Raw genomic sequence first — 115,343 nt, 5'->3', positions numbered from 1 at the left:
GATAAACAAAAATTATCTGCAAGAGCTGTCATCTCGAGAAACTGCATTAACGGACATATTTGAAGATGATAAAAGAAAAAGCGTTGTCAGTTTGGGGTTTCATGATGAAAAAGCAGTGACAGGTATTTTTCAAAAGCTAATAGACTTAGGCAAGTACAATAGGTTGGGATTAGATCTTCTTAAAAAAGCATATGTGACAGAGTTGATGATTAATATCATGAATATCGTTTTTGTAGAAGACCTTAAAAGCAGCACTGAGGCGCAAAAAAGCGCATTGATTGATGAAATGATCTCATTTATAAATGAAAATCTTACGGATGAGCTGACCATGGACATGCTTGCTGAAAAATTTTTTCTAAGCAAATATCACCTTTCAAGAGAGTTCAAAAAGTATACAAATGTTTCAGTATACCAATATATAAAAAAGAAGAGATTGATAAAGGCTAAAGAATATATTTTAAACAGCGAGCCAGTATCAGAAATATACTTAAAGTGTGGATTTGGAGATTATTCAAATTTCTTAAAGGCATTTAAGAATGAATATGGGATGACACCAAAACAGTTTAAAGATAATATGTACAATAATAAAAATGATAGCCCCTAAAAGCATATCTTGGAATGTTTTTAGGGGCTGTTGTTATTTAAGGGAGTCTTCATACTCTTTAATTAGCATTTCTTGATAATCCCCTTTGTACTTTCCGGAAACAAAGGCTTCCAGGGCTTCTTCCTTAAACCTTATCCAGGATTCGGATTCCTTCCCCGGGATTATGGGATAGAAGAAAACGCCGTTGTCTTTTGCTGCCTGTAGATCCCCTGGTGCATCACCAATCATCAAGACTTTTTCTGTGGGGTATTTTCCAGACTCTTTTAATGCGCTGATGCAATAGGACTTGCTACCAGCTTCCTGACCGCAGAGGACTTCTACGAACCGGTTTAAATCGTGCTTTGACCATTCGTGAGCAACCGCATTGGTATTAGCGGAAGACACGATTGCTATGTCAGCATATTCATGTGCAGAGGCTAGCCCTTCCTTAACATTTTCAAAAGGTCTGTCAACATCCCCTAGTGAGTCTATAAGCTCGTTTACCCTGTTGCTCCATTTAAGAGCCTTTTTAAGCTGAGGGTCTTCAGTCTTATGGATTTCTTCTTTTAATGCCGGGTTGGAAAGGGACTTTGCCCCTTCCACCCAACTTTTTATTGAAGAAAAATCTTCAACTTCATAGCCTTTAGCCTGCAAGGCTTCAAAGGACATCACGAGGCCCTTGAACCGGTTGATTCCCCTTGTTTGGGAATATAGGTTTATATGGTTCCACAGATCCAAGAATTCTATTCTTATTTCCTCAATCTTAGGCCAGACATCTATCACGGCAGGACCAAAGCATGCTTGATGCTTTATGTCCATGGTATCTATCGCACATCCGTCAGAATCTACGCATACCAAGAAGTCTTTGCTTTTAATAAAATCAGATATCGCGGTTTTCATGCCCGCACCTCCTTACACTCCCGAGTAGGCTGAAAATCCTCCGTCTACCGGCAGGACGACGCCGTTGACAAAGCCGGATGCCTCTTCAGATGCCAAGAACAATAGTGCTCCTAAAAGTTCTTCCGGCTCTCCGAAACGATCCATTGGAGTAGCGCCAAGGATTTTGTCTGTCCTTGGAGTAGGGGTGCCGTCTTCGTTGTAAAGAAGCGCCTGGTTTTGAGCTGTAACGAAAAACCCTGGAGCTATGGCATTAACCCTTATGCCTACCTTGGACATATGAACTGCGAGCCACTGTGTGAAGTTGGATATGGCTGCCTTTGCTCCCGAATATGCGGGTATCTTTGTCAGTGGAGTAAAGGCGTTCATAGATGAAACGTTGATTATGGAGCAGCCTTTTCTTCCAATCATGTCTTTTGCAAATTCCTGGCATGGAAGCAGAGTTCCCAAGAAGTTAAGATCAAACACAAATCTAATGCCGGCTTCGTCAAGGTCGAAGAAGGTGATAAGGTCTTTGTTTTCTTCAGCAAGATCTTCTTCATAGAGATACTCTTTCGTGGTCGTTCCTTTTGGGTGGTTTCCACCTGCTCCGTTTAGAAGAAGGTCGCACTTTCCAAGCTTTGAAAGGACTTCTTCGTGAGCTGCCTTAAGGCTTTCTTTCTTAAGGACATCTGCCTGTACGCCTATTGCTGTTCCCCCGTCGGCGTTTAACTCGTCAGCTTTCTTTTGCGCAAGCTCGAGATCTCTGTCAAGGACGGCTACTTTGGCGCCAGAAGCGCTAAGTGCTGATGCCCACTGCCCCCCAAGCACTCCGCCGCCGCCTGTTACGACGCATACTTTGTCTTTTAGATTAACGTTTATAGGTAACTTCATATTATTTGCACTCCTTATATGTTTTTTCTAAAGTTTCCCAAATCCCGGCGATGTAAGTAGCGCCGAGGGCTCTGTCGTATAGCCCGTATCCAGGTCTTCCTGTTTCTCCCCAGATCATCCTTCCGTGGTCAGGTCTGATGTAGCCGTCAAATCCGTTTACGTAAAGCTGTCTTATTATCTCTACGATGTCAAGGGAACCGTATCTTGATGGGTGAGCGCTCTCTTCAAAGCTTACTCCATCGTCAAGAAGCTTAACGTTTCTTACGTGCATAAAGTGTATCCTTTTCATTGCTGCGTATTTTCCAATCATCTCAGGGATGTTGTTGAAAGATCCGCTGCCTAAGGAACCTGTACAGAATGTAAGTCCGTTATACTCGCTGTCGTAAAGCTTTAAGAATCTGTCTAGGTTCTTCTCGTTTGTTATGATTCTGGGAAGTCCAAAAATCGGGTATGGTGGATCGTCAGGGTGGATTGCCATCTTGACTCCGGATTCTTCGGCAACCGGTATGATCTCCTTTAGGAAATACTCAAGATTGTTCCAAAGATCTTCCTCGTCGATTTTGTCATACTGGGCAAAAATTTCAGCAAGGCTTTCTTTTGTGTAGCTTGAATCCCATCCCGGAAGAGAGAGCTCTCCTGTCAAGGGATCCATCTTTTCTACGTGCTCTTTGTAGTAAACAAGGGCTGTAGAACCGTCTTCTAGAACCTTGTTAAGCTCTGTCCTTGTCCAGTCGAATACAGGCATGAAGTTGTAGCAAATTACCTTAACCCCTGATTTGCCAAGGTTTCTGATGTTTTCCTTGTAGTTTTCAATGTATTTATCTCTTGTCGGAAGACCCAGCTTTATATCCTCGTGAACAGGAACGCTTTCTATAACGTCAAAGTTAAGTCCGTTTTCTGCTACAGTTTTTTGAAGCTTTTTAATGTTGTCCACCGGCCAGATTTCACCTACCGGAACGTCGTAGATTGCTGTAACGATTGAATCCATCGTTGGGATCTGTCTGATATACTCGATTTTTACCGGGTCATCGTACCCGTACCATCTGAATGAAAGTTTCATTTTTACTCAACTCCTAAATAATTTTTAATATTTTTATAGCAAATTCCTTCTACTATCTGTCCCAAGATCTTATCATTGTCTTCAAATTCCCCTTCTTCAACGAGAGTGCCGATGAAGTCGCAGAGGATCCTTCTAAAATAGTCGTGTCTTACATAGGACAAAAAGCTTCGTGAATCAGTAAGCATTCCGATAAAGTCTGCAAGCATGCCCTGGTTTCCAAGGGAGGCAAAGTGCTTGTAGAATCCGTCCTTGTGGTCATTGAACCACCATGGTGCACCAAACTGGATTTTTCCCGGGGTGCCTTCTTCAGAAAAACAGTGGGGCAGAGTGCTTAAAACCAGGTTGTCCTTGTCGTTTAAAGTGTATAATACGATCTTTGGCATCGCACCAAATCTGTTAAAGCTCTTTAGCATGTCTGAGAGTGGAAGAGCCACCGGAAAATCGTTCATGACGTCAAAACCGCTGTCAGGACCAGTTTTTTCTAGCATTTTTTCATTGTTGTTTCTTAGAGCCCCAATGTGTATCTGCATGACCCAGTTTTTTTGGCTGTATGCATTTGACAAGAAGATTAGAGTCTGGTTTTTGAACTTCTCCCCTTCCTCTGCAGATATCGTTTCTCCCGAGACAGCTTTTTTAAATATACCATCCACTTCAGCGTCTGTTTGTGTAGTAGATGCCAGGCTTTCCAAAGAGTGATCGGAAAGAAGGCAGCCAGCTTCTGCAAAGTAATCCACCCTGTTTTTAAGAGCGTCTTTTAAAGAAGCGAATGAATCAATTTTCATCCCAGCAGCTTTCTCAAGGCCTGATATATAGTCCTTATATCCTGAGTCCGCTAGTTTAAAAACCTTGTCCGGTCTGAAAGTGGGAAGGACTTTGAAGGACAGGCCTTTTTTAGCAAGCTTTTTATGATACTCCAAACCATCTATGGGATCGTCGGTAGTACATATAAGCTTGACGTTTGATGCTTCTATCATTTTAACCGGTGAGAGGGACTCGCTTTTTATTACCTTGTTGCAGTAATTGTATATTTCGGTGCTGTTGTCCTCATTTAATATGTCTTCAATTCCAAAGTAGGCTTCAAGCTCCATGTTGGCCCAGTGATATAGGGGACTTCCTATTAGCCTGCCGCATACTTTGGCCCAAGCGTTGAATTTATCCAGTGGGTCAGAGTCGCCGGTAACAAGGTCTTCAGAAACTCCGGCAAAGCGCATGGCTCTCCACTTGTAATGGTCATGATCCAGCCAGATGGAGGATATATTTTCGAAGGGTGAATCTTCGTATATCTCCTTGGCCGAAAGGTGGCAATGGTAATCGTATACAGGCGCGTTTTTGGCATATTTGTCATATAGCCTGACGGCTGTATCGTTTTTTAACATAAAATTTTCTATCAAATTTTTTCCTCCTTTTGAGAATTAGGTGGCTGCAATGTTTCTTGGTTTCATGTTATCAAAGTCGCTGCCGGCATGATATGTTATTGTTGCTTTAAAACTTGCAAAAAGTGCTATCTTAATTTCGGGCACCAAAATAAAATCTTTTATGATTGACTTCTTGAAAGCAAGGTTTTATAATGGATACAGAGAAATAAGAAACGGTGTTTTGCAATGTGAAACGATAATGGAGGTCGAATTTATGAACGAAGTGCTAAAAAAAATACAACAAATCGGGATAGTGCCCGTAGTCAAGCTTGACAGAGTGGAAGATGCCCTACCTTTGGCAAAGGCATTAATCGAAGGTGGACTGCCATGTGCAGAAGTTACTTTCCGTACAGCAGCAGCCAAGGATTCCATAAAAGCAATGTCAGATGCTTATCCCCAGATGCTTATAGGCGCGGGGACAGTGCTTACAAAAGAGCAGGTTGACGATGCCATCGAAGCAGGAGCTACATTTATTGTAAGCCCGGGATTAAACCCTGAGATAGTCAAGTACTGCATAGAAAAGAACATCCTCGTAGTACCGGGATGCGCAAACCCAAGCAACGTAGAGCAGGCTCTTTCATTGGGACTAGATGTAGTCAAGTTTTTCCCGGCTGAAGCGGCTGGCGGCTTGGCGATGATAAAGGCTATGGCGGCGGCTTATGTTAACGTTAAGTTTATGCCAACTGGCGGAGTGAACGAGAAGAACCTTAAGAGCTACCTGGATTTCCCTAAAATCGTTGCTTGTGGCGGAAGCTGGATGGTAAGCGCCGATTTAATAAATGCAGGTAAATTCGACGAGATCAAGACTATAACAAGAAAAGCTGTAAATGAGATGCTTGGTTTTGAGCTTGGGCACATAGGAATAAACGGTAGCGACGAAGCTGAAGCGGAAAGAATAGCATCTAAATTTGAGCTTTTATTCGGATTTGAAAAGAAAGCTGGAAACAGCTCTGTTTTTGCGGCAGATTATATTGAAGTGATGAAAAAGCCTTACCTTGGAGAAAAAGGACATATTGCGATAAAGACAAACTACATTGATAGAGCGGTAGCATACCTGGAGTCAAACGGTTTTGAATTTGACATGGATACAGCAAAACTAGACGGAAAAGGCAATCTTGTTGCAGTATATATGAAGGACGATTTTGGAGGCTTTGCCCTTCACTTGGTACAAAAGAAATAAAAAAATATTAAAATTATATATAGGAGGAATTTTTAATGAAAAAAGCAGTTACTTTTGGCGAAATTATGCTGAGACTTGCTCCGGAAGGATACTATAGATTTATCCAGGCTGAAACATTTGGAGCTACATACGGTGGAGGAGAAGCAAATGTTGCAGTATCTCTTGCAAACTACGGAATAGATGCAAGCTTTGTAACAAAGCTACCTAAGCACGAAATAGGACAGGCGGCAGTGAACTCGCTAAGAAGATATGGTGTAGATACAAAATCGATAACAAGAGGTGGAGACCGTGTCGGCATCTACTTCCTTGAAAAAGGCGCAAGCCAAAGACCTTCAAAAGTAGTTTATGACAGAGCGGGCTCTTCAATTGCCACTGCGACAAAAGAAGACTTTAACTGGGACGAAATCTTTGAAGGCGTAGAATGGTTCCACTTTACAGGCATCACACCTGCGTTGGGAGACAACGTAGCAGAAATCTGCATGGAGGCATGCAAGGCTGCAAAAGAAAGAAACATTACCATAAGCTGTGACCTTAACTACAGAAACAAGCTGTGGTCTAAGCAAAAGGCGGGGGAAGTAATGGGAGAGCTTTGCAAATACGTGGACGTGTGCATAGCAAATGAAGAAGATGCAAGCGATGTATTTGGAATCAAAGCTGCAAACACAGATATCACTGCGGGAAAAGTAGATCACGAAGGATACAAGGATGTTGCCAAGCAGCTATCTGACAGGTTTGGATTCAGCAAGGTAGCCATCACGTTGAGAGGATCAATATCAGCAAGCGACAACAACTGGGCTGCAATGATGTATGACGGAAAAGAATACTACTTCAGCAAAGGCTATAAAATGCATATCGTAGACAGAGTAGGCGGAGGGGATAGCTTTGGTGCAGGGCTTATCTATTCTACGATGATGGGCTATGAGCCACAAGACATCATAGAGTATGCAACAGCGGCCAGCTGCTTAAAGCACACTATAGAAGGTGACTTCAACCAGGTTGGTGTTGATGAAGTCAAGAAACTTGCCGGTGGAGATGCGTCGGGAAGAGTTCAAAGGTAATAGACATTTAAGCCGTTTGAGTAAAATCAGACGGTTTTTTTATTGAAAAGAGACATATAATTGCGTTTTGTATTGTGGAATCAAGCTCCAAAGTGTATACTTCTATATGATAAATATTTTGCATCGGAAAGAAAATGCTGGACTGGAGGAAAATCATGAGCGAAAAAAACCCCGTTCAATCGGCGGGAAGGATATTTTCAGTACTGGAGCTTTTAGCCCAGGCAGGGCCAATGGGGGTTACAGAGCTTTCAAAGAGCCTGGAGCTTAATAAAAGCACGGTTCACAGGCTTTTAGCATCTTTAATAGCCATGGATTACGTTAAAAAGGAAATAGATTCGGATAAATACAGACTGACATTCAAGATACTTGGTTTGGGAGAGGCTCTTTTAGACAAAGTGGATATAGTATCGGTTGCGAAACCGTACCTGCAGGATCTTGTTCAAGCCAGTGGTGAAACTGTTCATCTTGTTCAACGGGAAGGAACGGATATGGTATATATAGACAAGGTTGAATCACAGGTGAGCTCTGTTAGGATGGTATCGAGGATAGGTGTTGGAAAGCCTCTATATTGCACGGCCGTAGGAAAGGCCATGCTCGCCGAGCTCGATGACTTGGAAGTAAAAAAAATATGGGATGACAGCAAGATCGAAAAACTCACACCAAAGACGATAGTTGATTTTGAGGAGTTCGTAAAAGAGCTAAACGACATAAGACAAAAAGGCTACGCTCTTGACAATGAAGAAAATGAGATTGGGGTTAGGTGCATAGCGGCCTGCATAAAGAACTACAAGGGAAAAGCTGAAAATGCATTTAGCATATCCGCGCCTATAATCAGGATGAGCGATGAGAGGATTGAGGAACTGGCAGCTGAAGTAATAAAAATGAAAGAAGAGCTCTCAAAAGCCTTTGGGTACAAGGGAAATTAGAGTAAGATATTATAATATATGAGCAGCGACCACAATAGGTCTGCTGCTCTTATATGTTTAATATATGATTTTGAAGATACATATGGGGTCAAACATAGCAACAATTGCAATATTTTAAGCAATTAAGACATATTTATTCCAACATGTTCGTGGTAGAATTGAACAAGAGTAATTCAATTTGCATATTATCAGGAGGATTTGATGGATAAAAGTGAAAAGTATGCTCCTTTGATGTCGGTGGTATTTTTAGGAGCTTTTTTGGCTGCCTTGGGATCTACCACAATTAGCATCGCAATACCTGTATTGACACAGGAGTTTGATGCAAGTCTTGACTTGGTCAAATGGACCATGTCCGGGTTCATGCTTGCCATGGGTACTGTAGCGCCCCTAACAGGATACTTAGGGGAAAAGCTCAGCTACAGAAGGCTGTATATATTGACACTCATATGCTTGCTTGTCGTTTCTGTGCTTATAGTATTCTCTTGGGATATATACTCTTTGATAATATTTAGGGTCCTTCAAGGTATATTCAGCGGCATACTGGCCCCGGCTTCAGTTGCATTGATATATCAAATGCTTGAACCAAAACGTCAGGCAAATGCACTTAGTACTTGGACACTTGCTGCTATGCTTGCTCCGGCTATTGGCCCAACCTTAGGCGGTTGGCTGATTTCTTACTTTAGCTGGCAGTCTATATTTGTAATAAATATACCCACAGGAGCCATTGCGCTGGTTCTGGCATTTAAGCATCTTCCTCATGAGCAGGTTTCCAGGGACAAATCATTTGATTTGGCCGGGTTTATAACAAGCATTGCAGGGACGCTTCCTTTACTTATTGCATTTAGCTCGATTTCTCAGTGGGGAATCATCTCCGCCAAATTTATGAGTTTTATTCTCATAGGAATTCTGTTTCTGGCAGTGTTTTTTTACAGGGAATCCAAGATTGAGGCTCCGATGCTTGACGTGAATCTGTTTAAAAATAAAGTATTTACTATAAGCATAATAATAAGCTGCGTAATTAGTATATCAATATATGCGGGTGCTATACTGATTCCTGTGTTTTTGCAGACTGTACAGGAATTGTCCCCCGTTGATGCCGGTATGATACTCTTTCCATCTTCTCTGATCATGGCTTTATCTATGCCGTTTGTGGGAAAGGCCTACGATAGGGTGGATCCTTACAAGCTAATAGTGGCTGGAGCTCTTGTAATAGCGTTGGGAACCTGGCAGATGGGAAGACTAAGCCTTGAGACTAGCAAGATGTACGTAACGTTTTGGATGACGGTTAGAAACCTAGGAATATCCCTGTCGGCCATGCCTGCCATGAACTTGGGGATGCAGGTAGTGCCCGCTATGTTGTCGGGACATGCATCGGCTATAAACAACTGGACGAGACAGGCGGTAGGGGCTTTTGCCTTAGGTATATTTGGGTCTATGCTAACATCAAGGACTTTGGCAAACATGGAATCTGTTATTGTAGAAGGAGGGGAAGCTGTTGTTGCATACTCTCAAGCTACGGTTTTGAGCATAAACGAGATAAACATAATAGCGACTTTACTGATGGTTCTTGGACTGCCTTTAGCATTTATGATGAAAAAAGGACTGTCGAGCAATAAAGAGACGAGATCGGAAGAAGGCAAGGAAGCAAGAAACATTATATAAATAGACTATAAAAGCGGCATCCATGGGGATTGCCGCTTTTATAGTTTTTAGTAATTTAGATTAAACACCCTTTGAGCATTTTTAAAACAGATCTTCTCATAAGCATCCTTGGATATTTTACTCTTTTCCAGAGCTTCATCCAAAAAGCTTCCTAAGGGGAAGTGCATATCCGTATTTACCATATCTGTGCCGAACATCAGCTGATCCTGAAACCTTTCAAGGAAAGCATAGCCAAACTCAGGATCTCGAATTATTGCGTTTCCGCCGCTGTTGGCAGATAGATCTCCATAGAGGTTTGGGTATTTTTCCAAAAGCTCCGGAAGCCTGCCGCCAGGCTTTACTTGTCCGGTAGGATACTCGTTTCGAGTCTCATAGTCCATAGGCATGTCTCCCCCTATTTCATACCAAAAGGGCTGAGAATGCCCGACTATAGTTAGCTTAGGAAACTTTATCAATGCCTTTTCCAAGAGAGGAAGACCAGGTTTGTCAACTATTCCGTAATTAAAGCCGGGCTTTGGGCTCATGTGAAAGAGAAAAGGAAGCTCAAGTTCTTGGCAAGCAGACAAGACAGCTTCGACTTTAGGGTCGTCTATCCTATAGTTAGCGGTAAACTCTCCTACGCCTTTGGCATTTAAAGCCTTATAATGGGTAAGCCTCTCTACGAGATCCTTTTGATTTGTTACATCTATGTTGCACAGCCAGGAAAAGGTTTCAGGGTATTTGTGGGCTAGAGCGCAAGCGTCGATGTTTTGGCTGAAATGACCGGAATTTTCTCCGCCGGAAAGAATCAATCCATGATCTATATCGTTGTCTTCCATGTACTGTTTCATGGTTTTTCCATCTGCAAAGTAGTAAGGTTCAAAAAATCCATCCAGTCCGTCATAAGCCACATGAAGATGTATGTCTATCTTTTTATTCATTAAATCACTCCTAAGGATAATATTATGGTCACGAAATCAAGTTAGGCAATGTCATGACGATTGCAGGGAAAAATGTTATTACAATAAGGGTTACTCCCATTATTATAAAAAATGGTATAAGAGTTACGTACATTCGTTCCAGCTTCACTCCGGATATCAAATGACCTACCATAAGAGCTCCTCCTACAGGTGGAGTCATCATTCCGATAGCCAGGTTGAAGATCATTATGATTCCAAAATGGACGGGATCGACCCCTATGCTCATGGCGATAGGCAAGAATATCGGCGTCGTTATGATAAGAATTGAACCCATGTCCATGATCATTCCTAAAAGTATTAAAATCAGGTTGATTATAAGCATTATTACTACAGGGTTTTCGGTAAAGTTATATATAAGCCCTGAAAGCATTTGTGGGACCCTTAAAAAAGCTATGATGAAGCCGAAGCTTGCAGAAACCCCCATGACGATAAGCAATCTGGAGACAGTGATTACGCACCTGCCTAAAAGATCCCAAAAACGCTTGGGTGTCATGTCCCTATAGATAAATGTAGTTACGAACAGCGCCCATAAGATAGCTATTGCAGCTGATTCAGTAGCGGTGAAGACCCCTGTAGTGGCACCAACGATGATGATTACCAAGGTCATAAGTCCCCAAAAAGAAGAGAAAAAGGTTTTTACCAATTTAATAAAGTTAAATGGTTCGCCTTTAGGATAGCCTCTTTTGATCGCACAGTAAAAAGAATAAATCATAAGGACAAGTGCCAACAGCAGCCCGGGAACTATGCCTGCAAGAAAAAGCTTGCTGACCGATGCCACGCCTCCTGCAGCCATTGCGTAGATTATCATATTGTGGCTTGGAGGGATCATAAGTCCTTGCTGAGCACTGGTTATGGTAATGTTGGTGGCGAATTCTTCGTCATACCCCTGTTTTTTCATCATAGGTATGAGCACAGTTCCCAAAGAAGATATGTCGGCCAGTGGAGAACCGGAAATTCCGCCAAAAAAAGTACTGGCAGCTATATTTACCATGGCCATGCCTCCCCGGACCCATCCAATCAAAGCTTCAACAAATTCTATGATCTTTTCCGATAGGCTGCCGTCAGACAAGACCTCTCCGGCGATGATGAATAGAGGTATCGCAAGCATGCCGTAAGAGCGTATCGTAGCAAGGCCCCTTGTTATCACTATTGATAGGGGTAATTCCAAGTACAGCATGGTGCACACGCTGGCAATCAGTATCGAAAATAAGATTTCCATGCGCATGAAGAGCAAAAATAAAAAAATGCCTAAGAGCATCAATATGCCAATAGTTTGAGTATCCATCAATTTGCCTCCTTGTGCTTCAAACGATTTTTAAATTTTTTATAATACTTTTCAAACTTTACGACCAAGAACAATCCGTAGCCTGCAGGCATAGCTGCATATGCAAAGGCTTCTGAAATCTTCAGACCCATATAATTAATGTCCGTAGTATTTGCAGTAGCTACAACAGCGTAGTAAAGAAGTGCTGCAGACACTGCTGTAATTAAGATGTCGTATATTACTTCCTGAACGGATAAGAACTTTGTAGATACGTACTTGTCAATGATCGTAATCTTGATATGAAGGTCGTTTCTAAGAGCATCAGCGCCGCTTAGCATTCCAAGCCAAACAAGTGCCAGCAAAACCAGCTCTTCCCCCCAGATAGGAGTCTTGTTGAGTAAGTAGCGACCGAACACGACCACCCACATAACTATGAAGATAGTGAGCAATAAGAGACGGCATACGACGTTTATGATTTTGAAGAGACGATCGATTCCCTTTTCGATGGACATACTAAAACCTCCTGTTGAATTTACAAAAATTTTGCCTTGCACTTTTAGGTGCAAGGCAATGTCATTATCTAAGTGCGCGGATTTCTTCGATTAAATCCAAGTAGTCTGCTGCAAATTTTTCATACATTGGCTGAACCATTTCAAAAATTTCTTCTTTTTCTTCTTCGGTAAGCTCAATGATTTTGACGCCTTCTTCTATAAGTCTTGCTTTAATGTTTTCTTCGTCAGTCTGGTTTTGCTCTCTGTTGTAATCACTGGCCACTTGGGCGGCTTCCATAAAGATTTCTTTTTCAGTATCGCTTAAGTCGTTCCAAAGCTTTTCACTTACTGCTAAAAACCCGCCTGCAAATATATGTCCGTCTTCAAGTATGTATGGCGCGACTTCGTTTAAAAGGCTTGCCTGATATCCGGAATAAGGATTTTCTGCTCCGTCTACTACGCCTGTAGATAATGCTCCGTAAACCTCAGGCCATGCGATAGGAGTAGCTGATCCACCGAAAGTTTCAACGAGGTTTACATAAATGTCTGATGGTTGAACTCTTATTTTTCTACCTGCAAGATCGTGGTAAGAGTCCATGTCGCTTGTAGTAAAGAAGTGACGGGCACCTTCTTCTATGTAGCTTAATGCTACCAGTCCCCAACCTTGAGAATTGATGTCATCTAAAACTTCCTGTCCAAGGTCTGAATCAGCAAAGTTCCAGAAGTGATCCCTGTCGGCTATCATGTATGGAAGTCCAAAAACGCTTCCTTTTTTGTATCCGTAGTAATCCATAAGTTCAAGCTGCCCTCTGGCAGAATCGACTATGCCGTCTGAGAACATGTCTCTGATATGGGTTCCGCCTGTTTCGATTTCACCGCTTAGGTACTTTACGTGGGTGATCTTTCCGCCGCTTAGCTCTTCAATGGTTTCGGCAAATTTAATCTGAGTACGACCCATGATGTGATTTTCGCCCATTCTGTCTACAATTGAGATTTGTCTGTTTTCTACTTCTTCTAGGTTGTAGCTTCCCTCGTAAGAACCCTGGTCTCCATTATCCTGAGTGTCGTTAGATGAACCACCGCATCCTGTAAATGTTCCGGTTAGCATTAAGCCGATAAGGCCAATTGCCAATAGTTTTTTGTTGATTTTCATGTTCTTCTTCTCCCCTTTATATGTGTAATCGAGTTCATGGTTATGATTATAGTACGGAGCAAGAGCAGAATCATTGCAAAAAAAGCTTAGAACCTTGCATATATTGACTTTTTGATAAGAAAAATATATTCTGTTATACGGAACGTTATTTTGCTGTAAGGAACTAAGCGGATAAAAACCAGCTTAGAAGAGATTTGTTATTGAAAGGTTGGATAAAGCAGATGAATAATCCACAAGAATTTCCATTATACAATAAACCAATTCCAAAAATATACGTTGAGGAAGGTTTGAATTTGCTGTATTTTTCTGATGAAAAGCCAGGCAGCTTCTTTCTCCACAGTCACGATTTTATAGAGGTGATGTTCGTGCTTGAGGGCAAGATATCCATATCTGCAGAAGGTGCAAGGTATCCGGTGGACAAAGGAAGCATAGTCATCGTGCCCAAAGGTCTTTTACACTGCACGATCGTAGAGGAGCAGAGCTTAAAGTATGAGCGATTCGTGCTGCATATAGACCCAAAATATATAGAGAGCATAATCGGAAATTACAAGATAGAGTCAAATCGTTTTGATTTTTTAAATGAACCCTGTGTTCGTGAATGCAGTCAAGAGAGCAGATGGAGGCTTAGGGGTTTATTGGATAGGATCTTCTATGCCGGCGAGCGAAAGGAAGAAGTGGGGCGAGCCCTTCTTCAGTGCCATACAATGGAGCTTATGATAACTTTTTTAGATATCATGAACAGGGACAAAAGATCTAGAATTGCAATGAAAAATCCTGAGGTAGGGCAGATAATAGAGTATATAAATAAAAATTTTACAGACCCGGCACTAGATATGAGCATCATAACGTCCCAGGTATATCTGAGCCCGGGATATATAGCAAGACTTTTTAAGGAGTATACAGGAACTACAATCTATAATTTTCTTATGCAAAAGAGGCTTGATCATGCCAAAGAGCTTATAAAAGAAGGGTGGATGGTAACTCATGCCTGCATGGAGTGCGGATTTACCGATTATACCTCGTTTTTAAAGGCCTTTAAAAAGGCTTACAGGATAACGCCTAAGGAATACCAAAAAAAACACCGACCCCAAAACGCCACTGAACACTAGGTTTCAGTGGCGTTTTTAGTCTTTGCATATTGTGATGGGGTAATTTGAGTCATCTTTTTAAAGACCCTGGTGAAGTAGTTTAGATCGTTAAAGCCTACTATAAAAGCGACGTCTGTAATTGACATGTCATTTTGTTCAAGTAGAAGCTTGGCTTCTTTAATCCTCTGCAGGTTTATGTATTCAGTTACGGTGTGTCCTGTTTCTGCCTTGAACTTTCTCGATAGGTGAGAAGGGTTTGCCGGTATGGTATCGGCAATTTCGGTTAAATTAAGGCTGCTTTCAAGGTTTAGGTTTATATAGTCTATAGCTTGTCTTACAATAGGACTGTAGCCGGAAGTAGAATGGCTTTGTACCAGTTCGCAGTATTCGATGGGTATGATCTCGGAGAGCTGCTTTAAAAAAGGCAGATTTGGGGCCTTTTCAATCATGATCGCAAACTTTTCCGACAGGTTGTGAATGTATATTGGATTGACTCCCCCTTTTCTGGCAGCCGTACGGCAAAGGGTGTTTAAAACAAATAGCAGGTTCTTAAATGAGCGAGTAGGGTCGTTTGGAATCCTGTCCGGAATCGAGAAAAAAATTGCTGATTTTTTATTTAAATCTTTAACTTTATCCAAATCTCCCATGGTGATTGAGTCAAGGAATCGCTTTTCGTGTTCATACCGAGCCTCTACTATTGCATTATTCTCCTCCACTTTATCCTTCAGTGCTTCTACGGTTTTAAATGGCGTTGAAACATCAGCTATTGCCACCTTGGGAGGCGAGGCTTCTTTAGCGGTCATATTGGAAACAGCATAAGAAAGAGCGTTTATGTCGTTGTTGCTAAGTACTGATAGTGATTGATAAAACTGCCGGAGAGCATTTCTTTCGCTAACCGGAAATTTGTTCTTATATATTATATCGCTTATAAAGCTTAAATCTGGAATCAATGATAGAAATGGACCGACAACTAAAAAACCGGCCAAAGCGCCTTGGTGGTAGTAGCCTGAAGCAACGTATTCTAACCGAAATGAGTTTATGTAGTAGCAACAGATATCTCTTTCGGAGATTAAGGATCTTTTCATGTGCTCCAAGTCAATGTTGTCTAAACTGAGAGCTTCTGGAATTGCCCCCCCTACTTGAAATACGGCAAGATCAAAATCCATGTCATAAAAACGAACATCTATTTTTGAGACTGAATGCAGGGAATTTACCAGTCCTTGCAAGGATGTGTTTAAGCTATTGTCTTTAATATCCATAATATCACCTGAGTTCTTTTCTTTATTAATATCACAAATAATCCATGAATGCAATACAAATGCTAATTGCGGCAATATTGTATGATAAAACTTCATTTCTGTATAATATAATAACCTTAAAAGATGCAACCGCTTACAGCGCCTTGGAAATGCCAAGCATAAGCGGCAAAATCAAAGGAGTGGTAAAATGCGTAGAAAAATTCAAATGAATGATGGTTGGGAGTTTGTTAGAGAAGGACAAAAGCCTGTTAAAGTATCGATTCCTCATACGTGGAATGCAATAGACGGAGCAAATGGCTTTGATTACTACAAGGGTGAATGTATATACAAAAAAGATTTTTTTATTGAAAAGTCAGATGAAGCCAACAGCGTTTTTCTTGAATTTGAAGGATCTAACAGCGTAACGGATGTGTATGTCAACGGAAGGCATTTGGGACAGCATAGAGGAGGATACTCTACATTTAGATTTGACGTTACAAAGACTCTGAAATTTGGAGAGATGAATGATTTAGAGGTTAGGGTAGACAATACCGTATTTGACGATGTTTATCCTCAAATGGCTGACTTTACCTTCTACGGTGGATTATACAGAGATGTAAATCTGGTAATTACAAACCCCATTCATTTTGATTTAATGGATTACGGTTCACAGGGGATATATATAATCCAAAAGAATGTCACGGATGAAGTTGCAGAGCTTGAGGTAAGGACTAGGATTTCAAATGACAGCGATGAAGACAAAAAGGTAAGGATTTGGATAGACATAAATGACGCAGATGGTCAAAAGGTTATATATGGAGCAAAAGAAGTCATCTTATCTCCTAAGGAGACTAAAACAGAGAGTCTAGATATAAAGATAGAAAAACCAAAGCTTTGGGATGGTAAAAAAGACGCTCATATGTATAAAGGCGTTTGCTCTTTGACAGCTTATAACGATACCATAGATAGCTTGGAGATACCATTTGGAACTAGGTATTTTCATGTGGATGCTGAAAAAGGATTTTTCTTAAATGGCAAGCATCTGCCTTTAAACGGCGTTTCAAGGCATCAGGACAGAAAGGACATGGGCTGGGCCATAACAAGTAAAGAGCAGGATGAGGACATGGCTCTTATAAAAGAGGTTGGAGCAACCTCCATAAGGCTTGCCCACTATCAGCATAACCAATACTTTTACGATTTGTGCGACAGAGAAGGCATGATCGTATGGGCAGAGATTCCCTTTATATCTATCATGTCTAAAACAGAGACTGAAGGGATCAACCCTAAGCTGCAGCTTAAAGAGCTCATAAGGCAAAATTTCAACCACCCTTCAATAATGTTCTGGGGTGTGCAAAACGAGATACAAATAGGTGGGGACAGGCCGGAAGTCAGAAAAGTGGTAAAAGAGCTTAATGAAATTGCCAAGGCCGAGGATCCAACTAGGCTTACTACCATGGCTAATGTAATGTTCGTAGAGGATGAAGATGAGTATAACTTCATCACCGACACTGTGGGCTACAACAAATATTACGGGTGGTATACGGGAAAGACTGAAGATTTTGGACCATGGATTGATGAGTTTCACAAGAAAAATCCAGGAGTAAAGCTTGGAATCTCAGAATACGGGTCTGAAGGGATCATCCAGTACCACAACGATGACCCAAAAGTAAAAGACTACAGCGAGGAATACCATGCCCTCTACCATGAGACAGTTTGGAAGATTTTTAAAGATAGGCCTTTTCTATGGTCTACTTACGTTTGGAACATGTTTGACTTCGGAGCAAACATAAGAGACGAAGGCGGGGTAAAGGGAAGAAACAACAAAGGGTTAGTTACCTATGACAGAAAGATAAAAAAAGATGCCTTCTATCTTTACAAAGCTTATTGGTCTGAAGAAAAGTTCGTTCATATAGCAGGCAAAAGATACGTGGACAGACCCGGAAGAAAGATGGATGTAAAGGTATATTCAAACTGCGACAAGGTAAGCCTTGCCTTTAACGGAGTAGAGATTTCCTTTGATGAAAAAGACGAAAAGATCTTTATATTTAAAAACATTGAGCTAAAAGACGGATATAACATAATAAAGGCAGTAGCTGTTGAGGGTGAAAACAAATATACAGACACTGGGGTGTTTAACAGAGTTGACAGCATAAATGAAAGCTACCAAGCGCCGGAGCAATCGGGTGGAGTAGTTGCAAATTGGTTTGAGACCCCGAATCTTGATGATGTGGAAATCGAAGATATCGAAATAAGCGATGCCTTCTACTCTACGAACTGTTCCTTTGGTGAGCTCTTTGAAAATCCTGAAACCAAAAAGATAATGGATAGGTTTTTCCCGGGATTTGAAGATCATCCGATGTTTGGGATGGCTCAGGGAATGAAAATCGATCAGATAGCAGAAATGGCACCTGAAAAATTTGATGATAAGCTTCTGTATTCGCTAAATAAAGAGCTAATAAAGATAAAAAAATAAAAGCATACATATGTTTTAGGAGGATTACTTAATGGTAGATTTAAAGGCAAAACCGTACAACTTAAAGGACGAGGACATAAAATGGGTAAATGAGACAATTGCGTCCATGACTGATGAAGAAAAGATAGGGCAGCTATTTGTTAACATGGGCTCCAGCAGAGATGAAGATTACCTTAAGGAAATGGTAACTAAATATCACATAGGAGCAGTTAGATACAACCCCGGCAAAGCTGAAGAAGTATACGAACAGAATAGGGTACTGCAGGAGAACAGCAAGATTCCTCTGCTCATCGCTGCAAATACAGAGTCTGGAGGCAACGGAGCATGCACAGACGGAACATACGTTGGAGTAGAGGTGAAGATCGCAGCCACAAACGATTCTAAATACGCTTACGAGCTGGGAAGAGTCTCGGGAGTGGAAGCGGCGGCAATTGGCTGCAACTGGAGCTTTGCCCCAATCGTTGATATCAACCGAAACTGGAGAAATCCGATTATTTCATCCAGGACGTTTTGCGATGACCCAGATAAGACATTAGAGCTTGCTCTTGAATACATGAAGGGAATAAGAGAAAGTGGAATCGCCCCAGCTGCAAAGCATTTCCCTGGCGACGGAATAGACGAAAGGGATCAGCACCTCTCCTTTAGCGTAAATTCCCTTTCAACAGAAGAGTGGGACGAGACTTTCGGCAAAGTATATTCAGGGCTCTTTGAAGCGGGGATACCTTCCATAATGGCAGGGCATATCTCCCTTCCAAGCTACGTAAGGCACTTCAATCCGGATGCTACCTTGCAGGAAGCTATGATGCCTGCAACTTTAAGCAAGTACATACTGATAGACTTGTTAAGAGGCAAGATGGGCTTTAACGGCCTTGTAGTTACAGATGCCAGCCACATGGTCGCCCTTACCGGATCCATGAGGAGAAAAGACATGGTGCCGGCTGCAATAGCTGCAGGAAATGATCTATTCTTATTCTTTAACGATCCGGACGAAGATTTCAGATGGATGATGGAAGGGTATAAAAACGGAGTCATAACTGAAGAGAGGCTAAACGAAGCATTGACAAGGATACTTGGCACAAAGGCGACACTTGGGCTTCACAAAAAAGACAAGAAAGAAATCTTGCCTCCAAAAGAACAAGCCATGGCAAGGATAGGACTTGAAGAAAACAAAAAGCCGGCCATAGAGGTGGCTGACAAGGCGATAACTCTGGTTAAAAACAATCAGGAGATATTCCCGATTTCTGCAGAAAACCATAAAAGAGTGCTCCTTGTAGATGTCAAAGGCACCGAAGGAGGATTTGGAAAGCTCATCGGTTCAAGCGGTCCCAGCGCCTTAGAGATAATGAAGGGCATCCTTGAAGAGGAAGGTTTTGAAGTGACTGTTTGGGAATCCCCCACGGAAAAGATAATGAAGCTTCCGGAAGAAGAGATGAAAAAGGCGATTGGGAAGGTTTATGCTCAAAAGAGACCTATATCAGACCTTACCGACAACTATGACCTTGTAATAAACATAGCAAGCGTAAACCCAAATACCGATCAAAGGATCCAATGGCCTGCAAGCAAGGGGACCCCGGACATACCTTTTTATGTCAACGAGCTTCCAACTATATTTATATCGGTGCAGTGTCCGTTCCACCTGGCAGATGTTCCACAGGTTAAGACTTATATAAACGCCTATGACAACAAGGATTATACTATCAAAGCCCTTGTAGATAAGATGATGGGCAGAAGCGAGTTTATGGGAGTAAGCCCGGTAGATGCCTTCTGCGGGTTTGAAGATACGAGGTTTTAATGATTGAAAAAATGTCCTTCAATACGAAGGGCATTTTTATTATACCGCCAATTATTATACTTGAAATTATAATAATTGGTGGTATAATAATTTCAAGAGGTGGTAGGAGTGAAAAAGTTTGTAAATAGGGAAGAAGAGCTACGATTTTTAAATGAGGAGTATAACCGCAAAGGCTCATCATTGGTTGTTCTTTATGGAAGAAGAAGAGTTGGAAAGACTGAACTGGCATCACGATTTATAGACGGAAAGAACGCTATGTATTTTCTTGTCACAGAAGAAAGTGAAACGCAGAACCGCAAAGCCTTTCAGGAGGCAGTGGCGGATTTTTGCGACAATTTTTTACTAAAAGATGCAATTGTGAACGATTGGGCGATATTATTTAAAGTGCTTCTTGAAAAAACTAAAAATGAAAAAATGGTACTGATAATCGATGAGTTTCAGTACTTGGGCAAGTCAAATCCAGCATTTCCGTCCGTATTTCAAAAAATATGGGATACCCTATTAAAAGAAGAGAATATAATGGTCATACTCAGCGGATCGCTCATAACATTAATGGAAAGCCAGACGCTTAGTTATAGCAGCCCCCTATACGGAAGAAGGACGGGCCAGATTAAGTTAAAGCAGATTTCATTTTCATCCTATGGAGAATTTTATCCTACAAAAAGCTATAAGGATTTGATTGAATATTATTCAATCACCGGTGGGGTACCAAAGTATATAGAATTGTTTTATGATGATAAAGATATATATTCCGCAATAAATAAAAACATACTTTCAAAACAAAGTTTTCTTTACGATGAACCCAATTTTTTATTGCAGCGTGAGGTGACAGAGGTAGGGAGCTACTTTTCGGTAATCAAGGCAATCGCTGCAGGAAATCAAAAGCTATCGAGGATAGCGGCAAACCTTGGATTAAAACAGACCGGACTGACGAAGTATTTAAAAACTTTGATAGACCTTGATATATTGAAAAGAGAAGTGCCGATAACAGAAGATAATCCTGAAAAAAGCAAAAAGGGCCTATACAAAATAAAGGACAATTTTATTCTTTTCTGGTTTAAGTTTATATATCCGAATCTAAGCTTTATAGAGTCTGGAAATTCAGAACTAGCCATGAATAAGATAAAGAAAAACTTAAGAGATGGACATATTAGCTCCATTTACGAAGATATCTGCATCGAAACGATGTGGAAGCTTAATAAAGAGAGCGGATGGGGCTTCGCTTTTGATAAAGTCGGCAGATGGTGGAACAATAACGAAGAAATAGACATAGTTGCCTTTGAAAAAGACGGAGATGACATAATATTTGGTGAGTGCAAATACTGGGAAGGAAAAGTGGGGATTAATGTTCTTCTAAGCCTTGAAGAGAAAGCAAAAGCAGTCGAGTGGAACAAAAATCATAGAAAAGAGCATTTTATTCTGTTTTCCATCAATGGTTTTACAGATGAACTTGTAGAATTGTCTAAGAAGAGAAAGGATATACTGCTGAGCAGATAAAAAAGCCCTTTCGGGCTTTTTCTCTTTTATCTGTCTATATGTTTAGCCTTGCCTGTAAATTCCATCAGCTGCTGCCATGTGGGGAGCCCTTCCATATCTCCGCTTACAAGGGTCGCCATGGCTCCGACGCCATTTGCATATTCAGCACATTCAAAGAGCTTAAGTTCCCTGATGACGCCAGATAAAAATCCTGCTGCGAATCCGTCGCCGGCGCCTACGGTATCCTCAACTTTTTCAACCTTATATCCTGGAACAAAGTGGGATTCTTCCTTATTGGAGACGTAGCACCCGTCTTTGCCAAGCTTTACGGCAACTGTAGAGCATCCCATTTCGATGAATGCTTTTGCAATTCCTTCCGGATCTTTTAGTCCAATCAGAAGCTCCGCTTCATCCACGCCGGGAAGGATGATATCGCTGAGTCTTGCCACTTCCAAAATTACAGGGACTGCCTCCTCGAGTGGCCAAAGCTTAAGACGGATATTCGGGTCGAATGATATCAAAACCCCGTTATCCTTTGCGATTTTGATAGCCTTGAATACGGATTTGCGCATTTTCTCTGAAAGAGCCAAGCTGATTCCTGTGATATGAAGAATCTTTGCATTTTTTATATACTCTTCATTTAATTCTTCAGGCATAAGATTGCTAGCTGCAGAATGCTTTCTATAGTAGTATACGTTTGGGTTCACGTGGGAAAAACGCTCCTTGAAGAGTATCCCTGTAGGATTTTTAATATCCGTTACAACATTTGAGACGTCTACGCCTTCTCCTCTGATTACAGAAAGTATGTATCTTCCGAACTCGTCATTTCCAAGCTTTGAAAACCAGCCGACCTTATGACCTAAGCGGGACAGCCCTATAGCCACATTTGACTCTGCACCAGCCAGGCTCTTTCTAAAATTGTTCACATAACGCAGTGGTCCCGTCAAATCAGGGTTGAAAAGAACCATGCTCTCGCCAAAAGTTATTAAATCCATTTTTTACACTCCTTATCAAAACGTTCCATAATACAAAACAACGTATCACAATGTGTAACCTAATTGTAACCCATATCGGAGAGGAATTCAAGATACTTGGTTAATTTTATTGACAAATCCACCAAAAATGATGTATATTTATTAAAAGATAAATTCTGTGACGGGAAAGAGTAGGACAAACTGCAAAGATTTTAGCGAACTGGGGATGGTGAAAGCCCGGAATCGAAGCGTTGTCTGAATGGATCCCCGAGAAGCTAGGCGAAATGAAAAGAGTAGCTGAAGCCGTTGGTCTTACGTTACAAGGACAGGGTATCGATCAAATGTTTTGAATCCGTACCTGGTAGAGAAAGATGATAATAATATCATTAGGTGGCATAACGAGCTTATACGCTTCGTCCTAATATGGGCGAAGCGTTTTTTGATATAATTATCTTCTAAATCAAGGTGGCACCGCGATAATATCGCCCTTACTGGATTGTTCAGTGAGGGTTTTTTGTTTATAAAAAGGAGGAATTTAAATGTTATTTCCATCAATTGAAGAGTACAACAAAATAAAAGATACACATAACGTAATACCTTTTGTAAAGCAAATCGAAGGGGATACGGAAACCCCTATAAGCATATTTAAAAAGCTTTGCAAAAAGGATGAGAAGTCTTTTTTGCTTGAAAGCGTAGAGGGGGGAAGCAAGTGGGGAAGGTATTCATATATCGGAAGAAATCCCTACGGAGAAATCTTATCGCGTGATGGAGAGACAAATGTGATAACCGAAGGAGGAAAGGTTCGCTATGAAGGAAAGAGCCTGGATGCCCTTAGAAATTATTTTGGCGAGATTGCTTATCCAGAGATTGATTTGCCTTTTATTCCCGAATTTCCGGGAGGAGCAGTGGGGTACGTATCATACGACCTAATAAGGGAAATAGAGAAATTGCCACAAGAAAATCCGGATTATATGAATGTTCCCGACGTTCATCTGATGATAATGAAGGAAATCATCATTTACGACCACATGAAGCAAAAGATATTTATCGTGTTCAATCAGTTCGACTGTGAGACTCCATACGATGTGACAAAAAATATGATAGACAAAATAGAGCATGAGATACGCTTGGCTGTAATTAAGCAAGATGAGAATAATAGCGGATCAGTTGCGGAATTTGAAAGCAACGAGACACTTGAAGCTTTCTCGCAAAAGGTCATAAAAGCCAAAGACTACATTAGGAAGGGAGACATATTCCAGGTAGTGCTTTCCCAAAGACTCAAGGCAAAGACTGATCTTGATCCATTCAAAGCCTACAGGAAGCTTAGAAGCGTCAATCCTTCGCCATATCTTTATTATATGAACTTTAAAGAATACAGCGTCGTTGGATCTTCACCTGAGCTTTTGGTAAAGGTTGCTAAAGGAGTTGTCGAAACATGTCCGATAGCAGGGACAAGGAGAAGGGGAAAGACAGAAAAAGAAGATGGGATGCTTGCAAAGGACCTTCTAGCTGATGAAAAGGAAAGAGCGGAGCATCTGATGCTTCTTGACTTGGCAAGAAATGATATCGGAAAGGTATCGGAGTTTGGGTCGGTAAAAGTTACCCAGTTCATGGACGTACAAAAGTACTCTCACGTAATGCATATCGTATCGAACGTGGCAGGAAAAATAAAAAAAGAGCAGGATATGTTCCACGCGCTAAAGGCATGCATTCCAGCCGGTACTTTGTCAGGAGCCCCGAAAGTAAGGGCGATGGAAATAATCGAAGAGCTTGAAGAAACCCGCAGGGGCATATACGGAGGCGGAGTTGGCTATTTTGGGTTCAACGGCAATATGGATACATGCATAACCATAAGAACGATAATATTTAAAGACGGAGAAGCCATAGTCCAGGCAGGAGCGGGAATAGTGGCAGACTCTGTGCCAGAAAGCGAATACTACGAATGCATGAACAAGGCACAGGCGCTGGTAGATACCATAAAAAGCGCAGAGGAGGCTAAATAAATGATAGTGATAATAGACAATTACGATTCTTTTACATACAACCTTTATCAGTATATAGGAGAGATCGATCCTAACATAAAGGTCATCAGAAATGATGAAACTACTATAGAAGAGCTACTAAAGCTAGCTCCTCGGCATATAGTTATATCTCCGGGGCCGGGTTATCCCAAGGAAGCGGGGATTTCAGAGGAAGTAATAGAGACTTTCGGCAAGGAAACCCCGGTACTTGGGGTATGCCTAGGCCATCAGGCAATAGCAGAAGTATTTGGGGGCAAGATCATAGAAAACGATGAGATGTTCCATGGAAAGACTTCCCTAGTAGACCATGACGGCAAGGAAATTTTCGAAGGGATTGAAAATCCCGTCACGGTGATGCGGTACCACTCCCTTACTGTAGAGGAAGAAAGCCTGCCAGGGTGTCTAAATGTGACAGCAAAAACCCGCAAAGGCGAGATTATGGCCATTAGTCACAAAGATTACCCGATATACGGAGTACAGTTTCATCCGGAGTCGATAATGACCCAGAATGGGAAAAAGATGCTGGAAAATTTTCTAAAAATGTAGGAGTGATATATAATGTATAAAGAGATGATGGAAAAGTTGCTTGAGAAAATAGATTTGACCAAAAACGAGATGCAGTCTTTGATGGAAGAGATAATGAGCGGCAATTTGACAGATGTTCAGGTAGCGGGGATTTTGACAGCTCTTAGGGCTAAGGGAGAGACCAAAGAAGAAATAGCAGGATGCGCATTCGTTATGAGGGATAAGGCATCAAAAGTACAAGTCGATGATGAAGACGCCATAGATACCTGCGGAACCGGAGGGGACGGAAAGCACACATTCAATGTCTCGACGGTTTCGGCGATAATAGCCGCTGCAGCTGGAGTTACAGTAGTAAAGCACGGGAATCGAAGCGTATCCAGCAAGTGTGGAAGCGCCGACATATTAAGCGATTTAGGAATTAAGATAGATCTTGGTCCTGATCGGGCAAAAAAATGTCTTGATGAAGCCGGGATTGCATTTTTGTTTGCGCCGGGATACCACCCGGCAATGAAATACGTGATGAATGCAAGAAGAGAGCTTGGAATCAGGACGATATTTAACATACTGGGCCCCCTTGCTAATCCGGGCATGGTAAAAAATCAGATACTTGGAGTCTTTGACGAAAGCCTTACAGAAGCAATGGCCGAAGTGCTCAAGGAGCTTGGTCTTAAAAGGGCATTGGTAATTCACGGCATGGACGGACTGGATGAAATCAGCATGTCCGATGAAACCAAGGTATCAGAGCTTAAGGACGGAAAGATATCGACGTATTTCATAAAACCAGAAGATTTTGGGATGATGCGTGGAAGCATAGATGACATAAAAGGAGGGACGCCTGAGGAGAATGCGAGTACTCTTATGGAAGTTCTAGAGGGAAAGGATATAAGCGTAAGGGATATCGTAATCCTAAACAGCGCTGCGGCTATATATATGGGTGGAGCTGCAGCAACAATTTCTGAAGGCATCGATATAGCCCAGAAGATCATCGATAGTGGTGCGGGCCTTAATAAACTGGAAGAATTTAAAAGAATATCAAACCAAGTCGCCTCATAGGCGTGAAAGGATGTATTAAATTGATTTTAGACAGGATAAACGATCATAAGAGAAAACAAGTAGCGGAAGACAAGAAAAGGATGCCTCTTGAACAGCTTAAGGAAATGATCGAGGATACCGGCAAGAGGAAAGCCTTTTCAAAGGCAATAAAAACCGGGGGAAAGATTTCCATAATAGCTGAAGTCAAGCAGGCATCGCCGTCCAGGGGGATAATAAAAAAAGACTTTGATCCCTTGGATATTGCCGCCGCATACGATAAAAGCGATGTACAGGCTATATCAGTTTTAACGGAGACGGACTTTTTTCTAGGAGACAAAGTGTATATTCCTCTAGTCAAGGAAAATACTAATAAGCCTGTTTTAAGGAAGGACTTCATAATAGATGAATATCAAGTATATGAGGCAAAGGCGCTGGGAGCAGATGCAATACTTCTGATAGCTGCCTCGCTGACGGATGACGAGCTTGTGTTATTGATGAACACTGCAGAAAGTCTTGGAATTGAAGTGCTTCTTGAGGTTCACGATGCAGAAGAGCTTGAAAGGGCACTTAGGACGGATGCTGAGATAATCGGGATAAACAACAGGGACTTAAAAACCTTTGTTACAGACATAAAGACTACCGAGCGCTTGATAGGAATGATACCCAAAGACAGGATAGTGATAAGCGAAAGCGGAATAGAGACAAAGGAAGATCTTGATTATCTAAAAGGCTTGGGGGTCGATGGAGTCCTTATTGGTGAAACCTTCATGAGGGCGGATTCCATTGAAGAGAAGGTCAAAGAAATCAGAGGAATAGAATGAAAGAAATAAAGATATGCGGGCTGAAACGTATGGAAGATATTGCATATGTCAATGAGTTTAGGCCGGATTACGTGGGTTTTGTATTTGCAAATAGCAAAAGACAGGTGAGCATCCAAACAGGAGCAGCGCTTTGCAAGGAGCTTTCTTCTGAAATTAAAAAAGTAGGCGTGTTCGTCAATGAAGAGCCAAAGATCATAAACCGGGCAATAAAAGAGTGCGGCCTTGACATAGTCCAGCTTCATGGAGATGAAAAGCCCGACTTTGCAAGTTTTGTAGACTCAAAAGTATGGAAGGCCTTTCGCGTGAAGTCTGCCGAAGATATAGCATATATAGAAAGTTATCCGGTAAGCGGATATCTCCTTGATGCTTATAGCGAAGCCATTTACGGAGGAACAGGGATGAGGTTTAACTGGGATATCGTAAGAAAAGTCAAGACGGACAAGAAGCTGATACTAGCCGGAGGAATAAATATAGACAATATAGAGGAAGCCATCAGAATCTCCAACGTTGACGTGATCGACGTCAGCGGCGGAGTAGAGACAGATGGCGTGAAGGATAAAAATAAAATACGAGAGCTTATAGGAAAGGTGAGAAACCATGGATGATAAATACGCTTTAAAGAGCAGGTTTGGAAAATACGGAGGACAATATGTTCCGGAAACGCTTATGACTGCTCTAATCGAGCTTGAAAGAGAATATGAAAAGGCGATAAAAGACGAAGGTTTCATAAAAGAGTTCAAATATTACCTTAAGGAGTACTCCGGAAGACCTACGCCCCTGTACTTTGCTGAGAACCTGACTGAAAAGCTTGGAGGAGGAAAGGTTTATCTCAAGAGAGAAGACTTAAACCATACAGGCGCCCACAAGATAAACAACGTCATAGGACAAGTACTTCTGGCCAAGAGAATGGGAAAGAAAAGGATAATAGCAGAGACGGGAGCGGGACAGCACGGGGTGGCAACAGCTACGATATGCGCGATGTTTGATCTTGAATGCGAAGTGTATATGGGAAAGGAAGATGTTGAACGACAAGCGTTAAACGTCTTTAAGATGGAGCTTTTAGGATCAAAGGTGGTGCCCGTAACCTCGGGGACCCAAACCTTGAAGGATGCGACAAATGAAGCGATAAGAGACTGGGTTTCAAATGTAGAGGATACATATTACGTCATAGGTTCTGTAGTTGGCCCCCATCCTTATCCTACCATGGTAAGGGACTTTCAGAGAATCATCGGTGATGAGGCAAGAGAACAGGTGCTGGAAAAGGAAGGAAGGCTTCCTGATTATCTGATCGCCTGCGTTGGAGGAGGAAGCAATGCCATGGGGCTTTTCTATCCCTTCATAGAGGATAAAGACGTCAGCATAATTGGGGTAGAAGCGGCAGGTGAAGGCGTGGAAACCGAAAAGCATGCGGCATCGATCACCAAAGGATCACTGGGAATCATCCATGGAATGATGACTTATCTTTTACAGGATGATTATGGTCAGATTCTTCCTGCTCATTCTGTTTCAGCAGGGCTAGATTATCCTGGAATCGGTCCTGAGCATGCCCATCTTCACGATACAGGCAGGGTAAGCTATGTTTCCGTTACTGATAATGAAGCATTGGATGCATTTCAGATGTTGTCCAGACTGGAAGGCATAATACCTGCTCTTGAAAGCTCCCATGCCCTAGCCCATCTTGTAAGGATGGCTCCAAAGACGAATAAGGATGACATCATAATAGTCAACCTTTCAGGCAGGGGTGACAAGGATGTGTATCAAGTAGCTGAAATTCTGGGAGGCAGAAAAGATGAAAAGTAAAATAACTAAAAAGTTCGAAGAGCTCAAAGGAAAAGATCAAAAGGCGTTAATCACCTATATAACTGCAGGGGATCCAAGTGTTGAAGATACTGAAGAGCTGGTTTACTCTCTGGAAAAGGCAGGGGCGGACATCATCGAACTTGGAATTCCTTACTCGGATCCATTGGCAGATGGTCCTGTCATTCAAAGGGCCGCACAAAGGGCTCTTGAAAATGATATAAATATCGATGATGTTTTTGAAATGGTTAAGAGGATAAGAAAAAACACGGAAGTTCCTTTGGCTTTTCTTCTATACTATAATTCCATACTCAGATACGGAATCAACAAGTTCATAAAAAACTGCAAGGAATCCGGCATGGACGGCCTTATAATAGCAGATCTTCCCTTGGAGGAGAGGGTTGATTTTAAAAGCGCTTTGATAGATACAGGAGTAGATCTTATACCACTTGTGGCGCCTACTTCAAATGAGAGGATTAAAAGCATAGTAGAAGATTCTAGCGGATTTATCTATTGTGTTTCTTCCCTTGGCGTTACCGGGACCAGGAGCAGCTTTTCTGAAAACATAGAGGAGTTTCTGGGCACCGTGGCAAGATATACTGACGTTCCTAGAGCCATAGGCTTTGGAATTTCAAGCCCGGATGCTATAAAGCAGCTTAAAGGTTATTCAGAAGGTGTAATAGTTGGAAGCGCGATAATAAAAAAAATAGAAGAAGGAATAAAAGACGGGACTCATGTTTTAAAGGTCGAAGAGTTCGTCAAGACATTGAAGAAAGCTTTAGCAGAGTGACCAGGGAGGTGCTATCTCCCTTTTTTTATTGATTTTAAAAGTCAAAAGGTGGATAATTAGTTTAAGAGGTGATATGAATTGAAGAAAATATTTATGTTTGCTTTATGCATAATGCTTGTTTTTTCGGCAGCAGCATGTTCTAGAAACGATGAAGAAAATGGAAATGATCAACCGGAACCACAGCCAGACCCAGTTGTTGAACCTGAATACTTGGCAAGGTACGACGAAATAACTGAGGGCATATCCCCTGTCACAGGCCTTGAAACTGATAAGGATAGCTGGCCTATTATGGTTCAGATTGCCAATACCCCGGCAGCGAGGCCCCATAGCGGGATAAGCAGCGCAGATCTCATTTATGAAATAGAAGTTGAGTCCACCATAACCAGGCTAACGGCGTTTTTTCATAGCGAGTACCCCGACAAGGTAGGACCTGTGAGAAGTGCCAGAAAACAACAGATTTATCTATGGAGCGAGTGGGATTTTCTTTATGGGTTCTTCGGAGGATCCACATACAATCCCGGCCAGAATATTTACGATTTGATGACCGAGCTTGGAATAGAGGCTCCAAAGCTGGATGGAACAAAAAACAGCAGGGCCTTCTTTAGGACTAGCGATAGGAAAGCACCCCACAATGCCTACATTCGCTTGTCTGGATTTGAAGATGACAGCTACAAGCCGGATAGGCTTAGGACCTTATATTTTGATAAAGACATCGAAATACAGGGGGAGGAAGCGAGAAAAATAAGGCTCACCTATAGAAGCGACAACAGGGTGTCATATGAATATGAGGACGAAACAAAAAAATACAACAGATTCATAAACGGAAACCCCATGATGGATATTGAGAATGGACAGCAGGTTTCTGTTGATAATGTTATCATTCAAAAGGCCAATCACTTCAGGGTAGAAGGAACTGTATACACCAATATAGACTTGGTAGGATCAGGAGAAGCCCTTTACTTTACTGAAGGAAAGATTAGAACTGGAACCTGGGAGAGAACAGATGCAGATTCCCTGACTATATACTATGATGAAGCCGGAGAAGAAATCCCGTTTAAACCCGGAAAGACCTTTGTGCAGATATTTAGAGACAACAGGGACGTAGAGGTAATAAACGACTGATCAAATATTAATGGCGGCTATATAGCCGCCATTAATATTCTAAAGATTCGTTCATCAATTCTTCGATCTCATCGATTTCCTTGATAAGATCCTTAGTGAGGTTTTCGTTTCCATCTTTTGTTATAAGAATATCATCTTCTATCCTAACCCCGATCCCTTCTGATTCGATATATAGCCCAGGCTCGCAGGTAAATACCATCCCCGGCTTTAAGATAATGTCCCGGTCGCCAACGTCGTGGGTGTCAAGCCCTAGGGGATGACCTATTCCATGATAGTAGTAGTTGGATATTTCGGCTTCTTCCTTTATCAATCCGATTTCCAAAGCCCCTTTTGCAAGCATGCCCCTAGCAAAGTCGTTGACTTCCTTCATGGAAACATCCGGTTTCATCATCTTTGTTGTCTCTTTTAATGTATCGAGCACCACAGAATAGATTTTCTTCTGCCTATCAGAGAATCTTCCGCCTACAGGGAAGGTCCGGCTGACATCGGCGCAATAATTTCTGTAGCGTGCCCCAAAATCAAGCAATATCAGATTTTCATTGGAAAGAGGAGAATTGTTTTTGACATAGTGCAAAACCGCAGCATTTTTGCCGGATGCAGCGATAGTCTCAAAGGCATGGTCAGTTCCGTTTAGCTTAAAACAAAAATCAAGGTAGGCTTCCACCTGATACTCGTAGGTGCAAGAAAGTACTTTTTGAAGCATCAGCTCGTAAGCCGATTTTGTGATAGAAATTGCTCTTTTGATGTTTTCTACTTCCCAATTGGATTTTATAAGCCTTTGGGCAGCGATTTTTTTTGAACAATCTCTTATCTGTATGTGAGGGTAGCTGTCTTTTATATATGCGGCAAAGATATTTGCCGTTGAAGAAGCGTCCTCGGGAGAGTTTCTGAACAAGTCTAAATATATCCTGCCGGGAGCTGTCATCGTACTTTGCACTATAGAATTTAGCTTTGGTTTTAATTCCTCTTTGAACAGTACAGTCTTTACTCCCGAAACATCTTGTGCTTCTTCTGGGGAGAGCTTTTTGCCCACCCATTTTTCAAGGATGGGATCTGACTTTTCGATAAAGAGATACTCTTGTGCTTCAGAAGTCGACTTTATAGCCATATATATCAGATTTTCTCTTTCAAGCCCGGTCATGTAGTAAAAATTCTTGTCCACATCGTATTTATAATAGGCATCTCTGGACCGGTGGGGAGCTTTTCCTGAAAACAGCACTACCAAGCTGTTGTCCCGCAAACCTTCAAGAAATGTCTTTCTATTTTCTATAAAAAAATCTTTCATTTTGATTCCTCCTAGAATAATGATCTCAAATTCAATACTAACATACCCGGGCTAATTTTGGTAGAATCAAAAAGTCCGCTGTTTTCAATCGACAACGGATTTGTGCAAATAACTTAGATATGTTTTTTTCAGACTAAAGGTATCCTATGGCTACGACTGCCAGCATCAATGCAAATGACAAGGATATTCCAGCCATAAATTTAAATCTGCCGGAATCGCCTTTTTTCTTGGCACGGTAAGCATTAGAACCTGTAAAAAAGGCTAGGGATGACAAAGAGACCAGCTGGGCTGCCAACAGGCTCTTGTTGAAGGCAAGGAAAACCATTATTAATCCGATTAACAGCAACTCAAATTTTGTGAATTTTTCGAACATTTTGATACCTGCTTTCATAATTAGTAAAGCTCTATTAGATTATATGTATTGGGTATATATACACCTGTTATCGTATAATGCCAGTACTTATAAGCATATTTATTATAATATCCTTGTGCGCCACAATAAGTTTTCTTTAACTTCCAGTCTTTTTTATAGCGTAGTGCGTAAACTTGCTCATGATATTGTTTGACTGTTAAGGCAACTGTGAGTGCAACTCCAGCAGGACCACCAAACCTTGTTAATATCAAGGATGATAAAAAAGAGATAGCGCTTTGGCCTATATATTGATTGGCTTTATAAGTATACCAGTCTGTTCTGATAGGCATCCAGTTTATATAGGTTGATGCATAGGATGGTGACAATAGATTGTTTGAAAGGTTATTCTCGTTTATAGAACTTTCTGTTACTTCAAAATAGATTTTTTCATTATTATAAGTTATAAAGTTGTCTTTACTATGATGGATAGATATACTTTTGCTATCACTGACAGTTGTTTTACGTTCATTAGTGGACAAGTCTGTTATTATCTCGATTTTATAGTCTACTCCATCTAAAGTATAATCCCCCCAAAAAACTTCAGTAGATTCAGTAGTTTTAGTAGTTTTTTCAGAATTAATTAATAATTGGGGACTTGTTTCTTGACTTAAATTTGAAGCTAGAACATACGAGAAATTGCTAGAAACAAATATTGCTATTACCAAGAATGCACATATTAACTTTTTCATATTTTTAACGACCTCCTATTTTTGTGTCAGATAAATTAAATTTAACGTTATTAATAGCGCATGTAGAAAATCTGAATTTTCGTGGTAGCTTATGAATGAAAATATATAGACGCTAAATAGAAAATATATCTAACATTTTATTGAGTACATAATACTCTTTGAAATAAATAACAAGAATGAAATGCACTACATGTAAAAATAATACTAAAAAGTAGATGTTAAGTCAATATATAATTTAATATTTAATAAAACAAAATTTTAGAAGAGTATATTTTAGGTATAGACTAAACATAAGGAATTAGCATGTAGGCGAATTCTTTTTTCTACCATTATATTTATTTTACAATGCGGTGTTGCTATATTTTGCCATTTAACTCCATTATATGACAATAAATGAGTATGTTATTTAGTTTAAGATATTAAAAATAATCATTAATAATAGAGTCATCTTTATAAATTTTCAAACAGAGCAATCATTTCATTAAGAAAAATTTTTCATAAAATATAGCAAAACACTATAAAAATTGAATTCATATTTTTGTGACCTCATTCATCCAGGTCTTTTTTGATAAGCGCTGCAGGCTTTAATGAAGATAGGCCGTATTTATTCCTTAAGGCATCGACGGCCTCCTCCAGCTTTAAGTCCTTGTCTTTTTTAGGATCCGGTTTTTCAGTGATGCATTCAAACATTGAAATCTGCTTGGAGACTTCATTTAATTTGAAATCCCCAAGAGCTACTCCTAGAAGCCTGACTGGGCGCCTGTCTTTCCAGTGTTTTTCGAGAAGAAGAATAGCTGCTTGATATATGTCCTTGGTTAAGGAAGTTTCAGCCAGGGTAAGCTGTCTGGTTATGGTCTTGAAATCTGCATATTTGATGGTGATCTGCACGGTTTTGCCTTGTTTGTTAAGCCTTCTAGCCCTTATGCCCACTTTGTCTGACAGGTGGAGCATTATCTTTCTAGCCTCGTCAAAGTCCGTCAGGTTTTTAGACAATGTAACAGAGTTTCCCACTGTTTTTACGTCTTCGTGAGCGTGAGGAGAAACTGGAGAATTATCTATGCCATTTGCATGCTTGTAGATGGATTCGCCCCATTTTCCAAAATTCGATATGAGAAGCATTGGGTCTGCCAAAGCCGCATCCTTAATGGTTTTGATGCCTAGGGCATTAAGCTTTTGCGCAGTCTTTTGTCCTACGCCATACATCTTTCCTATAGGCAGAGGCCAAAGCTTGTCTTTTATCTCGTTTTCCCAAAGGGTGGTTATTCCTTTGGGCTTTTTCATCTCAGCTGCCATTTTTGAGAGGAATTTATTGTTTGATATCCCGATAGAGCACCATAGATCAAGCTCTTCTTCAATCCTGCACATGATTTCTTGTGCGATGTCCATAGGCTTTCCAAAAATCTTTTCGCATCCGGTAAGATCCAGCCAAGCTTCGTCTATGCTGTTTTCTTCGACTACCGGAGTGTAAGAGGAAAGCAGCCTCATAACTTCTTTAGATTTTTCAGAGTAAAAAGAGTGGTCGGGAGGAACAAGCACGAGGTTTGGGCATAGCCTTAAAGCTTCGTATACAGACATAGCTGTCTTTACTCCAAAGGCACGAGCCTTGTAGTTGGCAGCAAGGATTATTCCTGTTCTTTTTTTAGGGTCTCCTGCAACGGCGGAAGGGCCTTCCTTTAGTTTGGGATTTCTGGTGGATTCACAGCTTATGTAAAAAGCATTCATATCAACTAGAAAGATTACTCGCTCCATTTAACTGCTCCTTGAGTAAAAGTTTTATTGAGATAAGTATATCATTTGGTGGTAAAAAGAAAAAGAGGATAAAGAACATATGTTCAAGAATTTGAGAGATGCAATAAAAAAGCGATCTGAAAAGCAGATCGCTTAAAGTAATTTAACCTCTAGTTTTGCCTCCGGCTACATTATATGTCACGCCGTGTATGTACCCTGCCCTATCCGATGAAAGAAATGCTACAGCATCCGCAATCTCAGAAAGCTTGCCTGCGCGTCCAAGAGGAGTAGTTGAAGTCGATTCATATCCGCTTCGCAGTTGTTCTACAGATATGTTTCTAGTGTAAGCTAAAGCTTTTTCATATTCCAATGTTCTAAGTCCAGTGGCTTCGATAATTCCCGGGGCTATACCTACAACCCTTATGCCGCTGCGTCCCAATTCTTTGGCCCATGATCTTGTAAAGGAATAAACAGCTGCCTTGGTGGCGGCGTAAGCACTTTGCCCTTCCGATCCTTCCAAGCCGCATTCAGATGTGACATTGATTATAACCCCGCTATTATTTTTTAGCATTTCCTTTGCTGCTGCTTGACCACAAAAGAAAGCCCCTTTTTGATTTACTAGATACATTTTGTCAAAACTACGCTCATCAAGTTCGTACTCAGGGTGTTCGCCCTTTACATCTACTAAAAGCCTAGGCATGTTTATTCCCGCATTGTTTACGAGCACATCTATTTTTCCAAATCTTTCGATTGTTTGTGTGATCATGTTCTTAACACTATCTAAATTTGTGACGTCGCATTCTATCAAATGAAAAGAATCTCCATCAAAATCATCGTCTGAAATATTTGTAAAACTTAAATCTCCAACAGCAACCTTCATTCCATTTTGTGAGAGATTAAGGGCAATTTCCTTTCCTATTCCCGAAGCCCCTCCCGTAACAAGTGCAACTTTTCCTTCTAAATTTAACCAGTTGTTCATATTGACCTCCTAAGTATTTTACTTGGTCAGGATTTCAAGCAAGGTTACTTAGGGTAAAATAGTTATAAGGTGATTTCAGATTAATTATATCATTATAAATAGAATAGTCCACACTTGCATTAGTACAACATTTTCAACTGATACCGGAAAAAGCCGGTATTAATAAATGGCAGTTGTAAAGGTATACTTGATTCAGGGTCAGGATTTCAAGGGGGTAAAAAAGTGGGATTTCCAGCGGATGGAAGAGTTTTAGGGTTGATTCTAAAAATTTATAACAGAGGCAATATCAGAATTTCAGATTTGGCGGAAGAGTTGAACTTAAGCACTAGGACAATACGAAATTACATCAAAAACATTAATGAAGCGTTGCCTTCCGTTATAGCTCAAGTAGTTAGCTTGAAAGGAGCTGAGGTAGAACTTTGTATTTATGACCATGAAAAGTATGATGAGCTTATGAAGAGAATGAAAGAGCAGTTTACTGAACAGGAAATGATAATTACGCCGGAAGAAAGGATCAAGTATGTTGCAAAAATATTGTTATACTCTAAGGATCCGATTAACATGGACGAATTGTCAGAAAGCATGTTCATAGGCAGAACGACTCTTGTAAACGACATCAAAAAACTAGGGAATGCTTTGACAACCTATAATATGTACATAAAAGGAAAACCAAATACAGGCGTTTGGCTTGAAGGCTCTGAAATAGCAAAAAGACAATTCATAATTGAAGTTTTAAGCAGAGGTTATTACAATATGATTGGCTTGAATAACATCATAAAAGAAGATGAGCCGGGGTTGGAGATTGTATTCAAGGAAGTGGACAAAGTTTTTAAGGAAAGCAATATCATGCATTTGGATGAAACCACAAAGCTTACTCGAAAATACATTATGGTACTGGCAGATAGAATAAAAAAAGGATTTGACGTTGTTAATTCTGAAAAAAAGTATGAAGTTCTATCAACTACAGAAGAATATAAAATAGCTGAAGTAATTTTTAAACTGATAGGCAAAAAGCTGGATATCAATTTGAAAGAAGCAGAAAAATACTATTTGACCTTACCCCTGATTGCTAGGAATGCCTCGATAAAGATTGACAGCAACAATATTGAAATATCAAACTCAATTAAAAACTTGGTTGCCAGAATTCTCGATGAAATAAGCAATACCATGGGAATTCAAATTAAATATGACAAAGAGCTAATGGCCGGACTAGAATACCACATAAACTTTGCCGTGAACAGACTAGTTTTTAATATCAACACTGAAAACCCTATGCTATATGACATAAAAAGAAAATATACTTTTCCATATGAAATGGCAAAAGTTGCAGCCAAGGTGATTGAAAGGACGTACTCTGTAAAAGTAACGGAAGAAGAAACAGCATTTCTTGCACTTCATTTCGGATCATATGTTGAGAAGATAAACACAGAAAACGATGACATCAACAGAGTTGCATTAATTTGCTCGACAGGTCTTGGGACTGCGAAGCTGTTGTTCATAAAACTCAGAAACTTGCTTGGAAACGATAAAATAATCAACACTTTTTCAGAAAATGAAATCGATTTAGAGGAGCTCGAGACATATGACATGATATTTACGACGATACCCTTAAAAATTGAGACAACGACGCCTATAATACAGCTTGACATTTTTTTCGAAGAAGACGAGCTGCGAAAGAGAATAAAAAACCGCTTTGTAATGAGAAAGAACGCTGCATGGGAAGTCGGATCGAATGTAAGCATTGTGAATATGGCGACAAAGCCAAATTTGTTTTTTAAAACAAATTTGGATGATTACATCGATATTTTAAAAGAAATCATAGGAAAGCTTTTCAATCAAAGAGAAGTTGACGAGGGGTATCTTGACAGAGTTTTGGATAGGGAGGCGACATACCCCACTACATTTGCAAACGGAGTAGCCATGCCCCATGCTATTAACAAGGGTGGAGAAAGGCTTATGATTTCAATAATAATTCCTGAAAAGGAAGTAAACTATGAAAATAGTGCAGTGAGGATAATATTCATGTTGCTGATTCCGGAGATTATGGATGAAAGCCCGGAAGTTTTGATAAAAACATACGAAGAGATACTGAAAATTTGCCAAAATGAAGATCTGCTTGGTAAAGTCATAAATGCAAAAGATTATTTTGAGCTTACAAATGTGTTGGTCAAGGAGGCGTTGAAGTGAATGATGTGGTAAGAATGGGCCTGGTAATAGCAGTTTTTTGGTTGCTCAATGCGGTGTTAGGGATGAGACAAGTAAAGGATTTTAATAAAAACTATATTGAGCTTAAAAAAAAATCAAGGGTTTTGATAGGAAGAAAAAGAGGATATCTTCAAGCAGGTACCGTGATCCTGTTGGCAATAGATGATCAGGATGTTATAACTGAAGCACGAAAAATGCAGGGGGTCTCGATATTTGCCAGGGTTAAAGCCTTTAGCGGTTTAACAGGGAAAGAGGTAGAACAATTGCTGGATGAAGCGCTATTGAAAAACTACAATAGATATACGCAAAAAGCATTAAAAAATGCTTATGAAAATTTTGTCGCTTTTAATAAAGAAAAATCTGAAAAAAATGAAATGGAAGCATCAGTTTAAATGGTTTAAATTTTTTAAGATATAAGGAGGAAACTAAATGACAACTTTTTTTGAACAACTGGCCAGAGGAGCCGACTGGTTTATGAACCTGTTTAGAGCAGGAGGAGACGTTTTTATTGCTTTTATGACTGGAATAGTACCGCTGCTAATAGCCTTGCTGGTAGTAATGAATGCAGTAATAGTAATGATCGGTACGGACAAGGTGGAAAGATTTGCATCTAAGTCAGCAAGCAACCCAGTATCAAGGTATTTGTTGCTGCCTTTAATCGGAACTTTTGTATTTGCAAACCCGATGACGCTTTCACTAGGAAGATTCTTGCCTGAAAAATACAAGCCGAGCTATTATGCAGCATCGAGTTTTTCCTGCCATACAATGAATGGTTTGTTCCCACATGTTAATCCAGGTGAATTGTTTGTATTCTTAGGCATAGCCAATGGCATAACCGCGTTGGGGCTTAATACGGCAGATCTAGCCATCAGATATTTCTTGGTAGGCATGGCAACAAACTTCTTCAGAGGATGGGTTACAGACTTTACTACAATGATTGTTGAAAAGCAGCAGGGGATATCGCTTAGCAATGTTATTGAAATTAATGAGTAAATTCGAGGAGGATTATGCCATGGATTATAGAAAAATCAAAATAACAAAAGGATCAGGCGGCTGGGGTGGCCCTTTGATTATCGAACCAAATGAAACAAAGAACAAAGTAGTTTATATAACAGGTGGTGCAAGGCCTGAAGTCGCTGTTAAAATTGCTGAAATGACAGGTTGTGAGTTGGTAGATGGATTTAAGACTGGAGTGCCGGACAAGGAAGTTGCATGTGCCGTCATCAACTGTGGAGGAACATTAAGATGCGGGATATTTCCCCAGAAGAACATAATGACTATAAACATCATGGCAACCGGCAGGAGCGGACCTTTGGCAATGTATATAAAGGAAGACAATTACGTTTCTGCAGTAAAAGAAAATAACTTAGAGTATATAGATTAGGAGGATTTGGAATGGCAAAGTACGATACAGATAAAAAAATAAGTCAACAAAGCCAGGGGCTTGTTGCAAAAGTAGGTATTGGAATAGGAAAGATAACGGCAATTTTTTTCCAAGCGGGAAGAAATACCATAGATACAGTACTCCATACGATACTTCCTTTCATGGCGTTTGTAGCGACGTTGATCGGGATAATAAATGCTTCAGGTGTAGGTTCGTGGTTTGCGAATCTGCTTACACCACTAGCTGACAATGTCATTGGGCTGATAATAATATCACTGATATGTTCTTTTCCGTTGTTGTCACCTTTTCTTGGGCCTGGTGCAGTAATAGCGCAGATCATAGGTGTGTTGATAGGGGTAGAGATAGGAAATGGATCGATTCCGCCACACTTGGCATTACCGGCTTTATTTGCCATAAACGCACAAGCAGCCGCTGACTTTATTCCGGTAGGTTTAGGTTTAGCTGAAGCAAAACCAGAGACTGTTGAAGTCGGGGTGCCTTCAGTGCTATATGGGAGATTCTTAACAGGTGCGCCTACGGTAGTCATAGCGTGGTTGGCAAGTGTAGGACTTTATAGCTAAGGGTATGGATGAAAACATGACAACTGTGTATAAAACGATAATACAGGATATTGGGAAAAATGCCGGAGATTTTCTCGAGTATAAAATGATTGTTATTTTTAAAGATAACGCGCCACAGGAGCTAAAAGATTATTGTTATATTCATCATTTTAATAAGCTGGATAGTACGATAAAAGAAGGGAATACTCTTTTAATAGATGGTGAAGAATACAAAGTTACAGCAGTGGGAAGCCTGGTAAATGAAAATCTAAAGGAACTGGGGCATATAACCTTCAAGTTCTCAGGAGAGACGGAAGCAGAAGTGCCGGGTACTCTTTACTTGGAAGATAAAGAAATTGGCAACATATCAATAGAATCAGTTTTAGAGATAATCGAATAAATCAGACTTATAACAAGAGCCCTGCCGATACCGGCAGGGCTCTTGTCTCCATAAAAATATTTGTTTATAAAAAAGTTGGAAGATTGACTCAACCAAAATATTTATCTGGTACTTTGATGAATTTTGCTATCTCGGGATTTGTCTTTAATGTTTCGATTTCCTCTTTGGTAAGCAGAGTGAACTTATCTCTCTTTGCGTCAACGGTACAGAAAAAACCAAAAGGCTCATCTGAAGTGTTTATCAGCTGGTGCCATGCATTAGGAGGAACTACGATTAAATCCATTGGCTTGGCATCGAATATCTCGTCGTTTACGATGATTTTACCTACGCCCCTGGCTATGACCACCACGTGTACGTGTTCGTGTTTTTCCAAAGTTGAGAAACCGTCTTTTGCGCATTCGAAATACCTAAGGTGAAAATCAGTGTTGGCTTCATGCTCTACCAGATTTTGTCTAGAAGTCTCGTTGAAGGTTACCGGGCCGTCTTCCCCTGAGGGCTTGTAGTCTATTTTTGTGATTCCGTCCCAGTTGAAGTCATTGAATTTAAAGAATACTTGACTCATTATCCTACCTCCGAAATCCATCAGGATTTTATTTTTTTGATATTATCTTAGCACACTAACTGCTTGGTAATACAATCATATAAAAATTCAAGACCCATGGCAACGGTTATATGGGATAAATCAATAAATAAGCTCAATAAACGAGCAGATGCTCGCGTATGCTGGGAAGAACTGGAGAAACTAATTTCAAGAAATCCACAAATAAACAATATTTCTGACTTGAACAAATGTTCAATGTGAGGTATAATAATTAGTAGTTAAAGGATTACAACAGGGAAGAAGGGGTGGAATATGGATTATTCAAAGAATCTTTTGATCAAAGTATGCGAATTCTACTATAACATGAACATGAACCAACAGCAAATTGCAAATAAATTGAATATATCTAGAGTAAAGGTATCAAGGCTCTTAAGCGAAGCCAAGAACAAGGGAATCGTCAAAATAGAAATCAGATATCCCGGAGACAACTGCATTCAAACGGAGGGTCTTTTGGAAAATAGATATGGTCTGGAGGAAGCTGTAATAATTTCTTCAAAGGACAAGTCGGAAGATCTCGTGTTTTCGGAGGTCACAAAAATAGCCGCAGAATTCATGGAAGAAAAGATTACCCCAAAGGATATAATCGGCTTAGCTTGGGGGAGAACTATAAAAAACATGACATATAGGATTCCCCAGATAAACAAGGGCAAGCATGCGGTACAGCTATTAGGCAACATCGGATCAATAGATGTAAGTGGAGACGTGATAGTCAGAAAAATTGCAAATGCCTTGGGAACCAGCATGTCCCTTCTGCCTGCTCCTGCTATTGTAGACAGCAAGCATATAAAAGAAGCTATTATGAGCGACGGCAAGATAAAAAGCATATTTGAAGATCAGAAGAAATGCACCATTGCTTTTGTAGGAATCGGCGAAGCTAACGAAAAGTCGATTTTAGTTGAAACAGGCTACTTAAAAGAAGAGGATTTAACAGATCTTAAAAATGCAAAGGCTAAAGGTGAGATCTGCGGAAGATTCATAGACGAAAAGGGAGAGCTATGCAAATGCTCCATTGATGAGAGAGTCCTGGGGATTTCTTTCGAAGATTTAAAAAACATACCCCTGGTGGTGGCTATCGCCACAGGAAAAGAGAAGGCTGAAGCTATGAAGGCGGTTTTGAAAAGTGGAGCTGTCAACGTTTTGATAACCGATGAAGTAACTGCAAGCCTATTATGATGTGAACAATGCATGCAAATGCAATAAATTTTATAGAGGAAGGTGAAATCATGGCACATGTTGTAAACATGCCCCAGATTGGTCTTAATGAAGAGAGCAACATGATAAGCTCCTGGCAAAAGGAAGTAGGGGACAAGGTTTCCGTTGGAGACGTGTTGTTTTCAATTGAAACTGACAAGTCTTCAATGGATGTTGAATCCGAGTTTGAAGGAGTGCTGTTAAAAAAGTTCTACGATGAGTGGGATGCATGTGAGGTGCTTACTCCCGTTTGTATTATCGGAGAAGAAGGGGAGGATGTAAGCGATTACGTTGTTGGGGAAGATAAACCTGCTGAAAGCAAGCCTTTAGAAGAAGCGAAAGAAGTAAAAGAGGTTTCGGTGGAAGTTTCAAAAATAGATGAACAACCCTCTGAAACAGAAAAAATCTTCACAGGTATTTCTCCCAGAGCTAAAAATCTAGCAAAGAAGCAGGGAGTAGATTTTAATCTCGCAAAAGGCAGCGGACCATACGGAAGGATAATAGAAAGAGACATATATAAGCTTATGAAGGAAGGCCCTGTAGCTACAAAAGCAGCCGCTCTTTCAGGGAAGGATGCCTCGGTAGAAGGAACGGGAATGGGTGGAAAGGTAACCACTTCTGATTTAGGCAAGCAGGCGATTGGGGAATCAACAGGCGCAAAAACTGAAAGCGAATACTCGATAGAGAAGCTTTCCAATGTTCGCAAGATCATATCTGCAAATCTGGTGGCATCGCTGCAAAATACTGCCCAGTTGACATTAAACGCATCTTTTGATGCAACTGAAATCTTAAACTACAGGCAGATAGTCAAGGCAAACAGCGATGAGGACGTAGCGAAGATAACATTAAATGATATGGTGATGTACGCAGTAGCAAGGACGGTGAAGGATTTTTCATATATGAATGCGCATTTGGTGGACGAGGAAATGAGGATGTTTAAAGATGTAAACTTGGGCTTTGCTTGCGACTCGCCGAGAGGGCTGATGGTTCCCACGCTAAGGGGGGCAAACAAGCTCAGTCTCCTGGAAGTGTCAAAAGGCATAAAGACTCTTGCAGGACAGTGCCAACAAGGCAATATCGACCCGGCAAAGCTTCAGGGAGCCACGTTCACCGTAACGAATTTAGGGAACCTTGGGGTAGAAAACTTCACCCCGGTAATCAATCCCCCACAGACGGGAATTCTAGGCATTGGGAAAATAGAATATAAAATCAAAAAGACTGAGGATGGATTTGTCAATTATCCTGCTATGTATCTTTCTTTGACCATAGACCACAGGGCAGTTGATGGTGCTCCTGGAGCAAGATTCATACAGTCGCTTATGGAGAACCTGGAGAACTTCAGCGTTTTGCTGGCAAAATAAAGGAGGCTTACGATGTACGATTTAATCGTTGTCGGAGGAGGTCCGGCAGGATATATATCAGCTGAGAGGGCAGGTCATGGTGGACTTAAGACCCTGCTCATAGAAAAAGCAAGTGTGGGAGGGGTCTGCTTAAATGAAGGATGCGTGCCTTCCAAGACGCTTTTGCATTCGGCAAAGATCTACGACTATGCAAAGGGTGGAGAAAAATACGGAGTATGCTGCAAAGAGGTATCCTACGATCAGGATAAGGTTATCGATAGAAAAGATGGAGTAGTAAAAAAGCTGGTAGGGGGCGTAAAAGCCGCATTAAAAGCAAATAATGTAGAGCTTTTGGAAGCTGATGCCCATATAAAGGGAAAAGACAAGGAAGGATTTTTGGTCGAGGCTGGCGGACAAGTCTACAAAGCCAAATACCTGCTGATTGCAACAGGCTCAGGCGTGCTCGTGCCGCCCATACCTGGTCTGAGAGAAGGGCTTGATGAAGGCGCAGTTCTTACAAATAAAGAGATTTTAAGTCTAAGAGAGATACCAGAAAGCCTGGTAGTAATCGGCGGAGGAGTAATAGGACTTGAAATGGCATCCTACTACAACAGCGTAGGAAGCAAAGTCACCGTGGTGGAGATGCTTGAAAAAATAGCAGGTCAAAATGATGAAGAGTTAAGCCGCATACTCCAGGGAAACTTAAAGTCAAAGGGAATAGAGTTTATTCTCGGAGCAAAGGTAACTAAAGTGGATGGAAACAAAGTTGTGTTTGAAAAGGAAGGCAAGGAAAGGGAGGTTTCCGGGTCGAAGATACTTTTAAGCATCGGTCGAAGACCGACGACTGAGGGAATAGGACTGGAAAACATTTCGGTTAACATGAAACGTGGAGCTGTCGTTACCGATGAGCAGATGAAGACCAATATCCCCGGAGTATATGCAGCAGGAGATGTAAACGGTAAATCCATGCTTGCCCACACTGCTTACAGGGAAGGGGAAGTCGCGATAAACAATATCTTAGGAAAGAAAGACATTATGAGATACCAGGCCGTACCTTCTGTTATTTATACGCATCCTGAGGTTGCAAGCGTAGGGGAGACTGAAAGCACAGCGAAAGATAAGGGTCTGGATTTTACAGTCAAAAAGATCTCCAATAATTACAGCGGACGATACATGGCGGAAAATGAACGGGGAGACGGCATAACCAAGATCTTGATAGATAATGAGTACGACAGGATAATAGGAGTTCAAATCATAGGTAGCTATGCATCGGAAATAATATACGGAGCAGGACTGATGATAGAGACGGAACTTCCGGTAGGAGATATAAAAGAACTGGTATTTCCCCATCCTACGGTTAGCGAAGTCATCAGGGAAGCACTTTTTAGTTAAATAAAGGAGGATAATAATGACAAAGAGCATATTTATAAATCCAAAGGAAATAAGAAAACCCGGACAGCTTGAGTTTAAGCCAATTATGTTAAATCAGTATCAAAAAAAGGTATCAGACGTAAAAGATGAATTTTCAAAAGAAGAACTCGTCAAAATGTACCGTGACATGACAATGATCAGGGAATTTGAAACAATGATACAGGATTTAAGATCTACAGGAGCTTACGAAGGAATCAAATATGACTATTCAGGTCCGGCGCACTTGTACATAGGCCAGGAAGCTACTGCGGTGGGACAGGCATTTACTCTTGATAAAAACGACTTGGTTTTCGGAACCCATAGAAGCCACGGTGAGCTTATAGCAAAGGGAATGAGCGCCCTTGAAAAATTAAGTGACGACGAGCTCGTAAAAATAATGGAAGAGTCGAGTGGCGGTGACCAGCTTAAAGTTGTGGAAAAGGATTTTGAGGGAAGCGTAAAGGACTTGGCTGCAAAGTTCTACATGTACGGAATCACAGCTGAAATATTCGGCAGGAAAAACGGATTTGCACAGGGACTTGGAAACTCTATGCATGCGTTTTTCATACCATTTGGAGTATATCCAAACAACGCCATAGTAGGGGGCAGCGCTCCTGTTGCATTGGGAGCAGCCCTTTACAAGAAGATAAACAAACAAAGCGGCATAGTAATAGCAAATGCAGGCGATGGATCATTGGGATGCGGCCCTGTCTGGGAGTCCATGAGCATGGCTGGAATGGATCAGCTTAAAGTGCTATGGGATGAAGCCCATAAAGGTGGTCTTCCTATCGTATTTAACTTCAACAACAATGGATACGGCATGGGAGGTCAAACTGTGGGTGAAACCATGGCCTACCAGACACTTGCAAGAGTAGGAGCAGGAATAAACCCTGAACAGATGCATGCAGAGAGAATCGATGGGTACAATCCATTGGCGATAATAGATGCTCTTAAGAGAAAAAGAGAGATACTAAAAAAGGGAGATGGCCCGGTTCTTTTAGATGTAGTTACCTACAGGCTCTGTGGACACTCCACATCCGACACAGGCCCTTACAGGTCAAAAGAGGAGCTAGAAGCATGGACGTCTATGGATTCTATGAAGGATTTCAAAGCCCAGTTGATAGAAGCAAGCGTGGCCACTGAAGAGGAGCTTGCCGCGGTTGAACAAAACACTAAAAAACTTATCGTTGACGTATTCAAGCTGACTATAGATGATGAAGTTTCGCCAAGAATGGACATATTTGCCCAACCTGATTCCATCGAAAAGTACATGTTTTGCAATGAGAAAAAGGAAAAGATGGCAGAGGGTGAACCTGATGTTCTTGCGCCTAAGGAAGAAAACTCGAGAATACAGAGAATGGCAAAAAAAGAACGTGTGGGCATGAAAGACGGAAAACCGGTTCCTTCGGTTAAAGTGGTCCAGTTTAGAGACGCAGTGTTCGAATCGCTAATGGATAAGTTCTATACCGACCCGACCCTAATAAGCTTTGGAGAAGACTTGAGAGACTGGGGAGGAGCTTATGGAGTTTACAAGAACATGGAAGAATCCATTCCTTATCACAGACTTTTCAACTCGCCGATATCTGAATCTGCAATAGTGGGAGCGGCAGTAGGATATGCTATGCTTGGAGGAAGAAGCGTTCCTGAGCTTATGTACTGCGATTTTATGGGCAGGGCAGGAGATGAGATTTTCAACCAGCTGGCAAAATGGCAATCCATGACAGCAGGACAGCTGAAGATGCCTGTAGTCCTAAGGGTTTCGGTAGGAGCAAAATATGGGGCCCAACATTCTCAGGACTGGTCTTCCCTTTGTGCCCATGTTCCTGGACTTAAAGTTGTTTTCCCGGCAACTCCATACGATGCAAAAGGTCTTTTAAATTCGGCTTTAAACGGAACAGATCCAGTGGTGTTCTTTGAAAGCCAAAGATTATATGGAGTAGGTGAGATGTTTAATCCTGAGGGGGTACCTGAAGAATATTATGAAATCCCCATAGGAGAACCGGATATAAAAAGAGTAGGAAAAGACATAACCATACTTAGCATCGGTGCTACTTTATATAATGCCATGAAAGCAGCCGAAGAGCTCGAGGACAAATATGGAATCAGCGCAGAAGTGATAGATGCAAGAAGCGTAGTGCCATTTAACTACGAGCCTGTAATTGAGTCTGTCAAAAAGACGGGCAGGATACTTCTCACAAGCGACGCTTGCCAAAGAAACTCTGTCTTGAATGACTTTGCTCAGAACATTTCCGAGCTGGCATTTGATTACTTGGATGCGCCTCCGGTAGTTGTGGGGGCGAGGAACTGGATAACTCCAATATACGAACTTGAAGATCATTTCTTCCCTCAACCTGACTGGATATTAGACGCCGTAAATGAGAAGATTCTCCCACTGGAAGGTCATAAGCCGAAGTTCAACTTTACCAAAGGAGAACAGATAAGAAGAAACCAATTGGGTGTTTAAAACAATAGAATCAAGATATGAAACCCCGCTTACATGGCGGGGTTTTTCTGTATCTTTTATTTGTCGTTATATTTTTTGATTTTTTCAAAAGCCTCATTGCTGATTACGTGTTCCATGCGACAAGCATCTTCTTCCGCAGTTTTTTCAGATACACCGATATTTATAAGGAAGTCCTTTATGGCTCTATGTCTATCGTAGATTTCTGCAGCTTTTTTTTGTCCCTCTTCTGTTAGCTCGATTATTCCGGATTTGCCCATAGTTATCAGGTTGTCCTTTTTTAAAAGTGACATGGCTCGGCTGATGCTGGCTTTTGTATATTCAAGCTTGTGGGCAATATCTATGGATCGGACTTGACCAAGCTCTTTTTGTAAAAGGAGGATTGTCTCCAAATAATTTTCTCTAGATTCTTGTACCTTCATATTTTCCTCCTGTAAGTATTTTAATAATAAATTAATCTTATCATTTTTTATGTTGGTTTACAATCTCCCGAATACTTTAGTCAAAGTATTGACAAAGTCGAGTTAGCTGTGGTAAACTTCGGTTATTAAATTGAGTTAGCATACACTAACTGAACGGACCAACGGGAAGGAGGATAATTATGAGCTTAAATAAAGTCGAAAAAGGCAAGTACTACAAAATCAAGTCAGTGCCGGACATGGACATTCTAAAATCATTGGGTGTCAGGGAAAACGATACTGTATTTAAAAAGCACACATATATCTGGGGAGGACCTACTCTTCTCGAGATTGATTCAAGAGAGATTGCTATAAGCAATGCCATTGCCTCGTCCATAAGCGTAGAGGAGAGTGAAGTTGCTTGAGTTGCCATGATATAAATGAAAAGGAAATAAAGAAGCATCTATCTCAAAAAAACAAGATTCTTCTGATGGGAAACCCCAATGTAGGCAAGAGCGTGTTTTTCAGCCGCATGACCGGGATGGATGCCATTAGCTCAAATTACTCAGGAACTACGGTAAGCTATACCCAGGGGGATATGAAACTTTCTGATAAGGGATATACACTGATAGACGTGCCTGGAGTATTTTCTTTAAAATCTACTTCAGAAGCCGAAGATGTGGCAGAAAAATTTTTATCCAGTGAACCGGAAGCCATAATTTGCGTCTTGGATGCCACGAACCTTCAAAGGAGCCTGGAGCTTGCGTTGGAGCTTAAATCCTACGGCATCCCTACAGCATATGCCCTTAATTTTTTAGATGTAGCCAAAAGAGAAGGAATAGAGATCAATGTTGGGATGCTTTCAAAGCTTTTAGATTCTCCTGTAGTTGAGACAATAGCAGTTAAATCATCTGGGTTTGAGGAGCTTAAAGAGGCTGTTGTAGAACTTTTGAAAAAAGCAGAATGCAGAGGATGCGAAAAGTCGGGCTGTGGATCTTGTCCCAAAGGGCGAGAAGAGATTTATGATACAGCTAGGGAAATTACAAAGAAGGTAAGAAAAACAAATGCTAAAGCGGACAGAAATAAGACTAGAATCAGCGATTGGATGATAAGACCGTCCACAGGAGTTCCAATTGCGGTCTTAATTATGGCCTTGTCTTTGGGAATGATCGTAGGAGGAGGAAAAGCCCTTAGGGCTGTATTTTTTCTTCCGTTGGTTAATGGTATAATCGTTCCTTTTTTCAAGAATATATTTACATCTATAATACCTGAAGGAATAATACAAAACGTGCTTATTGGCGAGTACGGAATATTTGTTATTGGGTTCGAATGGCCTATAGCGCTTATATTTCCATACGTATTTTTATTTTATGTCGTATTTTCATTTTTGGAAGATATGGGGTATCTGCCGAGACTTGGAATACTTTTTGACAACCTTATGAGCAGGTTTGGAATGCAAGGCGGGAGCATAATAAATATCATGATGGGATATGGCTGTGCAATTCCTGCAATAATCGGAACTAGGGCATGCACTACAAAAAAAGAGCGCTTGGTCGTTACTACATTAGTATGCGTGACCATACCGTGCATATCCCAAACAGGTGCATTGATCGAGCTTATAAGCAGCAAATCATATTTGATTTTTTTACCTCTAGCACTGATTTCATTGATAGTGTTCATATCGGTGGCGAGCTTAGCAGGACGGTTTATAAACGGAAAGGTCGACCCCATGATAATACAAATTCCCAACCTGTTGATCCCCGATAAAAAAACATACGGGAAAAAACTAATGATAAGAATGAAGCATTTTTTAATAGAAGCAGAAGGGCCTATGTTTTTTGCAATAGTCATAGCAGCTTTGTTTAAAGAAACCGGCTTTCTGGATGTAATCGCAGCAGCATCATCCCCTTTGGTACAAGGGTGGCTTGGACTTCCCCAGCAGGCGGCAGATGGCTTGTTACTGGGCATCGTGAGGCGGGAAATGTCAATCGCTCCATTAGTAGGGCTAAACCTTACGTCGCTGCAAGTACTGGTAGCTGGGTTGGTGTCGTTGTTTTACTTGCCGTGTCTTTCAGTTTTCGGCATCATAGCTTCCGAATTCAATGCTAAAACCGCTGCTGGCATTGCCGTGGCAACTACGTGCTTTGCATTTTTGATCGGTGGCTTGGTAAACCAAATTGGATTGAGGTTGTTTTAAATATGGAAAGTGAGTGAAAAAATGGTTATGACAAGGTTCACCCAGTATCTAGAGGATAAAGTGACCCAAAGCAAGATTCTTTTTTCAGGACTTCTGCGTTGTTATATGAAAGTAATAAAAAACGAAGCAGAGCTTGCAGGAATAGACAAAGACGACCATGTGCTTTTCATAGGAGGAGGAGCTGCTCCTTGCTCGGCGATAGCCATGCAAAAGCTCACAGGAGCTAAAGTCACCGTTATCGACAATGATAGGGATTGTATACGAAAATCAAAGGCTTTGGCAAAAAAAATGAATTTCAGCAAAGACATGATTAAAATCAAGCACATGGAAGGGGAATTTGTGGATGCCGGGGATTATAGCGTGATACATCTGGCTTTGCAAGTATCTCCAAAAGAAAAGGTCCTGGATAGAGTATATAAAACAATGAAACCTAATACTAGAGTTTTGGTCAGACATCCTAAAGAGAGCAGAAAGTGTTTTTATGACGTGAATTTAAGAAAAAGGTGCTCAGAATGCAGTATGGTGGAACATAAAAACTTTACAAATATTCAAGCTACGGCAATGTACTTGTGATGGAAAAAATAAAAAAGTATATTTATCTCGCAATAGCTTTACTGTTGGTCGTTATATTTAGGCAATTAAATATGACTCAGATAAAAGAAGATTTATTGCTTTTGCCCCCGGTTTTTTTAGTGTTATTGATAGCTTTACAGGTGTTTACCCAGACTATTATAAGCCTCCAGTGGTGTACTATATTGGAATGGAATGGCATGAGCCTTGGGTTTTGGAAGATGCTTTTAATAAATTTCAGAAGCTCAATTGTCGAAGCGATAACTCCGGGAGCTAAAATCGGTGGAGAAGCTTACAAGACAGTAGCATTAAAAAGGGAGCTAAGCTGTACGATGGAAAAATCAGCTTCCATAGTTGCTTTACAGAAAATGTTCAGCTTTTTCGGACTGACATCCCTTGCCGGATTCAGCGGGCTGTATTTTTTTATAATCAATGTCGATAATGGGAAAAACATTGGATGGGTTTTAGGATCCCTGGTAATGGCAGCTGTCTTAGGTTTAATGATTTATTCGTTTTTAAACCCCACGGCTGCAGGAGAAAAACTCAAAGGGAAAAACAAGATAGGCAAAATAGCTAAAAGTTTTTTTATTAGCTACGGAATATGTGTAACAAATATAAAGGAAAAACCATTTGGAGTGTTTAAGCAGTTGCTTATGACGTTTACTATGTGGATGACTTATCCTGTAAAACTATACATAATACTTTTGGCATTTAGCATTGATATAAGTATGTTGGGGGTAATCGCAATAACCTTTGGAGCTTATGTTGTCGGTACTTTGCCGGTAACGCCAGGAGGCATCGGAGGCTTTGAAATGACAATGTGTGGATTATTAGCGATGGTAAGTGGGGTAGGATTGGAACAGGCATTGGTAATATCCGTAATCTTCAGATTCATAACATTTTGGTTGGTAGTAGGAAGTGGGATTGTATTGACCGGGCTAGAGAAGATGCTGTTGTTCAAAAAAGAGGGATTGTATGATTAAGAATTTGCCGAATATCATGACAATGATAAATATATCTTTGGGAAGTCTCGCGGTGATCCTGCTTCTAGATAACAATCACGATGGAGTGTTATTGCCGGCGGCTTTTATTATCGCCGGAGGGATAATAGATGGACTAGATGGAAAGGTAGCGCGGTGGCTAAAAGCTGAAAGCGAGATGGGAAAACAGCTGGACTCCCTGGCTGACTTGATAACTTTTGGAATAGCCCCTGTCTGTCTGTTTATAAGCACCGATCTCTTAAGCCTGGGGGTTTCAGGTTACTCGGCACTTATATTTTACCCCGTATGCGGGGCTTTCAGGCTTGCGAGATACAATGTGGAGAGCTGTAACAAGTCCTTTACCGGAGTGCCGATAACCGTATGTGGAATGTCTCTTGCAGTTTTGCGATTGGCGTGCGAATCATATCATGTGGCGACGATGAATTTAAGTGGGCTTCTTGCCGTTGTCATATTTATCTGCTCACTTTTGATGATAAGCAGGATAAAGGTTCCAAGGCTAAACCATAAAAATTGTGCATGAGAGACTTGTTAATTAAAACCTATGAACATATTTAACCCTGCGAAGGCGGGGTTTTATTTATTGCATAATATTTTAGTGGAGTGTAAAATAATTATATTATATGATCGGAGGAACAAGCTTAAATGGAATTTAACAGGCGCAGGCAATTAGCCACGGATTATTATCAGCTTAGTATGAGCAATGTTTATGTCAATGAAGGAAAGGACGAAGATATCGCAGTATTTGACCTGTTTGTAAGAAGCAACCCATTCAACGGCGGGTATCTGGTATGCGCCGGGCTGGAGCAGGTAGTTGATTATCTCACGAATCTTAAATTTGACGAAAAAGATATAGATATACTAAAGAACAACCACCCGGAGCTGACAGAAAAATTCTTGGATTATCTGAGAAATTTCCGTTTCACAGGGGAAATTTACGGGATACCTGAGGGCTCTATAGTTTTTCCTCACGAGCCTTTGATTCGAATAAAAGCTCCTTTGATACAGGCTCAAATAATAGAAACACCACTTCTCAGCATCGTTAATCATCAGACTCTAATTGCTACCAAGGCCGCTAGGATAGTACAGGCAGCAGAAGGAGATGCGGTGCTTGAATTTGGCTTAAGGCGTGCCCATGGATCTGAAGCTGGACTTTATGGAGCCAGAGCCGCTGTTATCGGGGGCTGTGTGGGGACAAGCAATGTGGAAAGTGAAGACCTTATAAAGCTGCCTGCCAAAGGTACCATGTCTCATAGCTATGTATTAAGCTATGCCTCGGAATACGATGCGTTTTGGACATATACCAAGTACAATCAGGACAACCTGATTTTCCTGGTAGATACTTACAACACTTTGGAATCAGGGGTGCCAAATGCCATAAGAGTATTCTCAAAACTGAGGGATGAAGGCAGACTTCCGAAAACCTACGGAATAAGGCTTGATTCTGGGGACTTGGCTTATTTGAGCAAGGAGGCAAAAACCATGCTGGTCGAAAATGGATTTGATGATGCTGTGATCAGCGCGTCTTCTGATCTTGACGAGTACCTTGTGAGGGATTTAAAGCTTCAGGGAGCTCAGATAAATCTTTGGGGAGTAGGCACTAAACTTATAACAGCGTACGATCAGCCGGCACTGGGTGCCGTTTACAAACTGGCCCAAATCGATAGCAAAGGGGAAATTACAAATAAGCTTAAGATATCTAATGATCCCGGGAAAATAACCAATCCAGGCTACAAAAGGGTGGTGAGGTTGTACGACAAGGATTCAAACAAGGCCTTGGCGGATTTGATAATGCTTGATGACGAGAAAATTGATGAAAAAAAGCCCCTTACCATCTTCCATCCGGTTCACACATGGAAGAAAAGGGTGCTGACTAATTTTTATGTAAAGGAAATGATGGTTCCGGTCATAATCGACGGCAAACCTGTGTATAAATCTCCTTCCATAAGTGAAATGCAGCAACATTTGAAAAACGAGTTTGAAACCATGTGGCCAGCAACTACAAGATTTACCAATCCCCATGAATATCATGTGGATTTATCTGACAAGCTTTGGAACATGAAGCTTGGGATACTTAACCAGTGAAAGTGGAAAGTTGGAAAGGAAAAACCTTTTTACCACGAAGGACACTAAGTGGTTGTAGGGTAGGGTCTCTGTGCCCTACCACAGACCCCAATAAAACTCCATCCAAACTTACATCTTAATCACTTAAATCTTAAAACTTTTTACCGAGACGAAGTTTCATTTCTCGACTGCGTAGCAGTCATTTCCCGTGCGGCAGAGCCGGACAATAAACAGTCGCTTCAGCGACTAATACGACTGTTTCCCAACCGTGCTTAAGGCACTTTAGACTAGCGAAGATATTCTCACTCTTCGCTTTCTTCATCGTCCATATCACCCTCTTCTTCAAGGGTCTGAATCTCTTCCTCTTCCTCAACTAAATAAATTATCCTCAATATATTGGTCTCGAGCCCCAGCCTATCCTGAAGCTCACGTGAGATTTCGAGGTTAACTTCCGTTCCCGGGCTTAGATCTCTGAACATGTAAGTCGCAGAAGAAATATTTGCTTCGTCTATCCCGGATGTTTCCGAGGGCCTGACATCTAAAAATTGGATGTGATTTGAAAAAAGGCTGCCGCTTAATTTGCCCAGGTTTCGTATTTGTGCAGGCAATGCCCTATATTGATTTTGTGCCTCTTCTACAGTGATGCTGAAAGTATCAACATCCAGTTCTATCAATCCGTCGGAGCTGATGTCCTCTTCATTCACCTGGACCATGTAGTTCCATTCCATTTTCGCCAATGTCAAAAGATCTGCTTCAGAAACGTAACCGGTCATGATTTGGATAAAATCCCTATTATATTGGATTTGGCTGTTCAGTTCCTCGATATCCTCTTCCAGGCCTGTTATTTTTTCGTTTAGTCTTTCTATTCTTGATTCAAGCTCAATTATCTTCGAGTCTTTTATGGCATCTTCATCCTCTACCGGGGACTTGTCTTGACAACCGGAAAAAATAACTAGAGAGGAAATTGCAAGTATTATAAAAATCTTTTTTATCAAAAGAACACCTCCGTGTTTTGCAGGTATTTCCTACAAAAATTCATGATAATTTTAACACAATTAAGAAATTTAATCAAATAAAGGCGAAAGCAGCATGCCCAATATTTTGCTACTATTTATTACTAATTAAAATAGATTTATGGTATAATATTGTCATATTAAGCCAAGTGTAATGTGCTTGGATATACTTCATGAGAGAAACGCCGGCCGCATGTAAGATGGCCGGCGAACCTATAACTACAAGGGGATGATGAAATGTTATATGAAGAAAAATGTCAAAATTGGTTAAAAAGCGATTATGTAAAAGAAGAGGATAAAGAGGAGCTTAAAAAAGTCCTTAATGACCCAAAGGAGCTGGAAGACAGGTTTTATAGAAACCTCGAGTTTGGTACTGCAGGCCTAAGGGGCATAATGGGAATGGGCACCAATAGGATGAATACATATATCGTAGACATAACTACTCAAGGGCTGGCAAACTATATTTCAAAGTGGGGACAAAAGGCAATGGAAAGAGGCGTGGTAATTGCCTATGACTCTAGAAACAATTCGGAGTTATTTGCCGAAACAGCAGCGTTGGTCCTGGCAGGCAACAATATCAATACATATCTATTTGATTCCTTGCGTTCGGTACCTCAGCTCTCCTACGCTATCAGAAAGCTGGGCTGTGTCAGCGGCATCGTCATCACGGCAAGCCACAATCCACCTGCATACAACGGTTACAAGGTTTACTGGGAAGAGGGCTATCAACTGCCCCCACAGGCAGCGGATGAAATCAGCGAAGAAATTAACAAGATAATGGATTTCAGCGCAATAAGAAAAACAGATAAAACAGCAGCTTTAGACAAAGGACTTTTAAAGATAATATCCGAAGAGATAGATGGACCTTACATAAATGAAATATTAAAAGGCATCACAAGAAAGGAGCTTATTGACAAATACGGTGAGGATATAAATATCGTCTACACGCCACTTCATGGATCCGGCAACGTGCCTCTTAGAAGAGCGTTAAAAGAAGCAGGATTCAAAAACGTTCATGTAGTTAAGGAGCAGGAGCTTCCTGACGGAAACTTTCCTACTGTCAAAGAGCCAAACCCTGAAAAGCCTGATGTATTCAAGCTAGCTATAGAGCTGGCCAATGAAAAAGGCGGAGACATACTTATGGGTACCGACCCTGATGCGGACAGACTGGGAGTAGCATATAAAAATCGGGATGGGGGTTACACTAACCTTACCGGAAACGAGATAGGGATTTTACTCGTAAAATATATGTTAACTACCATGAAGGAACAAAATAGACTCACTGACAAAGGAGTGATCATCAAGAGCATTGTTTCCACTGAGCTGGTAGAGGATATAGCAAAAAGCTACGGGGTGAAGCTGATCAATACTTTGACGGGTTTTAAATATATCGGCGAGCTGATTGAAGAATATTCAAAGACAAAAGTCAAGGATTTCATCATGGGTTTTGAGGAAAGTTACGGATATCTTTTAGGAACCCACTGTAGGGACAAGGATGCCATAATGACTGCCCTGGTACTTTCAGAGATGGTACTATACTATAAGGAGCATGATAAGGATCTTGGGGAAGTCTTGGACGATATTTACAAGGAGTACGGATATTGCATCGACCATATAATATCATTTGAAATGGCGGGCAAGGAAGGCGCCGGAAAGATCCAAAAGATCGTGGACTATTTCAGAAGAAGCATGCCGATGAAGTGGAATGATAAAAAAGTGACGGTTATAGAAGATTACCAGCTGGCAAAAAGAAACATAGTGGGAGAAGGAGCAGAAGATATAACGCTGCCAAAATCCAACGTGATAAAAGCTTATTTGGAGGACGGCACTTGGTTTTGCATCAGGCCTTCCGGCACAGAGCCAAAAATCAAGATATATTTTTCAGTAAGGGGCAATAGCAGGGATGAAGCGAAGATAAGCCTCGAGGAGCTGGTTAAAGAAATAAGGCAGCAAGTTGATGGAGTAATGGCCTGATGGACAGCAACCTGTTAGAAAAGTATGCAAGAACCTTGATTCAGTACTCGCTTTCAGTAAAAAAGGGAGATTTGGTAGTCATCCAAGGGTATAAGGAAGCTATGCCCTTGATTGAACTTTGCTACAGGGAAGTCCTAAATGCCGGAGCACATCCTCACGTTTTGATGCGGCACCAGCTGGATGAAATCCTCTTAAAAGTAGGAAGGGACGATCAGCTATCTTTTGAAAACCCGATATCAGAAGCTGTGATAATGAATGCTGACAAGATTTTGAACATCGGTGGATCTTCAAACACCAAGTATTTAAGCGGAGTTGAGCCCAAAAGGATCGCTTATTACCGTAAAAGCGGAAAAAGGCTCAACGAGCTGTACATGAACAGGGTGGACAATAATGAGCTTGATTGGACTCTGTGCATGTTTCCCACAGATTCTCTCGCTCAGGAAGCAGGGATGAGCCTTAGGGATTACGAGGACTTTGTGGCAGGAGCCTGTCTCCTTAAGGATGAAGATCCAGTTTTGGCTTGGAAAGAAGTAAGCAAAAACCAAGAGAAGGCAATAGAGTACCTCAAGGACAAGGAGACTATCAGGATAGTTTCAAGGGACACGGATGTGAGCATGAAGGTAGGTGGCCGGGTATGGATAAACTCAGATGGTCGAACCAATTTTCCAAGCGGGGAGGTCTTTACCGGACCTGTAGAAGATAGCGTTGAGGGCAAGATCAGATTTTCTTTTCCCGGCATATATGCAGGTCAGGAAATTGAAGATATTAAGCTTGTTTTCAAGAAAGGCAAAGTAATAGAGGCAAGTGCATCAAAAGGAGAAGAGCTTCTGCGAGAGCTTATCAACACTGATGAGGGAGCCTCCATGGTAGGAGAAGTTGCCATCGGGACTAATTACGGGATAGACAGATTCACCAAGAACATGCTCTATGACGAAAAGATGGGCGGAACCGTGCATATGGCTCTTGGAAAATCCTATGGGAAAAGCGGCGGGAAGAATATCTCGGCAATTCATTGGGACATGCTTTGCGACATGAAGGAGGGCGGAGAGATATACGCAGATGGTGAGCTTTTCTACAAGAATGGTAATTTTATGCTATGATTTTATCGTTAAAAATCTAAAAACATAAAGGGGACAGACTTAAGCTTAAATTAAAGCTAAGGAGCTGTCCCTTTATCAAGCTATTGCAACATAGCTGTTAAATTTGTATAATAGAGTTTGCACATTAGCAAGGAGAGGAAGTTCTAAATGAGAATTTTACTGGACACAGCAAATCTGGATGAAATAAAAAGAGGCATGGAATACTACTCCATAGAGGGGGTTACCACCAACCCTTCAATAATAGTAAAGGAAAATGTGGATTTCATCGATCACATGAAGGCATTGGCGGAGCTATTGGGCAAGGATAAAAAACTTTTTATTCAGGTAATAGCTACAGATGCAGATGGGATAGTGGACGATGCACTCCTTCTTAACGAGGTTGTAGATGCAGACCTTTACGTAAAGATACCCGTTACGCCGGAAGGCCTTAAAGCAATCAAGATGCTAAAGGAAAAGGGAATCAAGACAGCGGCGACTTCGATCATCAACTCACAGCAAGGGATGTTGGCAGTTCGTGCCGGGGCTAAGTATTTGATACCTTACGTAAACAGGGCAGACAACATCCTTGCAGACGGAGTAAATGCAGTGGGAGAGCTGGTGGACTTCATAGAAATTTACGGTCTTGACTGCGAAGTAGTAGCAGCGAGCTTTAAAAACATCCAGCAGGTGCACGGTTGCGCCATAAACAGGGTCCATGCAGTGACGATCCCTGGGGATTTACTGGACAGGCTGGCGTCTAACCACTTGACAGATTTCAGCGTTGAAGAGTTCAGCAAGAACTGGGATAAAGCTTATCCCGGAAAAAACAATATTAGGAGCATGATATAAAATGATTGAATTGTTATCGGGGCTACCCGACTGGATGAAGGTTTTCGTATCGGCAATGGTTCCGGTTTTTGAGCTTAGATTTTCAATTCCCTTTGGCATTCTGCTTTTGAGAATGCCCTATCTGGAAACATATATCATCAGCGTGATTGGATCTTTGATTCCTGCACCATTTATTTTATGGTTGATCCCTTCGATTTTGGAATGGATGAGAGGCACGAAAATTTTTAAAAGGCTTGGAGACTGGATTTATAACAGAGGTATGAACAAATCAGTGACCATTGAAAAGTACGGATACTTGGGGTTGGCCCTATTCGTAAGCGTGCCATTGCCCGGCACCGGGGTGTGGACGGGGTGTCTTGCGGCATCGCTTCTAGGACTGAAATTCAAAAAGAGCATGTTGGCAGCTATTGCAGGATCATCCCTGGCAGGAATTGCAGTCGCCGTGCTGACATCAATAGGAGCCATGGCTCTGTAAATAAGTGGGAATAACTGAGCAAAAGCGTTAATTTTCACCCAAATACAAGCATTATGTTGACATAATCATTGACAGCATGATGTTTTTTATTTATTATGTTAATTGTGTTGTTAAATAAACAACAATTAACAAATTTGAATCGTGAATTCAAGGGAGGAAATATTTTTGAAAGAAGAGACAAAAAACAATAAAATTATTTGGGCGGATCCGTCGGCATTGGGACTATTTGGTCTGGGAATGGTGACACTGGTGGCTTCGTCTCAGAAACTCGGCCTGACAGACGGATTGTCATTTGTGATTCCATGGGCTGTTTTTTTAGGCGCTTTTGCCCAATTGTACGCTAGCATCGTAGATGGTAAGCTAGGTAATACCTTCGGGATGACGGCCTTTGGGGCTTATGCATTCTTTTGGTTCGGAGTAGCATCGAGCTGGCTCATAAAATTGGGAGTTTTCGGAACTACGTTGGCTTCTGATGCGGATCCTCGTCAACTTGGGTTTGCCTTCCTTGGATACTTGATATTTACTGTAATGATGACAATAGGCGCAATGGAAACCAATAAGGTTCTGTTCAGCATATTCTTTTTAATAGACCTGCTTTTTATCGGCTTGTTTTTAAATTCATTTGGAGTGATGCCGGAGATTACCCACAATCTAGCTGCGGTGTCTGAGCTCGCAATAGCTATACTATCATTTTACGGAGCAGGTGCCTCTGTGCTCAACAAGCACTTCGGCAAAGAATTCATTCCGGTGGGGAAACCTTTTGGAATATTTAAAACCGCAGAGCCTGTTGGCATTTCGGAGCCAAAACTCAATATATAAGGCACAAAGTCGGTTGTTGCATATTTATCATCCCTATAGTATCATTATTATTAATATTTAATGATAATTGGAGGGAAAAACATGAACATAAATGAGGCTGCAAAAGCTGCAAAAGCTGCGTCGGTACATTTGGCAGCAGTTGAATCTAAAATCAAGGACAAAGCTTTGGCAGAAATAGCTAAAGAGCTTAAGGATAGAATAAAAGATATTGAAAAAGCAAATGCGGAAGATCTAAGCAGAAGCAAAGAAGAAAATCTGGCTGCCCCTCTTTTAAAAAGGCTCAAGTTTGATTCGGCGAAAGTCTTAGACGTGGTAGCTGGAATTGAGAGTCTCAGAAAATTGGAAGAGCCAGTTGGGAAGACCCTTTCGACTACGGCTCTTGACGATGATCTATTGCTTTATAAAGTCAGCTGCCCAATAGGGGTAATTGGCGTAATATTCGAATCAAGACCGGATGCATTGGTTCAAATATCAACTCTTTGCCTTAAAAGCGGAAACAGCGTCATCCTAAAGGGAGGCTCGGAAGCTAAGGAGACAAACAGAATCCTTTGGGAGATCATAAAGACCGCATCTGATAGAGCGGGGATCCCAGACGGCTGGGTACAGATTATAGAGACCAGAGAAGACGTGGGTGGCATGCTTAAGCTTGACGATTATATCGACTTGATAATACCCAGAGGATCAAACGACTTCGTGAAATACATAATGGAAAATTCAAACATACCTGTTCTGGGCCATGCGGATGGAATCTGCCATTGTTACGTAGACGACAAAGCAGATATAGACATGGCGGTGAGGATAGTTACCGATTCAAAGACCCAGTATGTTGCCGTATGCAATGCCACTGAGACCTTGTTGGTCAACGAAAAGGTTGCAGCCGGGTTTCTGCCTGCCCTTAAAGAATCTCTCGAAGCTAAAAGCGTGGAAATCCTGGGAGACGAAAGGGTAAGAGAGATCATTGACGTGGGAACGGCCACAGAAGAGGATTGGAAGACAGAATATCTGGATTATAAGCTCGCTATAAAAATGGTGGATAGCTTGGATGAAGCAATAGAGCATATCAACAAATACGGGTCAGGGCATACCGATGCCATAGTGACTTCGGATAAAAACAAGGTTGAGACTTTTATGAACCTAGTGGATTCAGGAAATGTGTTCTGGAACTGCTCTACAAGATTCAGTGACGGATTTAGATACGGATTCGGTGCAGAAGTTGGGATAAGTACCAATAAAATACACGCTAGAGGACCTGTAGGGCTTGACGGGCTGCTGATATATAAGTACAAGATGATAGGCCACGGCAACATCGTAGATGACTATGAGACCGGGAAAAAGACCTACAAGCATACAAAGCTTGACAAGGAGTTCAAGCTGTAGGCAAAGTTATCACCTATTGACTAGATAGGAAAACTGTGTTATGATATTTTCAATTGAATAAGATACTTACCTTATCCAGAGTGGTGGAGGGACTAGGCCCTATGAAACCCGGCAACCGGCTATATGCGTGGTGCCAATACCTACAGAAAATCTGAATGATAAGGACAGCTTGACTATAGAGCCTCGTCCTTTGACGGGGTTTTTTTATGACTATAAATTGATTGGAGGAATCAAAGATGACTAAGAAATTATTTACTTCGGAGTCTGTTACCGAAGGACATCCGGATAAAATGTGCGACCAGATATCAGATGCTATTTTAGATGCCATACTTACAGAAGATCCAGAGGGCAGGGTGGCTTGCGAGACGCTGGTTACTACAGGGCTTGTGATGGTGGCAGGAGAAATATCCACTGATTGCTATGTAGATATCCAAAGCATAGTAAGAGAAACGGTGAGGGAAATTGGATATACAAGAGCAAAATATGGTTTTGATTGTGATACCTGCGCAGTGGTCACATCCATACATGAACAATCTCCTGACATAGCTCAAGGGGTAGACAAGTCTCTGGAATCAAGATCAGGAGAGGATTCAAACGGAGATGTTGAGGAAACCGGAGCTGGAGATCAGGGCATGATGTTTGGTTTTGCATGCAACGAGACTCCTGAACTTATGCCGCTGCCTATATCATTAGCCCACAGGCTCTCTAAAAAGCTCTCAGAGGTGAGGAAAACAGGCGCGCTGGAGTACTTGAGGCCTGATGGTAAAACCCAGGTTACCGTCGAATATGAGGACGATAGGCCTATAAGGGTGGATACTGTAGTAATAAGCACCCAGCACAGCCCGGATGTGGACTTAGATACCATTAGAAGGGATCTTATCAAGTATGTGATAAAGCCTATAATAGATGAGAGTTTTATCGACGACAAGACGAAGATACTTATAAATCCTACGGGAAGATTCGTAATCGGTGGACCCCAGGGAGATGCAGGCCTCACGGGCAGGAAGATAATAGTCGATACCTACGGAGGATACGGAAGACACGGAGGAGGAGCATTCTCCGGAAAGGACCCAACAAAGGTAGACAGATCCGGCGCATATGCGGCAAGGCATGTAGCTAAAAACATTGTAGCGGCAGGGCTTGCGGACAAGTGTGAAGTTGAAATTGCCTATGCAATAGGAGTAGCAAGGCCAGTATCTATTTATGTAGATACCTTTGGAACCGGAAAGATAAGTGAAGACAAGCTAATAGAGCTGATAAAAAGAAACTTTGACTTAAGGCCTGCAGCGATGATAAGAGACCTAGGCCTTAGAAAGCCTATTTATAAAAAGACGGCAGCTTATGGCCACTTCGGAAGAACCGATATCGAGCTTCCCTGGGAAAAAACAGACAAGGCTGAGATATTGAAAAGGGAAGCGGAAGAGATATAATTTAAGTTGGTCGGTTGGAAAGTTGGAAAGTTGGAAAGTTGGAAAGTTGGAAAGTTGGAAAGTTGGAAAGTTGGTCAGGAAAAACCTTTCAGCAAACAATCCAAATAAAAAAAGCCCATTAGGGCTTTTTTTAATTCACTGCAAATGTAAGCTCGGCTTCTGCGCAGACTTGTCCGTCGCAATATGCAACTGCCTTGCCGATTCCTACTCCTGCCATGCTCCTTATTATCTCGGTTTCAAGGGTGAGGGTATCACCGGGGATTACCTTTCTCTTGAACTTGGCTTTTTTAATTCCGCCAAAGTAAGCGATCTTTCCCTTGTTTTCCTCAAGGCTGAGCAAAGCAACAGCTCCCACTTGGGCTAGAGCTTCGATTATCAATACTCCGGGCATAACGTGCTCCTGGGGGAAGTGTCCCAAAAAGAAGTATTCGTTTGCCGTCACGTTCTTGATGCCTGTAGCCTTTATCCCTGCTTCGAGCTCTGTTATCTTGTCCACAAGAAGGAAGGGATATCTGTGTGGAATTATTTCCTGTATTTGATTGCTGTTAAGTATCATCGTAAAACTCCTTATTCAGACCATTTTTTAAAAGCGATGGTAGCGTTATGCCCTCCAAAGCCAAGTGAATTAGAGAGGACGACTTTTATGTCAGCTTCCCTGCCGGTATTTGGAACATAATCAAGGGTGCACTCTGGATCTTCCACAGCGTAGCCAGCCGTTGGAGGCACGAACCCTTCTTCTAGCGATTTTATGCAGACTATGGCTTCAGCTCCACCGGAAGCGCCTAAAAGGTGGCCTATCATAGACTTTGTAGAACTTACGCAAAGCTTTGATGCGTGGTCTCCAAAGAGGTTCTTTATTGCGGCAGATTCATTTACATCATTGTAGTATGTGCTGGTGCCGTGAGCATTTATGTAGTCTACATCAGTAAGTTTGAGTCCGGCATCTAATACGGCTGTATTCATGGCTCTTCCGCCACCTTCACCTTCCGGAGCCGGAGATGTTATGTGATAAGCATCACAAGTGGTTCCGTACCCCACTATCTCGCCGTAAATTTTTGCGTTTCTTTTTTTTGCATGATCCAAGGACTCAAGGACTAAAATCCCTGCACCTTCACCCATTACAAAACCGCCACGTTCCTTGTCAAAGGGGATTGAGGCTCTCGAAGGATCCTTAGAAGTGCTTAAAGCCTTCATTGACATAAAGCCTGCAATTCCTGTTTCACAGATTGAAGCTTCGCTTCCTCCTGCAACTGCAAGATCCATCACTCCTGCCCTGATTTTGTGGAATGCTTCGCCGATGGCATTTGTAGCAGACGCACAGGCTGTAACTATTGAAAGGCATGGTCCTTTAGCTTCGAGGGCTATTGCCACGTTTCCTGCACCCATGTTTGGAATCATCATTGGTATGAAGTAAGGGGAGACCCTGTCATGACCTTTTTCGATCTGCCTTTTGGTCTGGTCATAGAAAGTCTCGATGCCGCCAATTCCGCTTGAAACGATGACCCCGAATTTTTCCCGGTCTATTTCAGCATCCTTAAGACCCGCATCTTCATATGCCTGACATGAAGCGTAAATGGCGTACTGAGAGTATTTATCAAGCCTTTTAAGCTCTCTTTTATGCATGTACTTTTCTGGATTGAATTCCTTGATTTCGGCAGCAAGAGTAACCTCGTAGTCAGCAGTATCGAACCTTGTTATCTTGTCGATTCCACATTTTCCCGCTTTAACGTTTTCCCAAAACTCATTTACATCCTGTCCCAATGGGGTTATGGCACCCATTCCTGTAATAACGACTCTGTTCATATAAGCCTCCTAAACCACCATTCCGCCATCCACGTTGATGACCTGTCCGGTTATGTATTTTGATTCATCCGATGCAAGATATCCCACCAGGCTTGCCACGTCTTCCACGCTGCCAAGATTGCCGGCAGGGATATTTTTTTGTATTGCCGATTTTTGTTCTTCGCTTAGCTTGTCGGTCATGTCAGATGCTATAAATCCAGGAGCTACAGCATTTACGGTAATGCCTCTTGAAGCGAATTCCTTGGCAACGGATTTTGTTAGTCCAATGATTCCTGCTTTAGAAGCTGCGTAGTTAGCCTGACCCGGATTACCGATAAGTCCTATTACCGATGCCATGTTGATTATTCGTCCTTTTTTTGCCTTGAGCATTGGCTTTGCCGCATGCTTGATGCAGTTGAAGGTACCTTTAAGGTTGGTCCCTATTACGGAGTCGAAGTCATCTTCGGTCATGCGGAGGATAAGAGTATCCTTTGTGATTCCGGCATTATTGACAAGTATGTCTATTGAACCGAATTCATCCAATGTCTTATCCATCAATACCTTAGCATCTTGAAAGTTCTGCACGTCTCCTTTGACGGCGATTGCTTTTTTGCCTTGCGAAGTTATTTCCTCAACAAGCTCCTGTGCCATCTTCTCGTTGGAGCGGTAGCTTATGACCACGTTAGCTCCCATTTGGGAAAGCTTCATGACGATTGCTCGGCCGATGCCTCTGGTACCGCCGGTCACAATCGCTGTTTTATTTGATAACATAATTATTCCTCCAATGTTTTCAGAGTTTTTTCAAGAGATTTAACGTCCTCAACGTTGAGAATCGTAACTTTTTTGTCTATTCTTTTTACAAAATTGGACAGGGTCTTGCCCGGACCAACTTCAATGAAAGTGTCCACGCCCTGGCTTATCATATATTCAACGCTTTTTTCCCATTGCACCGGTGAAATGACCTGCTTGACCAACAGATTTTTTATATTGGCGATTTCGTCATAAGGTTTCGCTGTATAGTTGGAAACCACCGGAACGGTCCATGGGCTAAAAACAATGTTTTCCAAGTAAGAATCCAGGTTGTCTGCGGCATTTTTAAGCATGGATGTGTGAAAAGGTCCGGATACGCTTAATGGCACTACCCGTTTGGCGCCTTTTTCTTTGCAGATGTCCATAGCGATGTTAACTGCTTCTACAGAGCCGCCTATTACAATCTGGCCTGAGTAATTGTAGTTTGCGATTTGGGCTATGCCCTCAGAGGATGCTTGAACACAGGCTTCTTCGATTAGCTTTGTATCAAGGCCGATAATGGCAGCCATGGTGCCTTTCCCGTCTGGAACCGCATTTTCCATGAATGTGCCTCTGTTGTAGACCAGCTTGACCGCATCCTCAAATGGCATGATTTCAGAAGCTACGACAGCGGAGTATTCTCCAAGGGAGAGTCCTGCGTGGAATCTGGGAGTTTTTAATCCTTGCCCTTTCAAGACTTCAAGCATAGCGATGCTCGCTGTCAAAAGGCATGGCTGGGTATAAATCGTGACATCCAGCTTTTCCTTTGGACCTTCAAAACATAATTCCCTTAAATTAAAGGGAAGTGAAGCTTCGGCTGCTTCAAAAACGGCCTTGGCTTCACTGAAATTATCGTATAGTTCTTTTCCCATGCCGATGCTTTGTGCACCTTGGCCGGGAAAGATCAGAGCGATTTCCCTATTGGTCATATTCTTAGCCTACTTCTTTTTCCAGGTAGTCGATGATGTCTTTTACTGTGATCATTTTTGCAGCATCTTCTTCAGGTATCTTGATGTCGAATTCGTCTTCGAATGCCATTACGATTTCAACTATAGCCAAAGAATCAGCTCCTAAATCGTCTTGAATATTCGCGCTTTCCACTACTTCTTCAGCGTCTACTCCCAGTTCATCTACAAGAATTTCAATTACTTTTTCTTTAATCATTATTCTTACCTCCGTAATTTAGTATTTATTTTTTATTTCAAAGGAATTATCCTCTGCTGTCTATATTATAGCCTAACTATCAGAATTCATGCAAGATGGCTCCCCATGTAAGTCCACCCCCAAAGCCGGTAAGTATCACTTTGTCTCCGGCAGCCACAAGTCCTTTTTCCATCATTTCTGCTAAAGCTATGCCTATGCTTGCCGATGATGTGTTGCCGTGCTCCATCAGGTTTATAAAGAACTTATCTTTGGGAAGTCCCATTACTTTGGCCACTTTCCCGATTATTCTTTCGTTGGCCTGGTGGGGAACGATGTACTTAATGTCTGAAATATCAAGGTCTGCCTGATTGAGTACATAATCAACGCTGTCTTTTACCGCGAAGGTAGCAAACTTGAATATTTCAGCGCCGTTCATGCTCATCCAGGAAGGAAGGCAAGTGTTTTCACCGGTGAATGGGCTTCTAAGGGGCAATGCGGGCAGGGCAAGGTTCATATCCACATCTCCTCGGGAATTTGTGTAATCTGAAATTATTCCTGTATCGGATGTTTCCAAGACTACAGCTCCGGCTCCGTCTCCGAAGAGAACGCAGGTGCTTCGATCCTCCCAATTAAGCGTTCGGGATAGGGTTTCTGCACCGACTACAAGAGCTCTTTTGACCGTTTTCGTCTGGATGAACTTGTGTGCTGTCTGAATTCCGTAAATAAGCCCTGTACAAGCTGCGTTAAGGTCAAATGCCATAACATGTCTGTCGTTTATGCCCAGCTTGTATTGGAGCATTGATGCCGTAGAAGGCATAAAGCTGTCCGGTGAAATTGTCGCTACGATGATCATGTCTATCGTATTTGGGTCAATGTTGCCGTTTTTCATTGCATCCAAAGATGCTCTGTATGCTAAATCCGTTGTAGATTCATCAACGGAGATGCGTCTTTGTTCAATGCCGGTTCTGCTTTTTATCCACTGATCGTTGGTATCCACCAAAGCTGACAAATCATCATTTGTTACAGTCTTTTGGGCTAAAGCCTTTCCCACGGCAATTATTTTTGAAGTTTTCAAATGTGTCTCCTTTCAGAAGTTATATACCGATATTTCTATACTTTTGATAACGTTTCTTCAAGAGATTTTTTACCGGCATGGCCTTCAGCGAGCGAACCTCGCTAACAAGAAGATCTTTAAGATATTGCATGCACTCAAGGTAGGGTCCCTTCATAGTAACGCCACCGGAAGGCTCCGGAACTATCTTGTCAGCTATATTAAGGTTGAAAAGATCAAAAGATGTCAGCTTCATGAGCTCCGCCGCTTCCTTTGCTTTGGCGCTGTCTTTCCAGAGTATGCTGGCAAAGCCTTCCGGAGAGAGTATGGAATAGATGGCATATTCCATCATCCATATTTGGTCTCCTACGCTAAGGGCCAAAGCTCCACCGCTTCCTCCTTCTCCGATTACCACGCTTATGACGGGAACCTTGAGTTCGGATATTTCAAAGAGATTGTTGGCAATTGCATGCCCCTGACCCCGCTCTTCCGCTCCAAGTCCGCAGTATGCCCCCGGAGTGTCAACAAAACATATGACAGGTCTATTAAACTTTTCTGCCTGTTTCATGAGCCTTAATGCCTTTCTGTAGCCTTCAGGATAAGGCATGGCGAAATTTCTCTTCAGGTTTTCATCCAGGTCACGGCCTTTTTGCTGACCTATTACAGTGACTGGGATGTCGTTTAGCATTGCGATTCCCCCGATGGTGGAAGCGTCGTCGCCGTATGCCCTATCTCCGTGAAACTCTATGAAATGATCGAAAATAGTGTCGATATAATCCTTGGAAGTAGGCCTTTCGTTTGACCTGGCGATATTTACGTTTTCCCAAGGGTCGTGTTTTACCTTTTGAAGTTCTTCATCCAAGAGGATTTTGTTTTTATCCATATCATTCACCTCCATGGATCTTAAGGATCCTGTGCAAAGTCTTTCGCATGTCGTTTCTACTTACTACCTTGTCCACGAATCCGTGATCCTGCAGGAACTCGGCGCTTTGGAAACCTTCAGGCAGTTCCTGGCGAATAGTCTGTTTGATTACTCTAGGACCGGCAAAGCCTATGAGAGCTCCAGGTTCTGCCAAAATAATATCCCCTAGCATTGCAAAGCTGGCCGTCACGCCACCGGTAGTTGGGTGGGTGAGGACGCATACGTATAAAAGCCCCATTTCTGAGTGTTTTTTAAGGGCGGCGCTGACCTTTGCCATTTGCATGAGAGACACGATGCCCTCCTGCATCCTGGCTCCGCCGGAGGCGCAGTATATGACCAGAGGGAGTCTGTGCTTCATTGATTTTTCAACAGCCCGGGTAATTTTTTCGCCGACGATGCTTCCCATGCTGCCCATCATGAAACTGGAATCCATAGCACATAATACACATCTTTTTCCATGGATATCTCCATAGCCTGTTACCACCGCTTCTTTTATTCCAGACTGTTTTGCGGCTTTTTCCAATTTATCTACGTAGCCGGGGAATTCAAGGACATTTTTTGTTTTCATCAATTTGTTAAATTCTCTAAAGGTCCCAAAATCTACAGTAAGCTCGATTCGGGCATACGCTTTTAAGGGGAAATGATGTCCGCATTTTGGGCATACATGCTTGTTTTGCTCCAAATCCTGATAATATACCATTTCGGAGCAGCTCTCGCATTTGTTGTATAATTTATCCGGAACCTCTTTTTGTTTGAACTGACTAGAGCTGAAATTCTTTTGCTTTCCAAAAAATTTAAACATTTTATCAAACCTATCCGATTATTTTATTTACAAAATTTGTGTTGAATTCTCCTGCAAGAAAATCAGGGTGGCTGAGGATTCTCTTTTGGAGACTTGTATTTGTCTTGATGCCTGATACCACCAGTTCGTCCAAGGCTACTTTCATCTTTTGGATGGCCTCAGATCTATCATTGCCCCAGCAAATAATCTTGCATAGCATGGAATCATAATAAACAGGGATTTTATATCCGGGGTAAAGGTGGGTATCGACCCTAACTCCGTTTCCTCCAGGAAGGTGCAAGTCGGTTATGGTTCCTGCGCTTGGAGCAAAGTGGTTGTCCGGGTCCTCGGCGTTTATCCTGCATTCTATGGAGTGGCCTCTGATGATTACGTCCTCTTGATTTATTGTCAGCTTGTCACCACGGGCTATTTTAATCTGCTCTTTGATAAGGTCTATTCCCGTAACCATTTCGGTGGTGGGATGTTCCACCTGTATCCGAGTGTTCATTTCTATAAAATAATAGTTGTTGTCGTTGTCCACCAAGAACTCCACTGTTCCGGCACTATTATAGTCAATGGCTTTTGCGGCCAATACTGCACTGTCGCCCATGTTTTTTCTCATAACATCGCTTATGTAGGATGAAGGGGCTTCCTCTATCATCTTTTGATTATTCCTTTGTATGGAACACTCTCTGTCGAAGAGGTGTATTGTATTGCCGTGTTTATCTGCCAGGATTTGAAACTCCACATGTCGAGATTCGGTTATGTATTTTTCTATATATATGGAAGAATCTCCAAAGGCGTTTTGAGCTTCGTTTTTGGCCTGATCGATAAATCTGGACAAATCTTCAAAGGTGTTTACTATCCGCATGCCCTTGCCGCCGCCACCCATCGAAGCTTTGATTATTACTGGAAAGCCTATTTCCTTGGCTACTACCAAAGCTTGGTCCATGTCGTGGATAAGGCCGTCTGAGCCGGGAATTACTGGAACCCCACTGCTTTTCATCAGCTCTCTTGCGGTTGACTTGTTGCCCATGTTCAAGATGGCATCGGAATCGGGACCTATAAAGATTATCCCGCACTCTTCGCACATCTTTGCGAACCTGCTGTTTTCGGACAAAAAGCCGTATCCGGGATGGATCGCGTCAACACCCAGGGTCACGGCTGTGCTCATGATTCGTTCTAAATTAAGGTAGCTGTCCTTTGGGGATCCCGTCCCTATGCATATGGCATAATCGGCAAGCGCAGCATGTAGGCTGTCTTTGTCAGCAGTGGAGTACACTGCCACGGTTTCTATGTTCATTTCCTTGCAGGCTCTTATGATCCTGACTGCTATCTCCCCACGGTTGGCTATCAGGACACGGTTAAAATGCGTCATAATCACTTCGTCCTTTCTATAACCATTATTGGTTGGTCGAATTCCACGATATCCTGGTTTGCAACCATAACTGATTTCACCTTGCCTTCACAGGGGCTTTTGATTTCGTTGAATACCTTCATCGCCTCAAGGATGCAAATTACCTCGCCTTCCTTTACGTAATCGCCAATCTTTTTAAATGGAGGCGCATCCGGTGTGGGTGACTCGTAGTATATCCCTACCAGTGGAGATTTTACCGTAACCTCATTGTCTGCAGGGATGACATCTGCAGTCCCAGGAGCTATTGGTTGTGCTGCTGCTGAAGGTGCAGGTTGCTGAAGCTGTGAGGGTGAAACCTCTTTTATAATAGTTTGAACAGAGTCTTCAGGATTGTTTTTTATGATATTTAGTTCGAATTCATCTTCCCTTAAATAGAATTCTCCAATTGTGCTCTTTTCTAATCGGTCAATAAGTAATATAATTTCATTAACGTCCAAAACAGTACCTCCCAAATAATTACTTCGTATTTTGTGCCAAATTCTTTGACAATCAAAGTATATTTGAAATATAATACAAAGAACAATAATTGTCAACCTAAAAAGATAATCAAGGAGGATCATTAATGATAATACAACCTGCGATAAAAAGCAATATCTGCGTCAGGGTACACCCTTTAGGGTGCAAGGAAAATGTGCGAAGACAAATTGAGTTTGTAAAACAATCCGGAGAGTTCAAAGGACCAAAGACCGCGCTTATAATAGGAGGGTCATCGGGATACGGTTTAGCCAGCAGGATCGCTCTTGGCTTTGGGTGCAAGACCAACACCGTTAACGTATCATTTGAGATGGAGCCAAGAGGAGCCACTAGGACAGGGACTGCCGGTTGGTGGAACAACATCTTTTTTCAACAGTTTGCAAAGGAAGAGGGCCTTTCTTTCAAGGATTTTGTTGGGGATGCCTTTTCTTTTGAGATGAAAGAGGTGGTGGTGGACTATATAAAGAAGAAATACGGCAAAATCGATCTTTTAATATACAGTCTGGCTTCAAACAGAAGAACTGATCCCAGGGACGGGGTTACTTATAAATCCGTTCTCAAGAGCATTGGCGATGAGGTAAGGGGATATTCCATTGATATAACAAGCCTTTCCCTTAAAGAAGAAATAATGGAACCTGCTACTGAAGAAGAAATTAATAATACCATAAAGGTAATGGGTGGAGAAGACTGGCAGATGTGGGTAGAAATGCTCTCAGAAGCGGGAGTTCTAGCTGATGACTTCAAGACTATAGCTTATACCTATCTTGGATCGCCGGCGACGTATCCCATATACAAAGACGGCACCATCGGTCAGGCTAAAAAGCATTTAGAGCAGACAGCGGCAGCGCTTGACAATATAGTAAAAGAGAAGTACAACGGGGAAGCCCTGATATCTTCAAGCAAGGCCATCGTCACTAAGGCGAGCATTTACATTCCGATTTTCCCGGTATATGGTGCGATACTCTACAAGGTGATGAAAAAGCACGGAACCCACGAAGGGGAAATAGAGCAGAAGTACAGGTTCTTTAAGGAAATGATATACGGCAATGAGCGGATAACCGACGAAGAGAGCAGAGTGCGTCCTGACAATTTGGAGATGGACGAACAGGTTCAAAGTGAAGTTGAAGATATACTAAAGTCCGTCAGCAACGAAAATGTAAGAGAGATAACGGACATAGAAGGATTTATAGATGACTTCATGAAGATAAACGGATTTAATTTTGACAATGTGGATTATGACGAGGACGTTGATTTAGAAGAACTTGCTAAGCTGGAGTTGCTTTAAGAAATCTATAGTTAAATAAGAAATTATAAATGCCCCTTGGCGTTATTACCTTAATAGGTTGCGCAGAGGGGTTTTTTGCCCCTTATCACATGGGGCGGGTAGTGTTATAATGAAAAGATAATAAATATTGGAGCTATTAAATGGAAAAACTGTCCGGTTACATAGAAAACGTAATATATCACAACGAACAGAATAATTTTACCGTAATGGAATTAGACTGTGGGGGCAATCTGGTAACGGTAACGGGAAGCTTCCCAACCCTTAACCCGGGAGAGTACATAACAGTGAAGGGTGCATGGAGCGAGCACCCCTCTTTTGGCGTGCAGCTTAAGGCCCATAGCTTTAAGGTGGAGATACCGGAGACTGTCGCCGGGATGGAAAAATATCTTGCTTCAGGGCTCATAACAGGCATCGGAGAGAAAAAGGCCAGGCTGCTGGTGGAGCGGTTCAAGGAAGATGTGCTGGATATAATAAGGTACAATCCGGACAGGCTGACTGAAGTGGAAGGGATAGGCAAAAAAACCGCCAGCATGATAAGCGAATCCTTCAACGAGCACAGAGAGGTCATGGACATCATAATGTTTCTTGGGGAGTACGGAATATCCTCTTCCATGGCGATGAGGGTGTACAAGGTGTATCGGGACAATACCATATCGGTTATCAAGGAAAACCCCTACAAGCTGATACGCGATGTCCCGGGAATCGGATTCAAGCTGGCAGATGAAATAGCAATGAGCATGGGCGTAGAGCAATTTTCTCCCTTTAGGGTGATGGCGGGCATCAAGCATATGCTTCAAAGCTGCTATAACGATGGAAACATGTATATGGAAGAAGAGGAGCTTGTCTATAAATCCGCTTCCGTGTTGGATATTTCAGAAGATCTCGCCTATGACAATGTTGAAGATCTTGTCCTGCAAGGGGATATAAAACTTGAAACAATTGAGGACAAGAGAGTTTACTACACGATTCCTCTCTTCAAGGCGGAGGAAAGCGTGGCGGAAATGACTGTCAGGATTTCCAGACACAGATACGAAAATGAGATCATAAACGTAGATAAAATAATATCCAGCTATGAGAGGCAAAACGACATAGAGCTTGATGAAGCGCAAAAAAATGCGGTTAAGGCCGCGGTTGAAAACGGCGTGGTCATAATAACGGGAGGGCCGGGCACAGGCAAGACAACGATAATAAAGTGCATACTTGAGATATTTCAGCAGCTTGATTACGATATAGCCCTAGCAGCTCCCACCGGAAGAGCTGCTAAAAGGATGAGCGAGGCCACCGGATTTGAAGCTAAGACCATTCACAGGATGCTGGAATTTGGATATTCTGAGAACGAAGCGGAACAGACCTTTGATAAGAACGAAGAAAATCCACTGGAATATGACGTTGTTATCGTAGATGAGGCATCGATGATAGACATACTTCTGATGAACCATCTTTTAAAGGCCATCAGACTTGGCACAAGGCTTATTCTGGTAGGAGATATTAACCAGCTTCCGTCAGTAGGTCCGGGAAATGTTTTAAAGGACATAATAGACAGCAATCAGGTCAGCCTGGTTGTCCTCAACAAGATATTCAGGCAGGCCCAAGAGAGCATGATAGTAGTAAATGCCCATAAGATAAATAATGGGGAGATGCCCATGGTAAACGACAAGGAAAAAGACTTTTACTTTATCAACTGCAATACGGGGGAAAAGGTGCGAAAGACCATATTAGACATATGCACCCACAGGCTTAAAAATTACAACGGCTACGATTTTTTTGAAGATATACAGGTGGTAACCCCCATGAAAAAAGGAGCCGCCGGCATCAATGAGCTGAATAAGCTCTTGCAGCTTAACTTAAACCCACCCTCCCCGGACAAGGAGGAACGGACGTTCATGTCTACGGTATACAGGGAAGGGGATAAGGTGATGCAGATCAAGAACAATTACAATATAGAATGGCTTGATTTAAATACCCAGGAAGAGGGCCAAGGGGTTTTTAACGGAGATATCGGCATAATAAAAAAGATAAATCAACAAGGTAAAAATGCTACCGTAATCTTTGACGATGACAAACAGGTAATATATTCATTTGAACAAATGGACGAACTGATACTCTCTTATGCAATTACCGTTCATAAAAGCCAGGGAAGCGAGTTCAAGGTAGTGGTGATGCCCGTATTTCAAGGGCCGAGAATGCTTCTTAACAGAAATCTCCTTTATACAGCTATCACAAGGGGCAAGGAACTTGTTGTTCTGGTGGGACATAGAACCTACTTAAAGGCTATGATAGAAAACATAAACACTGTGATGAGAAAAACTGGGCTTCGGGACAGAATCAGAGCCCATGCCATTATGGAGGACTAAGATGTTAGATATCTTAAAGGAGGCTTTGTTTCTAGAAAACGGAAGATGCCCAGTGTGCAAGCGGGTACTTTTTTTCACAGAGGACCACCTTTGCAGCAAGTGCGTGAAAGGGTTGGAGGAAGTTGCAGGAAAGGTGCAGGGCGACGATTGGGAGAACACCTCGATTGAAAAGGTGTATGCTCCTTATCTATACGAAGGAAGCATAAAGGATATAGTGCACCTGATGAAATTCGGTAACAGACCCGGGCTTTGCGCCTTCATGGGAGAATTGGTAGGGGAGCATATCTCGGGGTTTGGGCACCCGGATTTTGAAGTGATCATACCTGTGCCCCTCCATGAAAATAGTCTGAAGGAAAGGGGCTACAACCAAAGCGAGATGATGGCAAAAGGGATATTTCAAAAGGTCTCGCAAATTTCGTACCCTTCCCCGGAATTGGATCTGAAGGCACTGGTAAAGGTAAAAGATACCCTCCATCAGAGAGATTTAAATAAAAGCGAGAGGCTGGTAAATCTCAAAGACGCTTTTGAAATAAAAAACCCCGAAGCAGTTCGGGGTCGAAGGGTTCTTTTGGTTGATGATGTTTTTACCACCGGTGCGACGGTACGTGCCTGTTCCAAAGAGCTTTTAAAGGCAGGGGCAGTCAAGGTGTCCGTGGGGGTGTTGGCTGGGGTAGAAAAATGAGATTAATCTTCACCGATTATCTTTACCTCGGGTTCAAGGATAACGTTAAAATTGTCCTTTACGGTTTTAATGATATGATCGATCAAATCCAGGATATCTTTGGCAGTAGCGCTGTTTATGTTCACTATGAAGCCGCAGTGCTTGGTGGAAACCTGAGCTCCGCCTATGGCGAAGCCTTTCAGTCCGCTGTCTTCTATGAGCTTGCCCGCATAGTGGCCGACAGGACGCTTGAAGGCGCTTCCCGCGCTGGGCAGCTCCAGGGGCTGCTTAGATTTTCGTCTTTCATCGAAATCTTCCATCTTTTCTTTGATTTTCTTTTTGTTTCCGCTTTCAAGTCGTATCTTAGCGGATAGAACCACCAGATTCCTTTTTTTCACGGCGCTGGTTCTGTATCCAAGCTCTAAGTCTCCGTTTGCTAATTCTATGATGTTTCCGTCCATGTCCAGTCCTCTGATGCTTACTAGAACATCTTTCATCTCCCCGTCATATGCCCCTGCGTTCATGGTGACGGCACCTCCGAGAGTGCCGGGGATTCCACTTGCAAACTCAAACCCGGAAAGTTCATTGTCCAGGGCGATTTTTGCCAGTCGGGACAAGAATACCCCGCTTTGACAGTCCAGGTCGTTGTCGATCAACGTGCATTTGCTGAAGTTCTTTCCCAGCTTTATAATGACGCCTCTGTAGCCCTTGTCCTTTACCAGTAGGTTGCTGCCATTGCCCATAATATAATAGGGCACGTTGTTTTGCTTGCATATCTCTATGATGAGCTTGATTTCATCCTCGGTATCAGGAATCAGCAGATAATCGGCACACCCTCCCGCTTTAAAGGAAGTATGGTTTTTCATAGGTGCATCCGTCAAAATCTTTTCTGAATCCAGCACCTTTAAAAACTCAGTATATATATATTTATTGTTCATAAATTTTGTTCCTCCGAAACATATGGCTTAAAGGACATAAAGTCCAAACCTATTATACAAATTCTAGAGACATTAAGCAAGGAAGAATTAAGGATGCTTTATGTAAATGGATAAATGTATTATAATGATGAAAAGAAGGGTGGGACTGATCATGAAAATAAATGGTGACAACCATACACATACAGTATACAGCCATGGGAAAAATACCATCGAAGATAATGTGAAAAAAGCAGTGGAGCTTGGTCTTGAAAAGGTGGCCATCACCGATCATGGCAGCGGACATATATTCTACGGCGTGGACAAAAGAAACTGGCATAAGATGAGAGATGAAATAGATGTACTAAAGAAAAAATATCCCCAAGTGGAAATAGTGATGGGGGTTGAAGCAAATATAATAGGATCTGACGGCAGCATAGATGTAGATGAAGAGCACCTAGAGCTTTTCGATGTAATAAATGCGGGTTTCCATTATGGCGTGAAGCCTAAAAGAGTAAGAGATTTTTTTAGTCTGTATCTTCTTAATTTCTTTGGAAAGATTTTGCCGTTCTTAAAGAAAAGAGCCATGGGTGCAAATACAAAGGCCCTTGTAAATGCAATGGAAAGAAACCATATTCATATGATAACCCATCCGGGGGCAAAAGTTCCTGTAGATATGGACAGGGTGGCAAAAAAAGCCCAGGATAAAAATGTGATCTTGGAAATAAACGCCCATCACTTGCATCTTGATTTAGATGACTTGAAAAAGGCGATGAAATACGATGTGAAGTTTGCAATCAACAGCGATGCCCACCAAAGCATTCATGTAGGCATGGTTCATAAGGGGATTGAAATTGCCCAGGCAGCGGGGCTAAAAGCTCATAGAATAGTCAACGGAGAGGAAGATTAAAATGAGATTTGTAATTATAACCGGCTTGTCAGGTGCCGGAAAGAGCCATACTATAAGAGCTTTTGAAGACTGGGGATACTTTTGTGTGGATAACCTGCCACCTAAGTTAATTCCCACATTTGCAGAGCTATGCAGCAGGTCGGATAACAACATCGAAAAGGTAGCCTTGGGAGTTGACAGTAGGGGCGGGGTTTTTTTCGACGATTTTGCAAATGTCATAGCAGATATGCACGATAGAAAGTTCAAGTTCGAAGTACTTTTTTTGGAAGCTTCCGACAATGTGCTAATAACCAGGTACAAAGAATCCAGAAGAAAGCACCCTTTAGCCACTGATTCCAGGATTTCCGTAGCGCTGAAGCTTGAGCGGGAAAAGCTGACTAAAATTAGGGAAAAGGCCGATCACATAATCGATACATCGAATTTAAGCGTTAAAGATTTGAAAGCAGAGCTTTCAAAAATCTATTTAAGCGACATGGAGGCTTCGGGACTCCTTGTAAACGTCCTGTCATTTGGGTTTAAGTATGGCATACCCCTGGATGCGGATCTCGTTTTTGATGTGAGGTTTCTTCCCAACCCTTTTTACGATGAAGAACTCAGAGGAAAGACAGGAAACGACAAAGAGGTTCAGGATTATGTCTTAAAATACAGACAATCAAAAGAATTTATCGATAAGTTGATGGATATGCTGGAATTTTTGCTGCCTTATTATACTGAAGAAGGAAAGTCGCAGCTGGTAATTGCAATTGGTTGTACCGGTGGGCAGCACAGGTCTGTCACCATTGCAAATATAATCCACGACAAGCTGCAAGAGAATAGGCACTGGGCTGTCATAGACCACAGAGATGTAAAAAAGAGTCTGGGTGGACATCAACCATGAAAGACGTTAGAAAAAAACACAGCAAACGGGTAACGGTTATAGGCGGCGGCACAGGCAGCTCCGTTATTTTGCGGGGGCTAAAGAAATATACCGAAAACATCACAGCCATCGTGACGGTGGCAGATGATGGAGGAGGCTCGGGAGTGCTCAGGGAGGACCTTGGGATGCTTCCACCTGGAGATATCAGAAGCTGCATACTGTCCTTGGCAGATGAGGAAGGCATAATGCAAAAATTGTTAAATTACAGATTCGAAGAAGGGCGTCTAAAAGGACAGAGCTTCGGCAATCTTTTTATAGCGGCGATGAACGGAATAAGCGGAAGCTTCATGGAGGCAATAAAGAATGTCAGCGACGTTATGGCAATAAAGGGGACCGTGCTTCCGGTGAGCCTTGAAAGCGTGACGCTGTGCGCCGAGCTTGCTAACGGAGAGATAGTCAACGGAGAGTCTCAAATACCCCTTAAAGCTATGGAAAAGAAAAGCAAAATTAAAAGAGTCTCCATCAGCCCACATGAGATCAACCCGCTTCCGGAAGCCATCGAAGCAATAATAAATGCCCAGGCAGTTATAATAGGACCGGGGAGCCTGTACACCAGCATTATACCTAATCTTTTAGTGGAGGGAATAGAAGATGCGCTTAGGAGAACCAAAGCAAAAAGGTTCTACATACCAAATATCATGACTCAACCTGGAGAGACTGACGATTACGACGTGTTGGACCACGTTGAGGCTATAGAAGCACATCTGAAAAATCCTAAAGAGAAGATATTCGACTATGTGGTAATAAACAGGGGCAAGGAAATTGGAGAACCTCTTGATATATATAAATCAGGAGGCGCTGAAAGGGTCAGGTTCATAGAGGAGAAGTTTGAGGGAAAAAGCTACAAGCTGATAAAAGGAGATTATATAGACATCAAGCAAAATTACATTCGTCACGATGCGGATAAGATTGCTGAAGTCATTCTTGAAAGAGTATGATTTGGAGAGGATATTATGAGTTTTTCATCAAAAACAAAGAATGATCTGTGCAGGATAGAACATACAAATAACGAGACATCTGCTGCTGAGCTTTCAGCCATGATACATATGGGAGGAAGCCTTCGATTTGAAGGGCATAAGAGGATGACGTTTCAAATAAAAACCGAGAATCCGGCCATAGCAAGGTATGTTTTCAAGCTGATAAAGGCTTTGTACAAGGTGGAGGTAGAAGTCAGGACTGTAAAGAGCAAGCAGTTTAAGAACCGAAACCAGTATATAGTAAAAGTTGTATCTGCCGAAGAATCCATGTTCATGCTGAAAGATCTAGGGATAATAAAAGATGTAGATGGATATACGACTTTGAGCTACGAAGTACCCGAGAGGTTCAAAAGAAATCGTGAGCCCTTGAAAGCTTACCTTAGAGGGGCTTTCCTGGGAGCAGGTTCAATATCCGATCCTGAAAAGGCATATCATATGGAATTTGTCACATCCAGCGAAGAGTTTGCCATGGAGCTTATGATGCTCGTCAATTCCTTTGAACTTGGTTCGAAGATGATCCAAAGGAAAAACAGCTACGTAGTTTACCTGAAGGATTCGGAACAGATAGTGACGCTGCTAAGCGTGATAGGGGCTCACGGAGCTCTGCTGGACATAGAGAACATAAGAATCATGAAGGGCATGAGAAACAACGTTAACAGGATCGTAAACTGCGAAACAGCGAATCTTACAAAAACGGTGGAAGCTGCATGGAAACAGGTTGAAAGCATAGAAAAAATAAAAAGCAGGATAGGGCTTGAAAGGCTGCCCAATAATTTGCGGGAAATAGCAGAGCTTAGACTCAACAATAAAGAGGCGTCCCTGAAAGAACTGGGGGAGATGATGAATCCACCCATGGGGAAGTCCGGAGTTAACCACAGGCTTAAGAAAATTGAAGAAATAGCACAAGGGCTTTGATTTCTTGTGTGGAACACAAGCGTCCCGCTGGGTCAAAAAGTTGACACGGGGACGCTTTAGATTTATAATGTAGGAGTGAAAATGTATGCTTAGGCGAGTGGGAAAAAAACGATGAAATTCGCAGTCTTAACAGTCTTAAGATATTAATCCTCTTAGGAGTATGTGATATAATGAGGCTATAAGTGTTAAGGGAAGGATTAATCATATGGACAATTTTACTCATCTGCATCTGCATACGGAATACAGCCTGTTGGATGGTTTTTGCACAGTCAAGGATTTAGTGGCACGGGTCAAGGAAGCTGGCATGAACAGCATTGCCATAACCGACCACGGAGTAATGTTCGGAGCTGTGGATTTTTACAAGGAATGCATCAAAAACGACATCAAGCCGATAATAGGTTGTGAAGTATATATATCTCCAAGAAGCATGAAAAGCAAGGAATCCAAAGTGGATGCAAACCCTGCTCACTTGGTGCTGTTGGCAAAAGATCAGGCAGGATACAAAAATTTGATGAAGATAGTTTCGGCGGGCTTTGTTGACGGATTTTATTACAAGCCCAGGGTGGACAGAGATTTCTTAAAAGAACATTCTGCAGGGCTGGTTTGCCTCAGTGCATGTCTTGCCGGTGAAATCCCACGGCTCATAATGGGAGGTCAGTTTGAGCAAGCGCTTGAAGCTGCCCGAGAATATAAAAGGATATTCGGTGAGGATTATTACATTGAACTGCAGGATCACGGAATGGAAGAGCAAAAAAAGGTTAACAAGAGTCTGGTAGATTTGGCTGAAACCTTGAATATACAATTGGTTGCAACCAATGATGTGCATTATGTACATAAGGAGAACGCACGTAGTCATGATATACTGTTGTGTATACAGACTGCCACCAATATAGATGATGAGAACCGGATGCGATTCCCCAATGGCGAATTCTACCTTAAGACCCGGGATGAAATGATGGAGCTTTTCAGCTACGTTCCCCAGGCTATCGCAAACACGAATCTGATAGCTGACAAATGCAATCTGGATTTTGATTTCAACAGCATTCATCTGCCTAGGTATCCGTTGCCCAAAGACTTAGGACCTAGGGAATACTTGGAGAGCCTTTGCAGGCAAGGATTAAAGGATAAATATCCCAATGTGACAAGTGAGCTTGAAAAAAGGCTTGAGTACGAGCTGGGCGTAATTGACGAGATGGGATACAACGATTATTTTTTAATCGTATGGGACTTTATTAAGTATGCCAAAGATAATGGAATAATGGTGGGGCCGGGAAGAGGAAGCGCTGCCGGCAGCCTTGTATCATATACTTTGGATATAACCACTGTCGACCCGATTAAATACAATCTTATATTCGAGAGGTTCCTAAACCCGGACAGGATATCAATGCCTGATATTGATATCGATTTTTGTTATGAAAACAGACAGCGAGTCATTGACTATGTAGTTGAAAAGTATGGTCATGACCATGTCGCACAAATAATAACATTCGGTACAATGGCGGCGAGAGCGGCAATTCGGGATGTAGGCCGATCGATGAATATGCCCTACAACAAAGTGGACAAAGTGGCAAAGCAAATACCCATGGAGATTGGCATGACAATAGAAAAGGCCATTGCAACCAATCTCAAGCTCAAGCAGATGTGCGAGGAAGATGAGGAGACCAACACCCTAATCGAAATGAGCAGATCTCTTGAAGGCTTGTCAAGGCACGCCTCCACTCATGCGGCAGGTGTAGTGATATCAGACAAGCCGGTGGTGGAGCATGTACCACTTTACAGAAACAACGACAGCATAACCACTCAGTTTACAATGACTCTGCTGGAGGAGCTGGGACTTTTAAAGATGGATTTTTTGGGTCTCAGAACCCTTACAGTGATCAGGGATTCCGTAGACAACGTATTTTTAAGCCGAAAGGTAAAAGTCGACATTGACGATTTGGATTACGGCGAAAAAGAAGTTTACGACCTGATATCAAAAGGGGACACCCTTGGGGTGTTTCAACTGGAAAGCGCCGGGATGCAAAAATTTATGACGAATTTAAAGCCGGACTCTTTTGAAGACATAATAGCTGGGATATCCCTATACAGGCCAGGGCCTATGGATCAGATTCCCACTTACATCAGAAACAAAAAAAATCCAGACAGAATTACATATATTCATGAGATATTAAGACCGATACTCGACGTGACCTATGGATGCATGGTTTACCAGGAGCAGGTAATGCAGATAGTAAGGGACGTGGCTGGGTATTCCATGGGCAGAAGCGATCTTGTTAGGCGGGCCATGTCTAAAAAGAAAATGGATGTAATGGAGGCAGAGAGAAAAGCCTTCATTTATGGAGAGCAGGATCAAGATGGAAACTGGATAGTTGAAGGTGCCATTAAAAGAGGGGTTGAAGTGTCCCAGGCAAACAAGATTTACGATCAGATGATAGATTTTGCCAAATACGCCTTCAACAAATCTCACGCTGCAGCTTACGCGGTGATAGCTTATCAGACTGCCTGGCTTAAAAAACATTACCCAGCTGAATTCATGGCTGCCCTTCTAACCAGTGTCAGGGGGAATGAGACAAAAGTAGCTCAGTACATCGCCAATGCAAGGAAGATGGGGATCGAAGTTCTACCTCCGGATGTGAATGAAAGCTATGAAAACTTTACAGTAGTATCCGGAAAAATAAGATTCGGACTGACAGCGGTGAAAAACGTGGGAGACAATGCGGTAATGAGCATAATAGAAAAAAGAAGCTTAGAGCCATACTCCTCATTTTCGGATTTTTGCACAAGGTCGGATTTCAAGGTTCTAAATAAAAGAGCATTTGAAAGCCTTATAAAGTGCGGAGCCTTTGATTCATTCGGTGTATACAGGTCACGGCTGATGGCTTCATACGAAAAAGTTATAGATAATATACAAAGCGATAGAAAAAACAAGATAGACGGGCAGATTTCTCTTTTTCAGACTATGGAATCATTTGCTCAGACTGAAGAATGTTACCCACAAATTGCCGAATTCGATGAAGGGTACAAATTGTCTCTGGAAAAGGAAATGCTGGGTTTATACATCACAGGGCATCCTCTGGAGCCTTATAGGAGCATGCTGGAAGAGAAATGCAGCATTAACGGCAGCATAATAGAAAATCTAAATGAAATGATGGAACTTGGAATAAAAGACGGGCAAATGATCACTATTGGTGGTATAATAACTGGTAAAAAGATTTTAGTCACAAAAAACAGCAACACCATGTGCTTTATTACCTTGGAAGATTTGTACGGGGTCATTGAAGTCGTGGTTTTCCCGGGGGTGTTCGCTAAGTACGATCATATGCTGGAAACAGACAGCAAAGTCCTCATAAAAGGGAAGCTGAACATAAGCGAAGACCAGGCTTCTTCTGTAATCTGCGAAGAGATGACCGAACTTGAAAACTTTAGAAGAAAAAAAACGTTCCAAGCTGTTCAAATTTCAGTTGTAGACATGAAAGACAAGCGGATAGAGATGATCAAGGAAATACTGTCAAAGCATAAAGGGGACAAGCCTATTGTGCTTTACTCCATGCGAGAAGGCAGAAAATATAAAGCAAGCAAAACACTTTGGGTCAGGGAGAGCAATGTCCTGATTGAAGAGCTGACCGGGCTGGTTGGACCAGACAATATTGAACTTATCAATTAATTTTTTTTCAAATCAAGGGAGGTAAATCATGAAAAGAATTGGAATACTCACAAGCGGCGGGGACGCACCTGGGATGAACGCCGCAATTCGTGCTGTAGTCAGAACAGCAGTTTACAACAAAGTAGAAGTTTTTGGAATTAAAAGAGGCTACGCAGGTTTGTTGGAAGGGGAGATAGAGCCTTTAAACATCTATTCTGTAGCCGATATAATCCATCGGGGAGGTACCATTCTTAGATCGTCAAGAAGCGAGTACTTCAAGACTGAGGCAGGACAAAAGAAGGCAGCCAAGACACTTAGCGATTTTAACATCGAAAGCCTCATAGTAATAGGTGGAGACGGTTCTTTCAAAGGAGCTAGAGCTCTTAGCAACAGAGGGGTGAACACCATATCGATCCCTGGAACTATAGATAACGACATTGGCTGCACGGATTATTCCATTGGATTTGACACGGCGCTTAACACCGCATTGGATGCAATCGGCAAAATCAGGGACACTACAAGTTCTCATAACAGGGTAAATGTAGTGGAGGTAATGGGCAGAGACTGCGGCGAGATTGCATTATTTGCAGGCCTTGCAGGTGGAGCCGAATCAATATTGGTTCCCGAGAAAGACTATGACCTTGATGAAATCAGCGACAAGCTTTTAAGAGGGAAAGACAGAGGCAAGCTTCACAGTATAATCGTGCTAGCTGAAGGCGTAGGTAATTTCGATAATTTCTGTCATAAAATAGAAGAGAAAACAGGAGTATCTACTAGGGGAACAAACCTTGGATACATACAAAGGGGAGGAAATCCCACAGCATTTGACAGGATTCTAGCCAGCAGAATGGGCTACATGGCTGTAAATCTACTGCTGGATAACAAGACGAACAGGGTAATTTGTATCAAAAACAATGTTTACACGGATATGGACACCAATGAAGCGTTGGAAATCAAAAAGAATTTTGACGCAGAAGCTTACAAGATTGCAAATATTCTTTCAATCTGACTATAACTGATAAAAAGATAAAAGCGCATATAGCTACAAAAAAAACGGAGGTAAATGAATGAGAAAGACGAAAATAGTATGTACCCTTGGACCGGCAAGTGAATCGAAGGAGATGATCACAAAACTGGTTGAAACGGGAATGAATGTTTCCAGACTTAATTTTTCCCACGGAAGTTATCCGGAGCATAAAAATAAGATTGATTTGATTAAGGAAGTAAGAAAAGAGCTGAACACCCCTATCGCAATCTTGCTTGACACAAAAGGTCCTGAAATAAGGATCAAGCAATTTGCTCAAGGAAAGATCAACCTGGAAAAAGGGGATGACTTCATCCTTACTACCGAAGATGTTATTGGAGATCAGTCTAAAGTCGCCGTTACTTATCCTAACTTGTCCAATGAAGTGAAAGAGGGCAATGTAATTTTGGCAGATGACGGACTTATTCAGTTCAATGTAATTAAAGTTGAGGGATCAGATATTCACTGTAAGGTGGAAAATGGAGGAGAGTTGGGCAACAACAAGAGCCTTAACTTCCCGGATGTTAACATCCAATTGCCTGCGATCACTCAAAAGGACATCGACGATATAGTGTTCGGCATCGGCGAGGATATTGATATCATAGCAGCATCTTTTGTGAGAAAAAGAGAAGACGTGCTGTCCATAAGAAAAGTGCTGGAAGACAACGGCGGGGACCATATCCAGATAATATCAAAAATTGAAAACCGGGAGGGCGTCAACAATATCGACGATATTTTAGCTGTATCCGACGGAATCATGGTGGCCAGAGGAGACTTGGGAGTTGAAATATCTCCTGAAGAGGTTCCGCTGGTTCAAAAGGATATAATAAAAAAATGCAATAGAGCAGGAAAGCCGGTTATTACCGCGACGCAGATGCTAGATTCCATGATTAGAAATCCGAGACCTACAAGAGCAGAGGTTACAGACGTGGCCAATGCCGTGTTTGATGGAACTGACGCTATCATGCTTTCAGGTGAAACCGCTGCAGGAAAGTATCCTCTAGATGCAGTTGCAACAATGAACAGGATTGCGCTTAAAACTGAGACGTCAGAAGAATACAAGAGATTGGTCACTCACAAGTTTACCGGTGAGATATCGGTCACGAATGTAGTAAGCCACTCCACCTGTGCAACAGCGGAGCAGCTTAAGGCGTCTGCGATAATAACGGCAACTTCTTCAGGCCATACCGCAAGAATGGTGTCTAAATTCAGGCCGACTTCACCTATTATCGCAATTACCGATGATGAAAGAGTTCAAAGAAGGTTGGCGGTAGTGTGGGGAGTTCACTGTGTGGTAACTGAGTTCTTCGAAAATACGGATCTGTTATTTGACGAGTCCCTTCTGATAGCTGTGCAGGAAGGACTGTTGGAGTGTGGAGACCTAGTCGTTATAAGCGCAGGGGTACCACTGGGAGTCAAAGGAACTACCAACTTAATGAAAGTTCAGACTATTGGCAATGTGCTTCTAAGGGGAAGCGGCATCGGGAAAAAAGCGGTAACTGCCAAGGCAAGAGTATTCAAGGGAGAAAACAATTCTTTTGAAGAAGGTGACATCGTCATTGCCGAAGGTATAGACGAGACTTTGATTCCATATGTAAAAGGCGCTTCCGGTATTGTTACAGAAGAGGCAGGATTTACGTCTCAGGGAGCAATAGCCGCTCTTCAGTTTAACATTCCAATAATATTGGGAGTTGAAGGGGCTGTTTCTCAAATTGAAGACGGAGGCCTAATCACCATTGATCCTCAAGGAGGATATATCTACAAGGGCAGAGCGAGAGTTCTGTAGTCATCGCAAAAATTTAAAGCTCATCGAAATCAAGTTTCGATGAGCTTTTTTTAATCTGTAGATGTGGAATAGTCTATCATATAGACAGAGTAGCTTATTCTTCTGTTATCAGAATTTTCTTCGCTTAATGTAAATACGGTAAAGTACACCGTTGTCTTGTAAGGATGGAAGACTATCCTGTCTCCCGTTATGTTCAAGTTTGATGCCAGCTGTGTCTGGCTGTTGCCATCCACGTCCATGAACCATAAATTCTGGCTGTTGGATGCAGAGTCGCTTTTTTCGCTGTATATTATCTTGTCTCCGGTGCGGTTGAATGAAAACAATCCTATATACCCTTCCCGAAGGGTCGTGCGGGTATTGTTCAATATATCAAGACGCACAAGCTTTTGCGTGTCTTTTTCTCCTGCGGTAGAATACAGGAGGGAATTCTTCTGATTGGATAGATCGAAGTGGTATACGTTTTTTTGTATCAATACCGGCTCCGGATTCTCCTTAGTAAGGTATACATAGTAAAGATCGTATGATCGGTTATCTTGGTTGTAAGCCATAAAGAACGCTATATCGTGTTTCTCCAAGAAGTCGATCCTTGCGATAGGCAGCCTCTTGGTCATCTTATAGGCATGGCTGGTGCCGTCAGGATTAAATAGAGTCCTTTGATGGTTTACCAGTTTTATTTCCCCCTGCTGGTTCCCGTAAATAACTAGATCGTCATTAATCATTGAAAAACCTGGAGAGATGCTTTCACTTGATGAAGATATGTTCTTTGTTGTATCACCTTCAAGGTCGCTCCATAAAAGGCGAGCGGAAAACTCCTGGGTATTGCCTTCTTGATTAAACTCAAGATAATAGTATCCCTTGTTTTTAAAGTCGATCAAGCCGTTTGCCTGGTTTTTGTTGGAATACAACAACGGGTTTGGCTGGTTCGTTTGAAAGTCGTAAGTGCTCAAGTTGTAAAAAATTTCAGCAGGATCTCCGCTTTCATTGGGTGGGGATTCTATCTGGGTTCCTACCAGAAGGTAATCTCCGTCCCGGGATATATCGTATATTATTCCATCAGTCAGCCTGCTGTTTATGCTGTCTATTGTAATGGAGGCGTTATTTGTAGTTTTGTTTCGCATATTATCTTCGGTCCTTTGAGAATTGCTTATTATAACTGGCTCGCCATTTCGAATGAAGAATGGAGCACAGCCGCTAAATACCAATGCTATTAAAACCGTAAAGAACAAAGTGAATGTTTTTTTCATGTAAAGCGTCCTTTCCCAGGTTAAGTTCTTGCCTACCTATTGTATGCATTAAATATGTACAAAGCAACCCTCAAGGTGTAAATAATATGTAAAACCTAGTATGGAAGCCTGATTAGGATCATGGTACCCTCGCCGGGCTGGCTCTCCACATATACGCTTCCACCATGCCTTTCGACTATGTCTTTGACGATTGCCAAGCCTAGACCACTACCGCCTTGTTCTCTGGACCGGTCTTCGTCCACTCTATAGAATGGATCGAATATCCTATCTTTTATATCAGGTGAAATTCCAGGGCCAAAATCCCTAACCGAAATATCTACATGATCTTCATCGGAAGTGGCAAGGACTTTAATGATATCTCCACTGTTAGAGTATTTGATGGCATTGTCCAAGATGTTTATCATAACCTGCTTCAACCTGTCATGGTCGCCTTTTACTGATGGAAGTTCTGTATTGTTGTAAAAAATGTCGATGTTGAACTTACCGGACTTGATCTTCATCTGTCCAATGACGTCCGTTAAGAGAGCATTTAAATCCACAGCTGAAAAGACCATCTTGAAATGAGTGTTTTCAAATTTTGACAGGTCCAGCAAATCGCTAACAAGTCTCAAAAGACGTTTTCCTTCCTCGTTTATGGTCTGGAGGCTCTTTTGTAGTAGTTCAGGGTTTTCACTAGCTCTTCTTTGCAGCAAATCGCTGTAGCCGATTATCGTCGTAAGAGGCGTTCTGAGCTCGTGAGACACGCTGCTGATAAAAAGTCTTTGCTGGTTTTCCAGTTCAACTATCTTGGTTATGTCCCTAATAACAAGGAGTATGCCTATCACGTTTCCCGGGCCTTTAATAAGGTTTGAATAAACATGCAAATTTTTGTCGTTGTAGCATATCTCCTTTGAAAAGTCTCGTTGCTCCCTGGCGACAAAATCTATGATGTCACCGAATTCCTCTTTTTCCAGCAACATGTCAAGGCTCGCTTGTTCGGAGTAAAGGTTTAATATTTCTCTGGCCGTATCGTTTATTATGAAAGCCTTGTTGTCTAGATCAAGGGCGATTACGCCATCTTCTATTGAGCTTATTATTGAGGAAAGCTTCTGCTTTTCATTTTCTATTTGAGTTATCTTTTCTTTAATATGAAGACTCATCTTGTTGAAATTCGTAGTGAGGTTTCCTATTTCATCATCAGCGTCATAATGCAAAAGCTCGTCGAAGTTGCCGGCTGAGAGTTTTTTTGCGGAATTAACCAGTTCCTTTATAGGGCGAAAGATTGAGTTAGACAATACGTTGCTTACTATCAATACCACGATGAAACCTACGAATGAAGCTCCCATGAACAGCAAGATGATTTGCTGAACTATGTTGTCTATGAAAGACATAGACTGTATGAAGCTGAATGCTCCGACTTTTTCGTTGTCTATGAACAATGGCGTGGCATAGTATATGCTGCTGGATCCGTCCACCCTCTTGTAAACAGACACAGACTTTCCGGAGTCAAGCTCCAAAGCTATTTCAATCTCCTCCAAATAGTCGATATCTTCTCGGGAATCTACGTTTGCGGAATCTGCCAAGAGATTTCCTTCAATATCGAAGAGCAGCACCCTGGTGTTGTTGATTCTAGAAAGATCTTCAGAAAGCGCAAGGGCGTTGCTTAAATAAGCTGCGATGTTTCCTCCCGGACTTTCGAGGGCCCTTATTTCCTGGGAAATATAAAACTGGGAGTCTTCACCCATGGAGACCAACTGATTTTGCGTCGTATTGAATGAATAGTACATAAGTCCCTGGATTACAAAAATAGCCAAAAAGATCATCGTAAGGAATACGACGACCATATTGGCTAATATGAATTTTGTTCGAAATGTAAGCTTCATGAAAATTTCCTCATCTTATATCCTACGCCAAATACTGTTTGGATGTAGTCGTGGGTTGAATGCTCTGCAATTTTCTTTCTGATTCGCTGAATGTGCATATCTACCGTTCTGGTATCTCCGAAATAATCATAGCCCCAAACCTTTTCCAGTAGAGATTCTCTCGAAAAGACCTGCTCGGGATTTGATATCAAAAGCATTAAAAGCTCGTATTCCTTGGGTGTCAGATGAATCTCCAAATCGTTAATGAGAACTTTTCGTTCATTGAGGATCAATATTATTTCGTTGTTGGTCAATATATCCTGATCCGGAAGGGAAGTTGATTTGGACCTTCTCAAAAGGGCCTTGACCCTTGCCAACAGCTCTCGGTTGTCAAAAGGCTTTGTCATATAGTCGTCTGCACCCAGCTCTAAACCCAAAACCCGGTCGATTACATCAGTTTTTGCGGTAAGCAGTATTATGGGGATGCTTTTTTCAATATTGATTTTCTTGCATACATCAAAACCGCTAACTTTCGGCAACATAACGTCCAGAATGATTAAATCAGGGTTGAAGCTGTCGACTTTAGCGAGGGCCTCCTGCCCGTCGTAAGCGCTTTCCACTACATATCCTTCGAACTCAAGATCAAGCTTAATCAAATCGTTGATTGACTGTTCATCGTCCACTACAAGTATTCTTTCGTTCAAAATAACACCGCCTTAATTTCTATTGTTTACTATCATTATATATTATTTCAATTAAAAATCGAGAAAAAACAGATTAAAATAAAAAAACAAAAAAAATTTCCTAAAAGTATTGCATTGTGAGAAAACCTCTGTTACTATGAAGAAGAAGTCAAAACAACTTGTCACCGAAAAGGCAAACTTATCGAAAGATAAGGACGCAAAGCTAGATAGGACCTAAACGAAAATCGTATGGTAGCCAGCTGTCGAAAGAGAAGTTTTTTATATGTTAAAAATACAATCACCACTATAGGGATGCGTAATGCATCCCCCTTTTTTGCGCGAAAAGCTGAGAAACAGCAAAAAAACAGAGGTATCGAGCATAAAGCTTGCTTTAAATGCTGGATACCTCTGTTTTTTTATTGGGCGAAGCCCGCGAGCTCGGAGTCCGAAGGAGTCCGAGATGCTGTAGTAGGTGCCTTTGGCACCGTCTAAGCCGCTTAAGCGGCTGTGGGTGAGTCGGTACTCGGTGAGTCGGGAACTAAAGGTTAAACAATCGTGAGGCAATCGGGAAATGGTTGTTGAACGGTCGTATCAGTCGCAAAGCGGCTGTGGGTGAGGCGGTACTCGGTGAGTCGGGAACTAAAGGTTAAACAATCGTGAGGCAATCGGGAAATGGTTGTTGAACGGTCGTATCAGTCGCAAAGCGGCTGTGGGTGAGGCGGTACTCGGTGAGTCGGGAACTAAAGGTTAAACAATCGTGAGGCAATCGGGAAATGGTTGTTGAACGGTCGTATCAGTCGCAAAGCGGCTGTGGGTGAGGCGGTACTCGGTGAGTCGGGAACTAAAGGTTAAACAATCGTGAGGCAATCGGGAAACGGTTGTCAAGCAATCGTATTGGTCGCTTTCCACTTTCCACTTTTCCCGCGACCAAAGGGAGCATCCCACGTGAGCGAAGCGAACATTTAACCATTGTCCCACCATGGTTAAATGCCAATCTGCATTTGTTACTTTTTTTAGAAAAAAATGAATAATAAATTTATAAAGATAAATATTGCATTGAAATTAAGATGTATAAATGGTATGTTATATATTGAGTAACATCCAGTTGGCATATAAATTGAAAAAATTTATGTGTATAATAAAAAGACGAGGAGATATGCAGAAATGAATAAAAAACGAATTATAAGTTTGGTTTTATTGCTTAGTATTGCGATATTGCCGATGACAAACGCATCGGCTCAAGAGTATGAAGTTGGCGAAAAAATTGAATTTGGAAAATATACCGGTGTTGTTATTGATGAAAAAGATGTTCCTGAAGGAATAAAACCACTGAAAATTTTAGATATGAAAGAAATAGAAGATTTATTGGCAAAAACTGAAACTGAAATTGCTTCAACTGAAGAGAGCATTTTTGTAGATTCAGATATGTCGACTAGAGCAACAGGAAGTCAGACCAAAAGAATGTCTTTAATATCTGGACTATACGTAAAAGCATATTATACATATGCAGTAAACCCTACAAGATTTGGATCTTGTACAAATGTTGTGTCATATATAAGTGGACGACCTTTTGCGGATTGGACTCAAACGTCTTATAATGGAATCGTAATTGATAGTGGGCGGACTTTAGCAGTTAATTTTAGTGGATTTCAGGATTTATACCTTTTGACGCCTTTGGGTTTAGTGAAAATTAACACTATTCATGCTGACTTATATACTGAGTTTTATTACACTGGAATATGAACATATCGAAAATAAATCCTTATATTATATATAAAGTGCATATTATTTATTTGATGACTGTAGATGTTTTAGGCATCCGTGATTCAACTTTTCACTTGAATTAATTTCAACTAAGTTATTGGTGCATTTATATAGGGGGTAAAAGAATGAAGAGGCATATTGGTATAACTATCATCGGTTATTTTTATATATTTGGAGCTATAGTATTGCTCTTGACTTTGGGGATTGAACAAAATGTTCCTATTAATATTCGGGTTGGTTTAGAATTTTTACCTGAATTAGGTGTTAGAATATTTATTTCAATATTATTTATAATTATGTCTATTGGATTTATTAATTTAAAAAAATGGGCATATTGGTCAATGGTTTTGTGCTCGCTATATATGTTGGTTATGAGCTTAAGCTTAGCGTTTAATTATCAAAATCAGTTGTTTTTAGGTAATGCAATATTTTCGGCGAGTGTTTTAATATATACAATCTTCAATCAACATCATTTTAATTATACTCATACTATGAGCAAAAAAAATTCTAACTGACAATAAAGTTTTTAACAAATTAAAACTCAAGAGAATTCCGGCAGGTATGCTAATTTAGAAAGAGTTCAGTGTCCAGAGGAGTTCTCTTTTCCTTGCCAAACGATTGTTGAACGGTCGTATCAGTCGCAAAGCGACTGTGGGTGAGGCGGTACTCGGTGAGTCGGGAACTAAAGGTTAAACAATCGTGAGGCAATCGGGAAACGGTTGTTGAACGGTCGTATCAGTCGCAAAGCGGCTGTGGGTGAGGCGGTACTCGGTGAGTCGGGAACTAAAGGTTAAACAATCGTGAGGCAATCGGGAAACGGTTGTCAAGCAATCGTATTGGTCGCTTTCTACTTTCCAACTGACCAACTAACCAACTTTCCAACTGACCAACTTTCCAACTGACCAACTTCCTGCTTTCCACTTTAAACTTAAATCTTATAACTTGAATGGCATGGAAACCGGACTCTACTCTTTTACTTGCGACTATTTCCTGTCCAAGCTTATTACAAAATAATCTTTTAAAGTGACCTTCATGTCTTTATAGATCTCGTATGTGCGCTTTAGTATATCATCTATTTTCTCGTTGCCTATTCCCATTGAATTATACATGGTCCTTATCCTGAAATCAAAAAGCTCTTCCTTTGGGATTTGAAGGTAACCTTCGATATGTTTTTTTGCGATGCCTATTCCTATTGATATATTGGCTACCCAAATCAGTCGAATCTGGTCTTCGGTAATGGGCAGTTTATACTTGTCTACGTGCAGCCTGAAAAAATACTTAAATACCTTCATATCGTATTCAACACCCTCAAGACACATCTCGTAGTAAAAGCGATTCATGTTTTCATCGTTTTCAGCCAAGTCGGTAAATATGAGTATCTCAAGACATGTGCCTACCTGAAGGTCGTATTCCCCGTAATTTTTTATCATGTAGTTTTCCACTGCTGTCTTTATATCTACGTAAAAGTTTCCATAAATGATCTCAGAAATTTTTTTCTTGGTCTTAAAATAGTAATTTATAAGGCCAGGATTGCTATCTGCCTTTTCACATATGTCTTTGTAGGTCGTATTTTTGTAACCGTTAAGATAAAACAGTTCTTTGCAAGTCTCGATTATCTTATTTCTGGACTTTTCACCAGTTTTATAAACAGCCATAACATCACCCTGCCCTGTGTTTGATTAATTAATAATTATACAGTATTAAAGCTTTAAATACAATGCCGGCATGGTTTTTCTGTAAAATGCAGCAAAAAGCGCACAATCAGCTTCACCTAAGAAAAAAGCATGTTTGACAGGAATGGGATCAATGTTATAATGTTTTTTGGCGATTTATGAAAGGAGAAGAAACAATGGATCAAAGAAGTGAATTTTCAAGCAAAATCGGATTCATCCTGGCAGCTGCAGGATCTGCCGTAGGGCTTGGAAACATATGGAGGTTTCCGTATTTGGCGGCAAAATACGGAGGAGGGCTTTTTGTACTTATATATATTTTCTTTATAACGACTTTCGGTTATGCTATCATGACATCTGAAATAGCTATCGGAAGGAAGACCAGGTTAAGTCCTATAGGGGCGTATGAAAGCTTGGATAAAAAGTATAAATTTTTAGGAGTCATAGCTGTTTTGGTAGCTGCCCTCATAGTTCCTTATTACAGCGTAATAGGAGGCTGGATAATAAAATATCTTGTGGTATTCTTGACGGGTGGATACATGATAGCTTCACAGGATGGTTTTTTCATCGACTTTATCACAAGTCCCCTGGAACCGGTTCTTTGGCAGGCGGCTTTTGTGTTTATAGCGGCGGCTGTAGTTCTTAAGGGCATAAAGGACGGGATAGAAAAAGCCAACAGGATTTTGATGCCTGTACTTATAATTTTGTCTTTGGGAATCGGAGTGTATGCCATGACCCTGCCGGGTGCGGTGGAAGGGCTAAAATATTACATGATTCCTGATTTTTCACGATTTTCAGTGGAAGGAGTTCTTGCTGCCTTGGGGCAGATGTTTTATTCCCTATCGCTGGCCATGGGAATAATGATTACTTACGGATCCTATTTGAATAAAGGCGATGACATAAAAAAATCGGTAAAGCAGATCGAGATCTTCGACTCGGGTGTTGCGATCCTCGCAGGATTTATGATAGTCCCCGCGGTATTTGCATTTTCCGGGGGAAGCGAAGAGGCTCTAAGCGCTGGACCGGGGCTGATGTTCATTACGCTTCCAAAGGTCTTTGAGAGCATGGCGTTCAGTTCATTGATAGGCAGCACTTTTTTCTTGATGGTTTTGTTCGCTGCCATTACCAGCGGCATATCTTTAATGGAGGTAGTTGTTTCCACGATTTGTGATAAATATGAAATATCCAGAAACAAGTCCGTACTTCTCACTACCCTGTTCGTAATAGTAATGGGCATACCTTCTTCTCTTGGAAACGGGATATGGAGCGGCTTTACGTTGCTGGACTTGCCTATTTTAGATTTTTTTGATTTTGTCACAAATGCAGTACTCATGCCTATCGGAGCTCTTCTGATGTGCCTTTTCATTGGATATAGGTTGAAAGCGGATGTTATCTTAAATGAGATGCAGCTTGAATCGGATATGAAAAGCAGGAGGTTCTACACATTCATGATAAAATACGTGGCTCCTGTATTCATAGTAGCAGTTCTGTTAAGCTCAGTATTGTCTACATTCGGTGTTATAACAATTTAATGATTTATAAAAAGCAAGCACTCGAGCTTGCTTTTTATAAATTTAAAATAAACTATTCTGTTCAATAGATGGTATTTATTAAGCTGATGAAGAGTGAAAACCAAATGTCATTGATGAATTGTCGGCAACTATGTACTATTTGCAAAAAAATAATAAAAAATATCTATTGCTGCAAAAGCATCTCTGCTTAATGATAAAAAATTGTGGTATTATTGTATCAGAAGGGAGGCAGGACATGAATTATTATGACAAAAACAAAGCGGCATTAAAAAGATACCTGAAAAGTGGTGAAAAATTCACGGATGAAAAGTACCTGGGCTTGGAATTCGAACATATAATTACCGAAAAAGATTCCTTGAGAAGCATCTCTTATTACGAGAAGGACGGAATCGAAGAAATATTAAAGGATCTTGAAAATTCAGGATGGGAGACTGCAGGGGAAAATGGCAGAGTTCTGTCTGCAAAAAAAGGCAAGGATACCATAACTTTGGAGCCGGGAGGCCAGTTTGAGCTTAGCACCGATAAGGCTGCCAATTTGGTAGATATCGAGACGAGCTATTCTGACTTCATTAAAGACATTTTGCCCATCCTTGAAAAAAGAGACCGGAAGATGCTAGCCATTGGATACCACCCGGTAAGCAGGATAGAAGAAATTGACTACATACCTAAGGAGCGGTATGGCTATATGTCCGATTATCTTTCGAAAAAAGACATATGCGGAATAAATATGATGAAGGGAACCGCGTCCATACAAGCTACCATAGATTATTTTGACGAAGATGATTTCATCAAAAAATTCAGGGTCGCCAACTACCTTACTGTTCTTTTTTCGGTCCTCTTTGACAATTCTCCAATATTTGAAGGGGATTTATGGAGAGGCAACTTGGCAAGAGTCCACATTTGGAATCATGTTGATACCGATCGAAGCAGGATCATGCCCGGGTCATTGGACGAACGCTTCGGGTATGAGGATTATGCAGTATATCTCCTTGAGAGACCTCTTGTCATAAGCCTTTTGGATGGGGAGATGATATATACTAAGGACAAACCTATGAAAGAGGTTTATCGGGATAAGGAAATGGACCAAAGGGAAGTGGAGCATGCGCTTTCGATGTTCTTTCCGGATGTTCGAGTTAAGAAATACATAGAGTTGAGAATGTGCGACAGCGTTCCCTATCCTTTTAACCTTTCTGTGGGAGCGTTGGTAAAGGGAATATTTTATGCTAAGGATAACCTGGATTTTTATTTTGAGAAATCTATGGAAGCTACAAATGAGTCAGTTCAAAACATTAAGGACACTATCATCCGAAATGAAAAAATACCCAATGAGGTACTGGAGGATATTAAGATTCTCTTAGAAAAAGCTGAAAGAGGCTTGGCAGAAGATGAAAAAAAATATATTAAGCCTTTAATGAGGCTTTTTGAAGAAAGCGTCAATCTGGCTAGGCTGATAAAATCTGAATATAAATCCAAGGGAAAAGAGGCTTTTGATAGGTTGAAAATGATTGATATTGCACAAAAAAACTCATATAATATAAATGACGAAAATTAATGCCTGAAAATTAAAAAATGTACGTCCAGATAATTTTCCACATTAAAAGCAGATGGACGGTTTTTGTATTTATCGGGCAAAAAAATGTTAGGGGGAAAGAAATGAAAAAGTTTAGTATTCTCTTTTTGGTTTTGATCATGGTTTCATCACTGGTCCTTGGATGTTCTTCAGAAGGCGGTTCAGGTGGCGGCGATGAAGAGCAGGTCGTAGCAGGCTTTATTTATGTAGGCCCCACCAACGATGGCGGGTATACTACGGCTCACGACAACGGAAGACTTTATATGGAAGAGCAGCTAGGGGACAGAGTCAGAAGCATCTACAGGGAAAATGTTCCTGAAGATAGGGGCGAAGTAGTAAGGGTCATCAGAGAAATGGTGGACCAGGGAGCAAATATTATATTTGCAACCAGCTCTGGACATATGGACGGATTAATAGAAGCGGCAGCAGAATTCCCGGAGGTTAAGTTTGCCCATTGCAGTGGCTATCAAACTGCAGAAAATGCAACGAACTACTTTGGAAGAATGTACCAGGCTAGATACCTTTCGGGTATAGTCGCTGGCATGAAGACTGAAAGCAATAAAATCGCATATGTCGCGGCATTTCCAATTCCTGAAGTAATCAGGGGCATCAACGCATTTACTTTGGGAGCCAAGTCTGTAAATCCCGACGTTGAAGTACATGTAAGATGGACGAATACATGGTATGATCCGGCAAGCGAAAAGGCTGCTGCGGAAGCTCTTCTTGATGAAGGCTGCGATGTAACGGCTCAGCACCAGGATTCTACCGCTACGATGGTAGCAGCTGAAGAGGCAGGGGCTTTTTCAATTGGTTACAATGTAAGTTCTAAAGATGCTGTTCCTCAAGCATACATGACAGCGCCACTTTGGAACTGGGGAGAGTATTACTTGACTGCTGTTCAGCAGGTCATAGACGGAACTTGGACCAATGCTCCATACTGGGGCGGCATGGACGAGGGAGTCATTTTGTTGGACGAATTGACGGAGCTTGCGCCACAGGAAGCTGCAGAAATAGTGGCTGAAATGGAAGCAAAAATAAAATCAGGTGAATTTGACGTTTTTGACGGACCTGTTTACAATCAAGCGGGAGAAGAGGTCGTAAAAGAAGGCGATTCGATGACTGACGGTGAGATGCTTGGATTTGACTGGTTTGTGCAAGGTGTTGTGGGTAACATACCGGCAGGAAATTAAAGACTAAGAAATCACAAAGGGGCAAGGTCAAACTTGTCCCTTTGTTTAACAAAGGTGGTATAAATGAGCGAGATATTGGTAGGGATGAAAGAAATATCAAAAACGTTTGGCAAGGTCAAGGCTCTTGACGGCGTGGGTCTGACCTTGAGAAGAGGAGAAGTCCACTCTCTTTTAGGAGAAAACGGAGCGGGGAAAAGCTCTCTGATGAACATATTGGCTGGAATCTATACTCCCGATGAAGGGAAAATATCCATCAAAGACAAGGATGTTTCGTTAAACTCCCCCAAAGATGCTATAAATCTAGGGGTAGGAATGATACATCAGCATTTTAAGCTGGTTGAAGTAATGACAGCAAAGGAAAATATAATTGCGGGCTACGAAAAGAGCTTTTTTGTAAAAGGTGCAGAGCTTAGCAAAAAAATAAGGGACATATCCGTAAAATACGGACTGGAGATAGATCCGGATAAAAAAATATACGACATGTCAGTAGCGGAGAAACAAAGAGTTGAAATACTCAAGGTGCTCTACAGAGGAGCGGATGTTTTGATTTTGGATGAACCTACAGCTGTGCTTACTCCCCAAGAGACGGAAAAGCTGTTTGATATTATCAGAAACATGACAAAGCTGGGCTGCGCTGTGGTTATAATAACACATAAGCTTAATGAAGTCATGGAGATCAGCGATGTCATAACAGTTCTTCGAAAAGGACGGAATATAGGGACTGTTGACAAGGATAAGACGAATACCATGGAATTGACAAAAATGATGGTAGGCAAAGCTGTGGATTTATCAATAGAGAGACCCCCTAGAGGAACTCAAAGAGAAGTTTTGAAGGTAGTGAACTTGACAGCGCTGAAAAGCGACAAGACGGAGGCTTTGAAAAATTTGAATTTCAGTATGTTCACAGGGGAGATATTGGGTGTCGCAGGAATCGCCGGAAGCGGACAGAAAGAACTTTGCGAAACACTTGCAGGACTTTACCCTGTAACTAATGGAGATATCATATACGAAGGGGAAAGTCTTCTTGGGAAGAACCCCAGAGAAATAATAAGAATGGGCATAAGCATGAGCTTTGTTCCTGAAGACCGGTTGGGCATGGGTTTGGTGGCATCCATGAACATAGTGGACAACATCCTTCTTAAAGAATATCAAAAACAGGAAGGTCTCATTATTACCAGGAAGCCTTCCAAAGAAAAGGCACAAAAGATAGTGGAGAAGCTCAATATATCCACCCCGAGCACAGATGCGCACCCTGTACGACTGTTGTCAGGGGGAAATATCCAAAAGGTTTTATTGGGACGTGAGATAGAATCCAATCCACACGTGATCATCACTGCATATCCGACGAGAGGGCTTGATATAGGCTCTTCCTATTTGATATATGATCTTCTAAATAAACAGAAAATGAAGGATACGGCGGTATTGTACGTAGGAGAGGACCTAGATGTGCTATTAGAGCTTTGCGACAGGATTTTGGTAATGTGCAACGGAGAAATCACCGGGATAGTGGATGCAAAAGAAGCAGACAGGGAAAAAATAGGCTTGATGATGTCCGGCGCTCATAAAGAGGAGGTGATCTGATGAGGATAGCAAAAAGAAGCGAATTGAACAAGAATCAGATCGCCTTGGTGAGGCTTGGCGCTGTTTTCGGAGCCTTGGTGTTCGGAGGACTGTTTTTGGTGGTTTTAGGAGAGAATCCTTTAAGGATATATGTATCCATGGTACAAGGAGGCTTGGGGTCGTTTTTTAGATTTAGAGAAACAGTAAATATAGCTATTCCGCTGCTGATAACTTCTCTGGGAGTAATGATAGCATTTAAAATGCGATTTTGGAATATTGGGGCCGAAGGCCAAATATTCATGGGAGGATTTGCAGCGGCATATCTGGCGCTAAATTTTTCCCACCTTCCTAAGCCTGTTTTATTGACATTGATGGCTGGGGCGGCGATGGCCATGGGAGGCGTCTGGTTGATTGTCCCTGCATGGTTCAAGGCTAAATTTGGGACGAATGAAACATTGTTTACGCTGATGCTCAACTATATAGCGTTGAGGTGGGTAACCTACCTCCAATATAGCCTGTGGAAGGATCCTAGTGCCATGGGATTTCCCAAGATAGCAAGCTTTGAACAAAGCGCTCTGCTGCCTAAAATCTTTGACATACATGTGGGCTGGATAGTCGCTTTGATACTCATATATTTGATTCATATGTACCTTAACCATACGAAAACCGGATACGAAATTGCGGTAATCGGCGAGAGTGAAGATACGGCTAGGTATGCGGGCATAGATATAAAGAGGGTCATCTTGAAAACCATGTTTTTGAGCGGTGCCGTATCTGGGCTTGTTGGCATGATACAGGCATCCGGAATAAGCGGAACCTTATCAGTAGATCTAACCGGAGGGGTTGGCTTTACGGCTATAATAACGGCATGGCTGTCGGGACTAAATCCTATCATGGTGGGGGTAGTGTCATTTCTCTTTGCCATGCTCCGTCAGGGGGGGTCGTTCATACAGACTGCGTATCAAATACCAGCATCTGCAGCAGAGATACTGCAGGCGCTGATTTTGTTCTTTGTTTTGGCAAGCGAGTTTTTTCTAAGATATAAAGTTGTTTGGGTTAAAAAGGCGGGAGGAGATTTGAAATGAATGTGATATCTTTTTTAAGTGCCGTTGTTCAGGCAGGAACCCCGCTTTTATTTGCCACTGTAGGTGAGATATTCAGTCAAAAGGTAGGCAATTTGAATCTAGGGCTCGAAGGCATGATGCTGATGGGAGCGGTGACGGGGTTTGCCGTAGGATATGGGACGGCCAATCCGTTTTTAGCATTGATGGGAGCTGCTCTTGCAGGCATGGTGGGAGCCTTGGTGTACGCATTCATAACTGTCACATTAAAGGGAAATCAAGAGGTAACCGGACTGACTCTTACTATATTTGGCACAGGATATGCCAGCTTTGTAGGGAGCAGCTATGTCGGTTACAAATTGCCGGAAAGCGTGACCAGTGTATTTGCAAAAGTTTCATTTCCGATTTTAAGTGAGATACCGGTATTGGGAGAGATCTTCTTCAAGCAGAGCCCATTGGTGTACTTGTCTTATCTAAGCGTTCTTATTTTGGGCATTTTGTTATATAAGACAAAATACGGGCTTAACCTTAAAATGGTAGGGGAGAATCCAGCGGCAGCTGATGCCAGCGGCATAGGGGTTAGCAGATACAAGTATTTCTACATCACTTTGGGAGGAGCCATGTCGGGAATCGGCGGAGCATTTTTATCCCTGGCCTACATACCTGTATGGCAGGAAAACATCACTGCAGGAAAGGGCTGGATCGCCGTGGCGTTGGTCATATTTGCTGTGTGGAACCCTTACCGCGCGGTTGCAGGGGCTTACTTTTTCGGAGGTCTTGATATAATTGGATTTAGGCTTCAGAAGTTTGCCTTGCCAGTTCCGATCTATATAATAAACATGCTGCCATACGTTGCGACGATACTGGTTCTTGTGCTCATGTCCATGAAGAAAAGCAAGGAAAACAAGGCGCCTTCATCGATAGGTCGAGCATATTTTAGAGAAGAAAGATAAAAATGCGAGCTTGAGATTTTACCTTAAGCTTATACATGTGATATAATATTTATTAAAACATTTGTCAGGAGGAGTCGTGTATGGAAGGTATTAAAGTCGAACTGCACAGGGATTATCGCTATACGATTGATGTGGAAAATGGAGTTTTAGAGGAGCTGGAGAGATATAATGATACATTTTTCAGGTACGAAAAAGCAGTGATAATTACCGATGCCAATGTAGCTCCCCTGTATTTGAAACATATAAGCAAGCAGATATCCCAGGCAGGATGCAAAGTACATGAACTGGTCATTGCCCCGGGTGAACATAGCAAGAGCTTAGCTAAGGCAGAAGAGATATACCATCACTTTTCCGAGTACAATATGACCCGATCTGACTTGGTGGTGGCTTTGGGAGGAGGCGTCGTAGGGGATTTGGCCGGATTTTGCGCATCTACATATTTAAGAGGCATAGATTTCATTCAAGTGCCTACAACGCTGTTGGCTCAAGTGGACAGCAGCGTAGGCGGTAAAGTGGGAGTAAATCTCAGCAAGGGAAAGAACCTCGTAGGAAGCTTCTATCAGCCGCAAGCGGTCATCGTAGACCCAAATGTAATCAAGACGCTCCCAAAGAGGAACTTCAGCGAGGGCATGGCAGAGGTGATCAAATACGGATGTATTTACGACAAGGATCTTTTCAACCGGCTGTATTACGATCGGGGAAATGAGATAAAAAATGGTCTTGCTGAAATAATACATAGATGCTGTGCTATCAAAAAAGAAGTAACGGAAGAAGACGAGCGTGAAGGTGGTCTGAGAAAGATACTTAATTTTGGACATACCATTGGACATGTCTTGGAGGCGTACTTCAACTACCAAAAATTCTCCCATGGAGAAGCTGTTGCCATCGGCATGTATCATATCACCGTTAAAAGTGAGAAGAAAGGCATAACAAAAAAAGGCACTGCCGACAAGATAAAAAGCATCTTGGAGAAAAACGACCTGCCTTATACTATGCCGTATCTTGAGCAGGACAAGGTCGAGGAGATACTCTTCAGGGATAAAAAGTTCAGTGGAGACAAAATAACCCTAGTTCTGTTAAAGGAAATAGGAGAAGCCGTGTTGGTAAAAATGGATAGAAACCAGCTTATCGAGTTTATCATATAAAGGAGAATACCATATGAAGATTGTTGAAATAACACCATCTACCTTAAGAGGTACCGTAAACATACCACCTTCGAAGAGCATGAGCCATAGAAGCATTTTCTGTGCAGCTCTGAGCGGGGGGATAAGCAACATTAAAAATGTTTTGTTGTCAGAGGATATTAAAGCTACGTGCGAAGCTATGGAATCTTTGGGTGCAAAGATTAAATACAAGGCAGTGGATGAAAAAAAAGAGATCTATAATTTGAGGATTCAAGGTGCGGGCAGGATGAAACTGAAAAACGACAAAATAGACTGCGGCGAATCCGGATCTACGATCAGGTTCATAATCCCTTTGCTGGCGTTACTGGATGAAACAGTAACGGTGACTGGAAGAGGAAGACTCATAAGCAGGCCTCTAGATGCATATTACGACATTTTCGACCAAAAGAAGGTTTACTACACCAATAAGTACGGGGAACTGCCGCTTACGATCAAAGGATCTCTAAGTTCTGGAGAGTACAGCATGGATGGGGATGTGAGCTCTCAGTTCATTACAGGACTGCTATTTGCCCTTCCGCTTTTAAAGGGAGATTCCAAGCTTGTGATAACTACTGAACTTGAGTCCAAGCCGTATGTGGACATGACAATAGAGATGCTAAACCGATTTGGGATCGATATAATAAACAAGGATTACAGGGAATTTATCATCAAGGGTTCCCAGGAATATACAAGCGCCGACTACAGCGTTGAGGGAGATTTTTCTCAAGCCGCATTTTGGCTTACGGCTGGAATCCTCGGGGGAGAGATTTATAGCAACGATTTGAAGTTCAGCTCTTTGCAGGGTGACAAGGTAATAGTAGACATAATAAAAAAAATGGGCGGTAACATCGAGAAGCTGATCCTGGGCTATAAGACATCTAGAAGCGACACAAACGGCACTACAGTGGATGCTTCCCAATGCCCCGACTTGGTTCCCATTGTAAGCGTGCTGGCAGCTTTAAGCAGCGGGATGACAGAGGTTGTAAACGCCAAGAGACTCAGGATCAAGGAATCGGACAGGTTGGACGCGATAACCCAGGTGCTTTCTACTTTAGGAGCGGATATAGCCCAATATACAGATGGTCTTGTCATAAAGGGAAGAGGCAAGCTCAAGGGCGGAGAGGTGGACAGTTTCAATGATCACAGGATAGCGATGGCTGCTGCTGTAGCTTCGATAAAATGCGAAGAAAAAGTAGTCATCAGAAATGCGCAAAGCGTCAACAAATCTTATCCGAAATTCTGGGAGGATTTCGTCAGCTTGGGAGGGGTAATAAATGAGCTCGAACTGGGGGAATAAAGTCAAGTTTTCCCTGTTTGGTGAATCTCACGGAGCAGCCATAGGGGGCGTTATAGACGGATTGCCACCAGGGATAGAGTTGGACATTGACTTTATCAAAAAAGAAATGGACAGAAGAAAGCCGGGAGCGGATCCATATAGTACAAAACGAAAGGAAGACGATTCCTTTGAAATACTAAGCGGATTTTTCAACGGCTATACCACCGGAACTCCTTTGGCGTTTATAATAAGGAATCAGGACAACAGATCCAAAGACTATTCCAAGCTTAAGGATATAATGCGTCCGGGACACGCGGACCACACAGGAAGCATAAGATATAAGGGTTTTAACGACTACAGGGGAGGCGGGCACTTTTCCGGAAGAATTACTGCTCCGTTGGTATTCTACGGAGCAGTTGCAAAGCAGATGCTCTACGACAATTACGACATAAGAATCTTGTCGAGGATCAAGAGGATTTCGGATGTAGAGGATAGAGAGCTGGATCATATCAATGCTGACGCAGATGATCTTTCAGGAGTCCTATCCAACAAGAAGATACCGGTATTGGATGCAGATAAGGGCAGGAAGATGGAAGAGGCGATAGAAAACGCCAAGAACTGCTTGGATTCGGTGGGAGGAATAATTGAATGCATGGCATTTAACGTGCCGGCAGGGCACGGAATGCCCTTTTTCGAATCTTTAGAAAGCAAGATTGCCCATCTCGTGTTTTCTGTTCCTGCAACAAAGGGGCTTGAGTTCGGCAAAGGATTTGAGATCTCTAAAATGAAGGGATCAAAGGCCAATGACAGCTTTTATTATGATGAAGACAACCGCATCAAAGCCAGAAGCAACAACAACGGTGGAATCCTTGGAGGAATCACCAACGGCCTGCCGGTAGTTTTTTCCACGGCCATAAAGCCCACTGCCTCTATTTCGACAGAGCAGAATACCATCGATATAAAAAATAAGCAAAACGCAAAGCTTGCGGTTACGGGAAGGCACGATCCGTGCATAGTTCCTAGAGCACTTCCGGTCATTGAAAGCTGCATGTCCATAGCGCTTTTGGAATTATTGCTAGTGTAGGAGGAGAAAATGTATAGCATCGAAGAATTGAGAAATAAAATAGATATAATCGACGACAAGATTTTGGATCTTTTTTTGGAAAGAATGGTGGTTGCAAGATCTATAGCCACCTATAAGATCGAAAACGATATGAAGATATTTGACGAAAACAGGGAGAAAGAAGTCCTTGAAAAGAACCTTGAAAAGATAAGGCTTGAAGAGTATAAAAAGTACACAGAAAAGTTCTTGAATAATCTTATGGATATAAGCAAAGATCTTCAAAAGGATATAATAGACGGAGTGATGAAATGAATTACCTGCCGATCACTGGAATAATCTTTATATTTGGATTTGTATTTGTCAAGAAACTCTCGCATATGATCTATTACAGCAACAGGTATACCAATGCTCTAGATCAAAAGTTTAATTACGATGAGGTGGTAGAAGACAAGGAAATAAAGATGGAGACAGATGAGAAAGCAGATGACGAGGAAAAGTAAAATCTAAGATTGAACTTTTTTTAAGACATAAATTCTGTTAGAATGATAAAAATACCTTAAAGGAGGGTGAATCATGAATAAGTTTAAAAAAGTGCTGATAGCCAACAGAGGCGAAATAGCAATCAGAATAATACGTGCATGCCAGGAACTTGGAATATCCACCGTTGCAATATACGCTGAAGAAGATAAACTGTCTTTGTTCAGAAGGAAAGCCGATGAAGCATATTTGATCGAAGATCACAGGGGGCCGGTAGATGCTTATCTTAATATGGATAAGATAATCAACCTTGCAAAGAAGAAGAACGTAGATGCTATACACCCGGGTTACGGATTTCTGTCTGAGAACCCTGAATTTGCCAGAAAGTGCGAGTCCGAGGGCATAGTATTTATCGGGCCAAACCATATAATGATGAAACAGCTAGGAGACAAGATACAGTCTAAGATCCAGGCGAATAAAGTGGGAGTTCCCACTATCCCCGGCGTTGAGAAGCCTATAGAGAATGACGAAGAGGCTGTGGAATTCGCTAGAATCGCCGGTTATCCCATCATGCTCAAGGCAGCTGCAGGTGGTGGAGGCCGCGGTATGAGGATCGTAAAAGATGAAAAGAATCTACTGAGGGAATTTCACTCTGCCAGAAGCGAAGCTTACAAAGCTTTCGGCAGTGGAGAGATATTCATTGAAAAGTATATCGAAAATCCAAGACATATAGAAGTTCAAATTCTGGGAGACAACTATGGCGACATAGTCCATTTGTTCGAAAGGGATTGTTCCATACAAAGAAGACATCAAAAGATAATCGAATTCACTCCCTCTCAAAATATTACCGACGAACAAAGACAAAAAATTTGCGAGGATGCAATAAAGCTGGCTAAATCAGTCAATTACAGAAATGCGGGAACGGTAGAGTTCTTAGTGGACAACAGCGGAGAACATTACTTCATTGAAATGAACCCGAGAATTCAGGTGGAGCATACTGTTACGGAACTGGTGACGGGAATCGATATCGTGCAGATGCAGATATTGATAGCACAAGGACATTCTTTGATATCAGAGGCTGTCAATATTCCGGATCAGAACAGCATAACCATGCGGGGATCTGCCATTCAGTGCAGAATAACAACTGAGGACCCTCAGAACAACTTCATGCCAGATACGGGAAAGCTGGAAGTTTACAGAACTGGTTCCGGAAACGGAGTAAGGCTCGATGCGGGGAACGGTTTTACGGGAGCGATAATTTCTCCGTATTACGACAGCCTGCTTGTTAAGACTACGACCTATGGCAGAAATTTTGAAGATGCAAGAAGAAAGGCTGTCAGGGCGGTAAAAGAGCATGAAATCGAGGGAGTCAAGACGAACATGGACTTTATAATAAACGTCCTCGAGCACCAGGATTTCATCGAGGGAAAGTGCGATACCAAGTTTATTGACACTCATCCTGAGCTTTTCAAGCTTGAAAACACTTCTTCCCATGACGAAGTGAGGCTGCTTAAATTCCTCGGAGAAAAAATCGTCAACGAGACTTTCGGCAACAAAAGAGATTTCGACAAACCGATAATTCCAAGTTATGATCCAAGCGAAAAACTTTACGGCACTAAGCAGATACTGGATGAAAAAGGGCCTGAAGGATTGGTAGAGTGGATCAACAAGCAAGAGAAGCTTCTTATAACCGACACAACCATGCGTGATGCACATCAGTCGCTTCTTGCCACCAGGGTAAGAAGCAGGGACATGATAAAAATTGCCAAGGCTACGAGCCATTTGGCAAAGGACCTTTTCTCACTGGAGATGTGGGGTGGAGCTACCTTTGATGTCAGTTACAGATTCCTGAAGGAATCACCGTGGAAGAGGCTGACGGAGCTGAGGGAGAGAATTCCAAACGTGCTTTTCCAAATGCTTCTTAGAGGGTCTAATGCCGTCGGATACAAGAATTATCCCGACAACTTGATCAGAGAATTTGTTAAGGAAGCTGCCCAAAGCGGCATAGATGTATTTAGGATTTTTGATTCCCTTAACTGGCTTGAAGCTATGGAAGTATCCGTAGACGAAGTCCTCAAGCAGGGCAAAGTAGCGGAAGTGAGCATTTGCTATACAGGAGATATACTTGATAAGTCCAGAAAGAAGTACGATCTTGAGTATTACGTGCGAAAGGCGAAAGAAGCAGAGGCCATGGGGGCACATATTCTTGGAATTAAAGACATGGCTGCCCTATTAAAGCCCGCTGCCGCATATGAACTTGTGAGCACTTTGAAGAAGGAGATAAAGATACCGATTCATCTGCATACTCATGATACGTCAGGCAACGGCGTAGCTACGCTTCTCATGGCTTCCATGGCAGGCGTTGACATAGTTGACACGGCGATAAACGGAATGAGCGGTCTTACCAGCCATCCGGCCCTTAACTCCATCGTAGCGGCTGTTGAGAACACAAAACGCCATACAGGAATGAGCCTGGATGATCTTCAGCAGATAAGCGACTACTGGACGACGGTAAGGGATGTTTATTACGAGTTCGAGTCTGGGCTGAAATCAGGTACTACGGAGATATACAAGTACGAAATTCCGGGAGGCCAGTACTCCAACATAAAAGCTCAGGTTGAAAGCTTTGGCCTTGGGCATAAGTTCAAGGAAGTCAAGGAAAAATACATAGAGGCAAACGAGCTTTTCGGAGATATAGTAAAAGTTACTCCTTCTTCCAAGGTCGTTGGGGATATGGCTATATTCATGGTCCAAAACGAATTGGACAAGGGAAATATTTATGAAAAGGGAAAATCTATGTCTTATCCGGATTCTGTAGTGGATTTCTTTAGAGGAATGATTGGACAGCCTGAAGGCGGGTTTAACGAAAGATTGCAAAAAATCGTCCTCAAGGGTGAAACTCCTATCGATGTAAGGCCTGGCACGCTACTTTCTGATATCGACTTTGAGGAAATCAAAAAAGAATACAAGGAAAGCTTCAATATCGAGATAGACAAAAAAGATCAGCTAGCAGCGGCTTTATATCCAAAAGTCTTCAGAGAGTATGTAGAGTATATGTGCGTGAACGACGAGTACATGAGGATGGAAAGCGACGTATTTTTCCATGCGTTAAAGGTTGGAGAAGTATCGCAAATTGAAATGGCCTCAGGCAAGAGCTTCGTTGTAAAGCTTGTCGAACTGGGCAAGACTGATGAAAACGGAATGAGGACGGTTGTTTTTGAGGTGGATGGTTTTAGAAGAGAGATCCAGATTGAAGACAGAAAGTCATTCATCGCTCAGACGAGGGATTCTCACAAGCAAGTTGACAAGAACGATCCCTACCAGGTAGGTTCAAGCATACCTGGAACGGTAGTCAACGTTCTTGTAAAAGAAGGCGATGAAGTAAAAGAGAACCAGCCGCTTCTAATAATAGAAGCCATGAAGATGGAAACGGAGATAGTAAGCAATACCGACGGCGTGGTGGAAAAAATCTATGCAACCAAAGGCCAGTCGGTAAAATCCGGCGAGCTTGTAATTCAGCTTGCCTAGGTCACTTAAATAAAAAACGCACTTTAAGCCTGTTTTGGCAAACGGGCTTAAAGGTGCGTTTTTGTTTACAAAGGGTCACAAAATTATTTTGGCATCATGAGGTTTTGGTATTTATAAATGTGAACTTATGCTGATAAAATATATGTAAAAGAATCGAATATACCTGTAAAGAAACTGTAAAAGATTAGTGAAAATATGCTATAGTATCAGTAGGGGGAAAATTCCTGAAAGATCATCTGATGCGGAGGAGTAATATGGAAATCCATGTAGAGAGAAAACCTATTTTAAACTTATTCAAGCATAGACGATGACAGGCTACTGCCAGAGTGCGGGCCAATAGTTTGTTTCGCATTGAATTCAGTCAAATTACAGAGAAAAACGGAAGCGTATTTTTTTCAATAGCGAGGTGCTGGTAATTGAGATTCTCGAAAATGTAGGGATAGATCAACAAATGTTGGACATCTGTGTTTCGCTGAAAGAGAAAGGGTATAAAATAGCCATAGGCCACTGGGAAGCTTTAATAGGTCAACAGGCGATATTAGAGTCAAGGGGCAATAAAATAGCAGATGGTTATGTGGGTGGAGGCTATCAAGTGGGCTCATCAAGTCGCGGTTATAGATTAAAAAGTAAACAAAAGGTAAAAAAATCATAACAAAATATTTTTATTAAACTTTAGACAAGTTTCATGATGTATAATATGCGAGATATATTAGCAAGTAAGGATGTGGAGCAAATTGACCCAGATACAGGATTTTCTGATGGATCTGTCGGTATTGATAAAGCCGGCTAACGTCATCGACATTTTAATAGTTGCATTTGTAGTCTATAAGATAATAGGCTGGATAAGCGACACTCAGGCAGAACAAGTAGCTAAGGGCGTCGTGATATTGCTTCTTTCTACTCAATTGAGCGAGTGGTTTGGTTTGCATACGGTAAATTTCTTGCTCAGAAACTTGATGACTGTAGGTTTTATAGCACTTATAATTGTTTTTCAGCCTGAACTCAGAAGGGCGCTGGAACACATAGGAAGGACAAGCTTCTTTAAGACGAAGTGGATGGAAAATGTAACTGAGACGAAAAAGACCATCGACGAGATAGTGGAAGCTTTAAAGATGATGTCTGATGAGAAGACGGGAGCTTTGATAGTTCTTGAAAAAGATACCGGCCTGGAAGATATAATATCTACAGGAACAAAGCTGGATGCGGCCATAAGCAGTGAGATTCTAATGAATATATTTACGCCGAACACACCTCTTCACGATGGGGCAGTGGTCATAAGAATCGCAGAAAACAAGCTGAAGGCGGCGTCTTGCCTCCTGCCCTTGACGGAAAACAAGAACGTAAGCAAAACATTGGGGACTAGGCACAGGGCTGCAATGGGAATGTCGGAAAATTCTGATGCGATCATTCTCATAGTTTCAGAGGAATCCGGTGTCATTTCATATGCCAATACAGGAAAGCTCTACAGATATCTGGATGCAAAATCTCTTAAAGAATTTTTAATTGAAGAGTTCATATCGAAGGAAGAAAAGACCATCAAGATTAAATTCTGGGGGACGCAAAACGATGAAAAAACAAAACAAGACGAGTAGCAGGGCAAATGTAAAAATAGTTATCTCCCTTATAATAGCCATAGTGCTTTGGATATACGTAATAGGAGATCAGGACCCTAGGCTTAACCAAAGATACAACAACATTCCGGTGGAAATAAAGAACGAAAATCTACTTAATGAAAGAGATTTGCTATTGATTAGCGAGACTGAATTTTCTGTTGACATAACTGTTAATGGCAGAACCAGTGCCTTGTACAACCTTCCTTGGAGGAATATCAGGGCTAGCGTAGATTTTGTGGACATTGAAGATAAAGGCAGCTATTCTCTCGCAGTTGAAATTGTTGGAATCCCGGAGGATATAGATCTTATAAGCGTCAGTCCTGCTCAGGTAGAAATTGAAGTGGACAGGCTCTCCAGTCAGACAAGGCAGATCGACATCGAATTCGTAGGCAGCCTGCCGGAAGGAATAAGCCTTTTGGATTACTCTATAAATCCCCAAAATGCATTGGTGGAAGGAGGAGAAGAGCTCCTGGGAAGGATAAGGTCCGTAGGTGCAGCTCTTGACATAACAGGAGAGACAGATGAAGCCACAAAGCGAGTAGAGCTTAAAGCATTTGATGCAGACGGAAATGAAATTTCCGGGGTCAATATAAGTCCCAGAGAAGCCAGTGTTTTGATTAAAATAGGGAAAAACTCAACTGCGAACATTGTGGTCCAGACTACAGGTGAGCCTGCAGAAGGGTTTTCAATCAAAGAAATAACTGTTGACCCGGCGAACATTGAGATTGGCTCCGACTCGGATTTGGAAATTACAGAAATTAAAACAGAGCCCATAAAGATAGACGGACTGGATACAGATGCACAAATCAGAGCAGAACTGATTTTTCCTCAAGGCGTGGAGCCTTCAACGGACATATCTGAGGTGACTGTGAACATAGTGGTTGAAAGAATAGTAGAAGCTGAATTTGAAGTAGGGTCAATAGATATAGATAATCTAGGAGAAGGACTGGTAGTCAAGGATGAGTATCTTGATGAGATGGTAGCAGTAGTGGTATCCGGTGCCCAGAGCGTTCTTGAAAATTTAGCGGGTCGGAATTTGAGAATATTTGCAGATTTAAGGGGATATCAGCCGGGTCAATGGACAGTAGACCTTAAGATGGAGCCGATCGAGAAAGTAGCTCTTGTCAGCATACAGCCAGGCTCCATCGATTTAATAGTAGAAGAGGAATGAAAATGACCTATAATTACATCGTTAAAAACGTAAAAATAAATCTTGAGGAACATCCCAAAGATCTCGGAGATTTTTTGCCCAGTCTCTTGAGGATAAAGCCGAAGCAGATCAAGGGGTGGAAAATTAAATCCAAATCTATAGATGCCAGAAAAAAAGACAAGGAGGGAATATACATAGTATATTCTTTTATCATTGAGGCGACAAATAGGATAGAGATCGACAAAAGGGCAAAACACACTTTGGAAAAGTGGGCTGTAGAAATTGCAAACAACGGGTCTTGCAATACCATGAAAAAGCCGGAAAATCCTCCTATAGTGATCGGCTTTGGACCTGCCGGGATTTTTGCGGCATTGAAGCTTGCGCAAGCAGGATTAGAGCCAAGAGTATTTGAACGAGGAGAAAGACTTGAGGATCGGGTGGGAGATGTAAAGGAGTTTTGGGAAAAGGGACTGCTTAACGGAGAAAGCAACGTCCAATTTGGAGAAGGGGGAGCCGGTACCTTTTCCGATGGCAAGTTAACCACTAGGACAAACAGCCCCATAAATGATGAAATATTAAGATGCTTCGTTAAATTCGGAGCGCCTGAGGAGATATTGTATTTAAATAAGCCCCATATAGGTACTGACAAGCTGAGAAAAGTAATCGTTGGAATAAGGAAGCATATAGAGTCACTGGGTGGAAAAATCATGTTCAATTCCAAAGTTACAGATATTATCGTAGTGGATGGCAAGGCAATTGGAGTGGAAGTGAACGAGGAGGAAAAGTATCAAAGCAATGATATAATAGCTGCTACAGGACACAGTGCTGGGGATATTTACAAGATGTTTATAGATAAAGGTATGTTCGTAGAACCTAAAGGCTTCGCAATAGGTCTTAGAATCGAGCATTTGCGGGAAATGATAGATAAAACCCAGTACGGCAAGTACCGGAATAATCCTATCCTTGGAGCCGCTTCCTACCAGCTGGCCTATAGAGACATTTCCGGTAGGGGCGTGTATTCCTTTTGCATGTGCCCCGGAGGAGAAGTCGTAGGAGCTTCCAGCGAGGTTGAAAGCATCGTTGTAAATGGGATGAGCTATCACGAGCGAAAGGGGAAAAACTCCAACAGCGCCATAGTAGTGACGATAAATCCTGATGATTATGGAAACACCCCTGAGAAAGCATTGGAATTTGCCGCGCATTGGGAAAAGAGGGCTTATGTCGTCGGGGGCGGTTGTTACAAGGCTCCGATACAGACTGTAGGCGATTTCCTGCAAAGGAAAAAAAGTGTTTCATTAGGAGAGGTGGAGCCCACGTATCGTCCAGGGACTACTTTTTCAGATTTAGAGGAATGTCTGCCCGGATACGTAACTGACCCTATAAGGAATGCTTTGACGGATTTTAATAAAAAGATAGAAGGGTTCTCCCGTTGGGACAGCGTGCTTACAGGGGTGGAGACCAGGACTTCAGCTCCGGTGAGAGTCACCAGGAACAACCAAAGCAGAGAGTCGATAAATATTTCAAATCTATATCCTACAGGCGAAGGTGCCGGATATGCCGGTGGGATAATAAGCGCCGCGGTTGATGGAATAAAGACTGCGGATGCAATAATCGAAAATTACAAGATAAAGCAAAAGATATTTCCTTGAAACAGAAAATCTCATAGTATATAATGGAAAGAATAAATCAAAAGGCGGGATGTTATATGGATATAAAAATAGTCAAAAATTCAAACCCCAAGGTTAAGCCTGATCAAAATAACTTGGGGTTTGGAAATTACTTTACAGACCACATGTTTATCATGGATTATACAAAGGGCATTGGATGGCATGATCCCAGAGTGGCACCTTACGGACCGTTGGAGCTTGATCCATCTGCAATGGTTTTCCATTATGCCCAGGAAACTTTTGAAGGACTCAAGGCATATAAAGCTGTAGATGGAAGCATCCAACTGTTTAGGGTAAGGGATAATCTTAAAAGACTCAATATATCAAACGATAGAGTGTGCATACCTCAAATAGATGAGAAGATGATGTTCGAAGCAATCAAGACGCTAATAGAAGTCGACAAAGATTGGATACCATCTGCGCCAGGAACATCTCTCTACGTTAGGCCATTTGTAATCGCAACGGATCCTTATCTTGGGGTAAGGCCAGCCGGTACATATAAGTTCATGGTCATACTTTCCCCTGTGGGGGCCTATTATAAAGAAGGGCTCAACCCCACCAAGATTTATGTGGAAGACAAATACGTAAGAGCGGTGCCGGGAGGAATAGGATTTGCAAAAACCGGAGGAAATTATGCAGCGAGCCTTAAAGCTCAAGTAGAGGCTAACGAAAAAGGATATTCTCAAGTATTGTGGCTTGACGGCAAGGAGAGAAAGTATATCGAAGAAGTTGGAACCAGCAACGCTTTTTTCAAAATAGAAGGAAAAGTATATACAGCTCCTTTGGAAGGAAGCATACTATCCGGCATAACAAGAGATTCCGCCATTAGACTGATGAAAGACTGGGGCTATGAAGTGATAGAGCAGAGGATGACCATTCAGGAACTCAAAGATCTTTACGAAGAGGGCAAACTAGAAGAGGCTTTTGCTACGGGAACAGCGGCAGTCATCTCGCCGATAGGCACTTTGGGATGGAACGGAGAAGACATGGTCATAAATGAAAGCAGGATTGGAGCGCTGTCACAAAAGCTCTATGATGCTATAACATCTATACAGTATGGGAAAGATGAAGACAAATTTGATTGGGTTACAAAAATTTAACTATATGCGCATTTAATCGTAGGCTAAGGTTGACGATCAAATGCGTTTTTTCTATGGAGACAAACTAGTATGTCATAATAAGCAATTTAAAGGCAATATAACATACTATATATTCTGATAGAAATATATTTCATCTTAAATGTTTAAATTAATGTCCCATACTGTATAGACAATTGCTCACTTTATGTGTTAAAATATTAATAATTCATAGACAAGTGAAGTTAGCCCTTCATCGTTAGTTATAACAGTTGTCTGTGGAGCTATTTCCCCATAGCCCTTTATATAAAGGGCTATTTTTCGTATTAAGCTGAGAAACAGCATAAACAGACTATCCAAGAGCATAAAGCTTGCTATTAATGCTCATGGATAGTCTGTTTATATTGGGCGAAGCCCGCGAGCTCGGACGCCAAAGGAGTCCGAGATGCTGTATTAGGTGCCTTTGGCACCGTCTAAGCCGCTGAAGCGGCTGTTTTTGTTGTACGGCTGCGCCGTACGGGAAACGGTTGTCAAGCAGTCGTATTAGTCCCTTTGCTCCTGTGGGAAGCAGGGCTCAGCCCTAAGGGAAATGACGGTTCAGTGAGCCGGTATTCGGTGAGTCTGCTTTTACTCATATCTTATAACTTGATAAGCCCGATAACTTGATAAGCCCGCGAGCTCGGACAGCGAAGCTGTACGAGATGCTGTATTAGGTGCCTTTGGCACCGTCTAAGCCGCTGAAGCGGCTGTTTTTGTTGTACGGCTGCGCCGTACGGGAAACGGTCGTTTAGTCGCTGAGGCGACTGTTTATCGTCCGGCTCTGCCGCACGGGAAATGACTGCTGCGCAGTCGGGAAATGAGACTCCGTCTCGTAAAAACTGTCTCTAAAAGCAAGATTTCAATACGCGCGTTGCGCTTTTCTCGCGAGTAAAACGAGCTTTTCCCGCGACCAAAGGGAGC

Annotated in this window: 101 protein-coding genes, 1 pseudogene, 2 riboswitches and 1 other annotated feature (1 of these 105 running past the window's edge); of the genes and pseudogenes, 69 read left to right on the top strand and 33 right to left on the bottom strand. The window is 41.8% G+C overall.

Annotated features, from left to right (window positions below):
• On the top strand, window positions 1-604 hold the 3' portion of the coding sequence (locus BUB93_RS05735) for an AraC family transcriptional regulator (RefSeq protein WP_242945385.1). 278 nt of this gene lie to the left of the window's left edge; the window shows 604 of its 882 coding nt (coding positions 279-882); the start codon falls outside the window, past its left edge; its stop codon occupies window positions 602-604.
• A gap of 33 nt (window positions 605-637) precedes the next feature.
• On the opposite strand, the gene BUB93_RS05730 is transcribed toward BUB93_RS05735, so the two are convergent.
• From BUB93_RS05730 to uxaC, 4 genes are read right to left on the bottom strand one after another with little or no spacing between them, the layout of a single operon-like run.
• Window positions 638-1,483 (bottom strand): HAD family hydrolase, encoded by an 846-nt coding sequence (locus tag BUB93_RS05730; protein ID WP_073270132.1) that lies wholly within the window; start codon window positions 1,481-1,483, stop codon window positions 638-640.
• 12 nt (window positions 1,484-1,495) lie between these two features.
• Window positions 1,496-2,353, bottom strand: a complete 858-nt coding sequence (locus BUB93_RS05725) for an SDR family oxidoreductase (protein ID WP_073270131.1) — start codon at window positions 2,351-2,353, stop codon at window positions 1,496-1,498.
• Between the two features lies 1 nt (window position 2,354).
• A complete protein-coding gene (uxuA, locus tag BUB93_RS05720) occupies window positions 2,355-3,413 on the bottom strand; it encodes a mannonate dehydratase (RefSeq protein WP_073270130.1) in 1,059 nt (352 codons plus the stop codon).
• A gap of 2 nt (window positions 3,414-3,415) precedes the next feature.
• A complete protein-coding gene (gene uxaC, locus BUB93_RS05715) occupies window positions 3,416-4,804 on the bottom strand; it encodes a glucuronate isomerase (protein ID WP_278278375.1) in 1,389 nt (462 codons plus the stop codon).
• A gap of 238 nt (window positions 4,805-5,042) precedes the next feature.
• Between uxaC and BUB93_RS05710 the strand changes: the two genes are divergently transcribed.
• The 4 genes from BUB93_RS05710 to BUB93_RS05695 all read left to right on the top strand — a co-directional run bounded on the left by BUB93_RS05710 (window position 5,043) and on the right by BUB93_RS05695 (window position 9,654).
• The gene (locus BUB93_RS05710; protein WP_073270129.1) at window positions 5,043-6,008 is read left to right on the top strand and encodes a bifunctional 4-hydroxy-2-oxoglutarate aldolase/2-dehydro-3-deoxy-phosphogluconate aldolase; all 966 of its coding nucleotides are present in this window, start codon (window positions 5,043-5,045) and stop codon (window positions 6,006-6,008) included.
• Window positions 6,009-6,043: 35 nt separating this feature from the next.
• The gene (locus BUB93_RS05705) at window positions 6,044-7,066 is read left to right on the top strand and encodes a sugar kinase (protein ID WP_073270128.1); all 1,023 of its coding nucleotides are present in this window, start codon (window positions 6,044-6,046) and stop codon (window positions 7,064-7,066) included.
• Window positions 7,067-7,221: 155 nt separating this feature from the next.
• Window positions 7,222-7,992 carry an IclR family transcriptional regulator gene (locus BUB93_RS05700; RefSeq protein WP_073270127.1) on the top strand — a complete coding sequence of 257 codons (771 nt, stop codon included), beginning with the start codon at window positions 7,222-7,224 and terminating at the stop codon, window positions 7,990-7,992.
• 201 nt (window positions 7,993-8,193) lie between these two features.
• Window positions 8,194-9,654 carry a DHA2 family efflux MFS transporter permease subunit gene (locus BUB93_RS05695; RefSeq protein WP_073270126.1) on the top strand — a complete coding sequence of 487 codons (1,461 nt, stop codon included), beginning with the start codon at window positions 8,194-8,196 and terminating at the stop codon, window positions 9,652-9,654.
• 47 nt (window positions 9,655-9,701) lie between these two features.
• Here the strand turns inward: BUB93_RS05695 and BUB93_RS05690 are convergent, their stop codons facing one another.
• The 4 genes from BUB93_RS05690 to BUB93_RS05675 form a co-directional block, all read right to left on the bottom strand.
• Window positions 9,702-10,574, bottom strand: a complete 873-nt coding sequence (locus tag BUB93_RS05690; RefSeq protein ID WP_073270125.1) for an amidohydrolase family protein — start codon at window positions 10,572-10,574, stop codon at window positions 9,702-9,704.
• Window positions 10,575-10,602: 28 nt separating this feature from the next.
• Complete coding sequence (locus tag BUB93_RS05685) at window positions 10,603-11,898, bottom strand: TRAP transporter large permease (RefSeq protein WP_073270124.1); 1,296 nt, start codon at window positions 11,896-11,898, stop codon at window positions 10,603-10,605.
• A complete protein-coding gene (locus BUB93_RS05680) occupies window positions 11,898-12,389 on the bottom strand; it encodes a TRAP transporter small permease (protein ID WP_073270123.1) in 492 nt (163 codons plus the stop codon). Before BUB93_RS05680 ends, BUB93_RS05685 begins: the two co-directional genes overlap by 1 nt.
• 64 nt (window positions 12,390-12,453) lie before the next feature.
• Complete coding sequence (locus tag BUB93_RS05675; protein ID WP_073270122.1) at window positions 12,454-13,521, bottom strand: TRAP transporter substrate-binding protein; 1,068 nt, start codon at window positions 13,519-13,521, stop codon at window positions 12,454-12,456.
• A gap of 200 nt (window positions 13,522-13,721) precedes the next feature.
• On the opposite strand from BUB93_RS05675, the gene BUB93_RS05670 reads away from it, so the two are divergent.
• Window positions 13,722-14,630 carry an AraC family transcriptional regulator gene (locus BUB93_RS05670; protein WP_073270121.1) on the top strand — a complete coding sequence of 303 codons (909 nt, stop codon included), beginning with the start codon at window positions 13,722-13,724 and terminating at the stop codon, window positions 14,628-14,630.
• Here BUB93_RS05670 and BUB93_RS05665 read toward each other — a convergent pair.
• Entirely contained in the window at window positions 14,627-15,868 is a 1,242-nt protein-coding gene (locus tag BUB93_RS05665) for an AraC family transcriptional regulator (protein ID WP_073270120.1), read from the bottom strand. The two genes, BUB93_RS05670 and BUB93_RS05665, sit on opposite strands and share 4 nt — an antisense overlap.
• A 187-nt stretch (window positions 15,869-16,055) precedes the next feature.
• On the opposite strand from BUB93_RS05665, the gene BUB93_RS05660 reads away from it, so the two are divergent.
• From BUB93_RS05660 to BUB93_RS05650, 4 genes are read left to right on the top strand one after another with little or no spacing between them, the layout of a single operon-like run.
• Window positions 16,056-18,320, top strand: a complete 2,265-nt coding sequence (locus BUB93_RS05660; RefSeq protein WP_073270119.1) for a glycoside hydrolase family 2 protein — start codon at window positions 16,056-16,058, stop codon at window positions 18,318-18,320.
• A 31-nt stretch (window positions 18,321-18,351) separates the two neighbouring features.
• The gene (locus tag BUB93_RS05655) at window positions 18,352-20,112 is read left to right on the top strand and encodes a glycoside hydrolase family 3 protein (protein WP_073270118.1); all 1,761 of its coding nucleotides are present in this window, start codon (window positions 18,352-18,354) and stop codon (window positions 20,110-20,112) included.
• Window positions 20,112-20,240: a hypothetical protein gene (locus BUB93_RS11505; RefSeq protein ID WP_278278374.1), complete on the top strand. Its 129-nt coding sequence runs from the start codon at window positions 20,112-20,114 to the stop codon at window positions 20,238-20,240. The genes BUB93_RS05655 and BUB93_RS11505 overlap by 1 nt, the downstream gene beginning before the upstream one ends.
• Window positions 20,221-21,609, top strand: a complete 1,389-nt coding sequence (locus BUB93_RS05650; RefSeq protein WP_073270117.1) for an ATP-binding protein — start codon at window positions 20,221-20,223, stop codon at window positions 21,607-21,609. The genes BUB93_RS11505 and BUB93_RS05650 overlap by 20 nt, the downstream gene beginning before the upstream one ends.
• Window positions 21,610-21,635: 26 nt before the next feature.
• On the opposite strand, the gene BUB93_RS05645 is transcribed toward BUB93_RS05650, so the two are convergent.
• On the bottom strand, window positions 21,636-22,583 hold the full coding sequence (locus BUB93_RS05645) for a sugar kinase (protein ID WP_073270116.1): 948 nt from the start codon (window positions 22,581-22,583) through the stop codon (window positions 21,636-21,638).
• 148 nt (window positions 22,584-22,731) lie between these two features.
• Window positions 22,732-23,055: a binding site (T-box leader), on the top strand.
• 46 nt (window positions 23,056-23,101) lie between these two features.
• Here BUB93_RS05645 and trpE point away from each other — a divergent pair.
• The 8 genes from trpE (at window position 23,102) to BUB93_RS05605 (ending at window position 30,670) form a co-directional block, all read left to right on the top strand.
• Complete coding sequence (trpE, locus tag BUB93_RS05640; RefSeq protein ID WP_073270115.1) at window positions 23,102-24,565, top strand: anthranilate synthase component I; 1,464 nt, start codon at window positions 23,102-23,104, stop codon at window positions 24,563-24,565.
• Window positions 24,566-25,129 carry an anthranilate synthase component II gene (locus BUB93_RS11475; RefSeq protein WP_073270114.1) on the top strand — a complete coding sequence of 188 codons (564 nt, stop codon included), beginning with the start codon at window positions 24,566-24,568 and terminating at the stop codon, window positions 25,127-25,129.
• A gap of 12 nt (window positions 25,130-25,141) precedes the next feature.
• Window positions 25,142-26,161, top strand: a complete 1,020-nt coding sequence (gene trpD, locus BUB93_RS11470) for an anthranilate phosphoribosyltransferase (RefSeq protein WP_073270113.1) — start codon at window positions 25,142-25,144, stop codon at window positions 26,159-26,161.
• Between the two features lie 20 nt (window positions 26,162-26,181).
• Complete coding sequence (trpC, locus tag BUB93_RS05625) at window positions 26,182-26,961, top strand: indole-3-glycerol phosphate synthase TrpC (protein ID WP_073270112.1); 780 nt, start codon at window positions 26,182-26,184, stop codon at window positions 26,959-26,961.
• Complete coding sequence (locus BUB93_RS05620; RefSeq protein WP_073270111.1) at window positions 26,958-27,566, top strand: phosphoribosylanthranilate isomerase; 609 nt, start codon at window positions 26,958-26,960, stop codon at window positions 27,564-27,566. Before trpC ends, BUB93_RS05620 begins: the two co-directional genes overlap by 4 nt.
• The gene (gene trpB / locus BUB93_RS05615; protein ID WP_073270110.1) at window positions 27,559-28,761 is read left to right on the top strand and encodes a tryptophan synthase subunit beta; all 1,203 of its coding nucleotides are present in this window, start codon (window positions 27,559-27,561) and stop codon (window positions 28,759-28,761) included. Before BUB93_RS05620 ends, trpB begins: the two co-directional genes overlap by 8 nt.
• The gene (gene trpA / locus BUB93_RS05610) at window positions 28,751-29,548 is read left to right on the top strand and encodes a tryptophan synthase subunit alpha (RefSeq protein ID WP_073270109.1); all 798 of its coding nucleotides are present in this window, start codon (window positions 28,751-28,753) and stop codon (window positions 29,546-29,548) included. The genes trpB and trpA overlap by 11 nt, the downstream gene beginning before the upstream one ends.
• Window positions 29,549-29,626: 78 nt before the next feature.
• The gene (locus BUB93_RS05605; RefSeq protein ID WP_073270108.1) at window positions 29,627-30,670 is read left to right on the top strand and encodes a DUF3048 domain-containing protein; all 1,044 of its coding nucleotides are present in this window, start codon (window positions 29,627-29,629) and stop codon (window positions 30,668-30,670) included.
• A 31-nt stretch (window positions 30,671-30,701) separates the two neighbouring features.
• Here BUB93_RS05605 and BUB93_RS05600 read toward each other — a convergent pair whose 3' ends face one another.
• The 5 genes from BUB93_RS05600 to BUB93_RS05580 all read right to left on the bottom strand — a co-directional run bounded on the left by BUB93_RS05600 (window position 30,702) and on the right by BUB93_RS05580 (window position 35,763).
• Complete coding sequence (locus BUB93_RS05600; RefSeq protein WP_073270107.1) at window positions 30,702-31,955, bottom strand: aminopeptidase P family protein; 1,254 nt, start codon at window positions 31,953-31,955, stop codon at window positions 30,702-30,704.
• Between the two features lie 133 nt (window positions 31,956-32,088).
• On the bottom strand, window positions 32,089-32,328 hold the full coding sequence (locus BUB93_RS05595; RefSeq protein WP_073270106.1) for a hypothetical protein: 240 nt from the start codon (window positions 32,326-32,328) through the stop codon (window positions 32,089-32,091).
• A gap of 20 nt (window positions 32,329-32,348) precedes the next feature.
• On the bottom strand, window positions 32,349-33,056 hold the full coding sequence (locus BUB93_RS05590; protein ID WP_073270105.1) for a hypothetical protein: 708 nt from the start codon (window positions 33,054-33,056) through the stop codon (window positions 32,349-32,351).
• 546 nt (window positions 33,057-33,602) lie between these two features.
• Window positions 33,603-34,805, bottom strand: coding sequence for a DNA polymerase IV (locus BUB93_RS05585; protein WP_073270104.1), 1,203 nt, complete (start codon window positions 34,803-34,805; stop codon window positions 33,603-33,605).
• A 142-nt stretch (window positions 34,806-34,947) separates the two neighbouring features.
• Window positions 34,948-35,763 carry an SDR family oxidoreductase gene (locus BUB93_RS05580; RefSeq protein WP_073270103.1) on the bottom strand — a complete coding sequence of 272 codons (816 nt, stop codon included), beginning with the start codon at window positions 35,761-35,763 and terminating at the stop codon, window positions 34,948-34,950.
• Between the two features lie 222 nt (window positions 35,764-35,985).
• Here BUB93_RS05580 and BUB93_RS05575 point away from each other — a divergent pair, with 222 nt between their 5' ends.
• The 5 genes and pseudogenes from BUB93_RS05575 (at window position 35,986) to BUB93_RS05555 (ending at window position 40,312) form a co-directional block, all read left to right on the top strand.
• Window positions 35,986-37,950: a BglG family transcription antiterminator gene (locus BUB93_RS05575; RefSeq protein ID WP_073270102.1), complete on the top strand. Its 1,965-nt coding sequence runs from the start codon at window positions 35,986-35,988 to the stop codon at window positions 37,948-37,950.
• Complete coding sequence (locus BUB93_RS05570) at window positions 37,947-38,360, top strand: transcriptional regulator GutM (protein ID WP_073270101.1); 414 nt, start codon at window positions 37,947-37,949, stop codon at window positions 38,358-38,360. The genes BUB93_RS05575 and BUB93_RS05570 overlap by 4 nt, the downstream gene beginning before the upstream one ends.
• Before the next feature lie 37 nt (window positions 38,361-38,397).
• A complete protein-coding gene (gene srlA / locus BUB93_RS05565; protein WP_073270100.1) occupies window positions 38,398-38,961 on the top strand; it encodes a PTS glucitol/sorbitol transporter subunit IIC in 564 nt (187 codons plus the stop codon).
• 19 nt (window positions 38,962-38,980) lie between these two features.
• A pseudogene (srlE, locus tag BUB93_RS05560) lies at window positions 38,981-39,933 on the top strand (PTS glucitol/sorbitol transporter subunit IIB).
• Between the two features lie 16 nt (window positions 39,934-39,949).
• Window positions 39,950-40,312, top strand: coding sequence for a PTS glucitol/sorbitol transporter subunit IIA (locus tag BUB93_RS05555; RefSeq protein ID WP_073270099.1), 363 nt, complete (start codon window positions 39,950-39,952; stop codon window positions 40,310-40,312).
• Window positions 40,313-40,400: 88 nt separating this feature from the next.
• Here BUB93_RS05555 and BUB93_RS05550 read toward each other — a convergent pair whose 3' ends face one another.
• Complete coding sequence (locus tag BUB93_RS05550; protein WP_073270098.1) at window positions 40,401-40,874, bottom strand: cupin domain-containing protein; 474 nt, start codon at window positions 40,872-40,874, stop codon at window positions 40,401-40,403.
• Between the two features lie 291 nt (window positions 40,875-41,165).
• On the opposite strand from BUB93_RS05550, the gene BUB93_RS05545 reads away from it, so the two are divergent.
• From BUB93_RS05545 to BUB93_RS05530, 4 genes are read left to right on the top strand one after another with little or no spacing between them, the layout of a single operon-like run.
• Window positions 41,166-42,086: a sugar-binding transcriptional regulator gene (locus BUB93_RS05545; RefSeq protein ID WP_073270097.1), complete on the top strand. Its 921-nt coding sequence runs from the start codon at window positions 41,166-41,168 to the stop codon at window positions 42,084-42,086.
• Window positions 42,087-42,136: 50 nt separating this feature from the next.
• Window positions 42,137-43,465, top strand: coding sequence for a dihydrolipoamide acetyltransferase family protein (locus tag BUB93_RS05540; RefSeq protein WP_073270155.1), 1,329 nt, complete (start codon window positions 42,137-42,139; stop codon window positions 43,463-43,465).
• 12 nt (window positions 43,466-43,477) lie between these two features.
• On the top strand, window positions 43,478-44,836 hold the full coding sequence (gene lpdA, locus BUB93_RS05535; RefSeq protein ID WP_073270096.1) for a dihydrolipoyl dehydrogenase: 1,359 nt from the start codon (window positions 43,478-43,480) through the stop codon (window positions 44,834-44,836).
• A 16-nt stretch (window positions 44,837-44,852) separates the two neighbouring features.
• On the top strand, window positions 44,853-47,318 hold the full coding sequence (locus BUB93_RS05530; protein WP_073270095.1) for an alpha-ketoacid dehydrogenase subunit alpha/beta: 2,466 nt from the start codon (window positions 44,853-44,855) through the stop codon (window positions 47,316-47,318).
• A gap of 56 nt (window positions 47,319-47,374) precedes the next feature.
• Here the strand turns inward: BUB93_RS05530 and BUB93_RS05525 are convergent, their stop codons facing one another.
• The gene (locus BUB93_RS05525) at window positions 47,375-47,737 is read right to left on the bottom strand and encodes a metal-dependent transcriptional regulator (protein WP_073270094.1); all 363 of its coding nucleotides are present in this window, start codon (window positions 47,735-47,737) and stop codon (window positions 47,375-47,377) included.
• A 179-nt stretch (window positions 47,738-47,916) separates the two neighbouring features.
• On the opposite strand from BUB93_RS05525, the gene BUB93_RS05520 reads away from it, so the two are divergent.
• The 6 genes from BUB93_RS05520 to BUB93_RS05495 all read left to right on the top strand — a co-directional run bounded on the left by BUB93_RS05520 (window position 47,917) and on the right by BUB93_RS05495 (window position 53,563).
• Window positions 47,917-48,138 (top strand): FeoA family protein, encoded by a 222-nt coding sequence (locus BUB93_RS05520; RefSeq protein ID WP_073270093.1) that lies wholly within the window; start codon window positions 47,917-47,919, stop codon window positions 48,136-48,138.
• Window positions 48,135-49,910 carry a ferrous iron transporter B gene (locus BUB93_RS05515; RefSeq protein WP_073270092.1) on the top strand — a complete coding sequence of 592 codons (1,776 nt, stop codon included), beginning with the start codon at window positions 48,135-48,137 and terminating at the stop codon, window positions 49,908-49,910. Before BUB93_RS05520 ends, BUB93_RS05515 begins: the two co-directional genes overlap by 4 nt.
• Before the next feature lie 21 nt (window positions 49,911-49,931).
• Window positions 49,932-50,483, top strand: coding sequence for a nicotianamine synthase family protein (locus BUB93_RS05510; protein ID WP_073270091.1), 552 nt, complete (start codon window positions 49,932-49,934; stop codon window positions 50,481-50,483).
• Window positions 50,483-51,463, top strand: coding sequence for a lysylphosphatidylglycerol synthase transmembrane domain-containing protein (locus tag BUB93_RS05505; protein WP_073270090.1), 981 nt, complete (start codon window positions 50,483-50,485; stop codon window positions 51,461-51,463). Before BUB93_RS05510 ends, BUB93_RS05505 begins: the two co-directional genes overlap by 1 nt.
• Window positions 51,456-52,001: a CDP-diacylglycerol--serine O-phosphatidyltransferase gene (gene pssA, locus BUB93_RS05500; RefSeq protein WP_073270089.1), complete on the top strand. Its 546-nt coding sequence runs from the start codon at window positions 51,456-51,458 to the stop codon at window positions 51,999-52,001. Before BUB93_RS05505 ends, pssA begins: the two co-directional genes overlap by 8 nt.
• Window positions 52,002-52,123: 122 nt before the next feature.
• A complete protein-coding gene (locus BUB93_RS05495) occupies window positions 52,124-53,563 on the top strand; it encodes a nicotinate phosphoribosyltransferase (protein WP_073270088.1) in 1,440 nt (479 codons plus the stop codon).
• Between the two features lie 281 nt (window positions 53,564-53,844).
• On the opposite strand, the gene BUB93_RS05490 is transcribed toward BUB93_RS05495, so the two are convergent.
• Window positions 53,845-54,537 (bottom strand): hypothetical protein, encoded by a 693-nt coding sequence (locus BUB93_RS05490; RefSeq protein ID WP_073270087.1) that lies wholly within the window; start codon window positions 54,535-54,537, stop codon window positions 53,845-53,847.
• Between the two features lie 255 nt (window positions 54,538-54,792).
• Here BUB93_RS05490 and BUB93_RS05485 point away from each other — a divergent pair, with 255 nt between their 5' ends.
• From BUB93_RS05485 to metK, 7 genes are all read left to right on the top strand, one after another.
• Window positions 54,793-56,529, top strand: a complete 1,737-nt coding sequence (locus BUB93_RS05485) for a phospho-sugar mutase (RefSeq protein WP_073270086.1) — start codon at window positions 54,793-54,795, stop codon at window positions 56,527-56,529.
• Window positions 56,529-57,629, top strand: coding sequence for an aminopeptidase (locus tag BUB93_RS05480; RefSeq protein ID WP_073270085.1), 1,101 nt, complete (start codon window positions 56,529-56,531; stop codon window positions 57,627-57,629). Before BUB93_RS05485 ends, BUB93_RS05480 begins: the two co-directional genes overlap by 1 nt.
• A 147-nt stretch (window positions 57,630-57,776) precedes the next feature.
• On the top strand, window positions 57,777-58,457 hold the full coding sequence (locus BUB93_RS05475) for a transaldolase family protein (protein WP_073270084.1): 681 nt from the start codon (window positions 57,777-57,779) through the stop codon (window positions 58,455-58,457).
• A 1-nt stretch (window position 58,458) separates the two neighbouring features.
• Window positions 58,459-58,932: a COG2426 family protein gene (locus BUB93_RS05470; RefSeq protein WP_073270083.1), complete on the top strand. Its 474-nt coding sequence runs from the start codon at window positions 58,459-58,461 to the stop codon at window positions 58,930-58,932.
• Window positions 58,933-59,097: 165 nt separating this feature from the next.
• Entirely contained in the window at window positions 59,098-59,751 is a 654-nt protein-coding gene (locus BUB93_RS05465) for an acetate uptake transporter (RefSeq protein WP_073270082.1), read from the top strand.
• Window positions 59,752-59,832: 81 nt separating this feature from the next.
• Window positions 59,833-61,128: a glutamate-5-semialdehyde dehydrogenase gene (locus tag BUB93_RS05460; RefSeq protein WP_073270081.1), complete on the top strand. Its 1,296-nt coding sequence runs from the start codon at window positions 59,833-59,835 to the stop codon at window positions 61,126-61,128.
• A 68-nt stretch (window positions 61,129-61,196) separates the two neighbouring features.
• Window positions 61,197-61,293, top strand: a riboswitch (SAM riboswitch).
• Window positions 61,294-61,364: 71 nt separating this feature from the next.
• A complete protein-coding gene (gene metK, locus BUB93_RS05455) occupies window positions 61,365-62,558 on the top strand; it encodes a methionine adenosyltransferase (RefSeq protein WP_073270080.1) in 1,194 nt (397 codons plus the stop codon).
• Window positions 62,559-62,688: 130 nt separating this feature from the next.
• Here metK and fabZ read toward each other — a convergent pair whose 3' ends face one another.
• The 10 genes from fabZ to accB form a co-directional block, all read right to left on the bottom strand.
• On the bottom strand, window positions 62,689-63,114 hold the full coding sequence (fabZ, locus tag BUB93_RS05450; protein WP_073270079.1) for a 3-hydroxyacyl-ACP dehydratase FabZ: 426 nt from the start codon (window positions 63,112-63,114) through the stop codon (window positions 62,689-62,691).
• A gap of 11 nt (window positions 63,115-63,125) precedes the next feature.
• On the bottom strand, window positions 63,126-64,361 hold the full coding sequence (fabF, locus tag BUB93_RS05445) for a beta-ketoacyl-ACP synthase II (protein WP_073270078.1): 1,236 nt from the start codon (window positions 64,359-64,361) through the stop codon (window positions 63,126-63,128).
• A 9-nt stretch (window positions 64,362-64,370) separates the two neighbouring features.
• On the bottom strand, window positions 64,371-65,111 hold the full coding sequence (gene fabG / locus BUB93_RS05440) for a 3-oxoacyl-[acyl-carrier-protein] reductase (protein ID WP_073270077.1): 741 nt from the start codon (window positions 65,109-65,111) through the stop codon (window positions 64,371-64,373).
• A gap of 2 nt (window positions 65,112-65,113) precedes the next feature.
• Entirely contained in the window at window positions 65,114-66,058 is a 945-nt protein-coding gene (gene fabD, locus BUB93_RS05435; protein WP_073270076.1) for an ACP S-malonyltransferase, read from the bottom strand.
• A gap of 4 nt (window positions 66,059-66,062) precedes the next feature.
• Window positions 66,063-66,293, bottom strand: a complete 231-nt coding sequence (acpP, locus tag BUB93_RS05430; protein ID WP_143159066.1) for an acyl carrier protein — start codon at window positions 66,291-66,293, stop codon at window positions 66,063-66,065.
• Window positions 66,294-66,372: 79 nt separating this feature from the next.
• Entirely contained in the window at window positions 66,373-67,347 is a 975-nt protein-coding gene (locus BUB93_RS05425; protein ID WP_073270074.1) for a beta-ketoacyl-ACP synthase III, read from the bottom strand.
• Window positions 67,348-67,366: 19 nt separating this feature from the next.
• On the bottom strand, window positions 67,367-68,206 hold the full coding sequence (locus BUB93_RS05420; protein WP_073270073.1) for an acetyl-CoA carboxylase carboxyltransferase subunit alpha: 840 nt from the start codon (window positions 68,204-68,206) through the stop codon (window positions 67,367-67,369).
• Between the two features lies 1 nt (window position 68,207).
• Window positions 68,208-69,047: an acetyl-CoA carboxylase, carboxyltransferase subunit beta gene (accD, locus tag BUB93_RS05415; RefSeq protein ID WP_073270072.1), complete on the bottom strand. Its 840-nt coding sequence runs from the start codon at window positions 69,045-69,047 to the stop codon at window positions 68,208-68,210.
• A 10-nt stretch (window positions 69,048-69,057) separates the two neighbouring features.
• On the bottom strand, window positions 69,058-70,404 hold the full coding sequence (gene accC / locus BUB93_RS05410; RefSeq protein WP_073270071.1) for an acetyl-CoA carboxylase biotin carboxylase subunit: 1,347 nt from the start codon (window positions 70,402-70,404) through the stop codon (window positions 69,058-69,060).
• Between the two features lie 2 nt (window positions 70,405-70,406).
• Window positions 70,407-70,880: an acetyl-CoA carboxylase biotin carboxyl carrier protein gene (gene accB, locus BUB93_RS05405; protein ID WP_073270070.1), complete on the bottom strand. Its 474-nt coding sequence runs from the start codon at window positions 70,878-70,880 to the stop codon at window positions 70,407-70,409.
• 125 nt (window positions 70,881-71,005) lie between these two features.
• On the opposite strand from accB, the gene fabV reads away from it, so the two are divergent.
• The 3 genes from fabV to BUB93_RS05390 all read left to right on the top strand — a co-directional run bounded on the left by fabV (window position 71,006) and on the right by BUB93_RS05390 (window position 75,238).
• Entirely contained in the window at window positions 71,006-72,202 is a 1,197-nt protein-coding gene (gene fabV, locus BUB93_RS05400) for an enoyl-ACP reductase FabV (RefSeq protein WP_073270069.1), read from the top strand.
• A 140-nt stretch (window positions 72,203-72,342) separates the two neighbouring features.
• Window positions 72,343-74,556, top strand: a complete 2,214-nt coding sequence (gene recD2 / locus BUB93_RS05395; protein ID WP_073270068.1) for an SF1B family DNA helicase RecD2 — start codon at window positions 72,343-72,345, stop codon at window positions 74,554-74,556.
• Between the two features lies 1 nt (window position 74,557).
• Complete coding sequence (locus BUB93_RS05390) at window positions 74,558-75,238, top strand: ComF family protein (protein ID WP_073270067.1); 681 nt, start codon at window positions 74,558-74,560, stop codon at window positions 75,236-75,238.
• Between the two features lie 2 nt (window positions 75,239-75,240).
• Here the strand turns inward: BUB93_RS05390 and murB are convergent, their stop codons facing one another.
• A complete protein-coding gene (gene murB / locus BUB93_RS05385; protein WP_073270066.1) occupies window positions 75,241-76,155 on the bottom strand; it encodes a UDP-N-acetylmuramate dehydrogenase in 915 nt (304 codons plus the stop codon).
• A 106-nt stretch (window positions 76,156-76,261) separates the two neighbouring features.
• Between murB and BUB93_RS05380 the strand changes: the two genes are divergently transcribed.
• From BUB93_RS05380 to pyk, 7 genes are all read left to right on the top strand, one after another.
• Complete coding sequence (locus BUB93_RS05380; protein ID WP_242945384.1) at window positions 76,262-77,041, top strand: PHP domain-containing protein; 780 nt, start codon at window positions 76,262-76,264, stop codon at window positions 77,039-77,041.
• Window position 77,042: 1 nt separating this feature from the next.
• Window positions 77,043-77,918, top strand: coding sequence for an RNase adapter RapZ (rapZ, locus tag BUB93_RS05375; RefSeq protein ID WP_073270065.1), 876 nt, complete (start codon window positions 77,043-77,045; stop codon window positions 77,916-77,918).
• Window positions 77,915-78,895: a gluconeogenesis factor YvcK family protein gene (locus BUB93_RS05370; RefSeq protein ID WP_073270064.1), complete on the top strand. Its 981-nt coding sequence runs from the start codon at window positions 77,915-77,917 to the stop codon at window positions 78,893-78,895. The genes rapZ and BUB93_RS05370 overlap by 4 nt, the downstream gene beginning before the upstream one ends.
• A gap of 15 nt (window positions 78,896-78,910) precedes the next feature.
• Entirely contained in the window at window positions 78,911-79,849 is a 939-nt protein-coding gene (gene whiA / locus BUB93_RS05365) for a DNA-binding protein WhiA (RefSeq protein WP_073270063.1), read from the top strand.
• Between the two features lie 205 nt (window positions 79,850-80,054).
• The gene (locus BUB93_RS05360) at window positions 80,055-83,513 is read left to right on the top strand and encodes a DNA polymerase III subunit alpha (RefSeq protein WP_073270062.1); all 3,459 of its coding nucleotides are present in this window, start codon (window positions 80,055-80,057) and stop codon (window positions 83,511-83,513) included.
• Between the two features lie 28 nt (window positions 83,514-83,541).
• On the top strand, window positions 83,542-84,501 hold the full coding sequence (gene pfkA / locus BUB93_RS05355; protein ID WP_073270061.1) for a 6-phosphofructokinase: 960 nt from the start codon (window positions 83,542-83,544) through the stop codon (window positions 84,499-84,501).
• A gap of 58 nt (window positions 84,502-84,559) precedes the next feature.
• Entirely contained in the window at window positions 84,560-86,302 is a 1,743-nt protein-coding gene (pyk, locus tag BUB93_RS05350) for a pyruvate kinase (protein ID WP_073270060.1), read from the top strand.
• A 50-nt stretch (window positions 86,303-86,352) separates the two neighbouring features.
• On the opposite strand, the gene BUB93_RS05345 is transcribed toward pyk, so the two are convergent.
• The 3 genes from BUB93_RS05345 to BUB93_RS05335 all read right to left on the bottom strand — a co-directional run bounded on the left by BUB93_RS05345 (window position 86,353) and on the right by BUB93_RS05335 (window position 90,091).
• Window positions 86,353-87,546, bottom strand: coding sequence for a hypothetical protein (locus BUB93_RS05345; protein ID WP_073270059.1), 1,194 nt, complete (start codon window positions 87,544-87,546; stop codon window positions 86,353-86,355).
• 95 nt (window positions 87,547-87,641) lie between these two features.
• Window positions 87,642-89,408: a HAMP domain-containing histidine kinase gene (locus BUB93_RS05340; RefSeq protein WP_073270058.1), complete on the bottom strand. Its 1,767-nt coding sequence runs from the start codon at window positions 89,406-89,408 to the stop codon at window positions 87,642-87,644.
• Window positions 89,405-90,091 carry a response regulator transcription factor gene (locus tag BUB93_RS05335; RefSeq protein WP_073270057.1) on the bottom strand — a complete coding sequence of 229 codons (687 nt, stop codon included), beginning with the start codon at window positions 90,089-90,091 and terminating at the stop codon, window positions 89,405-89,407. Before BUB93_RS05335 ends, BUB93_RS05340 begins: the two co-directional genes overlap by 4 nt.
• 161 nt (window positions 90,092-90,252) lie before the next feature.
• A riboswitch (cyclic di-GMP riboswitch) is annotated at window positions 90,253-90,338 on the top strand.
• 896 nt (window positions 90,339-91,234) lie between these two features.
• Between BUB93_RS05335 and BUB93_RS05330 the strand changes: the two genes are divergently transcribed.
• Both BUB93_RS05330 and BUB93_RS05325 read left to right on the top strand, forming a co-directional pair.
• The gene (locus tag BUB93_RS05330; RefSeq protein WP_073270056.1) at window positions 91,235-91,813 is read left to right on the top strand and encodes a hypothetical protein; all 579 of its coding nucleotides are present in this window, start codon (window positions 91,235-91,237) and stop codon (window positions 91,811-91,813) included.
• 146 nt (window positions 91,814-91,959) lie between these two features.
• Window positions 91,960-92,349: a hypothetical protein gene (locus tag BUB93_RS05325; protein ID WP_073270055.1), complete on the top strand. Its 390-nt coding sequence runs from the start codon at window positions 91,960-91,962 to the stop codon at window positions 92,347-92,349.
• Between the two features lie 468 nt (window positions 92,350-92,817).
• Here BUB93_RS05325 and BUB93_RS05320 read toward each other — a convergent pair whose 3' ends face one another.
• A complete protein-coding gene (locus BUB93_RS05320; protein WP_073270054.1) occupies window positions 92,818-93,489 on the bottom strand; it encodes a TetR/AcrR family transcriptional regulator in 672 nt (223 codons plus the stop codon).
• 194 nt (window positions 93,490-93,683) lie between these two features.
• Between BUB93_RS05320 and BUB93_RS05315 the strand changes: the two genes are divergently transcribed.
• The 17 genes from BUB93_RS05315 to BUB93_RS05235 all read left to right on the top strand — a co-directional run bounded on the left by BUB93_RS05315 (window position 93,684) and on the right by BUB93_RS05235 (window position 114,407).
• Entirely contained in the window at window positions 93,684-95,036 is a 1,353-nt protein-coding gene (locus BUB93_RS05315; protein WP_073270053.1) for a sodium-dependent transporter, read from the top strand.
• 235 nt (window positions 95,037-95,271) lie between these two features.
• A complete protein-coding gene (locus tag BUB93_RS05310) occupies window positions 95,272-96,588 on the top strand; it encodes a glutamate-cysteine ligase family protein (RefSeq protein ID WP_073270052.1) in 1,317 nt (438 codons plus the stop codon).
• A gap of 101 nt (window positions 96,589-96,689) precedes the next feature.
• On the top strand, window positions 96,690-97,796 hold the full coding sequence (locus BUB93_RS05305; RefSeq protein WP_073270051.1) for a BMP family ABC transporter substrate-binding protein: 1,107 nt from the start codon (window positions 96,690-96,692) through the stop codon (window positions 97,794-97,796).
• 63 nt (window positions 97,797-97,859) lie between these two features.
• Window positions 97,860-99,377: an ABC transporter ATP-binding protein gene (locus BUB93_RS05300; RefSeq protein ID WP_073270050.1), complete on the top strand. Its 1,518-nt coding sequence runs from the start codon at window positions 97,860-97,862 to the stop codon at window positions 99,375-99,377.
• On the top strand, window positions 99,377-100,441 hold the full coding sequence (locus tag BUB93_RS05295) for an ABC transporter permease (protein WP_073270049.1): 1,065 nt from the start codon (window positions 99,377-99,379) through the stop codon (window positions 100,439-100,441). Before BUB93_RS05300 ends, BUB93_RS05295 begins: the two co-directional genes overlap by 1 nt.
• Window positions 100,438-101,370 (top strand): ABC transporter permease, encoded by a 933-nt coding sequence (locus BUB93_RS05290; RefSeq protein ID WP_073270048.1) that lies wholly within the window; start codon window positions 100,438-100,440, stop codon window positions 101,368-101,370. Before BUB93_RS05295 ends, BUB93_RS05290 begins: the two co-directional genes overlap by 4 nt.
• Window positions 101,371-101,450: 80 nt before the next feature.
• Window positions 101,451-102,515, top strand: coding sequence for a 3-dehydroquinate synthase (gene aroB / locus BUB93_RS05285; protein ID WP_073270047.1), 1,065 nt, complete (start codon window positions 101,451-101,453; stop codon window positions 102,513-102,515).
• Between the two features lie 13 nt (window positions 102,516-102,528).
• Window positions 102,529-103,830, top strand: a complete 1,302-nt coding sequence (gene aroA, locus BUB93_RS05280; protein WP_073270046.1) for a 3-phosphoshikimate 1-carboxyvinyltransferase — start codon at window positions 102,529-102,531, stop codon at window positions 103,828-103,830.
• Window positions 103,808-104,893 (top strand): chorismate synthase, encoded by a 1,086-nt coding sequence (gene aroC, locus BUB93_RS05275; RefSeq protein WP_073270045.1) that lies wholly within the window; start codon window positions 103,808-103,810, stop codon window positions 104,891-104,893. The genes aroA and aroC overlap by 23 nt, the downstream gene beginning before the upstream one ends.
• Before the next feature lie 9 nt (window positions 104,894-104,902).
• Complete coding sequence (locus BUB93_RS05270; protein WP_073270044.1) at window positions 104,903-105,184, top strand: chorismate mutase; 282 nt, start codon at window positions 104,903-104,905, stop codon at window positions 105,182-105,184.
• Window positions 105,181-105,372, top strand: a complete 192-nt coding sequence (locus tag BUB93_RS05265; RefSeq protein ID WP_073270043.1) for a hypothetical protein — start codon at window positions 105,181-105,183, stop codon at window positions 105,370-105,372. Before BUB93_RS05270 ends, BUB93_RS05265 begins: the two co-directional genes overlap by 4 nt.
• 73 nt (window positions 105,373-105,445) lie before the next feature.
• Window positions 105,446-108,877 (top strand): pyruvate carboxylase, encoded by a 3,432-nt coding sequence (locus tag BUB93_RS05260; RefSeq protein WP_073270042.1) that lies wholly within the window; start codon window positions 105,446-105,448, stop codon window positions 108,875-108,877.
• A 451-nt stretch (window positions 108,878-109,328) separates the two neighbouring features.
• On the top strand, window positions 109,329-109,529 hold the full coding sequence (locus BUB93_RS05255; RefSeq protein WP_143159065.1) for a hypothetical protein: 201 nt from the start codon (window positions 109,329-109,331) through the stop codon (window positions 109,527-109,529).
• An 82-nt stretch (window positions 109,530-109,611) separates the two neighbouring features.
• Window positions 109,612-110,469, top strand: coding sequence for a diadenylate cyclase CdaA (gene cdaA / locus BUB93_RS05250; protein ID WP_242945381.1), 858 nt, complete (start codon window positions 109,612-109,614; stop codon window positions 110,467-110,469).
• Entirely contained in the window at window positions 110,444-111,661 is a 1,218-nt protein-coding gene (locus BUB93_RS05245; protein ID WP_073270040.1) for a CdaR family protein, read from the top strand. The genes cdaA and BUB93_RS05245 overlap by 26 nt, the downstream gene beginning before the upstream one ends.
• Window positions 111,662-111,663: 2 nt before the next feature.
• Entirely contained in the window at window positions 111,664-113,289 is a 1,626-nt protein-coding gene (locus BUB93_RS05240) for an NAD(P)/FAD-dependent oxidoreductase (RefSeq protein ID WP_073270039.1), read from the top strand.
• Window positions 113,290-113,345: 56 nt separating this feature from the next.
• A complete protein-coding gene (locus BUB93_RS05235; protein ID WP_073270038.1) occupies window positions 113,346-114,407 on the top strand; it encodes a branched-chain amino acid aminotransferase in 1,062 nt (353 codons plus the stop codon).
• The last annotated feature ends 936 nt before the right edge of the window (window positions 114,408-115,343 follow it).

It is taken from the genome of Alkalibacter saccharofermentans DSM 14828, from assembly GCF_900128885.1.
Classification (GTDB): domain Bacteria; phylum Bacillota; class Clostridia; order Eubacteriales; family Alkalibacteraceae; genus Alkalibacter; species Alkalibacter saccharofermentans.
The sequence above is the reverse complement of the archived record's forward strand: the minus strand, read 5'-3'. Positions and strand labels throughout refer to the sequence as shown.

Coding starts and splice junctions, on each gene's coding strand:
- rapZ (WP_073270065.1), top strand. CDS start 77,043: ATGAGATTTGTAATTATAACCGGCTTGTCAGGTGCCGGAAAGAGCCAT.
- recD2 (WP_073270068.1), top strand. CDS start 72,343: ATGGAAAAACTGTCCGGTTACATAGAAAACGTAATATATCACAACGAA.
- BUB93_RS05380 (WP_242945384.1), top strand. CDS start 76,262: ATGGATAAATGTATTATAATGATGAAAAGAAGGGTGGGACTGATCATG.
- BUB93_RS05595 (WP_073270106.1), bottom strand. CDS start 32,328: ATGTTCGAAAAATTCACAAAATTTGAGTTGCTGTTAATCGGATTAATA.
- BUB93_RS05555 (WP_073270099.1), top strand. CDS start 39,950: ATGACAACTGTGTATAAAACGATAATACAGGATATTGGGAAAAATGCC.
- BUB93_RS05260 (WP_073270042.1), top strand. CDS start 105,446: ATGAATAAGTTTAAAAAAGTGCTGATAGCCAACAGAGGCGAAATAGCA.
- BUB93_RS05510 (WP_073270091.1), top strand. CDS start 49,932: ATGGTTATGACAAGGTTCACCCAGTATCTAGAGGATAAAGTGACCCAA.
- BUB93_RS05590 (WP_073270105.1), bottom strand. CDS start 33,056: ATGAAAAAGTTAATATGTGCATTCTTGGTAATAGCAATATTTGTTTCT.
- BUB93_RS05530 (WP_073270095.1), top strand. CDS start 44,853: ATGACAAAGAGCATATTTATAAATCCAAAGGAAATAAGAAAACCCGGA.
- BUB93_RS11475 (WP_073270114.1), top strand. CDS start 24,566: ATGATAGTGATAATAGACAATTACGATTCTTTTACATACAACCTTTAT.
- BUB93_RS05245 (WP_073270040.1), top strand. CDS start 110,444: ATGAAAAAACAAAACAAGACGAGTAGCAGGGCAAATGTAAAAATAGTT.
- BUB93_RS05390 (WP_073270067.1), top strand. CDS start 74,558: ATGTTAGATATCTTAAAGGAGGCTTTGTTTCTAGAAAACGGAAGATGC.
- BUB93_RS05655 (WP_073270118.1), top strand. CDS start 18,352: ATGGTAGATTTAAAGGCAAAACCGTACAACTTAAAGGACGAGGACATA.
- BUB93_RS05485 (WP_073270086.1), top strand. CDS start 54,793: ATGTTATATGAAGAAAAATGTCAAAATTGGTTAAAAAGCGATTATGTA.
- BUB93_RS11505 (WP_278278374.1), top strand. CDS start 20,112: ATGATTGAAAAAATGTCCTTCAATACGAAGGGCATTTTTATTATACCG.
- BUB93_RS05680 (WP_073270123.1), bottom strand. CDS start 12,389: ATGTCCATCGAAAAGGGAATCGATCGTCTCTTCAAAATCATAAACGTC.
- BUB93_RS05315 (WP_073270053.1), top strand. CDS start 93,684: ATGGATCAAAGAAGTGAATTTTCAAGCAAAATCGGATTCATCCTGGCA.
- BUB93_RS05270 (WP_073270044.1), top strand. CDS start 104,903: ATGTATAGCATCGAAGAATTGAGAAATAAAATAGATATAATCGACGAC.
- fabG (WP_073270077.1), bottom strand. CDS start 65,111: ATGTTATCAAATAAAACAGCGATTGTGACCGGCGGTACCAGAGGCATC.
- aroC (WP_073270045.1), top strand. CDS start 103,808: ATGAGCTCGAACTGGGGGAATAAAGTCAAGTTTTCCCTGTTTGGTGAA.
- fabF (WP_073270078.1), bottom strand. CDS start 64,361: ATGAACAGAGTCGTTATTACAGGAATGGGTGCCATAACCCCATTGGGA.
- BUB93_RS05620 (WP_073270111.1), top strand. CDS start 26,958: ATGAAAGAAATAAAGATATGCGGGCTGAAACGTATGGAAGATATTGCA.
- acpP (WP_143159066.1), bottom strand. CDS start 66,293: ATGATTAAAGAAAAAGTAATTGAAATTCTTGTAGATGAACTGGGAGTA.
- BUB93_RS05460 (WP_073270081.1), top strand. CDS start 59,833: ATGAACATAAATGAGGCTGCAAAAGCTGCAAAAGCTGCGTCGGTACAT.
- murB (WP_073270066.1), bottom strand. CDS start 76,155: ATGAACAATAAATATATATATACTGAGTTTTTAAAGGTGCTGGATTCA.
- BUB93_RS05695 (WP_073270126.1), top strand. CDS start 8,194: ATGGATAAAAGTGAAAAGTATGCTCCTTTGATGTCGGTGGTATTTTTA.
- BUB93_RS05580 (WP_073270103.1), bottom strand. CDS start 35,763: ATGAACAACTGGTTAAATTTAGAAGGAAAAGTTGCACTTGTTACGGGA.
- fabD (WP_073270076.1), bottom strand. CDS start 66,058: ATGACCAATAGGGAAATCGCTCTGATCTTTCCCGGCCAAGGTGCACAA.
- BUB93_RS05700 (WP_073270127.1), top strand. CDS start 7,222: ATGAGCGAAAAAAACCCCGTTCAATCGGCGGGAAGGATATTTTCAGTA.
- BUB93_RS05340 (WP_073270058.1), bottom strand. CDS start 89,408: ATGAAGCTTACATTTCGAACAAAATTCATATTAGCCAATATGGTCGTC.
- aroA (WP_073270046.1), top strand. CDS start 102,529: ATGAAGATTGTTGAAATAACACCATCTACCTTAAGAGGTACCGTAAAC.
- BUB93_RS05730 (WP_073270132.1), bottom strand. CDS start 1,483: ATGAAAACCGCGATATCTGATTTTATTAAAAGCAAAGACTTCTTGGTA.
- BUB93_RS05675 (WP_073270122.1), bottom strand. CDS start 13,521: ATGAAAATCAACAAAAAACTATTGGCAATTGGCCTTATCGGCTTAATG.
- whiA (WP_073270063.1), top strand. CDS start 78,911: ATGAGTTTTTCATCAAAAACAAAGAATGATCTGTGCAGGATAGAACAT.
- BUB93_RS05520 (WP_073270093.1), top strand. CDS start 47,917: ATGAGCTTAAATAAAGTCGAAAAAGGCAAGTACTACAAAATCAAGTCA.
- BUB93_RS05370 (WP_073270064.1), top strand. CDS start 77,915: ATGAAAGACGTTAGAAAAAAACACAGCAAACGGGTAACGGTTATAGGC.
- pfkA (WP_073270061.1), top strand. CDS start 83,542: ATGAAAAGAATTGGAATACTCACAAGCGGCGGGGACGCACCTGGGATG.
- BUB93_RS05725 (WP_073270131.1), bottom strand. CDS start 2,353: ATGAAGTTACCTATAAACGTTAATCTAAAAGACAAAGTATGCGTCGTA.
- BUB93_RS05545 (WP_073270097.1), top strand. CDS start 41,166: ATGGATTATTCAAAGAATCTTTTGATCAAAGTATGCGAATTCTACTAT.
- metK (WP_073270080.1), top strand. CDS start 61,365: ATGACTAAGAAATTATTTACTTCGGAGTCTGTTACCGAAGGACATCCG.
- accC (WP_073270071.1), bottom strand. CDS start 70,404: ATGACGCATTTTAACCGTGTCCTGATAGCCAACCGTGGGGAGATAGCA.
- BUB93_RS05705 (WP_073270128.1), top strand. CDS start 6,044: ATGAAAAAAGCAGTTACTTTTGGCGAAATTATGCTGAGACTTGCTCCG.
- BUB93_RS05495 (WP_073270088.1), top strand. CDS start 52,124: ATGGAATTTAACAGGCGCAGGCAATTAGCCACGGATTATTATCAGCTT.
- BUB93_RS05690 (WP_073270125.1), bottom strand. CDS start 10,574: ATGAATAAAAAGATAGACATACATCTTCATGTGGCTTATGACGGACTG.
- srlA (WP_073270100.1), top strand. CDS start 38,398: ATGACAACTTTTTTTGAACAACTGGCCAGAGGAGCCGACTGGTTTATG.
- aroB (WP_073270047.1), top strand. CDS start 101,451: ATGGAAGGTATTAAAGTCGAACTGCACAGGGATTATCGCTATACGATT.
- lpdA (WP_073270096.1), top strand. CDS start 43,478: ATGTACGATTTAATCGTTGTCGGAGGAGGTCCGGCAGGATATATATCA.
- BUB93_RS05540 (WP_073270155.1), top strand. CDS start 42,137: ATGGCACATGTTGTAAACATGCCCCAGATTGGTCTTAATGAAGAGAGC.
- BUB93_RS05470 (WP_073270083.1), top strand. CDS start 58,459: ATGATTGAATTGTTATCGGGGCTACCCGACTGGATGAAGGTTTTCGTA.
- BUB93_RS05475 (WP_073270084.1), top strand. CDS start 57,777: ATGAGAATTTTACTGGACACAGCAAATCTGGATGAAATAAAAAGAGGC.
- trpE (WP_073270115.1), top strand. CDS start 23,102: ATGTTATTTCCATCAATTGAAGAGTACAACAAAATAAAAGATACACAT.
- BUB93_RS05300 (WP_073270050.1), top strand. CDS start 97,860: ATGAGCGAGATATTGGTAGGGATGAAAGAAATATCAAAAACGTTTGGC.
- trpA (WP_073270109.1), top strand. CDS start 28,751: ATGAAAAGTAAAATAACTAAAAAGTTCGAAGAGCTCAAAGGAAAAGAT.
- BUB93_RS05305 (WP_073270051.1), top strand. CDS start 96,690: ATGAAAAAGTTTAGTATTCTCTTTTTGGTTTTGATCATGGTTTCATCA.
- uxuA (WP_073270130.1), bottom strand. CDS start 3,413: ATGAAACTTTCATTCAGATGGTACGGGTACGATGACCCGGTAAAAATC.
- BUB93_RS05295 (WP_073270049.1), top strand. CDS start 99,377: ATGAGGATAGCAAAAAGAAGCGAATTGAACAAGAATCAGATCGCCTTG.
- BUB93_RS05685 (WP_073270124.1), bottom strand. CDS start 11,898: ATGGATACTCAAACTATTGGCATATTGATGCTCTTAGGCATTTTTTTA.
- BUB93_RS05240 (WP_073270039.1), top strand. CDS start 111,664: ATGACCTATAATTACATCGTTAAAAACGTAAAAATAAATCTTGAGGAA.
- BUB93_RS05480 (WP_073270085.1), top strand. CDS start 56,529: ATGGACAGCAACCTGTTAGAAAAGTATGCAAGAACCTTGATTCAGTAC.
- BUB93_RS05660 (WP_073270119.1), top strand. CDS start 16,056: ATGCGTAGAAAAATTCAAATGAATGATGGTTGGGAGTTTGTTAGAGAA.
- trpD (WP_073270113.1), top strand. CDS start 25,142: ATGTATAAAGAGATGATGGAAAAGTTGCTTGAGAAAATAGATTTGACC.
- accD (WP_073270072.1), bottom strand. CDS start 69,047: ATGTTTAAATTTTTTGGAAAGCAAAAGAATTTCAGCTCTAGTCAGTTC.
- BUB93_RS05325 (WP_073270055.1), top strand. CDS start 91,960: ATGAAGAGGCATATTGGTATAACTATCATCGGTTATTTTTATATATTT.
- BUB93_RS05310 (WP_073270052.1), top strand. CDS start 95,272: ATGAATTATTATGACAAAAACAAAGCGGCATTAAAAAGATACCTGAAA.
- BUB93_RS05420 (WP_073270073.1), bottom strand. CDS start 68,206: ATGGATAAAAACAAAATCCTCTTGGATGAAGAACTTCAAAAGGTAAAA.
- BUB93_RS05645 (WP_073270116.1), bottom strand. CDS start 22,583: ATGGATTTAATAACTTTTGGCGAGAGCATGGTTCTTTTCAACCCTGAT.
- BUB93_RS05330 (WP_073270056.1), top strand. CDS start 91,235: ATGAATAAAAAACGAATTATAAGTTTGGTTTTATTGCTTAGTATTGCG.
- BUB93_RS05550 (WP_073270098.1), bottom strand. CDS start 40,874: ATGAGTCAAGTATTCTTTAAATTCAATGACTTCAACTGGGACGGAATC.
- BUB93_RS05600 (WP_073270107.1), bottom strand. CDS start 31,955: ATGAAAGATTTTTTTATAGAAAATAGAAAGACATTTCTTGAAGGTTTG.
- BUB93_RS05290 (WP_073270048.1), top strand. CDS start 100,438: ATGAATGTGATATCTTTTTTAAGTGCCGTTGTTCAGGCAGGAACCCCG.
- BUB93_RS05265 (WP_073270043.1), top strand. CDS start 105,181: ATGAATTACCTGCCGATCACTGGAATAATCTTTATATTTGGATTTGTA.
- BUB93_RS05710 (WP_073270129.1), top strand. CDS start 5,043: ATGAACGAAGTGCTAAAAAAAATACAACAAATCGGGATAGTGCCCGTA.
- BUB93_RS05235 (WP_073270038.1), top strand. CDS start 113,346: ATGGATATAAAAATAGTCAAAAATTCAAACCCCAAGGTTAAGCCTGAT.
- pyk (WP_073270060.1), top strand. CDS start 84,560: ATGAGAAAGACGAAAATAGTATGTACCCTTGGACCGGCAAGTGAATCG.
- fabV (WP_073270069.1), top strand. CDS start 71,006: ATGATAATACAACCTGCGATAAAAAGCAATATCTGCGTCAGGGTACAC.
- BUB93_RS05345 (WP_073270059.1), bottom strand. CDS start 87,546: ATGAAAAAAACATTCACTTTGTTCTTTACGGTTTTAATAGCATTGGTA.
- BUB93_RS05585 (WP_073270104.1), bottom strand. CDS start 34,805: ATGGAGCGAGTAATCTTTCTAGTTGATATGAATGCTTTTTACATAAGC.
- fabZ (WP_073270079.1), bottom strand. CDS start 63,114: ATGATACTTAACAGCAATCAAATACAGGAAATAATTCCACACAGATAT.
- BUB93_RS05665 (WP_073270120.1), bottom strand. CDS start 15,868: ATGGATATTAAAGACAATAGCTTAAACACATCCTTGCAAGGACTGGTA.
- trpB (WP_073270110.1), top strand. CDS start 27,559: ATGGATGATAAATACGCTTTAAAGAGCAGGTTTGGAAAATACGGAGGA.
- pssA (WP_073270089.1), top strand. CDS start 51,456: ATGATTAAGAATTTGCCGAATATCATGACAATGATAAATATATCTTTG.
- BUB93_RS05255 (WP_143159065.1), top strand. CDS start 109,329: ATGTTGGACATCTGTGTTTCGCTGAAAGAGAAAGGGTATAAAATAGCC.
- BUB93_RS05320 (WP_073270054.1), bottom strand. CDS start 93,489: ATGGCTGTTTATAAAACTGGTGAAAAGTCCAGAAATAAGATAATCGAG.
- BUB93_RS05360 (WP_073270062.1), top strand. CDS start 80,055: ATGGACAATTTTACTCATCTGCATCTGCATACGGAATACAGCCTGTTG.
- BUB93_RS05525 (WP_073270094.1), bottom strand. CDS start 47,737: ATGAAGGTACAAGAATCTAGAGAAAATTATTTGGAGACAATCCTCCTT.
- BUB93_RS05505 (WP_073270090.1), top strand. CDS start 50,483: ATGGAAAAAATAAAAAAGTATATTTATCTCGCAATAGCTTTACTGTTG.